This window comes from Azomonas agilis, from assembly GCF_007830255.1.
Taxonomy (GTDB): domain Bacteria; phylum Pseudomonadota; class Gammaproteobacteria; order Pseudomonadales; family Pseudomonadaceae; genus Azomonas; species Azomonas agilis.
Window position 1 is genome coordinate 1 of record NZ_VLKG01000010.1, and the last position, 106,563, is coordinate 106,563.

109 protein-coding genes, 3 tRNA genes, 2 rRNA genes and 2 pseudogenes are annotated in these 106,563 nt (G+C 51.3%); 38 read left to right on the forward strand and 78 right to left on the reverse strand.

Annotated elements, in window-relative coordinates:
* Positions 1 to 59: 59 nt before the first annotated feature.
* From LX59_RS12350 to LX59_RS12360, 3 genes are all read left to right on the forward strand, one after another.
* On the forward strand, positions 60 to 362 hold the full coding sequence (locus LX59_RS12350; RefSeq protein ID WP_144572250.1) for a hypothetical protein: 303 nt from the start codon (positions 60 to 62) through the stop codon (positions 360 to 362).
* 276 nt (positions 363 to 638) lie between these two features.
* On the forward strand, positions 639 to 1,229 hold the full coding sequence (locus LX59_RS12355) for a PepSY-associated TM helix domain-containing protein (RefSeq protein ID WP_144572252.1): 591 nt from the start codon (positions 639 to 641) through the stop codon (positions 1,227 to 1,229).
* A 9-nt stretch (positions 1,230 to 1,238) separates the two neighbouring features.
* Positions 1,239 to 1,775, forward strand: a complete 537-nt coding sequence (locus LX59_RS12360) for a DUF2271 domain-containing protein (RefSeq protein ID WP_144572254.1) — start codon at positions 1,239 to 1,241, stop codon at positions 1,773 to 1,775.
* Positions 1,776 to 1,842: 67 nt separating this feature from the next.
* Here the strand turns inward: LX59_RS12360 and LX59_RS12365 are convergent, their stop codons facing one another.
* The gene (locus LX59_RS12365; RefSeq protein ID WP_144572256.1) at positions 1,843 to 4,170 is read right to left on the reverse strand and encodes a TonB-dependent receptor; all 2,328 of its coding nucleotides are present in this window, start codon (positions 4,168 to 4,170) and stop codon (positions 1,843 to 1,845) included.
* A gap of 153 nt (positions 4,171 to 4,323) precedes the next feature.
* On the opposite strand from LX59_RS12365, the gene LX59_RS12370 reads away from it, so the two are divergent.
* The 3 genes from LX59_RS12370 to tal all read left to right on the forward strand — a co-directional run bounded on the left by LX59_RS12370 (position 4,324) and on the right by tal (position 6,795).
* Positions 4,324 to 5,004 carry a Fe2+-dependent dioxygenase gene (locus tag LX59_RS12370; protein ID WP_144572258.1) on the forward strand — a complete coding sequence of 227 codons (681 nt, stop codon included), beginning with the start codon at positions 4,324 to 4,326 and terminating at the stop codon, positions 5,002 to 5,004.
* A gap of 2 nt (positions 5,005 to 5,006) precedes the next feature.
* Positions 5,007 to 5,765 (forward strand): tetratricopeptide repeat protein, encoded by a 759-nt coding sequence (locus tag LX59_RS12375; RefSeq protein WP_144572260.1) that lies wholly within the window; start codon positions 5,007 to 5,009, stop codon positions 5,763 to 5,765.
* A gap of 109 nt (positions 5,766 to 5,874) precedes the next feature.
* Positions 5,875 to 6,795: a transaldolase gene (gene tal / locus LX59_RS12380; protein WP_144572262.1), complete on the forward strand. Its 921-nt coding sequence runs from the start codon at positions 5,875 to 5,877 to the stop codon at positions 6,793 to 6,795.
* Here the strand turns inward: tal and rssC are convergent.
* The 3 genes from rssC to LX59_RS12395 form a co-directional block, all read right to left on the reverse strand.
* The gene (rssC, locus tag LX59_RS12385; RefSeq protein ID WP_144572264.1) at positions 6,792 to 7,277 is read right to left on the reverse strand and encodes an anti-sigma factor antagonist RssC; all 486 of its coding nucleotides are present in this window, start codon (positions 7,275 to 7,277) and stop codon (positions 6,792 to 6,794) included. The two genes, tal and rssC, sit on opposite strands and share 4 nt — an antisense overlap.
* Positions 7,274 to 8,458, reverse strand: a complete 1,185-nt coding sequence (gene rssB, locus LX59_RS12390) for a two-component system response regulator RssB (RefSeq protein WP_144572266.1) — start codon at positions 8,456 to 8,458, stop codon at positions 7,274 to 7,276. Before rssB ends, rssC begins: the two co-directional genes overlap by 4 nt.
* Positions 8,459 to 8,666: 208 nt before the next feature.
* The gene (locus tag LX59_RS12395) at positions 8,667 to 9,362 is read right to left on the reverse strand and encodes an MlaA family lipoprotein (protein ID WP_144572440.1); all 696 of its coding nucleotides are present in this window, start codon (positions 9,360 to 9,362) and stop codon (positions 8,667 to 8,669) included.
* A gap of 215 nt (positions 9,363 to 9,577) precedes the next feature.
* Here LX59_RS12395 and LX59_RS12400 point away from each other — a divergent pair, with 215 nt between their 5' ends.
* Positions 9,578 to 9,847, forward strand: coding sequence for a DUF4404 family protein (locus tag LX59_RS12400; protein WP_144572268.1), 270 nt, complete (start codon positions 9,578 to 9,580; stop codon positions 9,845 to 9,847).
* Positions 9,848 to 9,865: 18 nt separating this feature from the next.
* Here LX59_RS12400 and queF read toward each other — a convergent pair whose 3' ends face one another.
* From queF to efp, 6 genes are all read right to left on the reverse strand, one after another.
* A complete protein-coding gene (gene queF, locus LX59_RS12405) occupies positions 9,866 to 10,702 on the reverse strand; it encodes an NADPH-dependent 7-cyano-7-deazaguanine reductase QueF (protein ID WP_144572441.1) in 837 nt (278 codons plus the stop codon).
* Positions 10,703 to 10,749: 47 nt separating this feature from the next.
* Positions 10,750 to 11,529 (reverse strand): ABC transporter permease, encoded by a 780-nt coding sequence (locus tag LX59_RS12410; protein ID WP_144572270.1) that lies wholly within the window; start codon positions 11,527 to 11,529, stop codon positions 10,750 to 10,752.
* Positions 11,526 to 12,455 carry an ABC transporter ATP-binding protein gene (locus tag LX59_RS12415; RefSeq protein ID WP_144572272.1) on the reverse strand — a complete coding sequence of 310 codons (930 nt, stop codon included), beginning with the start codon at positions 12,453 to 12,455 and terminating at the stop codon, positions 11,526 to 11,528. The genes LX59_RS12410 and LX59_RS12415 overlap by 4 nt, the downstream gene beginning before the upstream one ends.
* Positions 12,456 to 12,533: 78 nt before the next feature.
* Entirely contained in the window at positions 12,534 to 14,390 is a 1,857-nt protein-coding gene (locus LX59_RS12420) for an Lnb N-terminal periplasmic domain-containing protein (RefSeq protein ID WP_144572274.1), read from the reverse strand.
* A gap of 54 nt (positions 14,391 to 14,444) precedes the next feature.
* Positions 14,445 to 14,930 carry a DUF3015 domain-containing protein gene (locus tag LX59_RS12425; protein ID WP_144572275.1) on the reverse strand — a complete coding sequence of 162 codons (486 nt, stop codon included), beginning with the start codon at positions 14,928 to 14,930 and terminating at the stop codon, positions 14,445 to 14,447.
* A gap of 102 nt (positions 14,931 to 15,032) precedes the next feature.
* Positions 15,033 to 15,599, reverse strand: a complete 567-nt coding sequence (efp, locus tag LX59_RS12430; RefSeq protein ID WP_144572277.1) for an elongation factor P — start codon at positions 15,597 to 15,599, stop codon at positions 15,033 to 15,035.
* Positions 15,600 to 15,874: 275 nt separating this feature from the next.
* Here efp and LX59_RS12435 point away from each other — a divergent pair, with 275 nt between their 5' ends.
* Positions 15,875 to 16,390, forward strand: coding sequence for a hypothetical protein (locus tag LX59_RS12435; protein WP_144572279.1), 516 nt, complete (start codon positions 15,875 to 15,877; stop codon positions 16,388 to 16,390).
* 31 nt (positions 16,391 to 16,421) lie between these two features.
* Here the strand turns inward: LX59_RS12435 and LX59_RS12440 are convergent, their stop codons facing one another.
* The 3 genes from LX59_RS12440 to LX59_RS12450 form a co-directional block, all read right to left on the reverse strand.
* Positions 16,422 to 17,360: an AEC family transporter gene (locus tag LX59_RS12440; RefSeq protein ID WP_144572281.1), complete on the reverse strand. Its 939-nt coding sequence runs from the start codon at positions 17,358 to 17,360 to the stop codon at positions 16,422 to 16,424.
* Positions 17,361 to 17,432: 72 nt separating this feature from the next.
* Complete coding sequence (locus LX59_RS12445; RefSeq protein ID WP_144572283.1) at positions 17,433 to 18,005, reverse strand: response regulator transcription factor; 573 nt, start codon at positions 18,003 to 18,005, stop codon at positions 17,433 to 17,435.
* Between the two features lie 23 nt (positions 18,006 to 18,028).
* Positions 18,029 to 19,282 carry an ATP-binding protein gene (locus LX59_RS12450; protein ID WP_144572285.1) on the reverse strand — a complete coding sequence of 418 codons (1,254 nt, stop codon included), beginning with the start codon at positions 19,280 to 19,282 and terminating at the stop codon, positions 18,029 to 18,031.
* A gap of 141 nt (positions 19,283 to 19,423) precedes the next feature.
* Between LX59_RS12450 and LX59_RS12455 the strand changes: the two genes are divergently transcribed.
* Positions 19,424 to 20,134 (forward strand): SIMPL domain-containing protein, encoded by a 711-nt coding sequence (locus LX59_RS12455; protein WP_144572442.1) that lies wholly within the window; start codon positions 19,424 to 19,426, stop codon positions 20,132 to 20,134.
* Here the strand turns inward: LX59_RS12455 and LX59_RS12460 are convergent.
* The 6 genes from LX59_RS12460 to LX59_RS12485 form a co-directional block, all read right to left on the reverse strand.
* The gene (locus LX59_RS12460; RefSeq protein WP_144572287.1) at positions 20,131 to 21,084 is read right to left on the reverse strand and encodes a 5-oxoprolinase subunit C family protein; all 954 of its coding nucleotides are present in this window, start codon (positions 21,082 to 21,084) and stop codon (positions 20,131 to 20,133) included. The two genes, LX59_RS12455 and LX59_RS12460, sit on opposite strands and share 4 nt — an antisense overlap.
* Positions 21,077 to 21,745 (reverse strand): 5-oxoprolinase subunit PxpB, encoded by a 669-nt coding sequence (gene pxpB / locus LX59_RS12465; protein WP_144572288.1) that lies wholly within the window; start codon positions 21,743 to 21,745, stop codon positions 21,077 to 21,079. Before pxpB ends, LX59_RS12460 begins: the two co-directional genes overlap by 8 nt.
* On the reverse strand, positions 21,742 to 22,518 hold the full coding sequence (locus tag LX59_RS12470; RefSeq protein WP_425457496.1) for a 5-oxoprolinase subunit PxpA: 777 nt from the start codon (positions 22,516 to 22,518) through the stop codon (positions 21,742 to 21,744). Before LX59_RS12470 ends, pxpB begins: the two co-directional genes overlap by 4 nt.
* Positions 22,500 to 22,817, reverse strand: a complete 318-nt coding sequence (locus LX59_RS12475; protein WP_144572290.1) for a c-type cytochrome — start codon at positions 22,815 to 22,817, stop codon at positions 22,500 to 22,502. The genes LX59_RS12470 and LX59_RS12475 overlap by 19 nt, the downstream gene beginning before the upstream one ends.
* A gap of 97 nt (positions 22,818 to 22,914) precedes the next feature.
* Entirely contained in the window at positions 22,915 to 23,355 is a 441-nt protein-coding gene (locus LX59_RS12480; protein WP_144572292.1) for a DUF192 domain-containing protein, read from the reverse strand.
* A gap of 10 nt (positions 23,356 to 23,365) precedes the next feature.
* Positions 23,366 to 24,262, reverse strand: a complete 897-nt coding sequence (locus tag LX59_RS12485; RefSeq protein ID WP_144572294.1) for a pseudouridine synthase — start codon at positions 24,260 to 24,262, stop codon at positions 23,366 to 23,368.
* Positions 24,263 to 24,382: 120 nt separating this feature from the next.
* Between LX59_RS12485 and LX59_RS16085 the strand changes: the two genes are divergently transcribed.
* The 5 genes from LX59_RS16085 to LX59_RS12505 are packed head-to-tail and all read left to right on the forward strand — an operon-like array spanning position 24,383 to position 27,220.
* The gene (locus LX59_RS16085; RefSeq protein WP_281284848.1) at positions 24,383 to 24,514 is read left to right on the forward strand and encodes a hypothetical protein; all 132 of its coding nucleotides are present in this window, start codon (positions 24,383 to 24,385) and stop codon (positions 24,512 to 24,514) included.
* 49 nt (positions 24,515 to 24,563) lie between these two features.
* Positions 24,564 to 24,872 (forward strand): PepSY domain-containing protein, encoded by a 309-nt coding sequence (locus LX59_RS12490; RefSeq protein ID WP_144572296.1) that lies wholly within the window; start codon positions 24,564 to 24,566, stop codon positions 24,870 to 24,872.
* 55 nt (positions 24,873 to 24,927) lie between these two features.
* Positions 24,928 to 25,236, forward strand: coding sequence for a PepSY domain-containing protein (locus LX59_RS12495; protein WP_144572298.1), 309 nt, complete (start codon positions 24,928 to 24,930; stop codon positions 25,234 to 25,236).
* Positions 25,236 to 25,904, forward strand: a complete 669-nt coding sequence (locus LX59_RS12500) for a response regulator transcription factor (protein ID WP_144572300.1) — start codon at positions 25,236 to 25,238, stop codon at positions 25,902 to 25,904. Before LX59_RS12495 ends, LX59_RS12500 begins: the two co-directional genes overlap by 1 nt.
* Positions 25,901 to 27,220, forward strand: coding sequence for an ATP-binding protein (locus tag LX59_RS12505; RefSeq protein WP_144572302.1), 1,320 nt, complete (start codon positions 25,901 to 25,903; stop codon positions 27,218 to 27,220). Before LX59_RS12500 ends, LX59_RS12505 begins: the two co-directional genes overlap by 4 nt.
* 90 nt (positions 27,221 to 27,310) lie before the next feature.
* Here LX59_RS12505 and LX59_RS12510 read toward each other — a convergent pair whose 3' ends face one another.
* A complete protein-coding gene (locus LX59_RS12510; RefSeq protein ID WP_144572304.1) occupies positions 27,311 to 27,760 on the reverse strand; it encodes a tellurite resistance TerB family protein in 450 nt (149 codons plus the stop codon).
* Between the two features lie 281 nt (positions 27,761 to 28,041).
* Between LX59_RS12510 and LX59_RS12515 the strand changes: the two genes are divergently transcribed.
* Together LX59_RS12515 and pyk are read left to right on the forward strand one after the other, a co-directional pair.
* Positions 28,042 to 28,464 (forward strand): tetratricopeptide repeat protein, encoded by a 423-nt coding sequence (locus LX59_RS12515; protein ID WP_144572306.1) that lies wholly within the window; start codon positions 28,042 to 28,044, stop codon positions 28,462 to 28,464.
* Between the two features lie 63 nt (positions 28,465 to 28,527).
* Positions 28,528 to 29,979: a pyruvate kinase gene (gene pyk / locus LX59_RS12520; RefSeq protein WP_144572308.1), complete on the forward strand. Its 1,452-nt coding sequence runs from the start codon at positions 28,528 to 28,530 to the stop codon at positions 29,977 to 29,979.
* Between the two features lie 4 nt (positions 29,980 to 29,983).
* Here pyk and LX59_RS12525 read toward each other — a convergent pair whose 3' ends face one another.
* On the reverse strand, positions 29,984 to 31,504 hold the full coding sequence (locus LX59_RS12525; RefSeq protein ID WP_144572310.1) for an adenosine deaminase family protein: 1,521 nt from the start codon (positions 31,502 to 31,504) through the stop codon (positions 29,984 to 29,986).
* A gap of 1 nt (position 31,505) precedes the next feature.
* Positions 31,506 to 32,258 (reverse strand): TSUP family transporter, encoded by a 753-nt coding sequence (locus LX59_RS12530; protein ID WP_211354857.1) that lies wholly within the window; start codon positions 32,256 to 32,258, stop codon positions 31,506 to 31,508.
* 38 nt (positions 32,259 to 32,296) lie between these two features.
* Between LX59_RS12530 and LX59_RS16170 the strand changes: the two genes are divergently transcribed.
* Positions 32,297 to 32,374, forward strand: a complete 78-nt coding sequence (locus LX59_RS16170) for a hypothetical protein (RefSeq protein ID WP_170234377.1) — start codon at positions 32,297 to 32,299, stop codon at positions 32,372 to 32,374.
* A gap of 37 nt (positions 32,375 to 32,411) precedes the next feature.
* Here the strand turns inward: LX59_RS16170 and LX59_RS12535 are convergent, their stop codons facing one another.
* Complete coding sequence (locus LX59_RS12535) at positions 32,412 to 33,359, reverse strand: endonuclease (protein ID WP_246118754.1); 948 nt, start codon at positions 33,357 to 33,359, stop codon at positions 32,412 to 32,414.
* 219 nt (positions 33,360 to 33,578) lie between these two features.
* Here LX59_RS12535 and LX59_RS12540 point away from each other — a divergent pair, with 219 nt between their 5' ends.
* From LX59_RS12540 to LX59_RS12550, 3 genes are all read left to right on the forward strand, one after another.
* Positions 33,579 to 34,685, forward strand: coding sequence for an alpha-hydroxy acid oxidase (locus LX59_RS12540; protein ID WP_144572312.1), 1,107 nt, complete (start codon positions 33,579 to 33,581; stop codon positions 34,683 to 34,685).
* 207 nt (positions 34,686 to 34,892) lie between these two features.
* Positions 34,893 to 36,416, forward strand: coding sequence for a fumarate hydratase (locus LX59_RS12545; protein WP_144572313.1), 1,524 nt, complete (start codon positions 34,893 to 34,895; stop codon positions 36,414 to 36,416).
* A gap of 301 nt (positions 36,417 to 36,717) precedes the next feature.
* Positions 36,718 to 37,089, forward strand: a complete 372-nt coding sequence (locus LX59_RS12550; RefSeq protein WP_144572315.1) for a hypothetical protein — start codon at positions 36,718 to 36,720, stop codon at positions 37,087 to 37,089.
* Positions 37,090 to 37,129: 40 nt separating this feature from the next.
* Here LX59_RS12550 and LX59_RS12555 read toward each other — a convergent pair whose 3' ends face one another.
* The gene (locus LX59_RS12555; protein ID WP_144572317.1) at positions 37,130 to 38,059 is read right to left on the reverse strand and encodes an electron transfer flavoprotein subunit alpha/FixB family protein; all 930 of its coding nucleotides are present in this window, start codon (positions 38,057 to 38,059) and stop codon (positions 37,130 to 37,132) included.
* A complete protein-coding gene (locus LX59_RS12560) occupies positions 38,060 to 38,809 on the reverse strand; it encodes an electron transfer flavoprotein subunit beta/FixA family protein (RefSeq protein WP_144572319.1) in 750 nt (249 codons plus the stop codon).
* Positions 38,810 to 39,170: 361 nt separating this feature from the next.
* On the opposite strand from LX59_RS12560, the gene LX59_RS12565 reads away from it, so the two are divergent.
* The 3 genes from LX59_RS12565 to cmoB all read left to right on the forward strand — a co-directional run bounded on the left by LX59_RS12565 (position 39,171) and on the right by cmoB (position 42,638).
* Positions 39,171 to 40,823, forward strand: coding sequence for an electron transfer flavoprotein-ubiquinone oxidoreductase (locus LX59_RS12565; RefSeq protein WP_144572321.1), 1,653 nt, complete (start codon positions 39,171 to 39,173; stop codon positions 40,821 to 40,823).
* Positions 40,824 to 40,935: 112 nt separating this feature from the next.
* Positions 40,936 to 41,679 (forward strand): carboxy-S-adenosyl-L-methionine synthase CmoA, encoded by a 744-nt coding sequence (gene cmoA, locus LX59_RS12570; RefSeq protein ID WP_144572322.1) that lies wholly within the window; start codon positions 40,936 to 40,938, stop codon positions 41,677 to 41,679.
* The gene (gene cmoB / locus LX59_RS12575; protein ID WP_144572324.1) at positions 41,676 to 42,638 is read left to right on the forward strand and encodes a tRNA 5-methoxyuridine(34)/uridine 5-oxyacetic acid(34) synthase CmoB; all 963 of its coding nucleotides are present in this window, start codon (positions 41,676 to 41,678) and stop codon (positions 42,636 to 42,638) included. Before cmoA ends, cmoB begins: the two co-directional genes overlap by 4 nt.
* A 58-nt stretch (positions 42,639 to 42,696) precedes the next feature.
* Here cmoB and LX59_RS12580 read toward each other — a convergent pair whose 3' ends face one another.
* The 15 genes from LX59_RS12580 to rpoE form a co-directional block, all read right to left on the reverse strand.
* Positions 42,697 to 44,007 (reverse strand): DNA recombination protein RmuC, encoded by a 1,311-nt coding sequence (locus LX59_RS12580; protein WP_170234376.1) that lies wholly within the window; start codon positions 44,005 to 44,007, stop codon positions 42,697 to 42,699.
* A gap of 121 nt (positions 44,008 to 44,128) precedes the next feature.
* The gene (pdxJ, locus tag LX59_RS12585; RefSeq protein ID WP_144572328.1) at positions 44,129 to 44,869 is read right to left on the reverse strand and encodes a pyridoxine 5'-phosphate synthase; all 741 of its coding nucleotides are present in this window, start codon (positions 44,867 to 44,869) and stop codon (positions 44,129 to 44,131) included.
* Positions 44,835 to 45,557 carry a DNA repair protein RecO gene (gene recO / locus LX59_RS12590; RefSeq protein ID WP_144572330.1) on the reverse strand — a complete coding sequence of 241 codons (723 nt, stop codon included), beginning with the start codon at positions 45,555 to 45,557 and terminating at the stop codon, positions 44,835 to 44,837. Before recO ends, pdxJ begins: the two co-directional genes overlap by 35 nt.
* A 25-nt stretch (positions 45,558 to 45,582) precedes the next feature.
* Positions 45,583 to 46,320 carry an amino acid ABC transporter ATP-binding protein gene (locus LX59_RS12595; protein WP_144572331.1) on the reverse strand — a complete coding sequence of 246 codons (738 nt, stop codon included), beginning with the start codon at positions 46,318 to 46,320 and terminating at the stop codon, positions 45,583 to 45,585.
* Between the two features lie 13 nt (positions 46,321 to 46,333).
* Positions 46,334 to 47,002 (reverse strand): amino acid ABC transporter permease, encoded by a 669-nt coding sequence (locus tag LX59_RS12600; RefSeq protein WP_144572333.1) that lies wholly within the window; start codon positions 47,000 to 47,002, stop codon positions 46,334 to 46,336.
* Position 47,003: 1 nt separating this feature from the next.
* A complete protein-coding gene (locus LX59_RS12605) occupies positions 47,004 to 47,729 on the reverse strand; it encodes an amino acid ABC transporter permease (protein WP_144572335.1) in 726 nt (241 codons plus the stop codon).
* A gap of 75 nt (positions 47,730 to 47,804) precedes the next feature.
* Positions 47,805 to 48,704 (reverse strand): amino acid ABC transporter substrate-binding protein, encoded by a 900-nt coding sequence (locus LX59_RS12610; RefSeq protein ID WP_144572337.1) that lies wholly within the window; start codon positions 48,702 to 48,704, stop codon positions 47,805 to 47,807.
* A 94-nt stretch (positions 48,705 to 48,798) separates the two neighbouring features.
* Complete coding sequence (gene era, locus LX59_RS12615) at positions 48,799 to 49,695, reverse strand: GTPase Era (RefSeq protein ID WP_144572339.1); 897 nt, start codon at positions 49,693 to 49,695, stop codon at positions 48,799 to 48,801.
* Positions 49,688 to 50,377, reverse strand: a complete 690-nt coding sequence (rnc, locus tag LX59_RS12620) for a ribonuclease III (protein WP_144572341.1) — start codon at positions 50,375 to 50,377, stop codon at positions 49,688 to 49,690. The genes era and rnc overlap by 8 nt, the downstream gene beginning before the upstream one ends.
* The gene (locus tag LX59_RS12625; protein ID WP_144572343.1) at positions 50,374 to 50,760 is read right to left on the reverse strand and encodes a DUF4845 domain-containing protein; all 387 of its coding nucleotides are present in this window, start codon (positions 50,758 to 50,760) and stop codon (positions 50,374 to 50,376) included. The genes rnc and LX59_RS12625 overlap by 4 nt, the downstream gene beginning before the upstream one ends.
* A 58-nt stretch (positions 50,761 to 50,818) precedes the next feature.
* A complete protein-coding gene (gene lepB, locus LX59_RS12630; protein ID WP_144572345.1) occupies positions 50,819 to 51,673 on the reverse strand; it encodes a signal peptidase I in 855 nt (284 codons plus the stop codon).
* Positions 51,673 to 53,472: a translation elongation factor 4 gene (gene lepA / locus LX59_RS12635; protein WP_144572347.1), complete on the reverse strand. Its 1,800-nt coding sequence runs from the start codon at positions 53,470 to 53,472 to the stop codon at positions 51,673 to 51,675. The genes lepB and lepA overlap by 1 nt, the downstream gene beginning before the upstream one ends.
* 134 nt (positions 53,473 to 53,606) lie before the next feature.
* Positions 53,607 to 55,031 carry a DegQ family serine endoprotease gene (locus tag LX59_RS12640; RefSeq protein ID WP_144572349.1) on the reverse strand — a complete coding sequence of 475 codons (1,425 nt, stop codon included), beginning with the start codon at positions 55,029 to 55,031 and terminating at the stop codon, positions 53,607 to 53,609.
* A 90-nt stretch (positions 55,032 to 55,121) separates the two neighbouring features.
* Entirely contained in the window at positions 55,122 to 55,670 is a 549-nt protein-coding gene (locus tag LX59_RS12645) for a sigma-E factor negative regulatory protein (protein ID WP_144572351.1), read from the reverse strand.
* A 33-nt stretch (positions 55,671 to 55,703) separates the two neighbouring features.
* Positions 55,704 to 56,285, reverse strand: coding sequence for an RNA polymerase sigma factor RpoE (gene rpoE / locus LX59_RS12650; RefSeq protein WP_144572353.1), 582 nt, complete (start codon positions 56,283 to 56,285; stop codon positions 55,704 to 55,706).
* Between the two features lie 418 nt (positions 56,286 to 56,703).
* Between rpoE and nadB the strand changes: the two genes are divergently transcribed.
* Positions 56,704 to 58,320: an L-aspartate oxidase gene (gene nadB, locus LX59_RS12655; RefSeq protein WP_144572355.1), complete on the forward strand. Its 1,617-nt coding sequence runs from the start codon at positions 56,704 to 56,706 to the stop codon at positions 58,318 to 58,320.
* Here nadB and LX59_RS12660 read toward each other — a convergent pair.
* Positions 58,289 to 58,744 carry a protein YgfX gene (locus tag LX59_RS12660; protein ID WP_144572357.1) on the reverse strand — a complete coding sequence of 152 codons (456 nt, stop codon included), beginning with the start codon at positions 58,742 to 58,744 and terminating at the stop codon, positions 58,289 to 58,291. The genes nadB and LX59_RS12660 overlap by 32 nt on opposite strands.
* On the reverse strand, positions 58,728 to 58,982 hold the full coding sequence (locus LX59_RS12665) for an FAD assembly factor SdhE (protein ID WP_144572359.1): 255 nt from the start codon (positions 58,980 to 58,982) through the stop codon (positions 58,728 to 58,730). Before LX59_RS12665 ends, LX59_RS12660 begins: the two co-directional genes overlap by 17 nt.
* Positions 58,983 to 59,106: 124 nt before the next feature.
* On the opposite strand from LX59_RS12665, the gene ygfZ reads away from it, so the two are divergent.
* Positions 59,107 to 60,054: a CAF17-like 4Fe-4S cluster assembly/insertion protein YgfZ gene (gene ygfZ, locus LX59_RS12670; protein WP_144572361.1), complete on the forward strand. Its 948-nt coding sequence runs from the start codon at positions 59,107 to 59,109 to the stop codon at positions 60,052 to 60,054.
* A 166-nt stretch (positions 60,055 to 60,220) separates the two neighbouring features.
* Here ygfZ and LX59_RS12675 read toward each other — a convergent pair whose 3' ends face one another.
* Positions 60,221 to 61,396 (reverse strand): multidrug effflux MFS transporter, encoded by a 1,176-nt coding sequence (locus LX59_RS12675; protein ID WP_144572363.1) that lies wholly within the window; start codon positions 61,394 to 61,396, stop codon positions 60,221 to 60,223.
* A gap of 188 nt (positions 61,397 to 61,584) precedes the next feature.
* Here LX59_RS12675 and LX59_RS12680 point away from each other — a divergent pair, with 188 nt between their 5' ends.
* Positions 61,585 to 62,208 carry a TetR family transcriptional regulator gene (locus tag LX59_RS12680; RefSeq protein WP_144572365.1) on the forward strand — a complete coding sequence of 208 codons (624 nt, stop codon included), beginning with the start codon at positions 61,585 to 61,587 and terminating at the stop codon, positions 62,206 to 62,208.
* A 69-nt stretch (positions 62,209 to 62,277) separates the two neighbouring features.
* Here LX59_RS12680 and LX59_RS12685 read toward each other — a convergent pair whose 3' ends face one another.
* Both LX59_RS12685 and LX59_RS12690 read right to left on the reverse strand, forming a co-directional pair.
* The gene (locus tag LX59_RS12685) at positions 62,278 to 62,787 is read right to left on the reverse strand and encodes a tellurite resistance TerB family protein (protein ID WP_144572367.1); all 510 of its coding nucleotides are present in this window, start codon (positions 62,785 to 62,787) and stop codon (positions 62,278 to 62,280) included.
* Positions 62,788 to 62,960: 173 nt separating this feature from the next.
* Positions 62,961 to 63,152 (reverse strand): heavy-metal-associated domain-containing protein, encoded by a 192-nt coding sequence (locus LX59_RS12690; protein ID WP_144572369.1) that lies wholly within the window; start codon positions 63,150 to 63,152, stop codon positions 62,961 to 62,963.
* Between the two features lie 136 nt (positions 63,153 to 63,288).
* Between LX59_RS12690 and LX59_RS12695 the strand changes: the two genes are divergently transcribed.
* Positions 63,289 to 65,673: a heavy metal translocating P-type ATPase gene (locus LX59_RS12695; protein ID WP_144572371.1), complete on the forward strand. Its 2,385-nt coding sequence runs from the start codon at positions 63,289 to 63,291 to the stop codon at positions 65,671 to 65,673.
* Positions 65,674 to 65,740: 67 nt separating this feature from the next.
* Here the strand turns inward: LX59_RS12695 and bfr are convergent, their stop codons facing one another.
* Positions 65,741 to 66,205 carry a bacterioferritin gene (bfr, locus tag LX59_RS12700; RefSeq protein ID WP_144572373.1) on the reverse strand — a complete coding sequence of 155 codons (465 nt, stop codon included), beginning with the start codon at positions 66,203 to 66,205 and terminating at the stop codon, positions 65,741 to 65,743.
* A gap of 159 nt (positions 66,206 to 66,364) precedes the next feature.
* Between bfr and LX59_RS12705 the strand changes: the two genes are divergently transcribed.
* Positions 66,365 to 67,153, forward strand: a complete 789-nt coding sequence (locus tag LX59_RS12705; protein WP_144572375.1) for a TatD family hydrolase — start codon at positions 66,365 to 66,367, stop codon at positions 67,151 to 67,153.
* On the opposite strand, the gene ampE is transcribed toward LX59_RS12705, so the two are convergent.
* The 6 genes from ampE to LX59_RS12735 all read right to left on the reverse strand — a co-directional run bounded on the left by ampE (position 67,150) and on the right by LX59_RS12735 (position 72,474).
* Positions 67,150 to 67,986, reverse strand: a complete 837-nt coding sequence (ampE, locus tag LX59_RS12710) for a regulatory signaling modulator protein AmpE (RefSeq protein ID WP_144572377.1) — start codon at positions 67,984 to 67,986, stop codon at positions 67,150 to 67,152. The genes LX59_RS12705 and ampE overlap by 4 nt on opposite strands.
* Positions 67,987 to 67,996: 10 nt before the next feature.
* Positions 67,997 to 68,542 carry a 1,6-anhydro-N-acetylmuramyl-L-alanine amidase AmpD gene (ampD, locus tag LX59_RS12715; RefSeq protein WP_144572379.1) on the reverse strand — a complete coding sequence of 182 codons (546 nt, stop codon included), beginning with the start codon at positions 68,540 to 68,542 and terminating at the stop codon, positions 67,997 to 67,999.
* Positions 68,532 to 69,227 carry a deoxyribonuclease V gene (nfi, locus tag LX59_RS12720; protein ID WP_144572381.1) on the reverse strand — a complete coding sequence of 232 codons (696 nt, stop codon included), beginning with the start codon at positions 69,225 to 69,227 and terminating at the stop codon, positions 68,532 to 68,534. The genes ampD and nfi overlap by 11 nt, the downstream gene beginning before the upstream one ends.
* A 6-nt stretch (positions 69,228 to 69,233) precedes the next feature.
* Positions 69,234 to 70,355: a cell division protein ZapE gene (gene zapE, locus LX59_RS12725; RefSeq protein ID WP_144572383.1), complete on the reverse strand. Its 1,122-nt coding sequence runs from the start codon at positions 70,353 to 70,355 to the stop codon at positions 69,234 to 69,236.
* A gap of 101 nt (positions 70,356 to 70,456) precedes the next feature.
* Positions 70,457 to 71,812: a tryptophan--tRNA ligase gene (locus LX59_RS12730; RefSeq protein ID WP_144572385.1), complete on the reverse strand. Its 1,356-nt coding sequence runs from the start codon at positions 71,810 to 71,812 to the stop codon at positions 70,457 to 70,459.
* Between the two features lie 35 nt (positions 71,813 to 71,847).
* A complete protein-coding gene (locus LX59_RS12735) occupies positions 71,848 to 72,474 on the reverse strand; it encodes an alpha/beta hydrolase (RefSeq protein WP_144572387.1) in 627 nt (208 codons plus the stop codon).
* Positions 72,475 to 72,668: 194 nt separating this feature from the next.
* Here LX59_RS12735 and LX59_RS12740 point away from each other — a divergent pair, with 194 nt between their 5' ends.
* Positions 72,669 to 72,980: a hypothetical protein gene (locus LX59_RS12740; RefSeq protein WP_144572389.1), complete on the forward strand. Its 312-nt coding sequence runs from the start codon at positions 72,669 to 72,671 to the stop codon at positions 72,978 to 72,980.
* A gap of 46 nt (positions 72,981 to 73,026) precedes the next feature.
* Here LX59_RS12740 and nadC read toward each other — a convergent pair whose 3' ends face one another.
* The 10 genes and pseudogenes from nadC to LX59_RS16180 form a co-directional block, all read right to left on the reverse strand.
* Positions 73,027 to 73,872, reverse strand: a complete 846-nt coding sequence (nadC, locus tag LX59_RS12745; RefSeq protein ID WP_144572449.1) for a carboxylating nicotinate-nucleotide diphosphorylase — start codon at positions 73,870 to 73,872, stop codon at positions 73,027 to 73,029.
* A 122-nt stretch (positions 73,873 to 73,994) separates the two neighbouring features.
* Positions 73,995 to 75,065 (reverse strand): RNA-guided endonuclease InsQ/TnpB family protein, encoded by a 1,071-nt coding sequence (locus tag LX59_RS12750; protein WP_144572391.1) that lies wholly within the window; start codon positions 75,063 to 75,065, stop codon positions 73,995 to 73,997.
* A 202-nt stretch (positions 75,066 to 75,267) separates the two neighbouring features.
* A tRNA-Lys gene (locus tag LX59_RS12755) sits at positions 75,268 to 75,343 on the reverse strand.
* 3 nt (positions 75,344 to 75,346) lie between these two features.
* A tRNA-Pro gene (locus tag LX59_RS12760) sits at positions 75,347 to 75,423 on the reverse strand.
* Positions 75,424 to 75,425: 2 nt separating this feature from the next.
* Positions 75,426 to 75,501 (reverse strand) — tRNA-Asn (locus LX59_RS12765).
* A gap of 147 nt (positions 75,502 to 75,648) precedes the next feature.
* Positions 75,649 to 76,041 carry a flagellar export chaperone FliS gene (gene fliS / locus LX59_RS12770; RefSeq protein WP_144572393.1) on the reverse strand — a complete coding sequence of 131 codons (393 nt, stop codon included), beginning with the start codon at positions 76,039 to 76,041 and terminating at the stop codon, positions 75,649 to 75,651.
* 29 nt (positions 76,042 to 76,070) lie between these two features.
* Positions 76,071 to 77,546, reverse strand: a complete 1,476-nt coding sequence (gene fliD, locus LX59_RS12775; RefSeq protein WP_144572395.1) for a flagellar filament capping protein FliD — start codon at positions 77,544 to 77,546, stop codon at positions 76,071 to 76,073.
* A 124-nt stretch (positions 77,547 to 77,670) separates the two neighbouring features.
* Complete coding sequence (locus tag LX59_RS12780; protein WP_144572397.1) at positions 77,671 to 78,093, reverse strand: flagellar protein FlaG; 423 nt, start codon at positions 78,091 to 78,093, stop codon at positions 77,671 to 77,673.
* Positions 78,094 to 78,171: 78 nt separating this feature from the next.
* Positions 78,172 to 78,480: pseudogene (locus LX59_RS16175) on the reverse strand (flagellin); the annotation flags it as partial.
* A gap of 1,056 nt (positions 78,481 to 79,536) precedes the next feature.
* Positions 79,537 to 80,490, reverse strand: a pseudogene (locus LX59_RS16180) (flagellin N-terminal helical domain-containing protein); the annotation flags it as partial.
* Positions 80,491 to 80,769: 279 nt separating this feature from the next.
* Between LX59_RS16180 and acuR the strand changes: the two are divergent.
* From acuR to LX59_RS12830, 9 genes are all read left to right on the forward strand, one after another.
* Positions 80,770 to 81,393 carry an acrylate utilization transcriptional regulator AcuR gene (acuR, locus tag LX59_RS12790; RefSeq protein ID WP_144572400.1) on the forward strand — a complete coding sequence of 208 codons (624 nt, stop codon included), beginning with the start codon at positions 80,770 to 80,772 and terminating at the stop codon, positions 81,391 to 81,393.
* Between the two features lie 44 nt (positions 81,394 to 81,437).
* A complete protein-coding gene (gene acuI / locus LX59_RS12795; protein ID WP_144572402.1) occupies positions 81,438 to 82,421 on the forward strand; it encodes an acrylyl-CoA reductase (NADPH) in 984 nt (327 codons plus the stop codon).
* Between the two features lie 65 nt (positions 82,422 to 82,486).
* The gene (locus LX59_RS12800) at positions 82,487 to 83,713 is read left to right on the forward strand and encodes an MFS transporter (RefSeq protein WP_144572404.1); all 1,227 of its coding nucleotides are present in this window, start codon (positions 82,487 to 82,489) and stop codon (positions 83,711 to 83,713) included.
* A gap of 288 nt (positions 83,714 to 84,001) precedes the next feature.
* Positions 84,002 to 85,756, forward strand: a complete 1,755-nt coding sequence (locus LX59_RS12805; protein WP_144572405.1) for a carbamoyltransferase family protein — start codon at positions 84,002 to 84,004, stop codon at positions 85,754 to 85,756.
* Entirely contained in the window at positions 85,743 to 86,870 is a 1,128-nt protein-coding gene (locus LX59_RS12810) for a glycosyltransferase (RefSeq protein ID WP_144572407.1), read from the forward strand. The genes LX59_RS12805 and LX59_RS12810 overlap by 14 nt, the downstream gene beginning before the upstream one ends.
* The gene (locus tag LX59_RS12815; protein WP_144572409.1) at positions 86,863 to 88,116 is read left to right on the forward strand and encodes a capsule biosynthesis protein; all 1,254 of its coding nucleotides are present in this window, start codon (positions 86,863 to 86,865) and stop codon (positions 88,114 to 88,116) included. The genes LX59_RS12810 and LX59_RS12815 overlap by 8 nt, the downstream gene beginning before the upstream one ends.
* A gap of 49 nt (positions 88,117 to 88,165) precedes the next feature.
* On the forward strand, positions 88,166 to 89,302 hold the full coding sequence (locus tag LX59_RS12820) for a capsular polysaccharide export protein, LipB/KpsS family (RefSeq protein ID WP_144572411.1): 1,137 nt from the start codon (positions 88,166 to 88,168) through the stop codon (positions 89,300 to 89,302).
* Between the two features lie 182 nt (positions 89,303 to 89,484).
* On the forward strand, positions 89,485 to 90,210 hold the full coding sequence (locus tag LX59_RS12825; RefSeq protein ID WP_144572413.1) for a glycosyltransferase family 25 protein: 726 nt from the start codon (positions 89,485 to 89,487) through the stop codon (positions 90,208 to 90,210).
* Positions 90,207 to 91,400 (forward strand): O-antigen ligase family protein, encoded by a 1,194-nt coding sequence (locus LX59_RS12830; protein WP_144572415.1) that lies wholly within the window; start codon positions 90,207 to 90,209, stop codon positions 91,398 to 91,400. The genes LX59_RS12825 and LX59_RS12830 overlap by 4 nt, the downstream gene beginning before the upstream one ends.
* Before the next feature lie 62 nt (positions 91,401 to 91,462).
* Here LX59_RS12830 and LX59_RS12835 read toward each other — a convergent pair whose 3' ends face one another.
* The 16 genes from LX59_RS12835 to LX59_RS12910 all read right to left on the reverse strand — a co-directional run.
* Positions 91,463 to 93,031: a malate:quinone oxidoreductase gene (locus LX59_RS12835; protein ID WP_144572416.1), complete on the reverse strand. Its 1,569-nt coding sequence runs from the start codon at positions 93,029 to 93,031 to the stop codon at positions 91,463 to 91,465.
* A 388-nt stretch (positions 93,032 to 93,419) separates the two neighbouring features.
* Positions 93,420 to 94,136 carry an ABC transporter ATP-binding protein gene (locus LX59_RS12840; RefSeq protein WP_144572418.1) on the reverse strand — a complete coding sequence of 239 codons (717 nt, stop codon included), beginning with the start codon at positions 94,134 to 94,136 and terminating at the stop codon, positions 93,420 to 93,422.
* Complete coding sequence (locus LX59_RS12845; RefSeq protein WP_144572420.1) at positions 94,133 to 95,005, reverse strand: ABC transporter ATP-binding protein; 873 nt, start codon at positions 95,003 to 95,005, stop codon at positions 94,133 to 94,135. The genes LX59_RS12840 and LX59_RS12845 overlap by 4 nt, the downstream gene beginning before the upstream one ends.
* Positions 95,002 to 96,279, reverse strand: coding sequence for a high-affinity branched-chain amino acid ABC transporter permease LivM (gene livM, locus LX59_RS12850; RefSeq protein ID WP_144572451.1), 1,278 nt, complete (start codon positions 96,277 to 96,279; stop codon positions 95,002 to 95,004). The genes LX59_RS12845 and livM overlap by 4 nt, the downstream gene beginning before the upstream one ends.
* An 11-nt stretch (positions 96,280 to 96,290) precedes the next feature.
* Positions 96,291 to 97,205, reverse strand: a complete 915-nt coding sequence (locus LX59_RS12855) for an ABC transporter permease subunit (RefSeq protein ID WP_144572422.1) — start codon at positions 97,203 to 97,205, stop codon at positions 96,291 to 96,293.
* Between the two features lie 93 nt (positions 97,206 to 97,298).
* Positions 97,299 to 98,414: a branched-chain amino acid ABC transporter substrate-binding protein gene (locus LX59_RS12860; protein ID WP_144572424.1), complete on the reverse strand. Its 1,116-nt coding sequence runs from the start codon at positions 98,412 to 98,414 to the stop codon at positions 97,299 to 97,301.
* 237 nt (positions 98,415 to 98,651) lie between these two features.
* A complete protein-coding gene (gene ssb, locus LX59_RS12865; RefSeq protein ID WP_144572426.1) occupies positions 98,652 to 99,164 on the reverse strand; it encodes a single-stranded DNA-binding protein in 513 nt (170 codons plus the stop codon).
* A gap of 105 nt (positions 99,165 to 99,269) precedes the next feature.
* Positions 99,270 to 99,668 (reverse strand): hypothetical protein, encoded by a 399-nt coding sequence (locus tag LX59_RS12870; protein WP_144572428.1) that lies wholly within the window; start codon positions 99,666 to 99,668, stop codon positions 99,270 to 99,272.
* Positions 99,669 to 99,731: 63 nt separating this feature from the next.
* Positions 99,732 to 100,184, reverse strand: coding sequence for a ribosomal protein S18-alanine N-acetyltransferase (rimI, locus tag LX59_RS12875; protein WP_144572429.1), 453 nt, complete (start codon positions 100,182 to 100,184; stop codon positions 99,732 to 99,734).
* Positions 100,181 to 100,975, reverse strand: a complete 795-nt coding sequence (locus LX59_RS12880; RefSeq protein ID WP_144572431.1) for an energy transducer TonB — start codon at positions 100,973 to 100,975, stop codon at positions 100,181 to 100,183. The genes rimI and LX59_RS12880 overlap by 4 nt, the downstream gene beginning before the upstream one ends.
* On the reverse strand, positions 100,972 to 102,516 hold the full coding sequence (locus LX59_RS12885; RefSeq protein ID WP_144572433.1) for a 2-isopropylmalate synthase: 1,545 nt from the start codon (positions 102,514 to 102,516) through the stop codon (positions 100,972 to 100,974). The genes LX59_RS12880 and LX59_RS12885 overlap by 4 nt, the downstream gene beginning before the upstream one ends.
* A 19-nt stretch (positions 102,517 to 102,535) precedes the next feature.
* Entirely contained in the window at positions 102,536 to 104,842 is a 2,307-nt protein-coding gene (locus LX59_RS12890; protein ID WP_144572435.1) for a PqiB family protein, read from the reverse strand.
* Positions 104,835 to 105,449, reverse strand: coding sequence for a paraquat-inducible protein A (locus tag LX59_RS12895; RefSeq protein ID WP_144572437.1), 615 nt, complete (start codon positions 105,447 to 105,449; stop codon positions 104,835 to 104,837). The genes LX59_RS12890 and LX59_RS12895 overlap by 8 nt, the downstream gene beginning before the upstream one ends.
* The gene (locus LX59_RS12900) at positions 105,436 to 106,092 is read right to left on the reverse strand and encodes a paraquat-inducible protein A (RefSeq protein WP_144572439.1); all 657 of its coding nucleotides are present in this window, start codon (positions 106,090 to 106,092) and stop codon (positions 105,436 to 105,438) included. The genes LX59_RS12895 and LX59_RS12900 overlap by 14 nt, the downstream gene beginning before the upstream one ends.
* Positions 106,093 to 106,235: 143 nt before the next feature.
* Positions 106,236 to 106,351: ribosomal RNA gene (gene rrf, locus LX59_RS12905) — 5S ribosomal RNA — on the reverse strand.
* A 111-nt stretch (positions 106,352 to 106,462) separates the two neighbouring features.
* Positions 106,463 to 106,563, reverse strand: a 23S ribosomal RNA gene (locus LX59_RS12910); the annotation flags it as partial.

Sequence of the window (106,563 nt, forward strand, 5' to 3'; positions counted from 1 at the left end):
ATCTGAGCCATGATCAAACTCTTCAGTTTAAATCTTACGAGTTTTGAGAAACTCTAAACTTGGCTCAGCAATCGCAAAAACTCATGAATTCACGAGTTACTTATGATGCTGATAATCTTTTGATTGCCAGTCTTAATCACAAGCACCCACACGAATTGCTTGGTTTAGTTGTTAAAGAGCGTTTGGCTGAGCCTTTCGTCTCAACCGAGGCCGCGCATTCTACAGCAGCCTCACATCCTGTCAAGCTTTTTTCGAATCTTTTTTCTTCGATTCAAACCGCGCTTGGGGCGGGTACCACAACTACGTTAAGTTCAGGTTACGCTAAACTGACTGAAATGACCAGGGTAGCAACTACAATCTAAACTCAAGCAGTTCTACGACTTAGCAGGATCAGACTTAAAAACCAGCTACCGAAACAGCTTAACCGGTAACCCTTTGATTTACTTCGTCTTTTCGCTGCGTTCTGCAGTAGAAGTGGGGCGCATTATAAGGACTTTAGTAAGTAGGTCAAGCATTAATTTTAACTTTTTTGAAAAAAGGGCAATTTTGGGCGAATGCTTAGTATTTTCTACCATCATCGCTAGAATATTCACCTCCCCCTCAATCCATTCATCTTCTTTAATAAGGTGAGCAACACCATGCGACTGTGGCCAAGCTCTGTACGTCAATGGCACTGGATTAGTTCTGCAATAGGACTGGCTGGACTTTTCTTTTTTGCTGTGACGGGATTGACACTTAACCATTCGGGACAACTGGAGTCTCCCGCAGAAGTACGAACCAGTGAACTACAGCTCCCCCCTCTTTTACTCCAGCAGCTACAGGCAGCAGATGAATCAGCATTACCTGATGATGTGCAGTATTGGTTAAGCCAAAATTTGGGCTTAGATCTTTCTATTAGCCCACTGGAGTTATCTGCTGAATACGCTCTGGAAGCTGCTATCTCTCCTAGAACACACACCAGCATTCAGATTGACCGAGAAACAGGCCGAGTGATTTCAGAGACGACTACTCAAGGATGGATTACTTTCTTTAATAACCTACATACAAATCGTCATGACAGCCTTGCTTGGAGCTGGTTTATTGACTTTTTTGCAGTTAGCTGCATCGTTTTTAGCGCATCAGGACTGCTGTTATTAAAGCGCCAAGCCAGTGGGCGACCCTTCACTTGGCCTGTCATGGGTCTTGGTCTGTTATTGCCGCTTATTTTAATACTCTTCTTCTTTCACTAGAGCGCTCTTATGTTCATCAGGTCTAGCATTTCAGCGATGCTCGTATGCACTGCGTTTTTATCCACTCCACTGACAGCCGCCACTATGGATGTGAGTGTGGAGCTCCCTCAGATCGAAACCCATAACTATCGCCGACCCTATGTTGCTATATGGATAGAAACCTTTAACCAAGAACAGGTTGCTCATCTGGCAGTGTGGTACAAAACCAAGGCTCCCAATAATAAAGGACTGAAATGGCTGCCAGATCTCAGTCACTGGTGGAAGCGTGGCGGTAAAGATCAGAAATTTCCCATTGACGGCGTGACCGGTGCAACCCGCGGCCCCGGTGTAGAAACCTTGCATTTTGATACCACTCAAGGCCCGCTTAAGGATTTAAAGCCTGGCAAATACTATCTGTCGCTTGAAGCAGCTCGTGAACATACAAAGCAAACAGTAGCTCGTGAGCGGGTAATGATCTCATTTACTTGGCCTCCCACTAAAGCTGAACTCTTTAATACAAAAGGCACAACGGAGATTGGGGCTGTTTCTCTGAATATAGCGCCCTAATAAGCAGTAAACCCGGTACTCAGACCGGGTTTACTGGATAGGTTATTTGCAAACCCATGTGCGTCTATTAAAACTTAATATTAGTCGCCAATAGTGCTGTCCGCCCCGGAGCTACGTGGGCATAGCCTGCGCGAATTTGATCAAAATAACGTTTGTCGGTAAGGTTTTGAATGTTGAGTTGAAAATCAAGATTTTCATTCACTTGATAAGCGGCCATTGCATCGTACCGCCAGTAACTGGACACCTCTATCGTATTAGTCGCATTACCATAACGTTGGTCCATGTAGTTAGCACCACCGCCAATAATCAAATCAGACTTTACTTTATAGGTAGTCCAAAGGCTTAGACTGTTACGCGGCGTGCTAGGCACATGATTGCCATCGTTAGCACCGTCCACATAATTGGGCGCGGCGGTCGTACCCAAGTTGACAGCACCGCCTTTTTCAATCTCGCTATCCAGATACGTGTAGTTAACAAAGGCATCCCAGTTATCCATAATGGTGCCGTTGATACCCAACTCGACCCCTTTGACTACCACTTTACCGATATTACTGGTCGCGCCTGCTTGGTCAGTAAAGCGCGCATTGTCTTTCTCGGTACGGAAGAAAGCTGCGTTGATGCCTAGACGCTTATCAAAGAACTCCCATTTGGTACCGATTTCCCAGTTATCGTTACGCTCGCGCTCCAAATCCTGGTTGGTTGCAGCCAGACCATCTGCGCCCTCACCGCTGGTCTCCCCCACTGGGTTATAGGAAACAGACTGAGCGTAGTAGATGCTACCGTTAGGTAACGGATTAAACACAATACCCGCTTGATAACTGACGAAGTTGGTGTTGTTTTCAAAGTTGAAGCGTTCAGCTTGACTGTTCACCGTGCGAACACCACGGGATTCGGTATCGAAATCGTCGTGGCGTAGGCCAAAGTTAAACGACCACTGATCGTTAAACTTGATGGTGTCAAACATAAAGGCCGCCAAGGTTTCGGTACGGGTGTCGGTATAGTTCACACCGGGCGTAACGACCCCAGTATAACCCTGATCGTAGGTCGGATTAGTTAAGGAGGTACAACGCCCCGAGCTAAGGAGACTGGATAAAGGCACAGCACTTGTGCCCGCACAGCTACCGTTGACACTGAACGCATAGGGGCGGTTATGTACGTCTTCGTAACTGGCTTCTACCCCGGCAATTAGGTTGTGCTCCCAACCGAAGGTATTGAATTTAATTTTCAGATCCGTTTGGTTGACCCAACCATCAGAGGTGGAGTCACGGCTTCTGGAACCCCGAGACACATAATCTGCGCCGTTAACTCGCGTATAGGCCGGGCTCGTTACCACATAATCAAGAGTGGTACGCACCATACGGAAGGCATTGGTCAGGGTGATATTTTCGTTAAAGTCGTGCTCAAACTTGAGATAGCCTGAGTCAGTGGTGCTGTCGCGATAATCGCTGGAGTAGCCATAGAAACGATCTCGATCACCACCGATGGGACGGGCTTTCTTGCCCGCTCCTGCACTCGCTTCGACGGGAACACCATAATCTGGCATATCATCCGTATCCAGATGATAGTAAGACATCAGCAAGCGCGTCGGAGTATCAAAGCCAATTTGCAGACTCGGAGCCACACCCCAGCGATTTACATCTACTTTGTCACGACCTGCAACATTAGCATCGTGGGACATCACATTCAGACGAAATGCCACTTGATCTGTCAGCACATAGTTGGTGTCTAACGTATAGCGACGGGTCTGATCCGTACCCCATGTATAGCTGAGGTTATTAAAGTTTTCACGCTTAGGGCTTTTGGTTGACATGTTGATAGCACCACCTGTGGAACCTGCACCCACAAAGGCAGAACCTGGCCCTTTACTGACTTCAATCTGTTCAATGTTGAAGATTTCCCGAGTTTGCGAAGCTACATCTCGCAGACCATCAACGAACTGATCACTTTCGGCACTAAAGCCACGGATGATCGGACGGTCACCGGCTGGATTCCCCCCCTCCCCCGAGCCAAAAGTAATACCTGATACAGTACGCAAAGCATCCACTAGGGTTAAAGAGCCTGTATCTTTAATCACCTGTTCGCTAATCACCGTGATCGTTTTAGGTGTTTCCCGTAAAGGCGCGGTATAGCGACGGTTTACAGACTCATCCACTTTATAACTGCCACGCTCCTGTTGCCCTGTAACAGAGACAGCTTCTAGGGCAATAGGCTCATCCCCTGAGCCTGAAGAGACTTGTTTTTCTGTTACTTCCGCTGGCTGCTTTTGAGTCCTTGGTGTGACATTCGCCTCAGATGACTGCCCTACAGCCTGCAAAGGAAGCGCTGATATAGCAACACCTATTGCTGAAGATAACATATGGTAACGGTATTGAAAGCGAGGGGATTGCGTTGACATTATAGCCAAACCTGCAAAAGGTGGATTTAAGCTTGTTTTGTTTAAGAAAAAATCTCATTTACTGTTTTAATTTTGTTACATTACAATTGTAATTGGAAGATATAATGATAAAAATTTTTACTTGTTATTCGTTGTTAATAGGGGGGCTCCCTTATGCTGTTGCACATCCCTCAGATATTTTCAGCCGCCGAGCTTGCGGAAATACGCCAAGCGTTAAACCAAGCCCACTGGATTGACGGTAAGACGACTGCCGGACATTTATCCATTCAGCTTAAAAGCAACCTACAGCTAGCAGAGGGGGATCCGCTGGCTCGCAGCATCAGCGAGGTTATGTTGCAGCGCCTATGGAAAACGCCTCAATTTATGTCTGCTGCGTTACCCAATAAGGTCTATCCCCCCATGTTCAACTGTTATACCGAAGGAGGAACCTTTGGATTTCACGTTGATAATGCCGTGCGGGATATTCCCAAAAGCATTGAGCGAGTTCGGACAGATTTATCCGCAACCCTCTTTTTTAGCGATCCCAACGAATACGAAGGAGGTGAGCTGATCATTCAGGACACTTACGGCGTACAGCCCGTTAAACTTCCGGCAGGTAGCCTCGTACTCTATCCCAGTACCAGTGTGCATCAAGTCACCCCTGTTACTAAGGGCGCTCGGTTCGCTTCATTCTTTTGGATTCAAAGCCTGATTCGCGAGGATGCTCAACGCACCCTGCTGTATGAGCTGGATTTAAGTATTCAAGCTTTAACCCAAGAACTTCCGGGAAACCCCGCTTTAGTGCAGCTTTCTAGCACCTACCATAACTTGCTACGCCGCTGGGTTGAGGTGTAAACATGGCTCAAGGTTTATACCATCAGCGTCCGGTTACGCTAGATCAATTGGAACCCGGCCAACTCCCCCCCCAACAAGCGGCCCGCCTTTTATTAGAAACGGCACGCACTGGTGAGCCTGAAGCTCAAGCACTCCTAGGGCAAATTCTGCTGGATGGATACGGCATTCAAAAAGATACTCGACTCGCCTTCCAATGGTTCTGCATCGCAGCCGCTCAGGGACATCCCATGGCGTGCAATATGGTGGGCCGCTGTTTAGAACACGGATGGGGTTGCACCGTCAATGTCGTTACAGCCGCCTCCTATTATGAACGTGCTAGCCATTTAGGTTTAGATTGGGGGATGTATAACCTAGCCAATTTGCTGGCAACTGGCCAAATTGGTCCTACTGATGAGGCTGCCGCTTTTCATTTATACCAGCAAGCCGCTGAACTGGGACATGCTAAATCCATGAACTTGGTCGGACGCTATTTAGAAGAAGGCCGGGTTGGCCCTGCCGATACTCAAGCCGCCTTCCAGTGGTATTTACGCTCGGCACAAGCAGGCGACTTTCGGGGCCAATTCAGCTTAGCGACGGTTCTGGCCAGCCAAGAACAATGGAGCCAAGCCCGCTATTGGTTGTTACAAGCGCTGCATCGAGGCCATTTAAAATTCCTACGTAAAGCCCGAGATGAGCTGGCTCAAGCCGCACCACCTGCATTGACCGATATTATTCAAGCCTACGCACAGCGTTGCCAAGCCCTAGAATCCATCTCAGCCTAAGAGACTCTAGTCTGCTGAAGACGTGACTTTGCAACACAGCTGAGTTAGCGTGCTGTAATAGTTTTAACCTGACTATTATCAGGTTCAGCCCGTTTCAAGAGCAGGTTCCATGACATCTAAACTGGATCAACTCAAGACCTTTACTACAGTAGTTGCAGACACTGGTGACTTAGATGCCATCAGCCATTTAAAACCGGTAGATGCCACCACCAATCCTTCACTGCTGCTTAAAGCGGCCCTACTTCCTCGCTATACCGAGCAACTCAACCGAGCCAAACACTTAGCTCAGACTGACCTTAATCAGGCCTGCGATCGTTTTGCAGTCGCTGTAGGTCAAGAGGTGCTTAAGCTGGTTCCAGGCGTTATCTCAACGGAAGTTGATGCTCGATTGTCCTTTCACACGCAGGCCACCTTAACGCGTGCTCAAAGGTTGGTGGATTTATATACCGCCACCGGAGTTGATCCCAAGCGAGTCCTGATCAAAATTGCGGCTACTTGGGAAGGCATACGCGCTGCCGAACAGCTTGAGCGACTGGGCATTCGCACTAATTTGACCCTAGTTTTTTCATTTGCTCAGGCTGCTGCCTGTGCTGATGCTGGAGTCTATCTGATTTCACCTTTCGTAGGACGTATTTACGACTGGTATAAAAAGCACGAAAACCGGGATTACCAAGGCAGCGAAGATCCCGGAGTATGCTCTGTGACTCGTATCTACGACTATTACAAAGCACACCAGTATTCCACTGTAGTCATGGGCGCTAGCTTTCGTAACCTCTCCCAAATTGAAGCCTTAGCAGGTTGCGACCGCTTAACTATTAGCCCTGATTTATTACAACAGTTGGCCCAAGCGCAAGGTGAGCTGAAACGACAACTCATACCGGGCCAAGCCTCTGAACCGAACATCAACTTAGATGAGCCTAAGTTTCGATGGGCCATGAATGAAGATCCAATGGCCACCGAAAAACTGGCCGAAGGCATTCGATTGTTTGCGCAGGATCAAGTTAAGCTAGAGCGCCTACTACTCAGTTAAGCCTCACGCTCTAATACGCTTACTAAATCCCGAAATGCCATCCGATTCGGCTCATTAAGGCTCATCAGAATTTGGTGAGCCTCTATCACTTTGGCCCGAATAGCCGCCTCCGAATCCTGTTGCATGGGTAGCTCGTTTAACGGTGATAAGCTACCTAAAGGCTGAGTCACAATATTAAACACCTGCTCAAATCCCATTGAGGTGACTTGGCGTGTCACATCAGGACAGGTGCTCACTAGAGTAGGTAACTGTTTTGTCTTTTGACGATGTAAGATTGACAGCTTCGCCAACAGTCCCAGCGTTGTGCTATCTAAACTACAAGCTTCTGTCAAATCCACAATAACGGATGAAAAGCTAGAAGCCATAAACATACGCTCGATAGCAGCATCCAATGCCGAACAAAAGGTCAGACGAATTTCCCCGGTAAATTTCAGGACAAAAACTCCGTTTTGCTCCGCAAACTGGATTTTTCCGGTACTCATGCAAGGTTCCTGCTTAAGACCAGTATGGCAATGTCATCAGGCATATCTTTGAGCGTTTCAAGGGCAAAATTCTGAATCAACCCTTCCAAACACCCTGAAGCCTGAACAACACGCTCCGGCAAAGCCCGCTCTTTATCCGCTAATGTTTTGTCCGGCAGAACCTCTAAGATACCGTCAGACAGCAGCGTCAAACTAAAAGATTCTGGGAGCTCCAGTTGGAAATCCGAATAAGAAGCTTCAGGAAACAAACCAACGGGTAACCCCTTCCCTTCAAGATAGCGAGCTTTACCTTCACTAAATAGCACAGGCAGAGGAAGATGCCCACCTACACTGTAGTGTAGTAGGTTGCGCTCAAGATCAATCACGCCCCCTAACATGGTGACATGCTTACCCAGATGGCAATTAATCAAACCCTGGTTGATGTAGGACAGCACCTCTGAAGGCTTAAACTCAGGTAACACCCCACGATGACGCGACTCGTACAGCAAGCGAGTAGTCATGAACTTCAGTAGCACCGTTACAAACGCAGAGGAAGCACCGTGTCCTGATACATCCGCCAAATAAAAACCTAAGCGGCGCTCGTCAATACGAAAATAATCGACAAAGTCACCGGAGAGATACAAAGAGGGAATAATACGGTGAGCAAACTGGAACGCATCTACAGCCCAAGGTGTAGGCGGAAGCATGTTCATTTGTACCTGCCGCCCAGCATCCTGATCTTCTTGTAACAACTGCAAACTGGCCTGCAAACTCTGATTGGCCGTCTCAAGCTGCTGTCGATAGCGCTGATTTTCCTGACGCAAACGGTAACGATCCAATGCCCGCTGGATGGAGTGCTCCAACATGGCTAAATCTTCGACAGGCTTGATCAAGTAATCTGCAGCACCAAGACGTAATGCCTCTACGGCATCTTTCATGATTCCTGCACCGGAGATGACAATGACGGGCAAATCAGGATGGCGCTCATGCAATTGGCGGATTAGCTCTAACCCGTCCATATGAGGCATACGCAAATCACAGATCACTAAGTCGGGACAGCAATGGTCAAAGAGCGCTAGCCCTTGAGCGCCTGTACCGGCTTGAAAGACCTTAAAGCCACTGTCTTCAAGGTAGTCCACTAAGCTTGAGCGAACCACCTCATCATCATCAATGATTAGCAGCGTGGCATGAGGATTGGACATGTTGCTACCAGATTAACCCTGAGCGATGACATGCCTCGGCGCAAGCGCCAGAGTGCCCTTTTATGGCGCAGACGGTACTCTCATACCTTAAGCGTTTCAAGTCTGTTCACTGTGCCAAAGGGTAACTCGAAAACACCCAACCCTCCAAATGTGGCTTCGAACATCAGTTGCTCATCCGAAGCCACGCTCTGATATGAGGCGTATTCGATTAAAAATCGTCTACGACTTCGCCATCTTTGATGAGGTATTCCCGATTTTGCAAATAGGCATTACGAATGAATACATAGCGATCGCCTGTAATCAGCTTCTCGGCGGCCAGCAGATTAGCTCGATCATCCACTACATCCAAGGCATACATACCGTTACGCACCCCCATATTATTCATATAGGGATAGGGGCCCATATAGGCATTTGGCACTAGACCAATGCCATCACGCACGGTACTAGGGCCAAAGAACGGCAGCATTACATAAGAACCAGAGCCAACACCCCAAACGCCTAAGGTTTGGCCAAAATCTTCGTTATTACGTTGTAGCCCCATAGGGGTGGCTACATCCATAACGCCCAACACACCAAAGGTGCTGTTAAACAACACACGGCTGGTATCTACACCAGCGTGCTGAACCTTGCCTTGTAATAGGTTGTTGGCAAGGTTTGCTACATCACCGATGTTATTGAAAAAGTTAGTAACCCCTTTTTGTACCAATTCAGGGGTAATCTTTTGGTAACCCTGTGCAACAGGTTTTAATGCATAGGTATCCAGTGTGTCATTAAAGCGGAAAATGGCACGGTTTACATTTTCCCACGGATCTTGCTCAGCAGTAGCCCATGACCAAGTAGGGCTTAGCATGGCCGCTACCGTTACAATAACGGGCCCAATTTTGCGGGTACCCAACCGTTTCATTCCAGAACTAAGCATCAAAGTAGACCCCTGTAAAACAACGCCATTGGGCGGTTGTACCGCCAATTCGAAGATGAGTATATAAACCTATTGGCTGACTCAAGCTTCAAGCAGAGCACAACCATCTCAATTTACGACAAACCGGGAAGGCTAGTTTAAGCTAGCCTCAAACTGAGCATCCATTAAAACTATTATTTTACCTTCCTAAGGAAGTCATCATGTCCACACCCGAACTGCAATCCCACCTCACAGCCCTGCGTGATCAGCTGAGCCAGAGTAACACGCTTACTGAAGCCGAGCGTGCTTCTTTAATCGCACTGGCACAGGACATTACTGATCGACTGGCTAACAATACTCCTCTCAATCAAGACTCAAACTCGCTCACCGACACCCTAAATTTGGCCGTGGAGCGCTTAGAAGTGGAACACCCAACCTTGGTTGTTACACTACGCAATATCGTACAAAGCCTAGCCAATATGGGGATCTAATCTCCACTATAGATAAGCTCACTGCCGCACCGTGCGCAGGTTCAGGATGGAGCATCCTGCATCCGTGGTGCGGTAGGGATTAATGTCCAATCCCCCGCGACGCACATAACGTGCATACACAGTTAAACGCTCAGGCTGAACCAAGCGCTGTATATCCAAAAAAATACGCTCAACACACTGCTCATGGAAATCAGCATGCCGCCTAAAACTCACGATATACGCCAATAAACTGGCGGGCTCTAAGGCTAAGCCTCGGTAATCAATAACCAAGCTGCCCCAGTCAGGCTGCCCTGTAACCGGACAATTAGAACGCAACAAATGGGTATACCAGCAAAAGTCTGCCACTAAAGCCGCTTGGGAGACACGCAGCAACTCCGGTTTTGGGGCATCGTAGTGCTCAATATTGATGTCTATATCATCAATACACTGCCCCGGCAGTGTTGCAATGCCCTCTAAACGGGCCTCATCTAAACTCTTAATACGTACAGTCACGGCCTTACCCGCTACGGCGGATAAATCTTGAATCAACACGCCAGTCAACTGAGCAACGTCAGAAAAAACACTTTGATTCAATGAGTTAAGATATAACTTGAAGGACTTAGACTCAATCATGTAAGGCGAATCGGCTGGAATCTGAAACTCAGCTACCGCCACTACGGGTTTTCCAGTAGGCAGCAGCCAAGACAGTTCGTAGCAATTCCAGACATCAGCACCAATATAGGGCAAACTTTGTGCTGACATCCCTAGCTCAGCCCATTTTAGAGCACGAGAAATAGGAAACAGCAGGCTGGGATCGTAGCGATCCACATACTCTGTCGTTTTGCCAAGCGGTGATTGCTCAGCCGAATGCTGCACACTCAATGAGCCACTCCTTCACGATGAGACACTTAAAAACCACTTTCTTAGTGCCTTATACCACGTCCTTCCTTAAGCAAGAAATAGGCCCATACATAAAGAGCTATACTGACCAAAGTCATAAAACCTATGGCTATACCGATGTGAATGTCCGATATTCCCAGCATTCCGTAGCGAAAAGCGTTGACCATGTGCAGGATAGGATTCACCAGCGACACCCCTTGCCAGAACGAAGGCAACAGGTGAATGGAGTAAAAAACGCCACCTAAATAGGTCAGAGGTGTCAAAATAAAGGTGGGTACGATGGAAATATCGTCAAAATTCCGTGCAAATACAGCATTGATAAAACCACCTAAAGAAAAAATAGCCGCCACCAGCAGTACAACCAACAACATCACACCGGGATGATGCAAGGGCCAGTCGATAAACAGGATAGATAAGCCAGATACCAAAACCGCTACACACAGTCCTCGGCAGATCCCTCCCAGCACAAAGCCGCTGATGATCACATGGGGCGAAACCGGAGACACCAAGAGCTCCTCAATAGACCGGTGGAATTTGGTGCTGAAAAAGCTGGAAACCACATTGCCATAGGCGTTGGTAATCACCGACATCATGATCAGGCCGGGTACGATGTAGGTTAGATAGGGGAAGCCATCCATTTCCCCAATACGGCTACCGATCAATTGGCCAAAAATCAAAAAGTACAGCAGCGTGGTAATGCAGGCTGGCAATAGCGTCTGAGGCCAAATGCGTACAAAGCGCCGCACTTCACGCCGGACGATGGTTTTTAGGGCCACCAGATTGGCATAGAATGCAGTTTTCATGCTTGAACCTCAGTCGGCTGTTGCTCCAATAACGAGACAAATAAGGCCTCCAAACGATTAGTCCGACTGCGCACGCCTAACACCTCAATGCCAAGCCGAGCTAACTGCGCGAATAAATCCGTTAAGCCCTGTTGCGTACCAATTTGTATTTCCAAGCTATGCTCGTCCACCAAATGCGCGGTATAGCCCGATAACACGGGCGCTTGAGTGCAGAGTTTTTTTAAATCCAAAATTAGGGTTTCAGCAGGCAGCTCTTTCAGCAAGGACTTCATGCTGGCATTTCGCACAATATGGCCGTGGTTGATGATGGCCAGATGGCGACACAGATGCTCGGCCTCTTCCAAATAGTGCGTAGTCAGAATGATGGTGGTGCCCTTGCGGTTGAGCTCGGCTAAAAAGTCCCAAGTAGAGCGCCGCAACTCAATATCAACGCCAGCAGTTGGCTCATCTAAAATCAGCAAACGAGGCTGATGCATCAAGGCCCGCGCAATCATCAGTCGGCGCTTCATGCCTCCAGACAGCATACGCGCTGCCGTATCGCGCTTATCCCACAAACCAAGCTGGATAAGGCACTCCTCAGCCCGCTCCTTGGCAATGGAGGCCTTAACCCCGTAGTAACCGGCTTGCGTCACTAGGATATCGAAGCAGTGTTCAAACACACTGAAGTTGAACTCCTGAGGAACCACGCCCAGACAGCGTTTAAGCCCCGCAGGATCGGTGTCTAAATCATGACCAAACACCTCAACCTGCCCTGCGCTTTTGTTCACTAAGGTGGAGAGGATGCCAATCAGGGTGGATTTTCCCGCACCGTTTGGCCCTAACAGGGCAAAAAAATCGCCCTCTTGAATCTGAAGATCAACGCCGGCCAGTGCCTGAAAACCATTGGCATAGACCTTGGTCAGTTGCTTGATGGATACTGCCGCCACGACTACGCCACTCCTATCATCGAACGCTTTAGGGGGCTCATTGTAGCCTTTAACGCTTGAATGTAAGGGGGCTTTCCCTCAGTAAAAATACCAACGCAAGGCTAAACCTGCCTCGGTCACAGGCTCGAACCCTTGAGTAAAGTCACGTCGGAGGGAAAACCGAATGCCTAAGTTCTTGTCCCAGTCCCACTGCTGAGTGGCCTGAAACTGCCGCCGCACAGTTCCGTTGTGAAAGTAATCGCCTGAACCTTCCAGCACAAAACCTCCTAACGTGTTATGCCACAAAAGCCCAGTATTAAACCCCAAGGCCGGTGCCAGAAAAGCGCCAAAATTTCGATTGTGCTCAAGGCGCGCAGTGACTAAGCCAAAGGTTCTCAATTGATCCGTCCAAGCTTGAGTAACTCCGCCACCGCCACTGACATGACTGACCAGCACCTCTTGCTCATGCTGATCCAAAACGCGCTCTAAACCCCCTCGTACTTGCCACGACCAAGGTTTTAACAAATCCGTGCGCGGTGTCATGGAGCGAATCCCAGCCAACTCAAGGTTCTGAAACTGCCAATGGCCGCCTTCATATTGGCGAACCGCTAACTTGGCAATTTCAATCTGGGCACCTAGGGGAAATCCAGTAAGGCGGTCGTTCAGATCATGGTAAGCCATACGCAAACCGTACTCAGCAAACGTACGGGACTCACGCTGACCCAGCGTCCCCGTTACAGAACGTGATTGATGACCGAGCTCTGGGACTTCTGGCTGAGTCACCTCCAGCGGATTCGGTGGATTATCCTGAATGCCCCGCAACAGTGCGTAACTACGTCGCGCTGTTTGGGTATCACGATCCTTGCCCGTTGCTCGATACCGCAACAAACGATAGGCCGCATCCTGTATCAAAGCGCGCCGTGCTGTGGGTTGTCTTTGAAACTCAGTATCCTCTAAGGTGCGCTCCCCTTCTGCCAGTTGCTTGGCCCAAGTACGCTCTTGCTCTGTCAACTCCGCTTCACGCACCAGCAACTCCCGCTCACGCGAAGCACGATAACGAACCTGAGTGACCAAGCCCGCCTCTTGCACCGCCTTAACCGTATCGGTAGGAATAGCAGTTAGGTGAAAGTCCTGCGTTAAACGCAGCCCTGGACGTGCCACCTCTAACAGTTCTAATACTCGGTAAGAACAGTTTTCATCAAAAAAGTAATAGTCAAAGTCAAACCGCTGCAATTCCCAGACGTGCTCCAGCATACGCACAGCTTCATCAGGGGTGATGTCCAGCGAGTACTCCCACAGATCACGGTTTTCCAACCGATTGTATTCGGCGATTTTTTCGTGGTACGGCAAAATGGCAAACTGCCCGGGATAACCACCCATCACGCCTTTCCACGCATACAGCATGCTGTTATCCGCATCATCAATAGCGGCCCCAAAATTTAGGGCATAACTTAACAATGAGGTTCCCCGATCGGCCGCTTCGGGCGGATCGACACGCAATAAGGTATGTCCAAAGATGGATGAGGGGCTATTTAAATAAGCCGCCGGAAAGACTAACACCACATGGTGCGGATTAATTTCGGCAAACCATTGCTGAAACGCAGGGCAATCTACTTTAGGTAAATCGGTTAGCTGAAGTTGTTCCCTGAGCCAGCGCGCACGGGCCGGATACACACACTGGGCATGCTGATCGGCAAGACGCACAGGAGCATATAAAGCCTTTAGAGTCGCTACTAACTCCGCTTGAGGATCTTGTAAGCCTTCTTTACTGAGAAAAAACGACTCATCCACCACATGACTACGCCAACGGCCCCAAGCATCGCGCTCGTACCTATTAAGGAGCAACCAAAATTCGTGTTGGGATAACTGAGAGCGTTTCGCCGAATCTAAGGCAGGAACAGCAGCCTGAACAGCGCCACAGCCGATCAGCGCAAACCACAGAAGGCCTCGAACCATCAACCCACTAAGCAGCCCCCTAAATCCATAAGGGGCGCTTTTAAGCCGCATCAGTTAGCTACGAACGTAACGGTTGAGGCGATCATCACGTTTCATCACATCCAAAGTAGCCGCTAGGACTTGCTCCGCGGTGACATCGGCTGAACTGAAAATTTCAGCAAAGTGTTGATTGGTGATGGATTTAAAATGGGCTCGATCTTCTGGTTCAACCCCTAACACGACGGCGTAGGTCGTCAAGGCTTCCCCTTCGCCCTTCGCCATATCTTCCGACAGCTCATCCATCATGTTACTGACAACCAACATGGGCTTACCGTCGTAAGTCAGAGTACCGTCCGTACGGCAACCGTTAGTACCGGAGGTCATACCAAAGGTGGCATTCCCTGAAGAACCGTTGGTAGTGGAGGCCACCAGATGCGAGGGCAATCCTTTAGAGCCCTTAAATAACATGTTTCCCCAACCGCAACCTGGGCCACCGGGGGCTTCTGCTAAGGCTCCAAAGGATACAGCCATCAGCATGGAACCTAGAAGGATCCTTTTCATCCCTATTCCTCTTAATCTGAGATACGTGAAATCCGTACTCTTTTACCCTCAAACCTACTTTTAGTTCCTTAATGCGGGTCACTAAAAGTAGGTTTTAATGCGTTAAGCCTTCACGCGGGATTTGTACTCGCCGGTGCGGGTATCGATTTCGATGGAGTCACCGATTTCGCAAAACGCGGAGACTTGCAGCTCAGCACCGTTGCTCAGACGGGCTACTTTCATCACTTTACCGGAGGTATCGCCCCGTACTGCAGGCTCAGTGTAGGCAATTTCACGCACGATGGTGGTGGGCAGCTCAACGGAGATAACGCGCTCATTGTAGAACACGGCCTCACATACGTCGGTCATGCCGTCTTCAATGAAGGTCAGAACGCCTTCCAGATCACCCTTTTCGATCTCGTACTGATTGAACTCATTGTCCATGAACACATACAGAGGATCAGCAAAGTAAGAGTAGGTTACTTCCTTACGCTCTAAAATGACGGGTTCTAATTTATCGTCTGCCTTGTAAACGGTTTCAGTGGCTGAACCGTTGAGCAGGTTTTTCAGCTTCATTTTTACAACGGCACTGTTACGGCCGGACTTGTTGAATTCGGCTTTCTGGATGACCCAGGGCTCACCGTTAATGTTGGCCACTTGGCCGGCACGGAACTCTTGTGCGGTTTTCATACGACTATCCGATGGATTAAAGGAAACAAAATCGGGCAGAGACTACACACAATGGATGCAGTCTTCCCTCAAAAACAACCATATAGCTTATCAAGGCTAAAACCGATCAGCCAAGGCAACAAGCTGTCGGACAGCCGGCTGCACAGGGGCGCGATCTTATCACTTAAGGGTGCTACTGCGTACCGCTTAGGATTAAAGGTATCCGTTTATCCTGTAAGCCTAGAGAAATAAACTGCTGTGCCGATAACCAAACAGAGCATTTATGGGGCCTTGGTATGCGTATCGAATCCTTGATCTCTGCATTCAGTACCTACGCACGTGGTAACACTCAGAACACCTCCTCAATGCCTGTAGCCAGCGCGGAACCTACGTCACATCCCTCAGAGGATGTGCGGGTTAATCTATCAGCTCAGGCACACAGCCTCTTTGCCAGCCAAAAAACTAAAACCCAGGGCCAAGACCAAGATATTGAGAACAGTGATTTACCCGATACTCTTAAACAAATTTTGCGGCAAATTCGCGAACTGAAACGGCAGATTGCTGAACAAAAGGCCGAGCTACAGCGCGAGTTAAACAGACCTATTGCGAACGAAGCCGATGCAGATCAGCAGGAAATAAAACTTAGCGGGTTGCAGCACCAAATTTTGGCTCTAACGGGAGCTTTAGTTGAAGCTGTCAGTGCCTTGGGGGAGGCTATGCGTAAAAATAACCTAACCCAAGAGCAGGCGACCCAAGTCATGGTTTTAGCCTCAAAAGAAGTGAAACCCAAAAAATCCCAAGGCCTGTACTAGCACCTCGCTAAACCCAATGAGGTAGCAACCATCACGCCCAGCCGATAGCCTGTAATACCAAGATGCCTATATTCATGGTCAGTGCTGCGGCCAAAGTGGTGAGTACAATAATGGCTGCCGCTAACTCATAGTTGGCCCTAATCGCCTGAGCCATCACAAAGCTGGCGGCTGCGGTTGGACTGGCAAAGTTCAAAAACAGCACCCCTAAATCAGCGCCTCTAAATCCATACAACACAGCACCCAGTGTCGTAATCAGGGGTAAACAAGCTACCTTCATCCAAGTGGCGCTTAAGGCTAAGTCGCGCTCAGCACGCAAGGCATTTAAAGACAGAGATCCCCCAATGCAGATGAGCGCTAATGGAAGTGTCATATGGGCAAAGGATTCTGCAGACACTAACAGCCAGTCGGGTAAACCGATTTGCCAATAGGCAAAAGGCACTCCTGCTAATACACCAATAATCAGAGGATTTTGGGCAATACTCAGCAAGATAGAACGCGGACTGGCTTTAACCTCAGTGCTATAAAACGCCAAAATCATGGCGGATAAGCTGTTGTACAACAAAATGGCAACTGCGGCTAACACCCCTCCCAAGGACATGCCGTAATCCCCATAAAGAGTGCTGGATAACGCCAGTCCAATGATGCCATTGTTACCGCGAAAAGTGCCCTGTACATAGACACCTCGATCTTCCCTAGGGCAGCGATAGATCGCCCAAGCCCAAGCTAAGAAAAAAGCGCCTAAAGTAGCCAAGGCAAAATACAGCACTAACTCCAACTTTAATTGGCTTAAATCGGCTTTAAGTAAGGATAAAAAGAGTAAAACCGGCATCGTGCCCCGAAACACCAAACTGGAGGCTGTAGAAATAAAAGCAGCATCAATCCACCCCAAACGCCGAATTGCAGCCCCTACAAACAGCATGACAAAAACGGGCGCAGTAATGGTCAGCGTCTGGACGATCAGGTTCATCACCTAGCTCCTTTATCCCAACTTAAAGCGGATTAGTTGTTGTAAATGGGCTTATCCTTGTGCACGCTTACATCATTAACGCCGTACAGGGCGTTTTTGTAATTTACGTTGCAGCGTCCTTCGATGCATACCCAAAGCACGGGCTGTAGCCGAAATGTTGCCATTGTGTTCGTTGAGTACGCGCTGGATGTGCTCCCACTGTAAACGGTCTACCGACATGGGGTTTTCCGGTACTAGGGACTCCAGATCGGCGTGGTTGGATAAAATCGCCGCCAACACATCATCCGCATCTGCAGGTTTGCACAGATAGTTGCAGGCTCCGCGCTTAATCGCCTCCACTGCCGTGGCAATGCTGGAATAGCCGGTCAGAATCACCACCCGCATCTCTGGATCAATTTCCAGTAATTTAGGCAGCAATACCAAACCCGAATCCCCATTCATTTTTAAATCCAGCACGGCATAGTCGGGGACTTCTTCCCGAGCAATGGCCAAGCCCTCGTCCGCTGAACAGGCAATCTGTACCCGCAGACCCCGACGGTCCATAGCTCGGGCCATAATGCGGGTAAAAGTGCTGTCGTCATCCACCAACAGCAACAGGGGCTTATCCTCTCCTTCACGCGGTAAGTCTTCGTGTCCTGCTGTAGTCATTTAGTGATCCCCCCTCGCATAGATCAGGCACGCGTCAATTCATACGGCAGACAAAGTTCTGTCAAGGTGCCACCATCTTCATGGTTATACAGTTTGACGGCCCCTCCCGCACGATTGACGCTGGCTTGACTTAAAAATAATCCCAGACCAAAGCCTTTCCCCTTAGTGGTGAAAAAAGGCTTACCGATTTGTTCAGCAATAGCTAACGGAACCCCTGGGCCATGATCCCGAATGGTGACGCGAACCCATTGAGCATCCCATCCCAGACGAATATCCAAATTTTCTGGGCAGGCATCAGTGGCGTTATTGAGCACATTCATCAAAGCCTGCGATAAATCAGCAGGCGGCATCAGGCGCGGTGGACTTCCAATTCCTTCGCATTGATAGCTGTACGTGGCTTCAGGACGCATCAGGTGCCAACGATTGACCACCGCCTCAACCCATTCCCGGGCGGTTTGCTCCTGAATGGCTTGGCGGCGTTCCGCCTCCGCAGCACGAACTAATTGCTGTAGGGTCTCTTTACACAGGCGTACCTGAGATTGCAATAAGGCTAAATCCTCTTGCAAACGAGGATCAGGCCAATCTTGACGCAATTCATTCAGTAATACACTCATGGTAGACAGAGGGGTACTCAGCTCATGGGCCGCGCCTGCCGCCTGTGCAGCAACGGCTAATAACTGTTGATCACGCAAGCTTTCTTCGCGCCGATCCGCCTGGCGTTGCTCTTGGCGGCGCAGTTCTTCGGCCATACGAGCCACAAAAAAGGTAATCAACACCGCGGCTAATGCAAAACTGAGCCACATGCCATAAATCTGCAAGGTGGCTTGGTACACAGGATTGATATCCAGAGGGTCGTACCACATCAAGAGCAGGGTATAACTGCCAAGGGCCAAACCAGACAGCACGAAGGTATACAGCCAAGGCAAAGTAGCTGCAGCAATGGTTAGAGGTACGAGGTAAAAAGACACAAAGGGATTGGTGGGCCCTCCGGTAAAGTACAGCAGCAAACTATGGATGATCAGGTCAAACGCCAGATGGATTGAATATTCCACCTCCGTTACCGGCCAAGGCCCTTGCAAACGAATGGCACTGGCCATGCATAACACGGCAGATACGGCTAAGGTCATGCCAATGGCTAACCAAGGTAGAGTCATCAGTTGACTGGCATAAGCTAATCCAACTGAGCCTGCTTGAGAGGCCAAGACTAAAATGCGGATTAGGACAAGCAGACGAAGATTCAGGCGGCTGGCTGACAGCAATTGAACAGGCGCGTACATGGAGGCTCCGAAAGCGGTTTTCGAGTATAGCAAGCTACAGCCATGCCCACTGATATGTGGCAAATGGACGCACTTTTTGTAGGATATAACGAAAAGAAACCGCGTCAAACTAAAACACACTGACTACAGGGATTGATTATGATGCATTCAAAAGCCTTATTTACAGCCAGTACTTTGGCACTAGTTAGCCTATTTGCAGGCTCTGTCTGGGCTGAGCCGCTTGTGTACAACCAAGTGTCCCTCAATGCAGAAGTTAGCACGGAAGTAGCTCGCGACCGCATGCACGTTACCCTCTACACGGAATCGCAGGACAAAGATCCAGCACAACTCGCCGCTACTACCACGCGCACTCTCAATGCAGCCCTTGAGCAGGCGCGTAAAGTCGATAACATCGCCATTAGCTTAGGCAACCGCAACAGCTATCCCACCTACGATAAGGAAGGCCAGCACATTATCAGTTGGCGGGAGCGGGCGGAAGTTCGGCTGGAAAGTGCGGACTTTTCAGCCCTAGCCAACCTAACTGCCGAGCTGCTGAACACACTAAAGGTCGGCAGCCTGTACTTTAGTGTTTCCGAACCCGCCCGCAAAAAGGTAGAGGATCAACTGCTGAAAGATGCCATCACTGCGTTTAAAACCCGCGCCCAACTAGCTGCCGAAGCCTTGGGAGGCTCCAGCTATAAAATCATTCAGCTCAACTTGAACAGCAATAGCATTCATCAACCGCCCTTTATACGTCCGATGATGATGAAGGCTGAACGCATGGCTGATGCCGCCGCTGCGCCCGAAATTGAGTCCGGCACTCAGTCCATCAACGTAGTTGCTGACGGTAGCATTCAGGTACAACTGCCCTAAGTCTGAGCATCGGGGCGAAAAAAGCGGTAGAAACAGCGTAAATCCTGTTGAACCTGCGCGCGCTCTATGGGCTGGAACTGCACCGACTGTCCTGCGGGGATTTGGGCTAATGCGCCCAAGTCCAAGGGATGTGCCCAACCCAACACGGGATAGCCCCCGATGGTTTGCCGATCCGCCATCAGCACTATGGGTTGACCATCGGGAGGCAGTTGGATACTCCCCGTTACTACGCCCTGTGACCAAGGCACAACGGGTAATGCAGCCAAGGCCTTCCCCTGTAGCCGAATCCCCATACGGTCTGAGCTTGGACTTAACCTCCAGCGTTGTTCCCAAAAAGGGGCATCCGTCCAAGATCCATCCTTTACAGTGGCTGGATTAAGCATGACGCGTACAGGCTTAGGGTTCCGATAATCCGGTTTAAAAGCTAGGGGTCGATGGGCAGCCCTTGGATAATGGGCTCTGTGACAGGGGAGCCAATCCCCCGCCTTAATGATCTGACCTTGCCCACCCAGGCCGCCCAAACGCTCACGCATTTGAGTCGCTACGCTGCCTAATACGGGCTTGACCTGAAAGCCTCCCGCCACGGCCAGATAGCCCCACAGCCCCGCTACAGCAGCTCCTAGCTCTAGTAACTGACCTGAGCGCACCGCAAAGCGGGTGGCATGGGGACAAGTTTGCCCATCCAGTGTAATGGATCGTTCTGCACCACAAACCGCAATCCAAGTGTCCTGTTTAATCTGTAAACGCAAACCGCCCAAAGCCCACTCCAGCAGTGGCGTTCCCCAAGGATTGCCCAGCAAATAATTGGCCCAAGCCGCCGCTCGGAGATCCATCACTCCGCTGGGAGATACCCCCAAATGTTGCCAACCCCAACGCCCGGCATCCTGTAATAGGGTTAAAGGAGTACAGGCCAATACACGCAATCCATTTGGTAGGCTGGCATCAGTCATCAAGCGATCCCAAATCCACCGCAACAAATCGCACGCGATCTCCCAATTGCAAACGCACAGGCGGCTGCGTGTCAGGGTCAAATAAGGGCTCTAAACAACGCCCCAACAAATGCCAGCCCCCCGGAGAGGCCTGCGGATAAATCGCAGTCTGACGTTCAGCAATGGCTAGGCTACCGGCAGGCACACTTAACCTTGGCGTTGAACGGCGCGGCAACACCAAGCGCTGATCCAAAGTACCCAAATAAGCAAAACCTGGAGCAAAGCCCACAGCCCCCACCCAATATAGGGTAGAGGAATGAATTTGGATCACATCGGCCACACTCAGCCCGGATTGCTCGGCTACATAGGCTAAATCCGGGCCGTCGTAATAAACGGCTAACTCATGCTGATAAGGTTTTAAAGATGAGGCGCTGGCTTTATCAGTAAGCCAATCCCTCAGCAAAGGCAAAAGCCGCTGTTCTAAATCTTGATGATCGGTTAGACACAGGTCGTAATGCAGCAATAGGGTCGTCCAACCGGCGACCCAATCCCGTATCAGCGGGCCTAACTGCTTCAGAATACGCTCAGCCAATGTTCGGATACGCCCAGACAGCTCAGGGCTAGGTTGGTCAGCTAAAACCAATAACAGCGCCTCAGCGCCCACAGGTTCGCAGCCTATCACGCGGGCCTGCCATCCAAGGCAAGACGCAAGCGCCTTAGAACCTCTAAAGCTTCTGGATTATCTCCATGCACACAAAGGCTATCGGCTTTGAGGTGCAAACGGTTGCCGTGGCAATCGGGAAAGGATTGGCCACGTGCAATAGCCAGTGCTTGGCTCAAAATACGCTGGCTATCGTGGTGCACAGCACCGGGCAAACGACGGGATAACAAATGTCCATCGGCTTGATAGGCGCGATCGGCAAAGGCCTCAAACAGCAAGGGAACGCCTAGGGCTTCGGCTAACTTACGCTCACGTCGGTTATCAATCTGTGCTAAGACCATCAAAGGCAACCCTGATCGGTAAGCGGCACAGGCTTCTAATACGGCTTTTAACAAAGCATCGTCGCTAACCAAGTCGTTATACAAAGCACCGTGGGGCTTTACATAAGCGACTTCAGTACCGGCGGCTCGGCAAAAGGCATCCAAAGCTCCGATTTGATACAGCACCAAAGCCTGCACCTCTGCCGGAGAACAACTGAGGTGACGACGACCAAAGCCGACTAAGTCAGGGTAAGCCGGATGGGCTCCGATACGCACGCCATGCTCTACCGCTAAGGCCACACTACACTGGATACTTAAGGGATCACCCGCGTGGAAACCACAAGCCAGATTCGCTTGATCAATAAAGGGCATCACTGCTTCGTCTTGGCCCAATGTCCAAACGCCAAAGCTTTCGCCCATATCGCAATTGAGCAGGATCGTACCGGAGCTAGGCATCACTGTTGCAAAATCCATTCAGCCAAAATACGAGCCTCTTCGTCGGTTAAGGCATTGGGTGGCATAGGAATCGGCCCCCAAACTCCCTGACTACCCTGTTTCATGCGGGCAGCCAGCACAGCGGCAGCACCCTCCTGACCTGCGTATTTAGCGGCAATTTCTTTGTACGATGGCCCCACCAAGCGCATATCCACTTTATGGCAGGCAACACAGGCTTTGCTGTTGTATAGAGCCTGTGCATCTTGAGCCTGCGCAGAACCTATTCCGCCCGCGACAGCGCCTAACAGGCTCCCTACAAACAACAGATATTTATTCATGCGTACATGCTCTCAAGGCTTTTTATAGAGACCAGAAGGCACGGCTCTGGTCGTGTCGCTACTATAGCGCCCCCTAGAAGGCAACTATTGCGTTCTGTCAGTTTTTGGACGGCGTTAAAGGCAAGCCCTCAATCAGTGCTCCCGGTTGAATCCCGTGGCGCTGAAACCATCCTTGATTGACCTCTAAGGCAAAACGCGCGGGCAAACGGGAACAATGCGGCGTTAGATCCTGAGGCTCTAAATCCACTAGGTTAAGGATACGCCCTTGATCGTCCATAAAGGCGGCAGACAAAGGTAAGGGGGTATTTTTCATCCATAAACAACGGCGGGATAATTGATCGAACACAAACAACATACCACCGGACTCAGGCAATTCAGTGCGCTCCATCAACCCCCGCCGCTGGGTTTCTGGCGTGTCGGCTACCTCAACCTGTAGAACCTGTGTGCCCAGCCGCAATGCAATCCCATCAGGCTCCTGTGCCCCAACCTGCCCCAATAAACCTAGGCCCAGTAATCCAGCAAGTAGTACTAAACGCATCCCTAAATCCTCAAGGCCATTCGAGGGTTTGTTGACTGCGAAAGCTGCGCGGCTCTCCCGTCATCGGATCTGTGAAACTCAAGGCCCGCGCTAACAGTTTGAGCGGTTTTTGATAGTCATCCTGCGTGCGGTCGGCTTGAGATTGCAGTACTGGATATAAAGGATCGTTGCAAATACCCGCCCCCAAAGCCGCCATATGTACCCGTAGCTGGTGCCGCTTTCCAGTCACTGGAAACAGGGCGTAACGCCAATAAGCCTCTCGACGCTCTAACAGCTCGATCCGAGTTTCAGTATTGGGCGTGGCTTCGGGTTGCTCACGCATCAGAAAAAACAAGTCACCCTCGACCAAACGTGTTTTGCGCTCACAGGGGAACGATTGCTCCGGCAAAGGTGGGCAGATGGCTTCATAGACTTTGTGCATCTGCCGCTCTCGAAACAACGCCTGATAGCGCCCCCGTGTACTGGGATTAGTGGAAAACAGCACCAAACCTGCGGTTAAACGATCAATACGATGTAAAGGAACCAAATGTGGATTACCTAAACGCTGAATCAACCGCGCTAACAGGGTTTCCCGCACATACGACCCGCTGGGTTGCACGGGTAAAAAATGCGGTTTATCCGCCACCACCAAATGCTCATCCACATGGATTAACTGCTCAGATAAGGGAATGGGGGTTTCCTGAGCCACTTCCCGAAAATAATGCACCCGTAACCCGACTTGATAGGCTTGGGTTGAGGCAATGCACTGCCCCTGAGCATCCAACACCCGCCCGCGTCGCATACGATCCAACCAGAGATCACGGGAAATAGCCGGAAAACGAGCACACAGACAATCCAATACCGTCGCCCAAGAGCCCGGCGGTAGATAGAGAAAGCTAGACCCCTCTAAGACAGGCGCTGATGACATCCTGTAGTCCCATTTAGCAAACTAAAAGTGTCCCATTGTAATGGGCCTTACGCGAATTCAGGCTGATTTAAGCATCACCTCTTAGGCTGAACCCAATTGCACTTTAACGAGGAAAGCCTGATGGAAATTCTGATCACTCTGTTAGCCCTAAGCCTTGTGGTCATTCTGGCTACTAACCTCAGTCGCTCGGCTAAGCCTTTGGAGGAAATTCAAGCCGACGAATCTTGGCCTAAACCATTCAGTTTCATTTAATTAAAAAGCAGTAATCTGTAGCCATCTAAAGCAAAAAACGGGGAATATCATGAAAACGCTGATTGCTTTATTCGGAGCAGCTACCCTTTTTTTCACCAGCCACAGCCTCATGGCACGCGACATTAACCTCCATGAAGCCGTCCAATTGCGCGATTCAGGCACTATTAAAAACTTTGAGGAGCTCAATAAAGCCGCATTAGCCCGACATCCAGGTGGCAAAATCACAGATACTGAGCTAGAGCAAGAATACGGTCGCTATATTTATCAAGTCGAAATACGAGATGCTAAAGGCGTAGATTGGGATTTAGAATTTGATGCCACCACCGGCGAGTTGCTGCGCGATTTTCGGGACGACTGAGATCGGGTTGCACTCGCTCCCTACTGAATCGCCTGAATACTATCTGGAATTACCTATGCTGAAGTCCGCCTTAGCCCTCTTGCCTGTATTGTGGATACTCACCACCTCACTCGCAGCAGGGCGGGACTTGGATCAGGACGAAGCGTTAAAGCTCACGCGTGAGGGGCAGATTATGCCGCTAGAGCAGCTACTGCACAGCATCAGCAGAATTTATCCCAACGCACAGTTGCTGGAAGTAGATTTGGAAGAACACCACGGCCACTATGTGTATGAGATTGACTTACTCACGGCTGAAGGACTTGCTCGTGAATTGGAGTTGGATGCCCGTACCGGACGCTTGATAAGCGATAAAGAGGACGATTAATGCGCTTATTGCTGGTGGAAGATCAGGTGGAGCTGGCTGACGAGATTTCAGCCGCCCTCAAACGCAACGGCTACGCCGTAGACTGGCTGACAGATGGACGGGATGCCGACTACCAGGGAACCTCAGAACCCTACGACCTCATCATCTTAGACCTTGGATTACCCGGTAAACCCGGTTTAGAGGTGTTAGCGAACTGGCGCTCCCGAGGCCTCAATGCTCCGGTACTTATCCTAACGGCCCGCAGCTCTTGGGCTGAACGCATCGAAGGCTTGAAAGCGGGAGCCGATGATTATCTTACTAAACCCTTCCACCCCGAAGAGTTGCTATTACGCATTCAGGCACTGCTACGTCGCACTAAAGGCTTGATTAACCAACCCTTACTGGAAGTAGGCGGGCTAGCCTTAGATGAAACCCGGCAAATCTGCCACTGCAAAAACCAAGAAGTCGAACTCACAGCTGGTGAATTTCGCCTGCTGCGCTACTTTATGCTGCATCCGGATCAATTACTCTCTAAGTCTCAACTGGCCGAACACCTGTACGACGGCGAAACCGAACGCGACTCCAACGTAATCGAAGTACACATCAACCGGCTACGCAGTAAATTAGGTCGGGAACTGATCGAAACCCGCCGGGGCCAAGGCTACAGGTTTACAGGCAAGCACCCGTGAAATCCATACAGCATCGCCTTAGCTTTGGATTAATCCTTAGCTTGCTGGTAGTTGGAGTTTGCTTGCTGCAAAGCAGCCTCTGGCTGCTGGAGTCCGAGCTTAGAAGCACCCTTAAAGTCCACCTCGCTGAAGAGGCTGAAGGGCTGCTCAGTGCTATGGTACAGGGCACTCAAGGGTTACAGTTGGATGCTACACGCATTAACCCGCGCTATCGCAGGGCATTCTCAGGTTATTACTTCCACATCCAGCTCCCCAATCAGGTTTGGCGTTCGCGCTCCCTATGGGACAATACACCTGACTGGCCCGAAGCCTTAGGCTTAGGCGCAGAACTAATCAAAGGCCCGCAAAATCAGCACCTTTTGACCTATCGGGGCAGCTACCGGCGCGCGGGGCAAAATATCGTCATTACCGTGGCCCAAGACTACACCCCCATTCTGCAAAGCTTTCAACGCATCCGTTTGATCAGCTTTTTACTGGTAGGTGCAGCCTTGCTGATTTTACTGGTGGTACAGCGCTATGTGATGGCTTCCGCCTTGCGCCCCTTGGAGTTAGCTCGGCGGCAAATCCTGCAATTGCAACGGGGACAGCGCCAAAAACTCGATCCCTCCGTTCCCGATGAACTACAGCCTCTGGTCGAGCAAATCAACCATCTACTTGATCACACAGACATCACCCTCAAACGTTCCCGTAATGCCCTCGGCAATCTGGGGCACGCATTAAAAACGCCTTTAGCCGTGCTCAATACCCTGATTCAGCACGAAGAGCTACGCCAGCATCCGACCCTGAAAGCCAGCCTCAGCGAACAGCTAAAGCAGATTCAGCAACGGGTATCCCTAGAGTTAAATCGAGCTCGACTGGCCACGGACGTATTACCGGGCAGCCACTTTGACTGCCAAAGCGAAATTCCGGCCCTGCTCAAAACCCTGAATATGATCCACGGCACTCAGTTAACCCTGAGTTGGCAAGCGCCCCAAGGATGCCAACTCCCCCGCGATCGAGAGGATATGCTGGAGTTGTTGGGGAACTTACTGGATAACGCCTGCAAATGGGCCAAGACTCAAGTCCATTTGGAGATACAGTCCACTACCCTTGGCTACCGTTTAACCGTGGATGACGATGGCCCCGGTATTGCGCCAGAACAGCGTCAACAAGCCATGCAACGCGGAGCCCGCTTAGATGAGCGCCCAAGCGGACACGGCCTTGGCCTTGATATTGTGGGTGACATTATCAGCGCTTGGAATGGCCAATGGGCGTTGGAACAAAGCCCTCTGGGCGGTTTGCGGGTACGGATTGAGCTGCCTACGGCCTATGCATAAGGCTACGGCCTTCCAACAGCCGTAGCCCAAGCCAGGGTACTTCGGTAGCCTAGCGCCTCAGCGCGGGGCTACCGAATAAAACCCAAGCGATCAGAGATCAAAGTCGGCAGGGTTTAGGCCCAGCTCGGTAGCGATAGTACGACACACTGCTTGCTCTTTGACATCAAACTCACCGTCTGAATTACCAATCGCACAGCACACACGCACCAGCAGGCGGGCTGCGTCTTCTTTACCCCGCAGTTTGCCCACAATGCGTAGAGCTTCAGCACGGCCAATCTCGCTATCAAACTCAAACTTGCCGCTGATATCTTGGAACGACTGAATGACCTCTTTCAGGTCAAATGCCTTCAACTCAGCGGAGTTTTGGATAAAGCCCACCATTTTTTGCTTTTCAGCCGCACTGATGCTGCCATCTGCGGCGGCAACCAAGGCACAACCCGCGACCACAGCATCCATAAACTCACGATTTTTAAACTTGGTGATCTCGGTAGAGAGGCTTTCACGCGCTGCTGCTACGTTGTTTTTCAGCCAGTCAAGCATGTTTTTACTCCTTGGTTTAACAAAATAGGAACTGCTTCCTTAGAGAGGTTTTCTGTAGGTACAGTTTCCTCAGCTGTTCGATCATTCAGTATGGATCACTTAGGATCAGAAGACCTAAACAGATGGACTACCATTCAAACACACCTAAATGAGACAAAACCTGTGTGCTGGTAACAAAATGCACCTCAATGGGCAGAGCAAGCTAATGTGGGGCTCACCCAAGCGCTTTACAAGAACTATTCATGTTTTGCCTTTTCCCAAGGGGTATTCAAGGAGACCCTATGCGTATTTCAATCCTGCTTGGCGTAGCTTTGCTCCCCCTCTTAGGTTGCACCAGTCAAGGAGCACAGCACCGAGCATTGGATGATGCTTATGAAGCCTACAGCGCAGGTGATTGTGGGCAGGTAATGCTATCCCTCTCTCAGGCCAGTCGCTACGGGCGATACAGCGACCCGGTGCGCCCTGAAATAGCCCTATTACGCGGCCTTTGCCTAGAACGGCAAGCCCTATTCCCAGATGCGATCAAAACCTACGAGTTCATGATTCAGAAGTACCCTTCCAGCGAATTTTCCTTCCGTGCCCGCGCTCGTTTAGAAACCTTAGAACAGTTAGGACATTACCAACCTCCGGGAAAAGCCCGTCCTATTGCTGCGCCCAGTGCCGATACTTGGCGCACTCCTGCTTCATCAGCTACACGCCCCTAGCCTCAGCATGACTAAAGTCTATAGGCATACTAGCCTGCTCATCGGTACTACAAGGAGCCTGATATGAGCTTACGCCGCACCAAGATCGTCGCCACCCTCGGCCCAGCCAGCAGTACAGCGGAGGTGCTGGAGAAAATGATCCTCGCCGGGCTGGATGTAGCTCGCCTAAATTTTTCCCACGGTAGCCCCGATGACCATAAAGCCCGCGCCAAACTGGTGCGCGAGCTGGCAGCCAAACACGGCCGCTTTGTTGCCCTGCTGGGTGACTTGCAAGGCCCTAAAATTCGCATTGCCAAGTTTACCCATAAGCGCATTGAGCTACAGGAAGGCGATCATTTTCGCTTTTCTATTACTCATCCGCGCGATGCAGGCACCCAAGAAGTCGTAGGCATCGACTACCCCGATCTGGTCAAAGACTGCAAAGTCGGCGATGAATTGTTGCTGGACGATGGCCGCGTGGTAATGCGGGTTGAACAAACCACTGAGGATGAACTGCACTGTGTCGTGCTCATTGGCGGGCCACTCTCCGATAACAAAGGCATTAACCGGCGCGGTGGCGGTTTGACCGCCCCAGCCCTAACGGAGAAAGACAAAGCTGATATCAAACTGGCGGCGGAAATGGAGTTGGATTATCTGGCCGTCTCCTTCCCGCGTGATGCAGCAGATATGGAACTGGCCCGCCGTCTGCGCGATGAAGCGCGCTCCTCGGCTTGGCTGATTGCCAAAATTGAGCGCGCTGAAGCCGTAGCGGACGACGAGTCGCTGGACGCTCTGATCCGGGCCAGCGACGGAGTAATGGTAGCCCGAGGCGATTTAGGCGTAGAAATCGGCGATGCGGAATTGGTAGGGATTCAGAAAAAAATCATTCTGCATTCACGGCGCTACAACAAGGTGGTGATCACTGCCACCCAAATGATGGAATCCATGATCCACAGCCCCATGCCAACCCGCGCCGAAGTATCGGACGTGGCCAATGCGGTGCTGGATTACACCGATGCGGTCATGCTGTCGGCGGAAAGTGCAGCGGGGGATTATCCGGTCGAGGCGATTAAGGCGATGGCCCGCGTGTGTCTGGGGGCAGAAAAACATCCCACCAGCATCACCTCCAACCACCGTTTAGGTCAGGAGTTTGAGCGCTGCGACGAAAGCATCGCCCTCGCCGCCATGTACACCGCCAATCACTTCCCCGGCATTAAGGCCATCATCAGCCTGACGGAGAGCGGATACACGCCCTTAATCATGTCGCGTATTCGCTCCTCAGTACCAATCTTTGCCTTTACCCCCAGTCGGCAGACTCAAGCACGAGTGGCGTTATTTCGCGGAGTGCAAACCATCCCCTTTACCCCCGAAGCTTATCTGACCAGTCAAATGAGCCAAGCAGCGGTAGATGAGCTGTTAAAGCGCAACATTGTGCAACCCGGTGACTGGGTGCTGCTGACCAAAGGCGATAGCTACCACAGCGTGGGTGGCACTAACACACTGAAAATTTTGCGCGTGGGGGATCATTTGGTTTAACCCCTCAAGGTATCGTAGCCTGCACGCAGCTCTGAGCGGTGCGGGTTACGGCCTGAGCCTCCAAGCGCTGTATCTGCGCCTCAAAATCTGCAAAGCGACGTTCTAAACGGCTTAGCTCGTCGCTCTTCTCCGTCTCATTCAAAAAGGCATAGCGAATGCTGTTGAACACTGTCTCCCGCAACTGGCTGTAGCTCGGTTGGTAGCGACTGATGTACAGCAGATATTCCTCGCTCAGACTGACTCGCGATACGCCCATATCGTCCGAAGAAATCACAAAGGGCACGCCATAACGCGCATACAGCCGCAGCGGATGGGCTGCGTCTTTTACGCCCAAAATAAAGGCATTACTGGTCAGATTAATTTCAACCGCAATGTTTTTAGCCCGCAGTTGCTGCAAGAGTTCGGGGGCGTTGCGCTCTTCGGCAATATCAATACCGTGCCCGATGCGTTGGGCTCCGGCCACCTCCACCGCCTCCCGAATATGGGAGCGCAATGACTCCGGCGGCACCAACCCAAGCACTAACTCTCCCGCGTGCAAAGCCACCGGAACCTTCGGGAAGTGCTGGCGCATAAAACCCAGCATACGCATGTGCAGGCTGTAATCACGCAAGGCAATCACGCCGTTTTCCGGCCCCACCATGTTTACCCCGACAATCAGGGAGCTTTGGTCAGCGGCGGCAAAAGCGGTGTAAATCTGAGCAAAGACGGCTTCTGGAGCGGCATTGCGCGACACATAGGTCTGAAAGCGCAACCGGAACTGGGCATCATCCAAACCTGCGGCGGCGGATTGAAGTTGCTGTACATAGTCAGTAATGGCTTGCTGAGTACTGCGATCAGCCCTTAAAGCCTGCAAGGCTAACGTAAAGCCAGTCTCGGGCAATTCAGTTCCTTGCGTTTCTAGCAGTCCCTGTAGATTGGTTTTAGGACGCGGACTGCTGGTAAGCATGGTTTCCAGATAGCCCTGATTTTCGTCCGCAGCCCGTTGTTTCAACTGCAACAGACCGGCACGGTAATTTTGATCGGATACCGGCCCAAAATAGCCAAAGGTGTCGAAGAACTGCCGATCCGGGGATTTTTGCTGGTGGATGTGGTTGCCATAATCCCGATTTGACCAGGTCATCAGCAGGGCTACACGGAAGGCTTCGTTGCTTTGGATGGCATCCGCATCCAAACACAGCGGACGCTCAGCGGCGCTCAGGCGTTCGGGTTGGGTTTCAATGCGGTACTGATAAGCGCCCTTGGCTGGAATATCGGTTTGGTAAACGCAATAGCCCGCTGTTTTCAGCCAATCTAAATAGGTTTCCGCGTACACAGAACCAGAATAGTGGTGGTGCAAATCCCCACCCTTAGGCAGCATCCGGCTGAATAACGCCAGTTCCGCCTGTGGCAAAGGCTGAGTCGAGATTAAACGCTGGTAATGGCAGGCAGTGACTTCAGCCGCCGTAAATGCCTCCCGCGCCTGTAGTCCAGCACCACCGGTTAATAATAAGGCCGCTAACAGCAACGTCCTTGTATTGAAATGCATCTTAAGCTCCTAACAACTTGATTGAAATCGCTAACGACATCACCACCATCACCCAGCGAATCAGGCGCTGGCCGCCCCGAATGGCCAAACGCGCCCCAAGCGTACCGCCCAGCAATTGCCCCACCGTCAGGGCTAAACCTATGTCCCAATGAATGCTGCCGTAGCCGATAAAAAACAACAATGCGCCCAGATTGCTGGAAAAATTCAGCAACTTGGCGTGGGCTGTGGCCTTAACCAGATTAAAGCCCGCCAGCAGCACAAAGGCCATGGCTAAAAAAGCTCCGGTGCCCGGCCCAAAAAAACCATCGTAAAAACCAATAAGGGAGGGCACCAGCACCGCAAAACTCAGGGGAGATAAACGGCGCTGGCTGTCCACCTGCCCCAACTGCGGGGAGAAAGCAAAGTACAGCGCAAAGGCAATCAGCAGTACCGGAATCAGGCGCGCTAGTACGGCTGAATCAATACGGGTTAACAGCCAGCAGCCCAACACCGAACCACCAAAGGCCAACAGCGCCAAAGGCCATGCACTGCGTAACGATAACTGCCCCACGCGCACAAAATGCACCGTAGCTGCCAAAGCCCCAGACACCGAACCTAGCTTGTTGGTGGCTAAAGCCGCCGTGGGCGGTAATCCACTGGCCAACAGCATGGGCACCATGATCAAGCCTCCCCCACCGGCGATGGCATCCACACAGCCCGCTACACCACCCAATAACACAAAGAGCGCTAACAGCTCTATTCCAATAGACTCCACACGCTAAGCTCCGCAGGGTACAGGCCAATCCTGTTCAAATTTTCCAACACTGTAAATCCGAAGACCGTCTAACCGGCCTGTATCACAACCTACTGCGCCACTGGGCCAATACCTAAGGGTATTGACCCCAATTGAGTGACTAGCCCAAAGCCCCTAACGGCAGTTACCGGCCTTCTTAAACCCAGCGGCTTCTGCTTCGGCAACAGTACGAAACTCCACCCGAGTATCGCCGGTTACGCGCTCATAACTGGGGCAGCCTTCGGGCAGATGGTACACGCGGCTATTGCGGTTCCCTACAATGGGCGCTGTCTGAGCCGCCACGGTGCTGTTGGATTCAGGATTATCCTCATCCTCCTCAATAGGAGGCACTTCGGCTACATCAGAGGCTTTGGCATCCAGTACCCAAGTGCGTTTGCCGGTTACAAAAGGATTGCTGTTTCCCTGCACCTTAGCAATGCGCCGATCGCGTTCGCGTTCCCAATCCGACACCGGAAACTGCCGATCCCAAGCCATAAAGAGTTGCTGCTGCTGACGTGACATATTCAAGCCATAACGATCGTGCATATAAAAATAGATACGCGCCGCTTGCCCTTTCACCGCATCACGCGGCTCCACCACTCGATTTTTGAAATCCACCCGCGTAGGGCAAGATCCATAGGATTTGGGCACCGAAGACGACAACATACCGTAGGAGTAGTTACTACGGTCGGCATTCACCTCTCCAATGGCGGGAGTCAGATTGTGCATATCGCCTTCCATGCGCCGGAAGGTGGCATCGGTGTCCTTACAGTTTTTGCGACCGCCTTTCTGCCAGCATTGCAGTTGGTGACCAAACACCCAAGCTGGAACCACATGCTCCCACTCAGTGCGTTCAGCGCGGGTTTGTTGGCTGCGCACCTGATAGCCACAGGAAGCTAAATCAACCCGCCCACCGGAGCGCCCCACCCATTCCCAGCGGCAGCCACAGTAAAATGTCCCCGGATTAGTTTTGCTGTTTTGGTCGTAGTACACCTGCTCCCGCAGCGCCACCTTAGCCTGCTCGAAGGTCTGAACCTCAGGTTGAGGGCGCAAACCCAAATAGGCTGTTACCGCAGAAACCAAAGCCGCAATGACCGCAGCGGCTAAACGCCTTTGTTTAGTGTGTAGGATCGACAACAGGCTTTTAAGAAGTGTTTCCACCAGAAATCCTTTGTTGCGATAGCCAGATCGCAAAATGGAGAAAAGACAGGCCAAAAACCCAGCATTGGCCACTCAAGGAAGGGCACAATTGTGCCTGTATCACCCGATACAGAAAACGCCTAGACCTGCGTTGAGATCCTTATGACCTCCGTACCCCATCCCCCGTTGCATCAAATTCCCACCGAATTGGCCGCTGTCAGCGACTATGAGGCCCGTGCGCCCTTGCACATGACCGCCAACGCTTGGGCTTACATGGCCGGTGGCGCGGCTGATGAGCTAACCCTGAACGACAATTGCGCTGCCTTCAGCCGTCAGAAACTGCGTAACCGGGTGTTAGGCGATCTACGGGGCGGCAATACCCGTCTATCCCTGTTCGGCCAAGACTTTGAGCACCCTATTTTTGTAGCCCCCGTGGCCTATCAAAAGCTAGTACACCCAGAGGGGGAACTGGCCACAGTATTAGCCGCCTCGGCAGCGCGGGCGGGCATGGTACTCAGCACTCAATCCAGCACTTTACTGGAGCAGGTGGCGCAACAGGCGCAAACGCCCCTGTGGTTTCAGCTCTACATTCAGCCGGATCGAGACTTTACCCAACAGCTCGTGCAGCGGGCGGAAGCTGCGGGGTATCAGGCTTTGGTAGTGACCGTTGATGCACCCGTGAATGGCCTGCGTAATCGCGAACAGCGCGCTGGCTTTAGCCTCCCGACAGGTATTGAAGCAGTGAACCTAAAAGGCATGCGCAGCCTGAATCAACCCACAACTCATATCGGTAGCCCGGCCCTTATGGGTACGCCTTTGTTGGAGTACGCCACCCGCTGGGAAGACATTCGCTGGCTACGCCAACAGACCCAGCTTCCCATTCTACTCAAAGGCATTTTGCATCCTGAAGATGCACGACGTGCACTAGAGGAAGGAGCCGATGGCCTGATTGTCTCCAACCACGGCGGACGCACTCTGGATACTCTACCGGCCACCTTGGATGCACTGCCTGCCGTAGCCACCGCCGTAGGTGGACGCATTCCCCTGCTGATGGATGGCGGCATTCGACGCGGCACCGATGTGTTTAAAGCCTTGGCCCTAGGCGCAGATGCTGTATTGGTGGGCCGACCCTACATCTTTGCCTTAGCCACAGCCGGAGCGTTAGGTGTCGCCCACATGCTGCACCTACTGCGCGCCGAGCTGGAAGTGACTATGGCCTTCACCGGTTGTCGCACTCTGGAGGACATCGGCCCCCATTGCCTTTGGTAAAGCGAGGGACACGACAATCGGTCTCCAATGGTCATATACAGCCGGTAAGACTTTCGTGGCATGCTGCCAGAAGGTGGTTGTATAGCGCCGTACAACGGGTGTTCTCGATTAATACGCGCGCTATACTGCCGCACCTTCCAAGCGTGCGTTGAGTTTCCTTGACGCTATGCGCTGTCGTTACCGGCCCTGACCAAGAGGACGTGTTGCATGACCGTGATTAAGCAAGAAGATCTGATTCAGAGCGTCGCTGATGCCCTGCAATTTATCTCCTACTACCATCCCGTTGACTTCATTCAGGCCATGCACGAGGCCTATCTGAAGGAAGAGTCGCCTTCTGCCCGTGACTCCATCGCCCAAATTCTGATCAACTCGCGCATGTGCGCCACGGGCCACCGTCCGATCTGCCAAGATACCGGCATCGTGACCGTGTTCGTCAAAGTGGGTATGGACGTGCGTTGGGACGGTGCCACCCTCAGCGTAGACGACATGATCAACGAAGGCGTACGTCGCGCCTACAACAACCCCGACAACGTCCTGCGTGCGTCCATTCTGGCCGATCCAGCCGGTGCGCGTAAGAACACCAAGGACAACACCCCGGCGGTCATCCACTACTCCATCGTCCCCGGCGACAAGGTAGAAGTCGACGTAGCAGCCAAGGGCGGCGGCTCTGAGAACAAATCCAAAATGGGCATGCTCAACCCCTCCGACTCCATCGTCGATTGGGTACTGAAAACCGTTCCTGAAATGGGTGCGGGCTGGTGTCCACCCGGCATGCTGGGCATTGGTATCGGCGGCACGGCTGAGAAAGCCGCTCTGTTGGCCAAAGAGTCCCTGATGGAAGAAATCGACATCCACGAACTGAAAGCGCGCGGCCCGAAAAACCGTGTTGAAGAGCTGCGTCTGGAGCTGTTCGAGAAGGTCAACCAACTGGGTATTGGTGCTCAGGGTCTGGGCGGTCTGACCACCGTTCTGGATGTGAAGATCAAGGATTACCCCACCCACGCCGCTTCCCTGCCGGTGTGCCTGATCCCCAACTGCGCTGCCACCCGTCACGCCCACTTCGTGCTCGATGGTTCCGGCCCAGCCGCTCAAGAAGCGCCTCCGCTGTCTGCCTATCCCGACATCGTTTGGGAAGCTGGCCCCAGCGCCCGCCGTGTTGACCTGAACACCGTCACCCCAGCCGATGTACTGACCTGGAAGCCAGGCGAAACCCTGCTGCTGAATGGCAAAATGCTGACTGGCCGTGACGCGGCGCACAAGCGCATGGTCGACATGCTCAACAAGGGCGAAACCCTGCCGGTTGACCTCAAAGGCCGCTTTATTTACTACGTTGGCCCAGTCGATCCCGTACGCGACGAAGTGGTTGGCCCCGCTGGCCCCACCACCGCCACTCGTATGGACAAGTTCACCCGTCAGATTCTGGAAAGCACCGGTCTACTGGGTATGATCGGTAAATCCGAGCGTGGCCCGATTGCTATCGAAGCCATCAAAGACAACAAAGCTGTCTATCTGATGGCGGTGGGTGGTGCTGCCTACCTCGTGGCCCAAGCGATCAAGAAGTCCAAAGTTCTGGCCTTCGAAGAGCTGGGTATGGAAGCCATCTACGAGTTCGACGTGGTCGACATGCCGGTTACTGTTGCGGTAGACAGCACCGGTATCTCCGTCCACAACACCGGCCCGGCTGAGTGGAAAAAGAAAATCGCTGAGTCCTTAGCGGTTGAAGTGAAGTAGCGGTTGAGCTGAATTTAGTGTTATCCGCTCCGCAAGTTTTGCTTGCGGAGCCTCCTGCGTCCTTGCAGCCCCTTTCCGGTTATCCCTCAAGCCAATATCATCTTGATATTCCTCAGCCCCATTCGATCAGGGCTTCCGTCGCTTAGGCTTAGCCAATACCTCCATGAATATGCGTTATCTTCTCTCTCTGTGTATGGGGTTGCTGAGTAGCCCTCTGTCTGCACAAACCTATCTCTATAATGCTCGCTGTGATACCTCCTACTTTAAACAGGAAGTCCCGCGTGCACCTGAGGAGCGACACTTGCAGGCCATTCGATGTGATTTTATTACCCTAACCCTCACTGACGAGGGACAGGTGATCCTGCAAATTGTGGACACGGATAACCAGCTCAGCCCCCTAGGTTTTGGTGGCGGTAAGATGGATTTTGAAGTAGAAGCTGGCCGGGCCGTAGTGCATCTGAAAAAGGCTTATATTCTGGACAGCAGTCTGCCTAAACCAATGCCTATCACAGAGGACGTTGAGGGGAGCTGTACTTTGGATGGCCGCATTAACATCCGCCATCTGTACGGAATTAGCTGTGATGCGCTGCTAAAAACTGGAAAACAGGCGCTGAGATACCGCATCAAAACCGAAATCAAAAGTGTTGGCCAAATCATACCCAGCCTGATGTAACTCAGAGGCTGAGGGCAGGCACAGCCCACCCTCAAACCGCTTAGACCGCCTGAGTCAGCTCTGGAACGGCCTCAAACAAATCCGCCACCAGACCGTAATCCGCTACCTGGAAAATCGGCGCTTCCGGGTCTTTGTTGATGGCCACGATGACCTTGGAATCCTTCATGCCCGCCAAATGCTGGATGGCACCGGAAATCCCCACCGCAATGTACAGATCAGGAGCCACGATTTTGCCAGTTTGACCGACTTGCAAGTCGTTAGCCGCAAAGCCTGCATCCACTGCTGCACGAGAAGCACCTACTGCGCCGCCTAATTTATCGGCTAGGGTGTACAGCAGTTGGAAATTATCGCTGCTTAGCAGGCCACGACCACCGGACACAATCACTTTTGCCGAACCTAGATCAGGGCGGTCGGACTTAGCAATGTCTTCGCTGATAAAGCTCGACTTGCCTGAATCAGCCAAAGCAGCAACCGCCTCCACGCTGGCGGAACCACCTTCAGCCGCTACAGCTTCAAAGGCCGTAGTACGCACGGTAATTACCTTGATCAGCGCGGAAGAGCGCACGGTGGCAATAGCATTACCGGCATAAATGGGACGCTTAAAGGTATCCGCAGACAGCACGGCGATGATGTCGGAGATTTGATCGACATCCAGCAAAGCCGCCACGCAGGGCAGATAGTTTTTGCCGTTGGTGCTGGCGGGAGCCAATACATGGCTGTAGCTGGGCGCGATACCAGCAATCAAAGGAGCCACATTTTCCGGCAGTTGATGGGCATAGGCGGCATCATCCGCCAGCAACACTTGGCTGACACCGGCAATCTTAGCAGCCGTTTCAGCAACCGCCGCACAACCTGAACCCGCCACCAAAAGGTGAATATCACCACCGATGGCACTGGCTGCGCCCACAGTGTTCAGAGTCGCTGGGTTCAGCGCGCTGTTGTTGTGTTCAGCAATAACCAAAATCGCCATTTAGATCACCTTTGCCTCGTTTTTCAGTTTATCCACCAACTCCGCCACGGAAGCCACTTTAATGCCGGGTTTACGCTCTTCAGGAGCTTCCACCTTGACCAATTCTAAAGTGGAGCGGATTTCAACGCCCAAGGATTCGGGAGTGACCACATCCAGTGGTTTTTTCTTAGCCTTCATGATGTTAGGCAGGGATGCGTAACGGGGCTCGTTCAGGCGCAGGTCGGTGGTCAAAATGGCGGGTAATTTGAGCGCCAATTTTTGCAGACCGCCGTCAATCTCACGGGTAATGGTGAAGCTGCCTTCCGCTGCTTCTACCTTGGAGATAAAGGTGCCTTGGGCAAACCCGGTTAAAGCCGCCAGCATTTGGCCGGTTTGGTTGTTATCGCTGTCGATGGCTTGTTTGCCCAGAATCACCAACTGAGGCTGCTCCTGATCCACCACCGCTTTGAGCAGCTTGGCTACCGTCAGCGAACCTACCTCGGCTTCGGTTTCCACCAAAATGGCGCGATCACCACCCAGAGCCAAGGCAGTACGCAATTGCTCCTGCGCGGCATTGGGGCCGATGGATACCACTACCACTTCAGTGACCACGCCTTTTTCTTTCAGGCGCACCGCTTCTTCTACCGCGATTTCGCAAAAGGGGTTCATGGACATTTTCACGTTGGCCAGATCAACACCGGAGTTGTCGGCCTTAACGCGCACCTTGACGTTGTAGTCAACCACTCGCTTGACAGCAACAAGAACCTTCATGGATTCCTCGTCTCCTTGATACAGGGGGAAGTTTACTCCCGCAAAACGGCACGGCTGCTCAGGGTGCATGCCCTTCATCAGCGGCCTTAAATGCGAATGGGGCTATCTTGACGGCAGGATATGGGAGGGTCAACCGAAGACCGCGCTCAAGCCAGCTTATACCGCCATGTCCTAAGGTTATGCTGACCTATTGCTCCATAATAACCCAAGACAAGGATCGGCCATCCTCTGCCTGCTCCAGAAGCTGCGCCAGTATCCCTCGACCGCTATATAATGCCCCGCCAATGGCTTTGATCAGGGAATTGATGGAGCCCAGACTTAAAAAAATCCTGAAATGCCTTGAGCAGGAGAACACGCCCCCATGGAACGTGAATACATGGAATTTGATGTGGTGATTGTTGGAGCTGGCCCCGCAGGGCTAGCTGCGGCGTGCCGCCTGAAACAAAAAGCCGCCGAAGCCGAACAAGAACTCAGTGTGTGTGTGGTGGAAAAGGGTTCCGAAGTAGGTGCCCATATTTTATCCGGTGCTGTATTTGAGCCTCGCGCCTTAAATGAGCTGTTCCCCGACTGGGCCACCCAAGGCGCGCCCTTAAATACTGTCGTCAAAGGCGACGATATTTATCTGCTGAATTCCGCCAAGCGTGCTATTCGCTTGCCCCATGCCCTAGTGCCCAAGACTTTCCACAACGAAGGCAACTTCATTATCTCTCTAGGTAATCTATGCCGCTGGCTGGCTCAACAAGCCGAAGCCTTGGGTGTAGAAATTTACCCCGGCTTTAGCGCCCAAGAACCCCTGATTGATGAGCAAGGCGTAGTACGCGGCATCATCACCGGCGATCTGGGACTCAACCGCGCAGGCGAACCCAAACCCGGTGTGTATACGCCTGGTATGGAATTACGCGCCAAGTACACCCTGTTTGCCGAAGGCTGCCGAGGCCATATTGGTAAACAACTGATCAACCGTTACCAACTGGATGCCCTGTCTGATCCGCAACACTATGGCTTGGGCCTTAAAGAGCTATGGGAGATTGATCCAGCGCTGCACCAGCAGGGCTTAGTGGTTCACACGGCAGGATGGCCGCTCAACAACGATAATCCCGGTGGCGGCTTCCTCTACCATCTGGAAAACAACCAAGTCGTGGTGGGGTTAATCGTAGATTTAGCCTACAAAAATCCCCATCTGTCGCCCTTTGATGAGTTCCAGCGCTACAAACACCATCCGGTGATCAGCCAATACCTGAAAGGCGGTAAGCGTCTGTCCTATGGCGCACGGGCCATTGCCAAAGGCGGCCTGAACAGCCTGCCGCGCATGACTTTCAGCGGTGGCCTGCTCATCGGTTGCGACGCTGGCACCCTCAACTTTGCCAAAATCAAAGGCAGCCACACCGCCATGAAGTCCGGCATGTTGGCCGCCGAAGTGGTGGCTGATGCGCTACTGTCCGGCAATGAAGGTGGCGATGAACTCACCGCCTATACCCAAGCCTTCCAAAACTCCTGGCTATATGAAGAGCTGTACGCCAGCCGCAATTTTGGCCCAGCGATTCACAAGTGGGGCAGCTTACTGGGTGGAGCCTTCAACACCTTTGAGCAAAACTTTATGGGCGGAAAACTGCCCCTTACCCTGCACGACCTACGCCCCGACCACGCCACCCTGCTGGAAGCCCGCCAAGCGAAAATAATCAACTACCCCAAACCGGATGGCGTACTGAGCTTTGACAAACTCAGCTCGGTGTTTCTGTCCAACACCAACCACGAAGAAGATCAACCCTGCCACCTGCACCTGAAAGATCCCGAGGTGCCGATGGAGTTCAACCTGCCCCGCTACGACGAACCGGCGCAACGCTATTGCCCAGCCGGTGTGTATGAGGTGGTCAGCACCGGCGATAAACCGCGCTTGCAAATTAACGCGCAAAACTGCCTGCACTGCAAAACCTGCGATATTAAAGACCCAGCGCAGAACATCACTTGGGTAGCGCCTGAGGGCTCCGGCGGCCCCAACTACCCCAATATGTAACACCTCATAGGCCATGCCTAATGCCGGAAGGTGGTACTCCGCCTTCTGGCTTAGGCACGCAGAACTGTTTTTCGCTACAATTCGCGGCTTTCCGACTTCTCTGAAGACTGCCGTGAGCCATCAGCCCGACCAGCTTTTCGCCCAGCCCCTAGCCCAAGTGCCGGACTTCGTATTTAACGAGGCGGTGGTACGGGTGTTCCCGGACATGATCAAACGCTCGGTGCCCGGTTATCCCACCATCGTGGAAAACATCGGCGTGCTGGGCAATCGCTTTGCCCAACCCGATACCCTGATTTACGACCTTGGCTGCTCTCTCGGTGCGGTGACGCAAGCCCTGCGCCGCCATGTGCGTACCGAGCGTTGCCGGATTCTGGCCGTGGACAACTCGGCGGCCATGGTCAGCCGCTGCCGCGAATACCTGCACGCCCAAGATGCGATGTTTCAGGAACTGCTGCCCGCCGAGGTGCAGGAAGCCGACATCCTGAAGTTAGCATTTCAGCCCACGTCCCTAGTGGCCCTGAACTTCACCCTGCAATTCATCGCCCCCGAACAGCGCCCCGAATTGCTGAGCCGTATTCGCCAAGCCTTGCATCCCCAAGGCGCGCTGATCCTCTCAGAAAAGCTGTGCTTTGAAGACGAAGCCGAGCAGCAACTCTTGACCGAATTGCACCTCGACTTCAAACGCGCCAACGGCTACAGCGAGCTGGAAATCGCCCAGAAACGCAGCGCCATCGAAAACGTGATGAAACCCGACAGCCTCGACACCCACCGCCAACGCCTGCGCCAAGCGGGATTCAGCCGTGTGGTGCTCTGGTTCCAGTGCCTTAACTTTGCCTCCCTGATTGCCTTGCCATGACCTACGACTGGAATCCCCTCGTCCAACAACTGTCTGGAACCCCGCTGGCTCAATGGGCCGCCAGCCTGCCCGAGCAAATGGCCCTGCGCCTAGCCAAAGGCCACGGTGATTTGGAACGCTGGCAAGCCGCTGTGCAGGCCATTCCCGCCGGCCTCACAGCCGAACAGATTGAGCTGCGCGACAGCCTGAATCTGAATGGCCCCTGCACTCCGGAACAACAGGCGGAATTAGAGCGTGCCCTACGCGGCCTGATTCCGTGGCGCAAAGGCCCCTTCCATCTGTTTGATGTACACATCGACACCGAATGGCGCTCGGATTGGAAGTGGGAACGGGTCACCCCGCACATCAACCTCAAGGGCAAACGGGTGTTGGATGTGGGCTGCGGCAACGGCTATTACCTGTGGCGCATGCTCGGTGCCGGCGCGCGCACACTGGTGGGCATCGACCCCAACTGGCTGTTCTTCTGCCAATTCAATGCCCTGAAGCGCTTTATGCCCGAAGCGCCCGTGTGGCACCTGCCCATTGCGCTGGAAGACTTACCGCCCAAGCTCGAAGGCTTCGACACCGTATTCTCCATGGGCGTGCTCTACCATCGCCGCTCACCCATCGACCACCTGTTAGAGCTGAAAGACTGCCTCAAACCCGGTGGCGAGCTGGTGCTGGAAACGCTGGTAGTCGAGGGTGGCCCACAAACGGTTTTAGTCCCCGAAGACCGCTATGCCCAGATGCGTAACGTGTGGTTTTTGCCCTCGGTTCCAGCGCTGGAATGCTGGCTACGGCGCGCGGGCTTTACCCACATCCACTGCGTCGACATCAACCGCACCACGGTAGAAGAACAACGCAGCACCGATTGGATGCGCTTTCAGTCACTGCCGGAGTTTCTTGATCCCAATAATCCACTGAAAACGGTGGAGGGGTTGCCTGCGCCACTGCGTGCTACTCTTGTGGCTAGAAAATAAATCAAGCCTATATAGCTTTCCTTAAGGCTTACCCTTGCAGATCGAAAGTTTAAATGGGTTAAGTTAACGGCTGTGCTGGAGTACTCATTGAGCGAGGTGATTCATCTATTTCATTTGGAGTGCTCATCTCGCTACTGTTGACTTGTAGCGCCTCAAACCGTCTAGCTATTGGAAGCAACCGCCCCTGAAAGGATCCTACTGTTTTGTTATAACTTAAAACAGCACTGTTCAGGTGTTTTCCTGTGCTTTCTAGATTTCCTGTAAAACTTTCTAGCCTGCTGTAGAAATCTCTAGCCTCGTTAACAATTTTCCTAGCATTCTCCGAAAGGAAGTACTGCTGCCATCCAAACGCTATTACCTTTAGAAGGGCTAACAGCGTAATGGGCGTTGTAATCATTACTTTTTTCTCAAAAGACTGCTCTAGCAGATCCTTATCCATTTCAAATGCCGCACTGATACAAGCCTCACTCGGAACAAACATTATTACAAAGTCAGGTGAATGCTCAAATTGAGCCCAATATTTCTTTTGGCTTAATAAATTAATTCTGCTTTTAACGGCCTTTATATGGTCTTTAATTTTTTGTTGTCGTGAGCTTTCATTTTCATCAAAAAAGGCTTCAAGGTAAGCCTCCATAGGCACTTTTGAATCTATGGGAATTACTCCGCCATTAGGTAGCCGAATGATCATGTCAGGGCGACCATCGTCAGTAGCGACCTGTTCCTCAAAATCTATACGCTCAGTCATTCCGGCTAATTCGACAATTCGCCGAAGCTGAACCTCTCCCCAACGCCCGCGCACTGATGAAGATTTTAGCGCTTGAGCTAGCGTTGTAGTTGTATGTCTTAGTTCAGACTGGGCTTGGTTTAGATAGCTTATTTGCTCATGTAATCCCTGATAAGCACCTTCCCTTCTTTGCTCCAACTCTCGAACATACCCATCAACTGCTGTTAGATTTTGACGCAACGGATCTATAAAACCTTGCAACTCTGCTTTCTGAGTTTGCCAGTCGCTCTGGGTCTTACCAAGAAGGCTATTAAATTGCTCGCGCGCATGCTTTAAAAACTCATCAGAGTTAACTTGTAATGATTGGCTAGCCAGTGCTTGAAATGCGTCCTGCATTTCTTTTTTGGTTTTATCAACCCACTGTAGTTGCTCTATATGGAACTCACGTTCTTTTTGTAATTTTGCAACCTCTATTTGTAGCTGATCATGAATCAATGTTGCCTTACTTAAATCGCTTTCTAGCTTACGAACAGATTCATTCTTGATACTTAAAGAAGTACGACTATGAATTGCAACCACCAAAAACACAATAGCCAATACCACTACAATAAAAAACTCACGAGAAAAACCGGAAAACTCTTGCATTAAATTGACACTCCATTTCATGTAGCTTTTAGCCACATAGGCTAAACAGCGATTTATATACCTCTTAGCTTCAAAGAGGTACAATCCAAGTTCGAAAGTTTAAAAATTTCACCACCTATAATCAGCGGACAGATTTATATATCAACTCCTTCATCTCCCGCACCGCCTGCTTTAAGCCCACAAAAACCGCATGGGCAATTACCGCATGGCCAATGTTCAGCTCATGAATGCCGGGAATGGCAGCAACGGCCTGGGTGTTGTGGTAGTGCAAGCCATGACCGGCATTTACAATCAAGCCCAAGGACTGCCCATAAGCCACGCCCTCGCGAATACGGGCCAGCTCCTCCGCTACTTGGGCCGGAGTTTCCGCATCGGCATAGCGGCCTGTGTGCAGTTCAATAGCCGGTGCGCCCAAACGCTGAGCGGCTTCGATTTGTTTGAGATCAGCATCAATGAACAGGGAAACCTCTGAACCTTGCTTGGCCAGCCGCTCTACCGCGTGGCCAATACGCAGCTCCTGCCCGGCGACATCCAAGCCGCCCTCGGTGGTCAGCTCTTGGCGGGTTTCTGGTACAAGGCACACATGCTCTGGCTGAAGCTGCTCAGCAAAAGCCAACATGGCCTCAGTTACGCCCATTTCAAAATTCATCCGCGTTTGCAGCAGCTCCTTGAGCAGCCGCACATCGCGCTCTTGAATATGCCGCCGATCCTCACGCAAATGCAGGGTAATGCCATCCGCACCCGCCTCTTCCGCATCCAGCGCAGCCTTTACCGGATCAGGGTAGCGCGTACCACGGGCCTGACGCAGAGTAGCCACGTGGTCGATATTAATACCCAGCAGCACGGGGTTCAGATGAGACATGGGAAGCATCCTGTTGATAAGAGGTAAAAAGGGTTCGGCTGACTAGGGGGCGCGATCCTAAATGCGGGGCTAAGGCCAAACGCATCAGCCGTTTTGCCGCCGTTAACGCGCCGGGGGCTTCCCAGCGCGCTTGCTGTAGAGCCAATAACTCGGTGCCTTGAAAACTGGACGGGCTGTGTGAGGTATCACGACTGAAACCGGCCAAGGGATCAAACCGATAACCACGGTCAGCCTCAATGGGTTGGCCTGCTTGGTCATAATCCAAGGCAAAACCGTAGCCCATGCTGTTGAGCAAGCACCACTCAAAGTCGCGCAAAATCGGCTCTAGGGCTTTACCAGAAGCCAGCGCCTTTAGGCTGTGCTGATACTGCTCAAACACTTCCGGGCAGGCATCCTCCATGGGCAGGAGGCGCACCAGCAGCTCGTTCAGATAGAAGCCGCTGTACAGCGCCGAGCCCGTCAGCCATAGGGGAATGCCTTGAGCCTCTAAGCGGCTGAGGGTTTTCAGCTCGCCTCGGCCTTTGCATTCAACCTCTAGGGCTACAAAGGGTCGCGCCAAGCTGCCGCTGCGCTGACGCGCGCCGCGCAACACCGCCCGCACCCGCCCGTTGGGGGTCAGCAAATCCAGCAGGGCACTGGTTTCCTTGTAGGCTTGGGCGTGCAACACAAAGGCGGGCAGCGGTGACATGCAAAGGGCTCTGGGGAATCCGGACTCAATGGTGCAGGATTTTATCCAGAAACTCCCGTGTCCGGGGCTGGCGCGCGTCCGGATTGCCAAAAAACTCATCCCGCGAGCAATCTTCCAAAATCCGTCCGCCTACATCCATAAAGATCACCCGATTGCTGACCTTACGCGCAAAGCCCATTTCGTGGGTGACCACCACCATGGTCATGCCTTCTTTGGCCAGACTCACCATCACATCCAGCACTTCACCGACCATTTCTGGATCAAGGGCTGAGGTTGGTTCATCGAACAGCATCACGATGGGGTCCATACTCAGGGCGCGGGCAATAGCCACTCGTTGCTGCTGGCCGCCAGAAAGCTGACCGGGAAACTTGTCTTTATGGGCAATCAGACCCACGCGCTCTAGATATTCCAGCCCGTGCTTTTTCGCCTCATCCAGACTGCGGCCTAAAACTTTCACCTGCGCTAAGGTCAGGTTTTCCGTCACCGATAAGTGCGGAAACAGCTCAAAATGCTGGAACACCATCCCGACACGGCTGCGTAATTTGGGTAGGTTGGTTTTAGGATCGTGCAGTGGAATACTATCCACCCAAATCTCGCCTTGCTGAATCGGCTCTAAGGCGTTGATGGTTTTAATCAGCGTGGATTTACCCGAGCCCGAAGGCCCGCACACCACTACTACTTCCCCTTTGTGGATCTGAGCTGAACAGTCATTCAGCACCTGAACCGCACCGTACCACTTGGATACCTGTTTGAGTTCGATCATCTTAATGTCCTGTTCAACGAATAATGGCGATCTTTTGATGCAGCCGACGCACCAAACGCGACAGGCTGTAACAGATCACAAAGTAGACCACTGCCGCCAATAAATAGGCCTCTACGGGACGACCAAACAGCTTGCCTGCCGTTTCAAAGCCTTTGAGCATGTCGTAGGCACCGATGGCGTACACCAAGGAGGTGTCCTGAAACAGAATGATGGTTTGGGTCAGCATCACCGGCAGCATGTTGCGGAAGGCTTGGGGTAGAACCACTAAACGCATGTTTTGGGCGTAGGTCATGCCCAGCGCCTCACCGGCCATGACCTGCCCACGCGGAATGGACTGAATCCCGGCGCGGATGATCTCGCTAAAGTAAGCCGCCTCGAAAGCAATAAAGGTCACTACAGCGGAAATCTCTGCCCCAATGGGCTGCCCAATAATCAAAGGGACTAACAGAAAAAACCACAGAATCACCATCACTAAGGGAATACTGCGCATGCCATTGACGTACACCAAGGCCGGCCAGACTAAAAAGGGCTTCTCGGATAAGCGCATCAAGGCCAACAAAGTGCCGAGGACAATACCGCCCAAGGTAGCGATCAGGGTTAGCACAAGGCTGAAGTAAAATCCCTTGAGCACAAAATCGCTGATCATGGCCCAGTTATAGAAGGAAAAGTCGAGATCTAGCATCTCAATGCCCTCCCCCTGTAGCTCCCGGTAAGACTAAACCCGGAATTTGCACCCGCCGTTCAATCTGCCCCATCAGCAGGTTAATCGCCAAAGCCGAAACAACATACAAACCCGTGACCGCTAAATACACCTCAACCCCGCGTGCGGTTTCCTCCTGTACTTGTAAGGCAAACAGGGTCAGCTCCGAGACGGATACGGCAAAGGCCACCGAGGAGTTTTTCACAATGCTCATCATCTCGTTGACCAAAGGCGGCAAGATAATGCGCCCAGCTCTGGGCAAAATCACATAGCGATAGCTTTGCCAAGTGGTCATTCCCAAAGCTTGGGCCGCGTAAAACTGTCCTTTGGGTAAAGCTCGAATGCCCGAATAGACTTGCTCTGAGATACGCGCTGAGGTGAAAAAGCCCAACGCCAGCACCACCAGTACAAAACCCGATAGCTCCTTGAGCGGCGGCACTAAAGCTGGAATCACGTGATACCAGAGAAAAATCTGCAACAGCAGCGGGATATTGCGGAACAGCTCCGTCCAACCAGTGCCAAACAGCACCCAGCCCGGATGCTTGGGCAAAGTACGCAGGGTTCCAATCATGAAGCCCATCAACAGCGCCAGCAGCAGCGCTAATAAAGAGACTGATAACGTCCAACCCCAAGCGGACATCAGCCATTCCAGATAGGTTGTGTGCTGCCCACCCGGATCTTGGAAAAAAATCTCCCAATCCCAATTCATGGCTTTAGCCCTCTGTATTGCGGCTCAGTATGCTCAGGCTGTATGAGCTAGAGCATACAGCCTGCACCTATCAGCCTATTCTTGTACGCTATAGGCTTCCATGGGTTTGTCGTTGGGGTCGTCCCAAGCCGCTTGAGTTGCAGCAGATAACGGCAAACCTATGGTTACCCCCGCAGGTGGAATGGGTTGTAAAAACCACTTATCCCAGAGTTTAGCCAAGGTTCCGTTGCTGATCTGTTCTTTAATGCTGTCATCCACCAACTTTTTGAATGCTGGATCATCTTTGCGCAGCATGATGGCGATAGGCTCAACGGACAGCACTTCGTCCAAGATCTTATAAGCCGCTGGCTCTTTGGACTTGGCCACATTGGCCGCCAAAATCGAACCATCCATCACGAAGGCATCGGCGCGGCCACCCTCTAACAGCAAGAAGCTGTCGGCGTGGTCTTTACCGAAAATTTCTTTAAAGTTCACACCCTCAGCTCGCTTGTGCTTGCGCAGGGTTTGTACCGAAGTGGTACCGGTGGTGGTGGCTATGGTTTTACCCGCCAGATCCTCAAGGCCGTTAATGCCCGAATTGGCCTTAACCAAAACCCGAACCTCTTCCACATAGGTGGTTACAGCAAAGGCCACATCCCGCTGACGGGCTTCAGTATTGGTGGTGGAGCCGCACTCTAAATCCACAGTGCCATTTTTCACCAGTGGAATGCGGTTTTGCGAGGTAACTGGCTGATATTTCACCTGTAAGTTCGGCAAATTCAGCTGCTTTTTGATGTCTTCGATGATGTTGGCACATACATCATAGTGGAAGCCGGTGTATTGACCATTCCCCAGCGTGTAAGACAGTCCCGAGGATTCACGCACGCCTTCAGTGACACTTCCCGAGGCTTTGATCTTGGCTAGGGTATCGGCCTGCACCCAAGGCGCAGCCAATCCTATAACAGCCAGAGTCCAAATAGGCAGTTGCTTCTTCATAATCATTCCTTTTATGGGTTGGAAGAAGAAACCACACTCTACCCCAATCCGCAGGCTTTTGAGGTGTTAATGACCTAGTGATACGAATTAGGTGTCACGAATAACCCAAGGAGTGCAAAGCGCGATCATCGTCTGACCAACCGCTCTTCACCTTCACCCACAGATTCAGCATTACCTTGGCATCAAACAGCACTTCCATATCCTGCCGCGCCTCTTGGCCAATGCGTTTCAAGCGGCTGCCTTTGTCACCGATGATGATTTTTTTCTGCCCTTCGCGCTCTACTAGAATCAGGGCGTGAATGTGCAATACATGGCCTTTTTGCTTGAATTCTTCGATTTCCACCGTGATCTGGTAAGGCAATTCGGCCCCCAACTGGCGCATGATTTTCTCACGCACCAACTCAGCTGCTAGAAAACGACTGCTACGGTCAGTGATTTGATCTTCTGGGAAGAAGTGTTCAGCCTCAGGCAAACGCTCACCCACCAGACGCTCCAAGGTGTCTAGATTGCGACCATGCTGGGCGGAGATAGGCACAATTTCAGCCTGAGGCAATTGCTCAGCCAACCATTCTAAGTGAGGCAGAACCTTGGTTTTTTCTTCAAAGCGATCCATTTTGTTCACAGCCACAATCACCGGCCCTTGTACAAAACGCATGCGTTCCAAAACCATCTGATCCTCATCGGTCCAGCGATCACGATCCACCACAAAAATCACCACATCCACATCCTTCAAAGCTGAAGATGCGGTGCGATTCATATAGCGATTGAGGGCTGTTTCATCTTGCTTATGCAGACCGGGCGTATCCACATAAACAGCTTGGGTTGCCCCTTCCGTTTTGATGCCTAGCATATTGTGGCGGGTGGTCTGCGGTTTACGAGAAGTAATCGCCAGTTTTTGACCGAGAATATGATTTAACAGGGTGGATTTGCCCACGTTAGGCCGACCCACAATAGCCACGTAACCGCAACGGCTGATGTCCGCATCACTCATGGCTATTCTCCAAACCTAGGGCTACTAAGGCGGCAGCGGCGGCTACCTGTTCTGCAATTCGGCGACTAGCCCCCTGTCCTTGGGTTTTTTCAGTGAGTAACGCCACTTGGCAACTGACATAAAAAACCCGGCAATGGGGCTCACCTTGAATATCCACTACATCGTAACGCGGCAAGTCACTGCCTCGTGATTGCAGAAACTCTTGCAAGCGGGTTTTAGGATCTTTGTTGGTATCGACCAGCGTTAAGCTTTGCAATTCAGTAGCTAACCACGCCAAGACGCGCTCGCGCACAATGTCCATACCTGCATCCAAATAGATGGCACCGATTAAGGCTTCCAATGCATCAGCTAAAATGGACTCACGGCGAAAGCCTCCGCTCTTTAACTCACCAGAGCCTAAACGCAAATAATCCCCCAGCTCAAAGCCACGGGCTAATATTGCTAAGGTCTGGCCTTTAACTAAACGGGCACGCAGACGTGATAACTGGCCCTCTCGGGCCTGCGGGAAGTGTTGAAACAACGCCTCCCCAGCCACAAAGTTAAGAATGGCATCGCCTAAGAACTCCAAACGCTCATTATTGCGTCCGGCATAGCTGCGATGAGTTAGAGCCACTAAGAGAAGCTCTTGGTTTCGGAAGTGGTAGCCGAGCCTGCGCTCAAGGCGATCTAACGGAATGGTCACGGTATCCTAAACTGATACGTCTTTTTGAAGTGGGCGACCAGACTCAGAGTGCGAACCAAAGGCTCACGTTGCTCGTAGTCCAGTTGAACGTTAAAGGTGTCGTTGTTTAATTCGATCTTCAGGGCCTGATCCATGGATATATCCCTAAGTCCATTTACTTGCATGCCTTTGCGTATGTAGTCCTTTAAATCACTGACGCTTGCTAATCGAGCGCCGCTTTTTTGCGACTCTTCTTCTGCTTGGAGAATAATTTTATCCAGAGACATATAATCCAAGTAGTGTGGCACGATTTTAAAGGCAACACCCGCAATAAAAGCCACAATAGAAAGAATAGCCAACCAACTGGTCAGCGTTAAACCTTTTTGCTTTGCGGGAGCGTCCATGATTCACCCTATTTCCTATTGGATTAAATTCCCAACGGCTTAACAAGCGCTTTCACAATTAATGAATCACGCCTACCCGCGAAAAACTGGGTAAGTGACTCAACTTAGGATCAGGCCAGCTCATCCAAACCGCAAAGGCTTTACCTACAATGTTACGATCCGGCACCATGCCCTGTAACTCTGGGGGAATCTCAGCATCAGCCCAGTAGCGGCTGTCGTTAGAGTTATCCCTATTATCCCCCATCATAAAGTAATGCCCTTCAGGCACTGTCCACTGACGGTCAGGTTCAATGCGATAGCGGCCCATCTCCTTGCGGATCAGATGCTCTACAGCTCCTAGCTGCTCCCGATACAACAGGGTACTGCCGAGGCTTCCAGCTTCTTCGCCTAACAGCGTTTCGGCAACAGGCTGTTCATTAACCAACAAGCGGCGATCACTGGTATAACGGATTACATCTCCGGGCAAACCCACTACGCGCTTAATGTAGTTAATATCGGGATCGCTAGGGTAACGGAACACCATCACATCACCTCGCTGAGGATCAGCGATAGGGATGATCTTAGTGTCAATAACCGGCAAGCGAATACCGTAGGCAAACTTATTCACTAAGATAAAATCACCTACTTCCAACGTAGGCTTCATAGAACCCGAGGGGATCTGAAAAGGCTCGACTAAAAACGAGCGCAAAATCAGCACAATCGCCAAAACCGGAAAAAAGGACTTTCCGTATTCAACCATCAAGGGCTCTTTATTCAAGGCATCTAATACAGCCGGGTCCGTTTGCGCTGTATCTGCCTTATAACGCTCAACCGCTTGCTTGCGCCGGGGCGCGAGGTATAACAGATCAACCAGCGCCAGTACCCCAGTTATGGCAACGGCCAGTACCAGCAACAATGGAAAATTGATCGACATTAGCTATCTACCTTCAGAACCGCTAAGAATGCTTCCTGTGGAATTTCTACGCTGCCTACCTGCTTCATGCGCTTCTTACCTGCTTTTTGCTTTTCCAGCAGCTTGCGTTTACGCGTTGCATCACCACCATAGCACTTAGCCAATACGTTTTTACGCAGGGCTTTTACGGTGGTACGAGCCACAATCTGTCCGCCAATAGCCGCTTGGATAGCCACATCAAACATTTGGCGCGGGATCAGCTCTTTCATTTTTTCAGTCAAAGCCCGCCCTTTGTAGTGGGCACTTTCGCGGTGCACGATCAGCGCCAGAGCATCGACCTTTTCATTGTTAATCAACACATCCAGACGAACCAGATTCGCGCTTTGGAAGCGGTCGAAGCTGTAGTCCAACGAAGCGTAACCACGACTCACCGACTTCAAACGATCAAAGAAGTCCAAAACCACTTCGTTCATCGGTAAATCGTAGCAAACCTGTACCTGTGAACCGAGGAATTGCATATCGCGTTGTACGCCACGCTTTTCAATACACAATCCGATCACGTTCCCCAAATGATCCTGAGGTACCAAAATATTAGCCCGAACGATCGGTTCGCGCATTTCAGCAATGTTGGCTAAATCAGGTAGTTTAGAGGGGTTGTCCACATACAGAGTATCGCCGTTTTTCAGTACCACCTCATAGATCACCGTGGGCGCAGTGGTGATCAGATCCAGATCGTACTCGCGCTCCAAGCGCTCTTGGATGATTTCCATGTGCAGCATGCCCAGAAAACCAATCCGAAAGCCAAAGCCCAAAGCATCGGAGCTTTCAGGCTCATACTGCAAGGCCGCATCGTTCAGGGTTAGCTTTTGCAGCGCGTCTCGGAAATCTTCAAAATCGTCGGAGCTAACAGGGAATAAGCCCGCATAAACCTGAGGTTTAATGCGCTGGAATCCTGGTAGCACTTCCACATTCGGCGTGTTAGACAGAGTCAGAGTATCCCCCACCGGAGCCCCATGAATGTCTTTAATGCCGGCAATAATAAAGCCGACTTCACCGGCTTTTAGGTCAGGCATCTCGGTGTGCTTAGGCGTAAAGACCCCCACGCTGTCTACCTGATGCATTTTACCGGTGGATTTAACCAGAATCTTGTCGCCTTTTTTCACCCGGCCATGTTTTACACGCACCAAGGAAACTACGCCCAAGTAGTTATCAAACCAAGAATCAATGATCAGAGCCTGTAAGGGTGCATCAATTTCACCCTCAGGAGCTGGGATGGTTTTAACCAGATGCTCTAGCACATCCTCAACGCCCATACCGCTTTTAGCGCTACAGGGAACCGCATCGGCTGCGTCAATACCGATGATGCGCTCAATTTCGTCTTTGACTCGATCAGGATCGGCCTGAGGCAAATCCATTTTGTTCAAGACGGGCATGACTTCAAGGCCTTGCTCAATGGCCGTGTAGCAGTTGGCTACCGACTGGGCCTCTACGCCCTGCCCCGCATCCACTACCAATAAAGCCCCCTCACAGGCAGCTAAAGAACGGCTCACCTCATAGGTGAAGTCCACATGGCCGGGGGTGTCAATAAAGTTTAGTTGGTAAGTGGTGCCATTTTTCGCCTTATAGTGCAGGGTTACACTATGGGCTTTGATGGTAATCCCGCGCTCGCGCTCCAAGTCCATGGAGTCTAGTACCTGAGCCTCCATTTCCCGATCAGCTAACCCACCACAGATCTGGATGAATCGGTCAGCCAAGGTTGATTTACCGTGGTCAATATGGGCAATGATGGAAAAATTACGGATATGACTCAGGTCGCTCACAGCTCGAATACTCGGATATGTGCAGAAATCAACTGCTGAAAATAGCCGGGGATTGTACCTGATCGACCAGGTATGTGCTATGCGTGGGGGAGTTTTGCTGAAAGGCCCACGCAGCGGTGGGCCCCTTTATCTTTTTACTCAGTCAATCTAAAGGTAATGAAGCTGGCACGTCCTTGCCGCAAAACGCGCATAGATACGGAACGGTTAGCCGGTAACTCCGCCGCAATCTTGATAAAACTACGAGCGGACTCAATGGGCTGATTACCTAAGTGGGTAATCACATCCCCGGGCCGAAGTCCAATTAAAGCCGCTGGGCCGTTTGTGACTTCAGATACTACGACACCGGTCTGTACATCCAGAGTTTTCTTCTGTTCCGCCGACAACTCACTGACCCGAACCCCAAGGCGTGAGCTATTCAGATCTGAACCACTGCCTTTATTAGCCGCTAACAGCTCTTCATCCGTTTCAGGCAACGCCCCTACGGTGACGGTTAAAGTCTTACGGTCGCCCCCGCGCACCACACCCAACTCCGCTTTAGAGCCCGGTTTCATGGTTCCGATCAGGTGCGGTAGGTCGGCTGACATCACCACTGGCTTACCGTTTACGCTAAGGATGACATCACCGACCTTTAAACCCGCTTTAGCTGCTGGGCCATCTTCCATTACCTGAGCCACCAAAGCACCGGCTGGACGCTCTAGGCCAAAGGACTCTGCTAGGTCTTTATTCACTTCCTGAATCGCAACTCCGAGCCAACCACGACTGACTTTACCACCGGCCTTCAATTGGTTAGCCACATCCATTGCCACATCTATTGGAATGGCGAAGGAAAGCCCCATAAACCCCCCTGTTCGGGTGGTAAAAATCTGGGAGTTAATCCCGACCACTTCACCCTTGAGGTTAAACAGTGGCCCCCCGGAGTTGCCGGGATTAATGGCCACATCCGTTTGAATAAAGGGCACATAATTTTCGCTGGGCAGGCTGCGGCCGGTTGCACTCACGATACCCGCTGTAACGCTGTGATCAAAACCAAAAGGAGAGCCAATAGCTACCACCCACTCACCCACCTTCAGGTCACTGGATTTGCCAATTTTCACCGCCGGTAAGTTTTTGGATTCAATTTTCAGCAGGGCAACGTCTGTGCGTGGATCAGTTCCCACCAATTTAGCGGTCAACTCACTGCGATCAGGCAAACGCACCGTGATCTCATCTGCATCAGCGACCACATGGTTATTGGTTAGAACATAACCGTCTTCGGAAATAATAAATCCAGAGCCTAGAGACTGAGCCTCGCGCTGACGATTTTTACCCGAATCAGAGGGGCTACGGGGAAAACCACGCTCAAAAAACTCGCGAAAAATCGGTGGTAATCCTTCTAAGTCCGGTATGAGCTGATTCGCTGAACGATCAGCTACCTTCTGTCGGGTACTGATGTTTACTACCGCAGGAGAGGCTTTCTCAACCAATGAGGTAAAGTCCGGCAAGTCTGCTTGGGCCTGAGCCGCAACTCCTGATAGCAAAATACCTGCAATCAAAAGAGAACGAGTGTTCCTAAAAAGCATGTGGTCTAAGTCTCCGCGTTCAGGAAAAACCTAAACGTACCCTAGAGGTTTTAGTGTTGCGAAACAATATCAACATACTGGAGCTGAGTATTACTCGCGCCCTCCGGGCCGAGTTACGGAAACCGGAGCGGACTCATTAAAAGAAGCCTGCTGAATATTTTGCTGCACTCTAGGCTCTTGCCAGTCAGATACTTCTCGCTGCTCGCTCACCACCTGCACCCGTGGCGCCAGCTCTTCTGATGAGTTCGCAACTACAGGGCTTTGGGGGACATTCAGACTGGCCATTGCAGGAGCTCCGTCGATATCCTGCTGATTGTAAAAGCGCACTCCAACCAATACGGCCAAGGTCACTGAAGCGGCCACAGCCAAGCGCACTACCGCGCTCCATCTAAAGCCAGTTCGCACCTCAGAAGAAGGCTGTTGTGCGGACTGATCCTCAGCCTCTAAACGAGCTTGAATGCCAGACAATAAATCTAAACAAGGATCAAGCAATTCACGGTGCATCGCCGCTCGTGCCAGTTGGTAGCGTTTCCAAGTTGTGCTGAGCTCAGCATCAGCCAGTACTCGACGCATTTCTAACTCATCTGCTTCGCCGTCCATGACAGCGGACAGCGATTCATGCAAGACTTCAGAATTCATGGCTGTTCCTCTTTCGAATGACACCGTGTTCTTTCAAGACTCCTGCAACAAAGGTTGCAGGGCCTTATCAATGGCTTCCCGTGCCCGAAAGATCCTAGAACGCACCGTCCCAATGGGACACTGCATCACATTCGCTATTTCTTCATAAGACAGACCATCAAACTCCCTCAGTGTTAACGCCTGCCGTAAATCTTCTGGCAACTGTTGGATGGTTTGGCGTACAGCCTCTTCTATCTCATCTCGTAACAGTGATCCCTCGGGAGAATCGACGTTTCTAAGCGCTTGATGTCCCTCACCTAACTCCGCTTCATCGGCACTTAGGTCAATATCTGGAGGACGACGACCCCGAGCGACTAAATAGTTTTTCGCCGTATTCACCGCAATCCGATAGAGCCATGTGTAAAAAGCACTTTCTCCGCGAAAATTTCCCAGTGCCCGATAGGCCTTCAAAAAGGCTTCTTGGGCTACGTCCTGCGCTTCATGTGAGTCGTGAACAAAACGCACAATCAGTCCGAGCACTCGGTGCTGATACTTGAGTACCAACAAATCAAAAGCTCGTTTATCTCCGCGCTGAACGCGCTCAACCAACTGCTGATCCTGCTCTTGGGTTGGCATGAACACTCCTCATAACTTCTTGAGGGGGCACCTTTCGCCAGCAGGTCTGCTTATTTAGGTAGACTCAGGTCGTATGCGAAAGTTCACCCCCCCATGCGCAATTTCGAGAACGGTAAATTACCTGAATGTTACCGATCCTCGAACCTCAGTATTGCCTCTTGTAGAGACGTTACTTGTTTCATCATACCCTGCCAGAGGGTAAGAAAACGGCTATTTAAAGCAACTTTATTCAGACCTCAGTCAGAACGTCTTGTTCTAAGTGGGTCTGACAAGTGCGCGTTTTATTGGATTCGCTGCGTAACACCAAAGAACAATCTCCAAGGTAGCGTTCTTCCTTAGGCACACTTCATTGTAAAATTTAACCTGCCATGTATTGGCCTAATCATACTGAACCCAATCTAAGGGTGTACTCCAAGCAATGAGCCAACACTTCTCCCACGATGTTCTCATTATTGGCAGCGGAGCTGCCGGTATGACACTGGCCCTCAATCTTCCCAATAACTTGCGCATCGCGATGCTCAGTAAAGGGGAAGCTGCCAGTGGCTCTACCTACTGGGCGCAAGGAGGCATTGCAGCAGTATTAGATGCTACTGACAGCGTTGAAGCACACATTGCCGATACTCTGGTTGCTGGTGCCAATCTATGCCGTGAGGAAGCGGTACGCTTTACCGTTGAACAGAGTACCGAGGCCATTCACTGGCTGATTGACCAAGGCGTGCCCTTCACTCGTGACGATCAAGCGGTACCTGAACGCGGGGATTTTAGCTTTCACCTCACTCGTGAAGGCGGCCATAGCCATCGTCGGATCATTCATGCCGCCGATGCAACGGGCGCTGCTGTCTTCGACACCTTGCAGGCTAAAACCCGTGCCTGCCCTAATATCGAGCTGTTAGAGCATCGCGTTGCCATTGACCTGATCACCGAGCGCAAATTAAAACGCAACGGTGAACGCTGTTTAGGGGCTTATGTGCTCAATACGGCCACAGGGGAAGTGGATACCTTTGCCGCCCGCTTCGTGATTTTAGCCACAGGCGGAGCCGCTAAAGTTTATCTGTACACCAGTAACCCAGATGGCGCTTGTGGTGACGGTATTGCTATGGCATGGCGTGCTGGTTGCCGCGTGGGCAATATGGAGTTCAACCAGTTCCACCCCACCTGCCTGTACCATCCGCAGGCTAAAAGCTTTCTGTTGACTGAAGCTCTGCGCGGTGAGGGTGCCATTCTTACCCTACCCAATGGCGAGCGCTTTATGCCGCGCTTTGACGAGCGCGCTGAACTAGCCCCTCGTGACATCGTGGCCCGCGCCATTGACCACGAAATGAAGCGCCTAGGTATCGACTGTGTGTACCTAAATATCAGCCACAAACCGGCGGACTTTATTCGCAGTCACTTCCCCACCCTGTACGAAAATTGCCTCACCTTCGGCATTGATATTACCCGTGACCCTATCCCGGTAGTACCGGCGGCCCATTACACCTGCGGCGGGGTGGTGGTTGACCATCACGGACGTACTGACGTAGCGGGTTTATATGCCATTGGCGAAACCAGCTTTACCGGCTTACATGGAGCCAACCGACTGGCCAGTAACTCGCTGCTGGAATGCTTTGTCTATGCGCGCTCAGCGGCCCTTGATATTCAAAAGCAATTGCGGGAAGTGGGGATGCCTTTTGGTCTGCCCAGTTGGGATGCCAGCCAAGTCCGCGATTCGGACGAAGATGTCATCATCGCCCACAATTGGGACGAGCTGCGACGCTTTATGTGGGACTATGTAGGAATTGTCCGCACCCATAAACGCCTCACGCGGGCCAACCATCGCATTCAATTACTGCTGGCTGAAATTCAGGAGTTTTACAGCAACTACCATGTAAGCCGCGATCTCATCGAACTGCGCAATCTGGCTCAGGTAGCCGAGTTGATTATTAGCTCAGCCATGCAACGGCGGGAAAGTCGCGGGCTGCACTACACCCTAGATGCGCCCCGTCAACTGCCCGTAGCCTTCGATACTATTCTGGTACCACCCAACGGTAACGACTGAAGCGCAAATACACCCGTAAGCGCCGGTGCACTGACTCAGGCAGTGCATCGTGCGGGATGCATACACTGCGTGTCCCATACTGTCCTAAGCGACGGTAGCGAAAAATAATCACCCCCGGCAAAGCCATCGTATCGGGCTGTAATTGCACAGATTGCCAACCCTCCTGAGCACTCCATAAATGCCACCCCTCAGTGCTGTGGCGCAGCGATCGCCACGCACAGGGATGACTTAGGAGTATCTGTCTTGGGAGTACCCAAAAGCTATGTCCCACACAGCTTAGGAACACCAGTGCCTTTAGCCAAAGGGGAGCTCCTGAAAGCCAGACCGCCACAGCGCTCAGCAACTGCACCAGCAAGTACCCGCACAATAGAAGGCGCGAAGGCTTCCAGCGACAGATAAAGGGGGTATTACTTAGGTTGGACACGATCCAAAATCATACGCACCATGCGCCGTAAATCCTCATCCTCTGACTCTTCCCGCTCCATAAACCACGCAAACATATCTTGATCTTCACAGGCTAGCAGCTTGCGATAACGGCGCTGATCCTCAGCATCCAGAGTGGGGTAAACCTCTCGGGAAAAGGGTACTAGCAACACATCCAGCTCAAGCATTCCACGCCGGCTTTGCCAGAACAGACGGTTGAGTTCGGTTTGATCAATCATGCGAATACTCCAAACAAGAGAGGTGAACATTATAGCGGTCTAGCATTTCCCGCACAGAGGAACACGGCTTTTATCCCATGCCTTGCTATGATGCGATTTTAAGTCCCCATCAAGGCATTGAATCATGAATGCGCACGCCTTTTTCTGCCGGTTAGACCACGAAGGTATCGTGGCTGTCCAAGGCTCGGATGCTGAACGCTTTTTACAGGGTCAGCTCACCTGTAACCTCAAATACCTAGCCGCAGATCGCTCTAGCCTTGGCGCACGCTGTACGGCTAAAGGCAGGATGCAATCTAGCTTTCGTATCTTAACCGAGGCTGATCAGTATTTATTGGCGATGGATCGCGCCTTAGTCGAACCTCAACTTGCAGATTTAAAAAAATATGCGCAATTCTCCAAGTCTTCCGTGCAAGAGGCCACGGGGGCTTGGGTTCGCTTTGGGCTCTTTGATGCTGATGCCGTATTGCAGGCTTTAGGTTTAGAACTCCCTCTTGGCACTGATTACGTCGCTCGCCATCAAGGCCTTGTGGCCATTCGTCTTTCCGAAGGTCGGGCCGAGCTTTGGGTAAAAACCGAAGAGGCCGCCCCACTGCAAGCAACCTTAAGCGCCCAACTGCCTGAGGCACCACTCAATACTTGGCTACTGCATCAAGTCCGGGCCGGTATCGGGCAGGTATTTAAAGAGACTTGGGAGCTGTTTTTACCCCAGATGATCAACTTGCAATCCTTGGGCGGGGTGAGCTTCAAAAAAGGCTGCTATACCGGACAGGAGATCGTGGCCCGAACCCAGCACTTGGGCAAAATTAAGCGCCGTATGTATCGTTTAGTCAGCGCTAGCGCTCCTGAATCGCTCCCTGCGCCCGGAACCGCCCTCTATTCTCCTGCTCATGCCGGAGGTGCGGCTGGCGAGGTAGTATTAGCGGCCCAAGCAGACTCTGGCTTAGAGTTGCTGGCGGTACTGCAAGAAGATGTGGCGGCAGATGGGCGCATAGGCCTTGGCCATCAAGAGGGTTTAGCCCTAACCCTTGCTGATCTTCCCTATACCCCCAGCGCTGAAGACGCTCAACGCTAAGCCCTAGGCACGGGTTTTGGAGCCTGTGCCTGATCAACTTACCCCCAAAATCTGTGCATCACTCTGTGGATAACTCGACTTTTCAGATCGCTAGCCCTCGGTCTATGGACGCTCCAGCGATTTGAGCGTTTTTTGTTCAGCCCCATGTAAAAAGGTAACAAAAAAACTAGATACTGGAAGCATTTCGCTCTACCCATAACAACGTACACAGGGCCATAACCCCGCAACCAGCAATCACCAGCGCCAAAGGCAGGGCCGATCCATCGTGCAGTAAACCCACGGCTGCTGCCGCCAAAGCCGCTAATAGGAATTGCACACTACCCAACAAGGCCGAAGCACTCCCCGCCTGAGCCCCTTGATGCTCTAAAGCACAAGCGGTGGCATTAGGCATAATGCAGCCCAAGCTAGCAATACAGCAAAATAAAGGAACCAGCAAAGGCCATAGGCTAGCAGGCTGTACAAGCGCGACTCCGAACAGACTCAATCCGCTGATTAGGTAAAAACCGACCCAAAACTTAAGCCAAAAACTCGGCCCTTTCCAACGCAACAAATGCGCGTTGAGCTGAGCTAAGAAAATAAAACCCGCCGCATTAGCGCCAAACAACCAACCGTAATGCTCCGTAGGAACGCCATACAATTGGATAAAAACGTAGGGAGAACCTGCGATATAGGCAAACATACCAGCCATCGCCAAACCACCGGTCATCACCTGTCCCATAAAGGCTTTGTCTTGCAATAAACGAGCATATTGACGAAAGGCTCCACTCAAAGGAGCAGGAGCTAAGCCCTTAGGATAGGTTTCTGGCAACCAACGCCACACCGCCCAGCCGGTCAAGCCACTAAATAGTGCTAAAGCCAGAAATAAAGCACGCCATCCCAACAAATCCAGTAATAGTCCTCCCACTAAAGGGGCCAAAATAGGCGCTAAGCCCATGACCAATAAAAGCTGAGAAAATACCCGTGCCGTAGTCAATGCGTCACACAAATCGCGCACTACGGTTCGAGAGGCTACAATGCCCACACAACCACCCAAAGCCTGAACAAAGCGGGCTAACACCATCTCATCCAGTGTATTGGCAAAGGCGCAAAATAACGAAGCTACGCAAAAAATAGTCACGCCCATTAATAGAGGAATACGGCGGCCATAACGGTCGATCAAAGGGCCGTAAATGAGCTGCCCCAATGCCATCCCAACAAAATAAGCCGCCAACGAGCGTTGAACCTGCTCCACATCCGTCGCAAAGACTTCGGCCAAGGTAGGAAAACTGGGTAAATACAGATCAATAGCCATCGGCCCGAATGCCGTTAGCGCACCAAGGATTAATAAAATTCTTAAATTCATCTAAGACTCGCTACCTGATGTCAGGCAGTTCGGTTGAGGAAAACCTTTACAACAAAGACCTAAGGTTGTTACATACAAAAGTGATTGTAAATAAGTCTTAGAATGTTGCGCAGCAAAATTTTACTCAGCCCCCTTGAAGAACCTCGCTTGATACCTCTTAGTATCAGGCCCCTACATGAAGCAAGGCCATGCGTCGTACCAAAGAAGAAGCGGAAAAAACCCGCACCGCCATTTTAGCCTCCGCAGAGCGCCTATTTTTAGCCCGAGGGGTGGCCCATACCAGCTTGGATTTAATCGCTAAAGAGGCCGGTGTTACCCGAGGTGCTGTCTACTGGCATTTTGAAAATAAATCCCATCTATTCCACGAAATGCTCAATCAGGTGCGTCTTCCCCCTGAGCAATTGATTGAGCGTTTATCAGTATGTGACCAACAAGATCCCATTAAGGCCTTGCACGAACTTTGTATTGAGGTAGTGACCTCCTTGGGGCAAAACCCGCAACGCTTACGCATCCTCACCATCTTCCTGCACCGCTGCGAGTTCACCGACGAGCTGCGAGAAGCGGAAAAACGCCACTACGCCTTTGTCGAGCTATTCATTCAGTTATCGGAACAATTATTCGCCAGAGCAAGCCACCAACTACAACCGGGCGTTACGCCCCGAATAGCGGCCCGAGCCTTACACGGCTTACTGATCGGCCTGATGACAGACTGGACACACGACCCACAACTGTACAATGCAGAACAAGACCCCGCTGCGCTACTGAATCCAATGTTTTGCGGGCTGGTAAAAAACTGGAACAGGGGAGATTAATCCCTACAACGCAAAAGCCAGAGCTCAAGGCTCTGGCTTTTTGTACTCAATCGCTGTACCTACCCAAACTTAGGACTTATGCAGGCTAACCTGATAACCCGCTTGATTCTTGGGATGCTCAGGGTTGATGAATACGGCGCGATCATTCTTCAACAAAATCACTTCAAAGAAAGGTCTAAAGCGCTCCTCAGAAATTTGGAAGGCTTGCAGGAATTGTCCAAACAGCGCTTGCTCTCCAGGCTCTGGCTGACCATCGGCTAACGAAGAGTCGATCAGATTAACCAAAATGCACATTTTTTGCGCATCGCTCAGCAAGGGCGTTGCTTCGGCCAGAAACTCGTTGATGGATTTGCGCCGTCTATAACGAATCGCATTATCTAATAGCTTTTCGTTCTGAGCCCCGACCCCAATCACGCCATTCCCTTGATCCTGACCGCCCAACACCGACAACAGATGGCCAACCTCTTCGTTATCAATTTCGCCATCAGCAGACATCATGTACAGCAAAGACACTGCAAAAGCCAAGTGAGGTGTCATTTGCTCACCCGCATCGCTTTTGAACATGTCGAACAGACCCATTTTTATCTCCTAATGGTGGTTGGCAAGCATATGGCGAAGGCCAAAATATCTCGTTTACCCCTCCTATCCGCATAGGAGGGGCGATGCCATTCTAGGCAATCCCTTTGAAAACCGAGAGTAGATACTGATTGGATGACACTTTTTGCATCACAAATCCCTAAGGCTGTGCTCAATTATAAAACCTGAAAGCCCTCCTCTTGAATCAGGGCCCGAATCTGCTGCTCGCTCAGTTGGCTGTTGACCTGCACCACGCCCGCCGCACGATCTATTTCTACTTTGGCTTGTGCATCCTGCGCTTGAATAGCTTGAGTCACCGCGCGCTCACAATGACCACAGGTCATACCCTGAACTTTAAATACTTGCATGCTCAATAAACTCCTCTGGTGTATCCGTCATAGGCTCAAGACCCCAAGTCACTTGCACTGAGATTCAGCCTTAATGCTTGACCCCATACCGCCTAGGGCGTTGACTCAAAACTATTGAATGCAAAGAGAACCCTCCATGTCTAGTCCATTGACCTATACCTTGCCTATTTCTGGCATGACCTGCACCAACTGCTCCCAGCGCATTGAACGAGCCCTAAGCAAACTCAAGGGGGTGGAGGCGGCTGAAGTCAATTTTGCCACCGAACAGGCCCGCGTCCAAACAACCCAAGTACTGCTTAAAGACTTAGTGGCTTGCATTGAACAGGCGGGCTATCAAGTGCCCCGACACCGACTTGAACTCAAAATCGGAGGAATAACCTGTGCCAACTGCGTCGGACGCATTGAGCGCTTGATCGGCAAAATGCCACAGGTTTTAGCGGTAACGGTCAATCTAGCCACTGAACGCGCTCACCTAGAAGTGGTTGAAGGCTTTACGCTGGACTCCTTAATCCAGAACCTGCACCAAGAGGGCTATTCTGCGAGTCCCATTCAGGATGATGGTGCATCCGATGAGCATGGCCAACAGCAGCAACTCAAACGCGAGCGCTTACATCTTCTACTGGCGATTTTGCTAGCAACTCCCTTAGTCATTCCTATGTTTGGCTCTATCTGGGGTCAACACTGGATGCTCCCCGCTTGGCTTCAGTGGTTATTAGCTACTCCTGTACAGTTCATTCTCGGAGCCCGATTTTATCGAGCCGCTTATCAAGCAATACGAGCGGGGTCTGGAACTATGGATGTGCTGGTTGCCTTAGGTACTAGCGCCAGTTACGGCCTTAGTCTGTATCAGTGGTGGAGTGCGCCACCCGACACCATGCCCCACTTATACTTTGAGGCCTCAGCGGTCATCATCGCACTGGTACTCTTGGGCAAATACTTAGAGCAACGCGCCAAACGCCAAACCCGAGCTGCCCTTGAGTCATTGGAAAACCTGCGCCCACAACAAGCCACCCGCCTGATTCAAGATCAAGAAGAGTTAGTGCCCATCAGTAGCCTCCGATTGGAGGATCTGGTGGTGGTACGCCCCGGTGAACGCTTTCCCGTTGACGGTTTGGTGATAGAAGGCCACAGCCAAGCAGACGAAGCCCTAATCAGCGGTGAAAGCCTCCCTGTGAGCAAACAACCCGGAGATAAAGTCATTGGCGGAGCCATCAATGGTGAAGGCCGCTTGCTGATCCGCACCACCGCCTTAGGCTCAGAAAGCCTACTGGCTCAGGTGATTCGCTTAGTCGAAGAGGCCCAAGCCGCTAAAGCGCCGATTCAAAAGCTGGTGGATCAAGTCAGCCAGATCTTTGTGCCCACAGTACTGGGTATTGCAGGCTTAACCCTCATACTATGGCTGATGCAGGGGGCGGCCTTGGAAACCGCTTTAATCAACGCTGTTGCCGTACTGGTGATCGCCTGCCCCTGTGCTCTGGGTTTAGCCACTCCAGCCGCCATCATGGTGGGAACCGGTGTAGCGGCACGTCACGGCATCCTGATTAAAAACGCGGAAGCTTTAGAACGCGCCCAAACCATTACTCAGGTGGCCTTTGATAAAACCGGAACCCTAACCTCAGGCCATCCGCAGCTTATCCACTATCAAAGTTTCCACGACGATAACCCAGCCCTGTTACGTCTTGCTGGAGCACTGCAACAGCACAGCGAACATCCATTGGCCAAAGCCGTGCTCACCGTCTGTCACGCTCAAGACCTTAGGCTTCCAACTCCGCATAACAGCCAAACGCTCGCCGGTCGTGGCCTTGTGGCTGAGGTTGAGGGACGCACTCTGGCTTTGGGCAATCGCCGCTTATTAGAGGAACAAGATGTATCGACCACAGAATATGCTGAGCTGGCCGCTCAATGGGAAGCGGAAGGCTATACCCTGTCTTGGCTAATCGAGTGCCAACCTAAGACGCAATTGTTGGGGCTGCTGGCCTTTGGCGACTCACTCAAACCCAACGCCGCTGCTTGCATCGCACAACTAAAAGCACAGGGTATTCGTACCTATTTAATCAGCGGAGACAATTACGGCAGTGCCCAACGGGTCGCCAAGGCCTTGCACATTGATGAAGTGCAGGCGGAAGTACTGCCCGCTGATAAAGCAGCTCATATTAACGCGCTCAAACAACAAGGCCGCGTGGCTATGGTGGGCGACGGCATCAACGATGCACCGGCCCTAGCTGCCGCTGATGTGGGCATTGCGATGGGCAGCGGCACCGATGTAGCCATGCATGCTGCCGACATTACCTTGATGCGCGGAGATCCACTCTTAGTGCCAGCCGCTCTGTCGATCAGCCATCATACGTGGCGCAAGATTCGGCAGAATCTGTTTTGGGCCTTTGTGTACAACCTGATCGGTATTCCGCTGGCGGCCTTTGGCCTACTGAATCCTGCCCTTGCAGGAGGGGCAATGGCACTGTCCAGCGTCAGCGTTATCAGCAATGCGCTGTTGCTGCGGCGCTGGACACCCAAAACCTGAGCCGATCCGCACAGCAGACAGGGCTTATTCAATCTACATGATAGATTGGATAATCCCTGTGTTCCCATCACATCTGGGATTGCAGATAGTTTTGCAGGCCAATGCGTTTAATCAGGCCTAACTGCTGCTCTAACCAATAGGCATGGTCTTCTTCAGTGTCTTTAATTTGGGCTTCTAAGATTTCCCGGGTTTGGAAGTCCCCAAGCTGCTCACATAACGCCACCCCCTTAGACAAGGCTTCGCGTACTTGATACTCAACAGCTAGGTCACGGCTAAGCATTTCTTCGACGTTATGTCCCGGATTAATGGGCTCAGGGCGCATATCCGGTACGCCTTCTAAAAACAGAATGCGCTTTAGTAACGCATCAGCATGCTGAGTTTCTTCCTGCATTTCGTGATCAATGCGCTCGTACAGCTTGTGTAAACCCCAATCGGCATACATGCGTGAATGCAACATATACTGATCACGAGCTGCCAGCTCACCGCGCAGCAACTCCTTTAAGTAATCTATGACCGGTGCTTGACCTTGCATCTCAGCTCCCCTGTTTGATGCGTGATAGAGTGTGCAAAGCATGGTCGCCCGAAGGCTTCTGGTCAAGGGCCAGTACGCCGCATTCTGCCTCTAATTACAGTGAATGAGGGGCGTTCTCAAGGGTATCTGAGTTTATTTTGTTTTTCATCTGGGCTAATTATGTCTCGATTAAGCTTCATTGATACCCATGCCCATCTGGATGATGCAGCCTTTGTTGAAGATTACCTTGATGTGCTAGAGCGTAGTTGCCAACGAGGTGTAAAACGCATCGTGCTGCCCGGTGTTACTGCTCAGGGTTGGGAGCGCCTTTGGCAACTGGCAGAACAGCAAAAGATGCTCTACGCTGCGCCCGGACTACATCCGGTTTATCTGGCTCAGCATCGGCCCGAACATCTAAGCCAGCTCAAGGAGTTCGTCGAGCGCCAACGCGATCACCCAAAACTCTGTGCCTTAGGTGAGATTGGGTTAGATTACTGGATACCCCATGCTGACCGTCCCGCACAGCAGCAACTCTTAGAGGCTCAGCTAAAAATCGCCTCGGAAATACAGCTTCCGGTACTACTGCACGTGCGGCGGGCCCATGCGCCCATGATTGCTACGCTAAAGCGTTATCGACTCCAGCGGGGTGGCATTGTGCATGCGTTCAGTGGCAGTTTAGAAGAAGCCAAGGAATACCAAAAACTAGGCTTTCTATTGGGATTGGGGGGCGCTGGGACTTGGCCACAAGCTCAGCGGATGCAGCGCGTACTGAAACAACTTCCCTTGGAGGCGCTGGTGTTAGAAACCGATGCACCGGATCTAGCACCCGTTAGTCACCCCAACCAGCGCAATAGCCCAGAATACCTGCCTGACATTGCCCAAAATCTGGCCAAACAACGCGGCATCAGCCTAGCTAACTTGGCCGAAGCCGCGTACCAAAATAGCTGCCGGATTTTTGGCTGGCATTAAAAGCCTAAAATGGCCCACAACCCAAGACAGGCATACCAAAACAGCCCTGAGCGCACCAATAAAGCCCATAGATCGTCTAAACGATCGGTGCCTTGTTCACCTTGCACCGTATCCACAGGCGCTACAGAAAATAAGCCCACCCGCAACAACAGCCGATCCGCAGGCACTTCCCAATCCAACAGACGGGGCGCTAATACCCGCTTAAAGGTGGCCAAATTACCCACGATGGCAAAAGTTAGTGCCAATACACGGGCCGACAACCAATCAAACGCATGACGCAATTGAGCCGCTTGCTCACGCAGAGCAGCGCTGCGTCCCTGTTGCTCGATAAAGTCCAATAAGCGGTAAGCCAAAGCTGCCAAAGGCCCCAGCAGAACATACCAAAAAACCACGGCAAAAAAGGATTGATAGCTTTGCCACAGCAAATAGGTCTGTACCCGCTCGAACAACTGGCGCTCGTTACCACCTTCTAAGTTAAGGTCGCGTCGGGCTGCTAAATAAGCGGCTTCCTCATCGCCTCGGTTCCAAGCCTCACAGAAGGCTCCCAACCTAGCGCCCACATCATTACGGCCTAGGCTGTACAGCAAAATTACCAGATGTACCGGCACCAGCAGCCAACCGTAGGCCACAATTTCCAATTGCCACAGCAGCAGCCCTACCACTAACAAGGGCAAGCCCACTAACCACAACAAACTGCCCCAAACACCATTTCGGTACTCGACTCGTTGCTGCAGATTGAGCCACCAGTCATCGCGCTGAACCCAATGGAGTACATCAAAGATTTTCTCCACCAGTAACAGAGCAACCACCAGCAACAGCACCAAAAAAGACATGCACAACTCCTTAGGCTAAAGCGGACGTAAGCCTCGACCAATCAAAAAACGGGCCAGGATCTGTTTTGCGATCAGGCGCTATATCGCTGTGTCCACAAATTCGCTCGTTAGTAAGCTCTGGAAACGCACTTTGTAACTGCCGAACTAAAAAAATCAGGCTAGCGTACTGAGCCTCAGTGAAAGCTTGATGATCTGTGCCCTCCAACTCAATGCCCAGAGAAAAGTCGTTGCAGTTCTCACGCTCCCCAAAGCGGGACACACCGGCATGCCAGGCCCGATCCAAACAGGAGACAAATTGCGTCACTTGCCCCTGCCGATCAATCAGAAAGTGCGCCGATACGCGCAAATCAGCGATGCTTTGAAAAAAGGGATGGGCGTTAGGATCTAAGCGATTTTGAAATAGGGCCTCCACCTGCCCGGTACCAAACTGGCCCGGCGGTAGGCTGATATTATGCAGCACCAATAACGAGATTTCCCCCGCAGGACGGGCATTAAAGTTTGGTGAAGGGCAGAGGGTAATGCCCTCAAACCAACCCGTAGCGCTATTAAATTGCATGCTGAAGCACCGATTGGCAGCCGTTGCGTTGTGAGGCCAAACGATCCGCCAAACGGGTGGGCTCTGGCAAGCGATAGCGCGTCACCTGCCCTTGAACCAATGCTGTAGCCGTATCCACACTCAACTTATGGCCCGGTGAAATAAACAAGGGATTACAACGGCGCTTGGTACGCAACACTGTTCCCAAGCGCTCTCCAGAGGAGTCTAATAAAGGAACCTGATCGCCTGGCTCATCGCCCAAGGGATCATAGATACCTACCAATCGGCTTTTAGCCACACCAATGCAGGGTAAATCCGTTACCACCCCCAAGTGGGCAGCCACCCCCAGACGGCGCGGATGGGCAATCCCTTGACCATCGACCATCAACAGATCGGGAATTTGGGGCAGTGCCGATAGGGCTTGCAACAAAGCAGGCAACTCCCGAAAAGACAACAGCCCCGGAATATAGGGCATGATTGTAGGCATCCGTACTAAGGACTCGGCCAAGGGTTGGTGGGTAGCAGCATCCATGAGCACAGCCGCCGCGCGGGTGATGCGGCCTTGATCTTCAAACCCCACATCCAAGCCCGCAATCAGCCGTAACGGTGGCAGCTCATCCTGAATACGAACCTGCGTGGCCAAACGCTGCTGTAAGGCGCGCGCATGGGCCGTGTTCCCATTCCACTCCTCAAATATCCAATCCATAGCAGGTTAAGGTTTGTGCGGACGAGTCAAAAATTCGTGCGATTGCATCTCTAACAAGCGGCTGAGGGTACGTTGGAATTCAAACTCCAGACGGCCACCGGTGTATAGATCCTTCAGCTCGACTTCCGCTGAAATAATCAGTTTGACGTTACGGTCGTAGAACTCATCCACAAGGTTGATAAACCGACGGGCCATATCGTCTTTGGTGGCGTTCATCTGTTCTACATTGGAGAGCAACACCGCTTCGAAAATCTTACCCAGCTCGATATAGTCATTCTGGCTGCGCGGGCCATCGCAGAGTTCGCGAAACTCAAACCAAGCCACATCGTTAGCTACTTTACGCGCCACAATGGCCCGATTTTCAATGTTCAAAGGCTCATTTTCTAGCGTCTGACATTGCTCACTCAGCAAGCTACGGAAACTCTTGTTCAGGCTTTCCTCTGCCGCTGCGTCTAAAGGCCAGTGGTACAGCTCGGCTTGCTCCAAGGCGCGCAGACGGTAATCAATACCGCTGTCCACGTTGACGATCTCGGTGTATTGCTTGAGCAAAGCAATCGCCGGCAGGAAGCGCGCGCGCTGCAAACCGTCTTTATACAGACCATCGGGGACGATGTTGGAGGTGGCAACCAAGCTCACGCCGTTTTTAAACAGCTCTTCCAGCAAGGTGGCCAAAATCATGGCATCGGTAATATCGGAGACGAAAAACTCGTCAAAGCAAATGACGCGAGCCTCTTTGGCAAAACGCGCACCGATGATGGTCAGCGGGTTCTTTTCACCTTTGAGGGTTTTCAGCTCTTCGTGTACGCGCTTCATAAAGCGGTGGAAGTGGGTACGCATCTTCTGCTCAAAGGGCAGCGCGTCGAAGAAGGTGTCCACAAGGTAGGTTTTACCGCGCCCTACTCCGCCCCAGAAATAGATGCCCTTAACCGGCTCTAGCGGTTTTTTCGCTACTACCCCACCAAACAGCTTGCTAAATAATCCTTTTTGCTGAGCTACCGCTTGGGGAGCGGCTGGGTTAACCAAGTCATCGTATAAGCGCTGAAGATGCCGCACCGCGTTCTCTTGGGCCGCATCGTAAAAAAATTCAGGGCGTTTCAGGTCGGCCTGATAGCGTTCGAGAGGAGTCATAAAGTGTAGTCAGGTTAATGAATCAGGCCCTCACTTTAGCGATGCCCTTGACCTTTATCAATTTCTCTCACGCTTTGGTATAGACTCGACCTGAGTTGCGTTCAGTCTTCTGCCAAGGAATTCAAGCTGTCCCGCAGACGCTGAATGCCCGCCTCCAAAGCTGGAGCATCAGCAAACTGGGGACTTTCCCCCACCAAAGCGCCGTTTAGAGCAACACGATACTGCAAAGCTTCAGGAATAATAGTTAAGTGTGCCCGCTCGACCACCAACCGGTGATTTAGAACACCAGCGGCTTTAGGATCAGCAAAGGTGACGGATAGCAGTAACTCTTCCCCATCAGCGGCTAGCAGGCGAAAGCGGAAGGCTCCATCCGGCTCCCGGAAACTCACAAAGCGCGCTGTTTTACCGGATTTTTTCTTGGTTTTGTTGTCCGCCTTTACTTCGCTACGGAAGTTACGCAGCCCCACAGCCTCACGCAGCTCACCCAAGAAGGGCGTAGCAATACGGCGCGCTTTGGCGGCTCCAGCTTGCAAAATATCTTCTAGGTGTGCGGGCTTTTCGATTAGAGTCGCGTAACGTTCGCGAGCTTCGGCTAACTCCGCATCCAGCAGGCTAAACAGCCTTTGTTTGGCCTCACCCCAAGCCAAGCCTTGCAACAACGCCTCACGAAATTCGATGGTTTGCTCCGGCGTGGCGAAGGCTTGGTACAGGGTAAACAGATGAGCGTTATCCGGATCTTTAGGCTCTCCCGGTAAACGAGAGTCGGTAACAATACGGGCAATGGCTTCTTTCAGCGCTTTTGCTGAGCCAAACAAAGGGATGGTGTTGTCGTAGCTCTTAGACATCTTACGACCGTCCAAGCCCGGCAAGGTGGCTACAGTTTCCTCAATCACTGCTTCAGGCAGGGTAAAGAACTCCTTGCCCTGTCCAAACAAATGGTTAAAACGCTGGCCAATATCACGGGCCATTTCTACGTGCTGAATCTGATCGCGCCCCACCGGAACCTTATGGGCGTTGAACATTAAAATATCTGCCGCCATCAGCACCGGATAGCTATACAGCCCCATGCTAATGCCTGCGTCAGGGTCTTCACCGGCTTCTACATTCTTATCCACCGAGGCTTTATAAGCGTGGGCGCGGTTCAGTAATCCCTTGGCCGCCACGCAAGTCAGCAGCCAAGTCAGCTCTGGAATCTCGGGGATATCCGACTGGCGGTAAAAAGTGACTCGTTCGGCATCCAAACCACAAGCCAGCCAAGTGGCGGCAATTTCCAACCGTGAACGCTGGATACGTTGGGCATCGTCGCATTTAATCAGGGCGTGGTAATCCGCCAAGAAGTAAAAAGAATCCGCATCAGGGGCGCGGCTGGCGACAATGGCCGGGCGAATAGCACCGGCGTAATTGCCCAAATGGGGTGTGCCAGTGGTGGTGATGCCAGTCAGAATACGGGTCGTCATGGAGGGTTCCGTTACAGTACAAGGCAAGGGTTAAATTACAGGCGCTCAGCGACCCGATCTTTGAGTTCAACCAGCTTGCCGTGGAAAAAGTGGCTGCATTCTGCCACTTTCAATAGCTCATGAGGGCGGGCTAACTCAGCGGAAAATTGGTACACCCTATCCGGCACAATTACTTCATCCTGATCCGGCTGAATAATGGTAAGGGCTCCTTGTTGCGCTAAAGGATGGCCTTCTAAACGGGCTACAGCCGGAGCGGCTAAAATCTGCCGCGCTACGGGCTGTCCTTCGGCCTCTAAACGTCCCGCTAAACACGCCGCCACAAATCCACCGTAGGAAAAGCCCATCAGAGTCAGAGGTAAGCTCGGATGTTTGGCCAACAGCCAACGCACTGCCGCATCAGCATCTTCTACCTCCCCCATGTGCATATCGTGAGCCCCGGCACTACTGCCCACGCCTCGATAATTAAAGCGCAGGGTGATGTAACCGGCATCGCGGGCGGTGCGTTGTAAGGTGGACACCACTTTATTCAGCATGGTGCCACCCTTAACCGGATTAGGGTGACAAATCAAAACCATTTGGCTGGCATTGGGGGCCACATAATACAGCCCTTCTAAAGCCCCACAAGGGCCATCCAATACCACAGATTCTTCTTGAGTATGCAAGGCAGGCTCTCCATCTTGGAATAGAGCGGTTGGCTTATTCTCTACAACAAAAGGCGTAGTTACCAACCGAAGGTAAGCCCGGTACTTTACCTGTAACAGAGGAGTGAAACACTAATCAGGCAATCAGTGTATGCCTTCTGTGACCGAGCGTTGGGCATTTTCTCTCATGCAGACATCCCTTGGAGGATTAACCCATGGAACACCTGCTGCTTGCTCTTTTACTGTTAACAGCGGCTATCGCAGCACGCTATCTACTGACACGCCCCTCTACATCTCTTGTAGAAGAGCCCCAAGAATACTTCGATATTTACCAAAGCACCCTGATCAACCTGCTTAAGAAAACCAGCGGTTGTCCTTTGGGGTTTCAGCGTCGTAGCCAGCGCTTCGCCTCTCAGTCTCAAGCTATGGCGACTCCCATTGTGGAAGTACCCAAGGATTACGCCCCTTGGGATGGTCAAGCACGGGACGCTTTAGATGAAGCGCTGATACTCAGTGCTCGCCCCTGATGCCATTACTTGGCCCAGCTCGGTACTCGGTAGACTCTCCAGTGCCTCAAAGTAGGCGCATGGAGAGATCCACAGCCTGCACATGCTTGGTCAAAGCACCGATCGAAATGTAATCTACACCGGTATCGGCTATTTGACGCAAGTTTGCCTCATTGACTCCACCAGAAGCTTCCAACTTCGCCCGCCCTGCGGTAATGGATACGGCGGTTCTCATGTCGTTTAGACTCAGCTCATCCAGCATAATGATATCCACCGCAGCATCCAGCGCTTGATTCAGCTCCTCAAGGTTTTCTACCTCTACCTCAATCGGTTTACCGGGTGCAATTTTACGCGCTGCTGCCACCGCCGCGTGGATGCCGCCACAGGCTGCAATATGGTTTTCTTTAATTAAAAAAGCATCGTAAAGCCCAATACGATGATTATGACAACCGCCACAGGTCACTGCATATTTTTGCGCTAACCGCAAGCCCGGTATGGTTTTGCGGGTATCCAGCAGTTTAACGCCTGTATCTTCCACCAGATTGGCGTAATAACGACAACGGGTAGCTACTCCCGATAGGGTTTGCAGAAAGTTCAGGGCTGTGCGCTCCCCTGTCAATAACGCCCGTGCAGGCCCCTCTAGGTAAAACAGAATTTGATCAGGAGTCACTTGATCACCGTCAGCAACCAACCAGCGTAAGTTTACCCGTGTATCTAACTGCCGAAATACCTCATTAATCCAAGCCACGCCACTGACAACTGCCGATTCACGAGTAATAATCCGCGCCTCCGCCCTGCGCCCTTCAGGGATTAATTGAGCCGTGATATCCCCTGAGCCCACATCCTCTGCGAGGGCATGACGTACACTTTGTTCGATATAAGCAGTAAGATCAGAAAGATGCAGGTTGGGCATGGCGGCTTCCAGACTTCGTGAAGGCGCATATAGTAAAGCATCTGGATTAGCGATGCGTTTCTTTAGATTACGTCCTAGCCAACAAATAGACGAAGGCATGAAAGGTTGACATCCTCCCCGCCCTAAAGGACGGGGATTCCTACAGCTAGACGGCGATGCCCCGCCGCAAGAATGTTCCGTGCCGCGTTTACATCGCGGTCATGGGCTGTACCGCAGTCCACGCAAGTCCATTCTCTTATTCGCAAACCGGCTCTACCTTTCGGACTGCGGGTGGAAATACTTCCACAGCACGAACAGGTCTGGGTGGTATAACGCTCATCTACAACCTCAAAGACAACGCCTGCCCGTTGGCATTTCTGCTCCAGCATTGTCTTGAGCTGACTCCATCCCGCATCCAGCGTGGATTTAGCCATTTTGGTCTTTATGAGTTTTGCGCTGGCTACATCGCCCACAAAAATGGCGGCGCAGCGCTCAACCAAGGCGGTTGAGAATTTGTGTTGCGCATCTTTGCGCTGGTTCTTGATCTTGGTATGGAGCGCGCGAACACGCGCTTTCTTGCCCGCACGCTGAGCGATACCCAGCTTTTGCTCTAAGGTGCGATACGCGCGCCCGACCAGCACTTGCCCGTCAGAGGTTGTAGCGGCTGCTTTAAGGCCAAGGTCGATGCCAACAGCAGTAGTGCCGCTGCATGGTTTAGTTTCAACCCGCACGCAGATATTGAGATACCAGCGCCCCCTTGAGTCTTCACTGAAGCTTCCAGCCCGCAGGGCGTATTGACCTAAACCGTAGCTATCCCACAGGCTAAACTTGAATCCCGCGAACTGGATCTGACCGTTCTTGTATTGCAAGGCGCGAGCCTTGAACGGAATCCAGCCCAGGCTGTATTTGGGGCTACTCCGGTTAGATACCCGCCAATTAAGCCTAGAACGCTTGAACTGCTTACGGGCCTTAGCGTAGTCCTCGCACACTTGTTGCACGGTTGACGAGCCAATCTGTACGCCGTCGCATTTACTTAACCCATTGGTCAGCTTTTGCAGATCAAAACCGGAGAGCCACTGGTGGCGTTCTCGGATGGCACGATGGCTTGTTTCATTGCTGTAGTTCCATACCAAATTGACCTCGCGCGCCATCGCAAGCAGCGTTTTCGCGTGCTTGTCTTTGATTCGGAGTTTGAGGGTCTTGGTGTGGGCCATGGGATGAATTATAGCAGCCCCCACTAGGACGCCTGCGGCGTCCGCGCTCTCGACCTCGGGCTAAACCCCGAGGCTTCCCGCGCATATGGTGAGCTTAAGAGACAAGCTTTGTTGATTTCGGCAGGGAAGCTAAAGAATGAAGCCACAGCCGAAACTGGCCGATAAGCTTTAAAAAGAAAGGATAATTCAGATGTGTAGAAAGTGGTGGGTCGTGTAGGATTCGAACCTACGACCAATTGGTTAAAAGCCAACTGCTCTACCGACTGAGCTAACGACCCAAGTGGTCGGGGTAGAGAGATTCGAACTCCCGACATCCTGCTCCCAAAGCAGGCGCGCTACCGGACTGCGCTATACCCCGACTGGCTCCGCGACCTGGACTCGAACCAGGGACCCAATGATTAACAGTCATTTGCTCTACCGACTGAGCTATCGCGGAACTGATGTTGCCATCTCTAAAGAGCTAATTTCAGGATCAGCGCTTTAGAGGTGCGCTACTATAGGCCTATATTTTATCCCTGTCAAGAACCTATTTAATTTTAACTTGTCTTTGACAAGCTCAGAACTCAAGACAGGTTTTTAGGATTTAGGGTTGTGGTGCACTACTAATACTGTCCCAGCCTGTTTTCACTTCACGCAGTAAATTGGCTACCTCCTCTAACATGCTGGGATCGTTTTTTAGGTTGGCCTCTGTTAGGCGGCGCGTCATGTAGTCGTAGAGACGATCTAAATTTAGAGCTACCTCACCACCGGCTTCAAAATCCAACACCTCACGCAAACCACCGATAATGGCGATACTTTTGCCAATCAGCTCTCCTTTTTCTGCTAATTGGCCATGCTCTAAAGCGCCTTTAGCCTGTAAAACTCGATCAATCCCACCCTGCATTAGCATTTGGATCAAACGATGTGGATCGGCTGTTGCTATCTGGCTTTGTAAGCCTACTTTTTGATAGTGCTTCATAGCCTGAGCATAATTCATAGAAACCCCCTGCCTGCTTTTAAATACGATTAGCCATCACTGTTATACACAAAGCCTGGCATGCTATCGAACAGTGCTGTCAAACTATCACTGGTAGTACTTAATTGGGCCAGTAAAGAATCCATCGCATTATATTGGTTATAAAGACGTGTTTTGACTGATTCCATGCGCGCATCTAAAGCTTCTTTTTGCTTATCAATGCTGTCTAAAGTGCCCTCCAAAGCGCTGGTACGAGACTCTAAAATCCCTCCTGAAGCCGTGTAAGGGCTTAAAACAGACCCCAGACGAGCAGCCAGCCCTGTATCACCGGTAAAATAGGAGGCGACACCTTCAAAGTCAGAACTGATAGCAGCGCTGAGCTTGTCTGAGTCCAAGGCCAAAGTACCGTCTTTTTGGGTAGTAACGCCCATATCTGCTAAAAGCTGTAACGAGCTACTCCCCCCCTGCGGGGTGTTAATAGCTGAGCGGATACTATTTACGAGGGAGCGCACTCCGCCATCACCCACTAAGGAGCCCACAACAGGTTCTGACGTATCATCAACACGAGTTACTTTTGTTTCCGTGTTAATAAAACCAATTAATGTGTTGTAAGCATCCACAAAGCCTTGAACCTTAGACTGAACACCCGACTCATCCCGTGTTACCGTCAGGTTCGTAGAGCCTGTTTCTTTCAAGGTAAAACTAAGACCACTGACCACATCAGAAACGGCATTAGTGTCACGCGTAACAGAAAGACCGTCTACTTTGAATTTAGCGCTCTGTGCAATAGCTAAGGTTTGGGGCCCCTGCTGGTATGCGCTTAAATCCGCTAAGTAATCAACATCGGTTTCACCCCCAGCATAATCGGCGGCATTAGGTGCTGTAACAGGGCCAGAGTAGGCCAAACGACTTAGGGTATTGGTGCTACTGCTGCCTGCGCTGGTCTCGTTGACCGAGAGGGTAATATCTTTGCCCTCACCAGTTTTAGTGCTGGTTAGCACTAAACGCGACCCCTGATTGTCGGTGATGATACTGGCATTGATGCCTGAGTTACTGCTGGTTTTGTTGATGGCATCCCGAATCCCTGCTAGGGAATTATTGGATGAATCAATGTTAATGGTGGCCGCCGTATTGGCTCCAAGACTCAGGGTCAGAGTTCCAGTGCCTAAGGTAACGCTGGAATCCGTCACAGCGGCGGTAGCCACTTTGCTGCCTGAAGCCAGTTGCTCTACGTCCAGTTTATAGCTACCTGCACTAGCACTTTGCGTTGCCGTACCCGTAGCCACGCTATTGGTGGATGAGCTCACTGTGCGGGCTAAAAATGACGAGGTACTGTTTAAAGTTACTAGCGCACTTTGAAAGGCGCTAACCGCTCCTTTAAGCTGCCCTAAAGAAGTCAGTTTTGCGGTAGTTTTAGTTTCTAAGTTAGAAAGCTGGGTTTCTTTAGGGGCACGTTCAGCCGTTAAAATGGCACTGACCATGCTGTCAATGTTCATCCCCGAACCCAATCCTGTGATACCGGCCATGATTTAATCTCCTATCTGTTCGCTTTAAGCTCCGCCCTGAGCCTGTCCTAACTAAAGCCCGCCCTGAACTCGTCGAAGGGTCGCCCCATCCTGCGACAGGCACAGGACGGGTAAGGGCTCATCTTCACGCCTCGCCTTTAAACAGCAACCCTCGCATCTCGTCCAACTGCTCAGCAATGCGCAGAGCCTCTTCTGTAGGCAACTGCCGAATCACCTCTCCTGAGTCCTTATCAATCACTTTAACCACAAAAGTCCCCGTCTCCTCATCTATGCTGAAATCCAGATTAGGTTGAGCGCGTTGGCTTAGGGCTTTTAAATCTGAAACGACAGACTCCACCATCCCTTTGGTATCAACAGCATTAGAGCCTAGCCCTGTATTGGAATCTTGTTGGCTACTGGGGTTGGAATTTGAAACAGCCGTTGTAGCGGGCACCGGACTGGCCGTAAGTTGGGTAGTGGCAATCTGAGTGGGTGGAACAAAATCGCGCCTTTGAGTGCTGCCCGCAGTAGAAAGCACCGAGGCAGACGGGGCATTTAGGCTGTCCATCCATTAATCCTCGTGACAGAACACAAACAAGAAGAGAGGGATGATCCCTCTCTTCTATTTTAGTACCCCTAAGCTACCTTATTGGAGCAGAGAGAGCACGGCCTGTGGCAACTGTTTAGCTTGGGCCAAAATCGCTGTACCGGCCTGTTGCATAATTTGCAGTTTGGACAGGTTCGCGGTTTCTGCGGCAAAGTCGGTATCCGTGATACGACCACGGGCAGCAGTAGCGTTTTCAGCAATGTTTTGCAGGTTGCTGATGGTGTTCTCGAAGCGGTTTTGCACCGCACCGAGGTCAGCGCGCTGAGTATCAATGCCCGCTAGCGCGTTATCAATTACCGACAAAGCACGTTGGGCACCATCAGCGGTGGAAATATCAATTTCCGCGACCGTATTTTGAACGGCTTTGGGATCACCAAACAGTTCCGATCCACCAGCGACCTCAACCTCAAAGGTTTCAGCCGCGGCAGTGGCAGTGGTATGAGCCGCAACAGCCGTTGTTGCGTAAGCATCAGTAGAACTTAGCAACTTCGCATAGCTAATAGTGTTAGTCGCGTCAGCTGCTGTAGTAACACCTGCAGTACTCACCTGCTGGATAATTCCGAAAATAATGCTAGAGCCATCTTTAGAGCGAATGCTGTTGGTACCAATGGTACCAAAATCTAAGAAATCAGAGGCTTTTTGTCCCGACTCAGTTGTGGCATTTTTCAGCGCACTAATAAGGCTTGCGGTATCTGTAATCCGAACACCTGCCTCTAAAGTCAACTCTGTATTGCCTACAGTAACTTTATCCAAGGTCAGATAATCAACCGCTGCAGCTTTAACTACAGCCAGTTTTAAATCGTTTACTGCAACATTGCGTGTGGTGTCGTCAACGGTTGCGGTAGAGGCAGCAATGGATTGGAAGTCAATGGTACCACCTGTTAAATTAACAGAAGCAATTGCTGAAAATTCGGCGGCTTCAGATGAATTTGTATCTCGCTCCCAATGACTTAACGTACCAAATGTTATCGTTTCTCCATTTTTTGACTTAATAGTTCCAGCTGTAGTATCTACAACCAGTAGCTTTTCTGTATCCGCTGCACTAATAGCACTCATAAGGGTGGCAGTATCATTGAAATACTGGCCATTCATATTAATAGTATTGGCACCGACAGTGATATTGTTAAAAGACATCACTACATTTTCATAACCTGTTGTCGCATTTGTGGTTGCAGCAGCAATTACGTCCAGTTCAATCTCATTTAAAGTAATATCTTTCTTCGCATCAGTAATCGCGTAACTTTCTGATGAGTTCAGTTGCAGATAGCCAACGGCTGTTTTAGCGCCATTGGCATCTACCGTAGCCACATCACCGTAGTCACCATCGGCATCCTGTGCTTGCAGTGCTAAGGTTGCGCCGCCAGTAATGGCACCAAAGCTGATGTTTTCGCCTGTGGAGGACTCAATCACGACATTGCCATCTGCACCCAAGCTAGCAGATAGGCCTAGTTTAGAGGAGTTGGAGTTAATTTGATCGGTTAAATCTTTGTTAGTAGCGACCCCTACTAAATTAACCGACTGAGCTGAAGAGCCTGAACCTACCGTCAAGGTAAAGCTGCCCAGTTGGTCGGTAGAGGCTGTTTGAAGGTCGGCTTTGATAACTGTACGCGCTGTCGCAGTCAAGCCAGGAATAACACTATTAAACTTAGCCGCCAACGACTTAGCACTATCATCGGCGGCAATTTTTACTGTTGCCTCTTGACCACTACCTACTACCTTAACTGAGCCGGCGGTAAATCCAGAGCCATTGCCCGATACGATGCTACCTGTCACAGTATCCAAATTGGCGCTAGTCGGAACAGTACCTACCGTGCTGGATACTTTGTCATCACTACCCACTTGATAGGAACCAATGTCTTTAGCAGAGGCACTGTTTAGACGAACATTGATGGTTTCGTAAGCATTAGCACCCACTTGGAAGTTGGAGGTACCAAAGCTGCCATCTAACAGCTTACGACCACCGAAAGTGGTGGTATCGGCAATACGGGTTAGTTCATTTTGCAGAGCACTAATTTCTTTTTGCAGAGCAGTACGATCTGAGTCGCTGTTCGAGCCGTTTGCAGATTGAACCGCTAAGTCACGCATCCGTTGCAGGATGGTGGTGGACTGTTGCAGCGCACCCTCAGCCGTTTGCGACAGGGAGATACCGTCATTGGCGTTACGCACCGCCACACCCAAGCCACTGATTTGGCTGGTCAAACGGTTAGAGGTCAACAGACCTGCGGCATCGTCTTTAGCGCTGTTAATGCGGCTACCGGTAGATAGGCGCTGCATGGATACGCTTAGGGCGTTAGAGGTGTTGTTCAGGTTACGCTGAGTATTCAACGAAGGAATGTTGGTATTGACGGTAAGAGCCATGATTGCCTCCAAGGGCACTGGGTACAGGTTTGCCTGATGGACTAAGCATCGCGCTTGATTTCAGGCCGCCATCAAGTTCGGTTACTTAGGCTATCGGCGGCTTTTTGGGGGGCTTTAGGGGGTTGAGGAAAATTTTTTATCCCGCTCTAAACCTATCAATCTGCAACATAGACAAAACGTACCAAAGGCTATCTGCCGCCAGATTGCGCCTTTTAGTGTTAGAGTAGCCGTAAGCCTGTATTTCTTAGCCTAAAAGCAGTTGTAGCCGATTTTTTGAATATGCCCTTATCCCGCCCACGCGGTCGCCCTCCTAAAATCCCCCGCGAGTACTCCGACACGCGTGAAGCACTGCTGCGCGCCGGTATTGAGGCGTTAACCGAGCGCGGCTTTAATACCACCGGTTTAGATGGCCTACTAAAGCGCGTAGGTGTCCCCAAAGGCTCTTTCTACCACTACTTCGAGAGCAAGGAAGCCTTTGGCCGCGAGTTGATGCAGCGTTATGCCCAATACTTTGCGGCTAAATTGGATCACTGGTTGCTCAATACCGACCTAGCACCTTTAGATCGCTTAGCGGCTTTTGTAGAGTCTGCTAAAGAAGGTCTGCAGCGTTACCAATTTCAACGCGGTTGCTTAGTGGGTAATTTAGGGTTTGAGGTTAATCTGCTCCCTGAAGACTACCGACAACAACTAGAGGCTATTTTGGGCGACTGGCAACAACGTCTGGCCCGATGCTTTGAAGAGGCGCAAGCCCAAGGAGCCTTAACCCAAGAGGCCAACTGCCAACAATTAGCTGAGTTTTTTTGGATCGGTTGGGAAGGTGCTGTGATGCGGGCTCGCCTGTCGCGTTCTGTGATGCCCTTAGAACATTTTTTCCAGTTTTTCATTTCGAGCTTGCCTCGTTAATTTTTTCCTTTATTTTTAGACGATCGGTCTAAAAGGAGCATACGATGTTTAACGCCATTCTGATCCAAAAAGATGCTGAGGGTTATCGAGCCCAACACACTGCCTTAGAAGAAAGCCAACTGCCTGAAGGCGATGTGCGCGTTCAGGTGGACTACAGCACCCTCAACTATAAAGATGCGTTAGCGATTACCGGCAAAGGGCCGGTGGTACGCGAGTTTCCTATAGTTCCGGGCATTGATTTGGCCGGTACCGTAGAAAGCAGCCAGCACCCTGAGTTTAAAGCTGGGGATCGCGTGGTGCTTAACGGCTGGGGTGTGGGCGAAAAATACTGGGGCGGATTGGCGCAAAAAGCTCAATTAAAAGGCGATTGGTTGATCCCACTCCCTGAAGGCTTTAGTACCCACGAGGCAATGGCGCTCGGCACAGCAGGTTATACGGCCATGCTGTGCGTCTTAGCCTTAGAGCAGCAAGGCATCACACCAGATAAAGGCCCCGTTCTAGTCACCGGAGCTAACGGCGGGGTGGGTAGTGTTGCCATCAGCCTACTGCACACAGCTGGCTATCAGGTAGCGGCCTCCACCGGTCGCCCCCAAGAGGCTGACTATCTGCGCTCTCTAGGTGCCAGTGAAATCATCGACCGCGCCACCTTATCCGAACCGGGAAAACCGCTGCAAAAAGAACGCTGGGCCGCGGCCATTGATACGGTAGGCAGCCACACCTTAGCTAATGTGTGTGCCAGTATCGCTTATGGGGGCGTTGTAGCAGCTTGTGGTTTGGCTCAGGGAATGGACTTTCCAGCCACCGTAGCACCCTTTATTTTACGTGGGGTGCGTTTGATCGGTATTGACAGCGTGATGCGCCCTAAAGCTGATCGTATCGAAGCGTGGAAGCGTCTGGCGCAAGATTTAGACCGCAGCCAACTGAGCCAAATAACCCACACCATCGGCTTGACTGAAGCGATCAGCAGCGCACAACAGTTACTCGCCGGGCAGGTTCGGGGTCGTGTTGTGGTGGATGTTAACCGTTAATTTTGCAGCTCCCGTCTTAGTCCTCACCTGAGGGGCTGGAGCGGAGCTTTACCAAGGTGTACCCCATGTCTAAGGCTCCGCGTTCTCCCTTTTTTTGGCTGATGTTGGGTGGTTCAGTAGTGCTCACCCTGTCGTTAGGCATCCGGCATGGGTTTGGCCTGTTTCTAGCGCCCATGAGCACTGACCTAGGCTGGGGGCGTGAAACCTTTGCGTTAGCCATTGCGGTGCAAAACCTGCTGTGGGGACTGGTGCAACCCATTACTGGAGCCTTCGCCGATCGGTTCGGTATTAAACCCGTGGTTATGGTCAGCGGACTCTTATACGCCCTAGGCTTGCTACTGATGGGGATGACGAACTCACCCTTAAGCCTGACCTTAAGCACTGGGATTCTGATCGGGCTGGCGTTGTCGGGTACTTCATTCAGTGTGATTTTAGGAGCCATTGGGCGGGCGGCCCCACCGGAAAAACGCAGCAGCGCTATGGGGATTGCTAGTGCAGCGGGCTCCTTTGGGCAGTTTGTTATGCTACCGGGCACCCTCGGTTTGATTGAGGGACTGGGTTGGTCAGCTGCGTTATTTGCTCTGGCTGCGTTAAGCCTACTGATACTGCCCTTTGCCTCGATAATGAAATCAAGCACACCAGCAGAAGCCTCCCAACATCAGACCCATACGCCCTCACCCACCCTGCGTCAGGTATTGGCTGAGGCGGCGCGCCACTCTGATTTTTGGTTGCTGTGCTTTGGGTTCTTCGTGTGTGGCTTTCAGGTGGTCTTTATCGGTATTCACCTACCCTCTTATCTGATCGACCAACAGCTTCCCCCGCAAACCGGGACTACGGTTTTAGCCTTGGTGGGCCTGTTCAATATCTTCGGTACCTACGGTGCTGGCAGGTTAGGAGAGCGCTATTCCAAACCCCAATTACTGGCTGGGTTATACCTGCTACGGGCTGTGGTCATCGGGGCTTTTATCCTGCTTCCGGTGACACAGGCTTCAGCCTACGGATTTGGTATTGGCATGGGGCTGTTGTGGCTGTCTACCGTGCCACTAACCAATGGTATTGTGGCCTCTGTATTTGGGGTGCGGAACTTGTCTATGTTGGGCGGCATTGTGTTCTTATTCCACCAACTCGGCTCCTTTCTTGGCGGCTGGTTGGGAGGCTATCTGTACGATCAAACCGGCAGTTACGACTTGGTATGGCAGATTTCCTTGCTTCTATGCTTTGTGGCGGCCCTCTTAAACTGGCCGATTGCAGAGCGCCCCTTAGCCCGCCCCCCAGTTGTCTCTCCCCTATGAAGCACCCCATTTTTATTTGGATAGTATTCAGTCTGTTAGGACTAATTGTCCTTGCTGTCGCTTGGTGGGGTTGGCAAAAAACGGGCTTAGGCTGGCAGTGGTTAGGGCAAAGCTGCTTTTAACTGACAGAGTCACATAATCTCCCATTGCCTGCCTTAGCTAAGGCCACCATACTGTGCGGCCTATAGCATCCTTCTCAATAGGCTTCGCCATTGAGAATAGAACCGCTCCCCCAATCCACACAACCGCGTTGACTGGACACTCAACGCTTTTGATGAGGCCTATCCCGTGGCATTGACCGTTCTAGGACTTTCCGGCGCATTAAGCCATGACCCATCTGCAGCTTTGTATATAGATGGCAAACTGGTAGCCGCCGCCGAAGAGGAGCGCTTTGTGCGCGATAAGCATGCTAAAAACCGCATGCCCTATGAGTCGGCCAAATTTTGTATGGCCTTTGCCGGCATCACCCCAAAGGATGTAGATGTCGTCGCTATCCCTATGGCCAGCATCAGCCTGCTCACTCAAGGGCGCTGGCATTATGCTAAGCGCTACTGGTATGCCCCCGATCGCGCCCTTGATGCTTTGCTCATGGGCAACCGCCGTTATCACCGCTACCGCCAGCGCATCCAATGGTGTTTACAACAACTGGGCTTTGACCTGAAAAAGGTGCGCTTAGAACCCGTAGAACACCACTTAGCCCATGCCGCCAGTAGCTATTACTGCTCCGGTTTCCAAGAAAAAACCGCCATTCTGTGCATTGACGGCAAAGGCGAGTACGCCACTACCTTCTTTGGTTACGGTGAACATGGCCGCATCCACAAAATCAAAGAGTTTTACGATCCAGACTCTCTGGGCGGCCTCTACGGAGCCATCACCGAATATCTGGGTTTTGAAATGCTGGATGGCGAATTCAAAGTCATGGGCATGGCACCCTACGGCGATCCCAGCCGTTATGACTTCTCCCGTTTAGCCCGTTTTGAAAACGGTGAGCTGATCATCAATACCGACTATGCCAACGTCATCGGCCTACGCCGCTATAAGGACAAAGGCAAAGGCTACTACTTCTCCCCCAAACTGGTGGAATGGTTAGGGCCTAAGCGCGAAGGCGATGTGGCAGATGATCCCTATGTGCATTACGCCGCCAGCATGCAGGCGCTGTTTGAAAAGCTCGCCTTGGAAATGATGGATTACTATCTGGGCGACATCATCCGCGAAACCGGCCGCATTGCCTTTGCCGGAGGCTGCGCCCTGAACGTCAAACTGAACCAAAAGATCATTGCCCGCCCGGAAGTGCGTGAGCTATTTGTCCAACCGGCTGCCGGCGATGCGGGAACAGCGGTAGGCGCGGCGGCTTATATCTCCTGTTTACACGGTGTACCCGTGGAAAAAATGGAGCACGTTTACCTCGGCCCCCAATACACCAATGAAGAAGTCCTAGCCGCCTGCGCCCAGCATCCCGGCAAACCCATCGTTAAACGCATCGACAATACGCCTGAGCGCATTGCACGCATCATGGTAGCGGGTCATCCGGTGGCTTGGTTTCAGGGACGCATGGAGTTTGGCCCACGTGCTTTGGGCAGTCGCTCCATTATCGGTTGCCCCAGTGTTCCGGGCGTTGCAGACCGCATTAACCAGCAGATCAAGTTCCGCGAGCGCTGGCGGCCCTTCTGCCCTTCTATGCTGGATACGGTTGCCCCTCAGATGCTGAAAGTGGATCATCCCTCTCCCTTTATGACCTTTACGTTTGAGGTCAACGAGGAATGGAAAACCCGCGTGCCCGAAGTAGTACACGAAGACGGTACTTCGCGGGCTCAGGTATTGCAGCAAGCGCACAATCCACGCTGGTATGCTCTAATGCAGGAGCTGGAAAAACTGACTGGCAATGGTGTTACGCTCAACACCTCCTTAAACCGTCGTGGTGAGCCTATGGTGTGCGCTCCCACCGATGCCTTGAATATGTTTTTTGGTTCTGATCTGCGCTATTTGATCATGGAAGATATTCTGGTCATTAAAGAGGGAGCCGATTGGTATGATGCCGTCTGAAGCCCCGCGTATCCTACAGTTCTGTCATGGGTATGAAGGGCCTTTTTTAGATTGTGTACGCCAATACGCGACCCTATTCCGAGGCACGAATTACAAGGTCACTACGGTCTATTTGACCGGACAGGCAACTCCCGAGGCAGAACTGGGCTCAGACTCTGATGAGGTCGTCTTTTTAGGCTACCGCAGCTCCGAAGTGCGCGGCCTAAAGCTAAAAGCGATCTGGGATATCCATCGTTTAGTGGCCGGCCGAAACTTTCAGCTATGTATCGCCCATCGCTTCAAACCCATTTATGTCACTTTGTTGGCGACTCATTTGCCAGTGATTGGGGTACACCACGCCTTTGGCGACTATCAGCGCTGGTCTAGGCGCTTGTTTGCCCATTGGTTTCGGCAGCGCCTATCCCTAATCGGTGTATCCCATGCCGTGCGCGATGATATGCGCCGCTGTTTACCCGACTGGCCCGCAGAACGCATTGAAACACTTTATAACCGGGTCAACCTGCCGGTGCTACAGGCGCGGCTATTTAATCGACAGCAGGCGCGTAAATACCTGAAACTCCCGGAAGAAGCGTGGATCATCGGTAATGTGGGCCGTTTACACCCCGATAAAGATCAAACGACCCTTATAAAAGGCTTTGCGCTGGCGCTGCCTCAATTACCGGCTAATAGCCTATTAGTAATTTTGGGCTGCGGACGTTTAGAGGCTGAGCTTAAAGCCCTCGCAGTCAGCTTGGGCATTGCTGATAAAGTGCGTTTTCTCGGTCAAGTCCAAGAGGCTCGGCGTTATTTCAAAGCCTTTGATACCTTTACGCTGACTTCGGATCACGAACCTTTCGGTATGGTGTTGTTAGAAGCCCTAGCCGCTGGTCTTACGCCCATCTGTACCGACTGCGGGGGCGCGCGCGAAGTAGTTGCCGGTATTGGAGACCTATTTCCCTTGGGCGATACGCAACGTCTATCCGAATTACTGATCCGACAAACCCAATACGCTGTTGACAAACTCAGCTTACAACAACACTTGTTTACTAACTTCACCGATGTCTCGGCCCGTAAGCAGTTTTGGAGTATGCCTTTGGTCACGCGTTTACTCAGAGACCTTCCTCCCCATGAGTGAACTCAATCCTTGGGCGGCCAAAGCCCAAGCCTTGGATCGCTATCGCTGGCGTTTATTGCGCGAGCGCCATCACCTCATCGGGAGTGCCGCCCGCTTTCTGCGCGATGCGGTGTTGGATTTTGGCTTCGGCCTGTTAGCTTGGGGGCGCATGACGCGCAAGATTACCTCAACCCCCTGTGATTTCTTATTGTTACAGGCAGCCCCTAAGGTGATCGCCTTCCAACGCAAAAAAATGCTGATAGAAGGGCTCATCGCACGGGGGTATCGGTTACGCGAAACAGCACTAGCGCCTAGGCCCAATCAATTAAGGCAGCGTCTACTATCTAAGCCGCCTTTTAAGGTGCCACTGCGCTATTTAGGCTATGCCGCCCATGCACAATGGCTGGTCGAGCAACATAATCCATCAATATTGCTCAACGATCGTAACGGCAGCCTTTATGCACCTTTTTTGCGTTTAGCGCTCAATGCCCGACACCATATTCTGGTGCAATTGGCCCACGCCACGACGATGGAGCGCTCCTCCCGTCTGAGTATGAACGACTACGACTATTATTTTTTATTTGGCCAAGGCTCCTTAGATGCCTTAAAAAGTCGCCCTCTGTTGTTCGGTCACTCCACGGCCGTTTTGGCCGGCTCTTATATGATTGATCAGCAGTTCGACATGCCTGCCGCTGATCCTAATCTAAATACGCTGTTAATTCTGGGAGTAGGCCCAGATAAAGAGAAAGAAGCCGGTTATCAACACACCTACGCCTTATTACGAGATTGGGCCGCAGCGCATCCACAGGTACAGGTTCGGATCAAAAGCCATCCGCGCAGTGCAGGGGCTTTTTGGGGCGCGGCAGCGGCTCGATTGAATAATGTAGAGGTGTTACCCAAAGACCGTTCCTTAGCAGAGGCTCTGGCGAACTCTTCACTGGTGGTCAATATTCTGTCCAATGCCGTGATTGAGGCAGCATTGGCTAAACGCCCTATTCTCTACGTTAATGCAGGATCTGATCCTGACTTTTTGAAACAAGAAAGCTTTTTTGGGCTCTGCATTAATAATCCAGAAGCTCTACAGCACCGGATTGAACACATCCAACAGGAGTATTTAGCCGCTGTTCAAAGTTCAATAGCCTTCGCTGAATACCATTTAGCCCACGGCTGCCAAGGCTTAGATAAAGTTTTAGAACACCTTGAACAGCTCTTTCATCACCAAACCTGTACAGGAACGGAACTTCCAGCTAAAGGGATTACTCAATAGAGGTTGCACTTTATTTTAGCAACCGATCAGATCAGCGTGCAGACTCGCTATGGGCTCTTACCTATTCCTTGCCCTAACCTCAGCACAGACTCAGTATTTTCAAAAAATCATTGAGTCCGCCCCCGGGTTACAAGGACAAATAATCACACCGGCGCAACTACCCGCCCCCAACTGGAGTGCGATTAACTCAGTCATGGCGCGTATTGACTGGGAGCCTCTGGTTAAACAGCTATGCCTGAAACGGCGGGCTACAGGACAGTATCAGGGTATCTTTTATCGTCTAAAGGCCCGTTTTAATTTATTCATACTCGCCTTACGTTTGCAGGCACTGTTGCAACAGGTTGCGCCTAAAGCACTAATAGTCTGGAATGGTTCCCAACCCATCTTCCAGTTACTAAAAGCCCTAGCCCCCGAAGACATACCCCGATTTTACTTCGAGCAAGGCGTATTGCCGGGGACTACGACCTTGGATACTCAAGGGGTTCATTACCAAAACTCGGTTCCTCGAGATCCGGCGTTCTATTATCAATACGCTCAGGATCGATCTTTAGAAGAAAGCCCTAACAGCTCTCCTCAAAAACCAAACAAAGCGACTAAACTCCCCGAGCACTATGTGTTTATCCCTTTTCAGGAGGATTTAGACTCCCAAATGCTGGAGTACTCGCCTTGGGTTGCCAATATGCGTGCACTCTTTAGCTTGGGAGAACAGCTCGCCGCAGAGACAGGCTGGGCCGTGGTGTTTAAAGACCCCCCCGCCAATCAAGGACAATACCCAGATTTATACCGTCGCACCCATGCTCAGGTTTTATTCGCCAATGAGTATTCAACCGAGGAGCTGATTCAAGCCAGTTTGTTTATGGTGACGGTTAATGCAGCAACGGCTGTGGAGGGATTACACTTAAACAGGCCCGTAGTTACCCTAGGTCAGGCTTTTTTTAACATTCCAGGCGTAGTGATGCAGGCAAAATCCAAGGAAGACCTGATCCGTTTAGCCAACATCTGGCCCCATTGGACACTCAAAGATGAGTTACGCCGCAGCTTCTTGCATTACCTCCAATACCAATATGCCGTACCTGGCCGCTGGCAAGATGCAGAGCCTAACCACCTGACTGAGGTCATTAACCGCTTAAACCGATCCTCATGGAGCCCAGTGTCCAGCAATACGGGAATTTCTTTACAGTCTTAAAGGAGCTCTTGAGGTCACGGGACAGATTTCTAGCCTATGATTCGACCATGAACTGCTTATAGGGATATAAATGACCCGTTCTTCTGTGTACACCACCCTAATTAAAAAATTATTGCAGACTCCTCAGCATGTTCTGTGCTGATGGATTTGTTATCAGCCGCTGATAGATGATCCTTAATCCCATGAAGCCCATTTTTGAGCACGCTTGTGTTATCAATCTGGATAGCCGCCCTGACCGCTGGGAGCAGATACAGGTAAACCTAAAACAGGCCAACCTTCCTGCTCAACGCTTTGCTGCCATTAACATTCAAGGCCTACAGGACAATCCGCCCCCCCAAGCATTGCGAGACTTTTTACTACAGGCAGACGGTGATGGCCCAAAGGCTGAACATAAACTATGGGCTACCTGGGCCTGTTTAAACAGTCATCTGGCCGTTATCCGGCAGGCACAGAGGGAACACTGGGACTCGGTATTGATTTTAGAGGATGACTGCGTTTTTCAACCCTATACGCCGGGCGTGCTCAAACGCGTCTCTGAACAAATAGCTACTCAGGCTTGGGATTTACTCTATTTAGGAGGCACCCTTAAAAAAGGCGGTCTACACCAAAAAACTTCTAGCAACCTGTATCGCGTGAATCGCGTCCGCTTAGCTCATGCCTATGTGGTACGAGCGACTCTGTATGAGCGCATTTTACAGGAGGCTCCAGAGTCTGGATTACCTATTGATTGGTACTACTCTGAGCGGTTGCTGCCCAGCATCAACGCCTATTTAGTAGACCCGCTGATTACCTACCAACGCTACGCCGACTTAAGCGATATTGAACAGGTTGAACGCAAACCTAAACTCAAATCCCGCAAGTTATTTCGTCATTGGTTAGCCCTCCTTCGCTATGGACGCTCATTTTGAATAATTGGCCTTGGTCTTTTATCCACTCCTCTCATATTCCGGTATTGGAACGCTGGTTGGGGCTAGGGATGCTCTGGCTACTCTTAGGCCTGTTCATCATGCCCACTAATAAAGTTTACCATCAGGGATTGATCTACCTGCTCTGGCTACCCGGAGTGATTAGCCTATTTAAAACTCCAACTTGGTATCAGGCCTTTGATCGCTTGCTGCTGAGTCTATTAGGTTTATCCGTTGCTTGGGCAGCTCTATCTCTGTCTTGGGGGGGACACCCTAGACAGCTAAAAGAAGTGTTTTACGTTTTAATCAGCCTAAATGGATTACTCATGCTGGCCCTGCGTAATCCAAGGCTGTTTTGGCAACTTTTGGCTTACGCGGCCTTTATCGGTGGCCTGATGGGCTGGGTGGCCTTGATATACCACTACCTCATTCAGGGGAATAACTGGAGCATCCGCACCACCGCAACGGGGCAACTGGACCATACCATTTTGGCTTCCCATGTGATGGGGGTGCTGTGCTTAATCTTGGTGTATCTGCGCCGCCGCCTGCCCCAGATGCTGCAAAAAGGCTATTGGATGTTTGCCTGCTCGGGCTATCTGGCTTTTTTACTCATGTCACGCACCAAAGGCACGCTGTTGGCGCTGGTAGCCTGTTTAATTTTGTCCTACCTATGGAAGCCTTCGCGCCGCTCGCTCATCGTGGCAGGCACCACCATTGCCTGTAGCCTGATCGGGATTATGTTTTTTCCTGAGGCTATATTGCGGGGTGGTTTTTCCTCACGCCCAGAACTGCTTCAACTCGCGTGGGAACAACTGCAACAACATTTTTGGTTCGGCCTAGGCTTGGATCAGGAGTACCTGCTGACCATTCCTGAAACCGGATACAGCTTCCGACATGCCCATAACTTTTACGCACACTTAGCGGTGGAGTTGGGTGTTATAGGACTCACACTTTGGCTACTGCTGCTGGCAGGTGTTGCTTGGCGCGGTTGGATGACACGACACACCGCCGCAGGGCGAGCCGTCTGTGCCTTGCTGTGCTTTAGCTGTATTGCCTTACTCACCGATGGTTTAGGCCCTTGGGTCAAACCCCGTGAGGAATGGTTTACCGTATGGCTCCCCATCTTTCTGGGGTTTAGCTTACAGGCGGCAAGAATTAAACCTTTGGAGAAAGATCACTGCCAATGCCGCTAATACTCTCCCCTTAAAAACCAAAGAGCACTCCGGCTGGAGTGCTCTTTTGAGGTGAGACTTACTTAAGCCTCAGGTTTGACGGTGATGCTGTTAATTTTCAGCCACTCGCTGCTGTAACTGCGGATCTTATTAGTCAGCTCCACATTGTCATTCAGCTTCTGGCCATAGGATGGAATGATGGTTTTCAGACGCTCCTGCCATTCTGGGGTTTTCACCTGATCTTTAAAGGCTTTCTCTAACACCGTCAACATGATGGGCGCGGCGGTAGAAGCACCGGGTGATGCACCTAACAGAGCAGCAATGCTACCGTCTTCAGAAGTGACTACCTCAGTACCAAACTGCAATACACCACCTTTGACGGGATCATTTTTGATGATCTGTACCCGCTGACCGGCATGAATCAATGACCAATCGGCATCTTTAGCCTCAGGATAGTACTCACGCAACTGGGCCATACGGTCTTCTGGAGATAACATCAGCTGGCTAATCAGGTACTTACTCAGATCCAGATTATCCCAGCCTGCTTGCATCATAGGTACTAGGTTGCCAGTGTTCAGAGAGGCGGGCATATCCCACAGGGAACCTTGCTTTAAGAATTTGGTTGAGAAGGTAGCAAAGGGGCCAAACAACAAAGCCTGCTTGCCATCCACCAAACGGGTATCCAAGTGGGGAACCGACATAGGGGGTGATCCAACCGAAGCCTTGCCATACACCTTCGCCAAATGCTTGTTCACCACCTCAGGATTGGTGGTCATTAAGAACTCGCCCCCCACCGGAAAGCCTGCATAGCCTTTGGCTTCGGGGATACCAGACTTTTGCAGCAGAGGCAGAGCACCACCACCAGCACCGATGAATACAAAACGTGCATGGATGGTTTTTTCGCCACCCTGAGCCAGGTCAGCCACCCTGACTAACCAGCCGTTATCAGAGGCACGACGGATATCACGGACTTCGTGCTTCAGGTTAATAGTGACATCTTTTTTCTGACTCAAAGAGGCCACCAACTGACGGGTGATTTCACCAAAGTTCACATCAGTACCTATGGGCATATAGGTAGCGGCCACTTTCTGATCGGCGGCGCGACCGTCCATCACCAAGGGAATCCACTGGCGAATCTGATCATGATCTTCCGAATAAGCCATACCCCGAAACAGGGTGCTGTGTTGCAAGGCTTCGTGGCGTTTTTTCAGGTAGGCAACGTTATCCTCTCCCCACACAAAGCTCATGTGTGGTACGGAGTTGATAAAGCTTTGGGGATTTTTAAGCACGTCACGCTGTACTTGGTGCGCCCAGAATTGCTTAGAAATCTCAAAGGATTCGTTAATGACCACCGCTTTGCTGATGTCGATGCTGCCGTCCGGTTTTTCCGGGGTGTAGTTCATCTCACATAAAGCAGAGTGCCCGGTTCCGGCATTGTTCCAACCGTTAGAGCTTTCCAAAGCCACCTGATCGAGGCGCTCGTACAAACCGATACTCCAGTCAGGCTCTAATTCCTTCAGGTAAGTTCCTAGGGTGGCACTCATAATGCCCCCACCAATCAGCAGCACATCAACGCTGCTTTGGGCTGTTTCTTCTTTCCGGGAACATCCCACGGCACTCAGACACAGCATTAATACCAGTAATTTTTTCATACAGTATCCCTGATTAAGAGAAAGGCTCGAAGGCATACAGAGGCTATGAGCTAGCCCTCCAACAACGCAGGCTGCTGATCTCTTTGCCTTCCCTTGCAACCAAGCCCGGCGCTTATAAATTATTCAACGCACCTATCGTAAGGTGGCTGTTATGGGGCTTTGGCCAGATAGCAACCCCATATGAGGGTTACATAAGACAAGAACAGACTATGAACCAGTCTGTGTCTAGGGCAGCTTTACTTAATGGAGCAATATGCAGGCCAAGAATAGTTCTCAACTATGCACAGCGGATTTTCAGGGATATCCGAGTTAATAGCTCAGGCTTCTGGCGAGTTATCGCCATAGCCATCCAAGGGCACAACAGAAGTGGCGGAAAGCCGCCACTCCATTAATGTCCACCTAGATAGGCCATGCGTACTTGAGGATTGGTCAGCAGTTCCTCTCCAGTCCCCATCAAACTGATGCGGCCATTGACCATCACATAACCACGATGGGACAGGCGCAGCGCGTGGCTGGCGTTCTGCTCCACCAAAAACAGAGTCATGCCATCAGCCGCTAACTCGCGCAGTGTGTGGAAAATTTGCTTGACCACCAAAGGAGCCAACCCCAAAGAGGGCTCGTCCAATAACAAAAGGCAGGGACGACTCATCAAGGCACGGGCGATGGCCAGCATTTGCTGTTCTCCCCCCGACAGTGTCATGGCCCTTTGGTTACGGCGCTCCCGTAAACGCGGGAATAACTCAAACATACGTTGGCGATCTTCATCCACGTAGGTATCGCCAATCACCAAGCTGCCCATCAGCAGGTTTTCTTCCACACTCATGTCGGGAAAAATTCGCCGCCCTTCCGGCACCTGAGCAATACCCAAGGTCGCCACCTGATGCGCTTGCAAGCCGGTAATATCCCGCCCCTGATACAGAATTTGCCCCGAAGTGACTTGAGGCTGACTGAAAATAGACATCAGTAGGCTGGATTTCCCCGCACCATTGGCTCCGATCAGACTAACGGTTTCTCCTACTTGCACCTGCAAACTCACCTGATGCAGTGCCTGAATAGCACCGTAAAATAAATCGACCTGACGAAACTCCAACATGGGTACGCTCATAGGAAGTCCTCCTCAGTACCCAAATAAGCCGTGATGACATCCGGATGATTGCGGATTACCTCAGGAGTACCCTCCGCAATCACCTGCCCCTGATCCAGTACGATGATGTGGTCTGAAGTATTCATCACCAATCCCATATCATGCTCGATCAATAGAATACTGAGGGCATGCTGGCGGCGCAGCGTCTGAATCATCTGGCTTAGCGCCTCTGTTTCTGCGGGATTGAGGCCGGCGGCGGGCTCATCCAAACAGAGTAATTCAGGTTGAGTACACATGGCGCGGGCAATCTCCAAGCGCCGCTGTTGACCGTAGGACAGCTCACCCGCCAACCGATTAGCGCTGGCCAATAAGTCCACCTGCTCCAGCCAGTAAAAGGCCCGCTCCAGAGCCTCACGCTCAGAATGTCGGAAGGCGGGAGTATTAAACACTCCGGCCAATAAATTGCGGTTTAGCTGCCGATGCTGGGCGACCAGTAAGTTCTCCACCACCGACATTTCGCGAAACAGGCGGATATTCTGGAAAGTACGCGCTAATCCTGCTTGATTAACCCGATGTACACCGCCAAACAGCTTATAAAACAGACGACTACCGAACTGGCGGGGCCGAATAAAATCTCCCCACTGGAAAGGCTCGCCCAGAATCTGGACGACATCCGTAGTTTGCTGGCGAGTCTGTAATTTGATCTGGCCCTGTGTGGCCCGGTAGAAGCCGGTCAAACAGTTAAATACCGTGGTTTTACCCGCACCATTCGGGCCGATCAAGGCGGTAATGCTGTGACGACTAACCTCAAAGCTCACCTGATGCAGAGCGCGAATGCCACCAAACTGCATCCCTAAACCTTTGACCTGCAAAATGCTGTCCTGAGTCATGCGGCCCCCTGGGCTACGGGTGGCACTACTCCACGACGGCTGACTCGAATTAAACCGCGTGGCCGCCAGATCATCATTAACACCATCAAAACACCGAACAACAGCACTCGATAATCGGCAAAGCTGCGTAATAGCTCAGGGGCCACCGTCAGTACAAAGGCCGCAATCACTACCCCCAGCGTAGAGCCCATACCGCCCAATACCACAATGGCCAAAATCAGGGCCGACTCAAAAAAGGTAAAGGAGGTTGGATTCACAAAGCCTTGATAGGTGGCAAAAAACACTCCGGCTAAGCCGGCGGTCGATGCCCCCAACATAAAGGCGGATAGCTTAACCAAGACGTGGTTTAAGCCCATAGATCGGCAAGCAATTTCATCTTCCCGCAAAGCTTCCCACGCACGACCAATGGGCATACGCACCAAGCGCTGCTTGACGTACAGCACCAGCAATACCACTAGCAACAGCACCAGATAGATGAAGATAAATTTGTAGTTCGGGTCGTAGGTTAGGCCGAAGAACTCATGAAAGGGCGTTCCGCCGTCCTTAGCACGGCGGCCAAACTCCAGACCCAGCAAAGTGGGAGATGGCGCTGACAGACCATTAGGCCCGCCGGTAAAACTCAACCAGTTATTGAGTACCAGCCGGATAATTTCCCCAAAGCCCAAAGTGACAATGGCCAGATAATCGCCATGCATGCGCAACACGGGAAAACCTAAGATGGCCCCCGCCACAGCAGCCAATACAGCGGCCAGCGGCAACATCGTCCAAAAGCCTAGCCCTAAATGCTCATAACCTAGAGCCAATCCGTAAGCGCCTATGGCATAAAAAGCCACATAGCCTAAATCCAACAGTCCGGCTAAACCGACCACAATGTTCAGACCCAAGCCCAATAACACATAAATCAGGCCGAGGATAACTACGGTCAGCAGGTATTTATTGGCGTAAAAAGGCAGAATCAAAGCCGCTAGGATGATCAGGGGTAACACCCAACGCCACAGGGACTTTTGATGCGCAGGAACCACCTGTACGCCTTGATCCCGACCCAGCTCAAAGCGCTGCAACCAAACTTTACCCCGTGCAGTCTGTAGCGCCAGACTCAACAGCAGCCGACCCAAGATCACAATCCCCACCAGCAGAGCGACTCGGCTTGGATGCAACTCAAAGTCATAGCCTTTCAAAACTACGCCGACAACGGGGCCAAACAGAATCAACGCCATCAATCCCGCAAAACCCGCATCCCGTACCGGCCCAGACCAATAAGGCCAATAACGCATCAACAATGCCTTCATACCTTAACCACCTGAGGCCGGCCTAATAACCCCTGCGGACGGAAAATCAGGATGAGCACCAGCAAGGAAAAACTGAACACATCCTTATAGTCGGTGTTCACCATGCTGGAGAACTGAGCCTCAGATAGGCCTAGAATCAAACCACCCAACATAGCACCCGGCAAGGAGCCGATGCCGCCCAACACGGCGGCGGTAAAGGCTTTCACGCCGATGATAAAACCGGCATAAAAATCAAAGGTGCCGTAATTTAGGGTAATCAGCACCCCGGCCAAAGCGGCCATGGTGGCTCCGATGACAAACACCAGTGAGATCACCCGATCGGTATTAATCCCCAGAATTTGGGCCATTTTGCGGTCTTGCTGAGTGGCTCGGCACATACGCCCCAAGCGGGTGTACTGAATAATGTAGGTAAGCACTGCCATACCCACAAAAGCGGCTAGCAAAATAAAGATTTTGGTGTAGCTGATCTGTAAAAAATCATCGCCGATGGAAAAGCGGAAAGCTCCTTCCAGTAGTGTAGGAACGCCTTGCTGGCGTGCGCCCTGACTGAGCTGCACATAGTTCTGCAAAATCAGCGAGATACCGATGGCGCTGATTAAAGGCGCAAGGCGTGTTGAATGACGCAAAGGACGATAGGCGATACGTTCAATCACCCAGCCATAAACTCCAGTCACCGTTAAGGTAAACACCAGAGTAAACAGCATCAGCAACGGGAAGGAGTCCAACCCAAAAAAACCCAGAACTGCCAAGCTGATGGCACATAAATAGGCACTGATCATATACACCTCACCGTGGGCGAAGTTGATCATGCCAATGACACCGTACACCATGGTATAGCCAATGGCGATCAGACCGTAAACGGCCCCAAGGGTTAAGCCGTTGACCAGTTGTTGCAAAAAGATGCCATCCATCAGTTGGCCCCATCATTAAACCCTTTGGCTCCGAGGGTCACCAAAGGGTTGGGTACTTGGGATCAAGTGCGTTTAAGCACTCCGTGTGTCAGCTTAGGGTTGTTGATGATATTTTCCCTGATCATCCCACTGATACATCACGTAATCCGTTACCTTTAGGTCACCCTTGGTATCAAACTCTTTTTTGCCCATCACCGTCTGGACAGGATTGGCTTTCAGCCAAGTGCTGGCCTCTACCCCATCCGTAGACTCCACCGCTTTAAAAGCAGCAGCCATCACTTGCAAGGCTGCGTAGCTGTATAGGGTGTAACCCTCTGGCTCGTAACCCGTGGCCCGCAGGCGTTCGACAACAGCTTTACCCTCAGGAATCACCCGCGGATCAGCTCCAAAAGTCATCAAAACCCCTTTGGCAAACTGTGGGCCACCAGCTGTGGTAACAAAAGCATCCGTAACAATGCCATCCCCCGATATAAAGTTGGCGTTCAAGCCTTGCTCACGCATTTGGCGCACTAAAGGCCCAGCCTCAGGATGCAGACCTCCAAAGTACACCACCTCGGTTTTCAGGTTACGCAGTTTGGTGACTAGGGCATTAAAGTCTTTTTCACCCCGAGTTAAGCCCTCATACAGCACTTCGGTGACACCGCGCTGGTTCAAACGTGCTTTAGCCGCGTCGGCCAAACCCTGACCGTAAGTGTCTTTATCGTGAATAATGGCTACTTTAGTGGCTTTTAAACGATCAATGATGTAATCCGCTGCCACCTGCCCCTGCTGATCATCGCGCCCACACAGGCGGAACATGATCTCTAGTTTGCGCTCAGTCACCAGCGGATTAGTGGAGCCAGGGGTAATGGTCAAAACCCCTGCATCCTCATAAACCTCGGAAGCGGGAATGGTGGAAGAAGAGCAATAGTGCCCAATCACACCGACGACTTCTTCTTGATCCACCAAACGATTGGCTACCGTAACCGCCTGCTTGGGTTCACAGGCATCATCCCCCTTCACCAGTTTGATCTTTTCGCCATTAATGCCTCCAGCAGCATTAATGTCTTCTGCTGCTAAAGAAGCACCCCGCCAGTATTGCTCACCAATGGCCGCGCTGGGGCCGGTATGTGGGCCAGCAACGCCAATCACAATGTCTGCATAGGCGGTTGTAGAAACACCCAATGCGGCTGAAATGGCTAGAGCCAAAATGCCTTTTTTCATCGCCATGAACCAAAACTCCTAGGAAGGATCGAGGGATACACCGTGCCAAAGGCTACTGGGTGCAACCTGTAGTCCGGGCCTGATTGTGCTTTTAGCAGGGGAACCGGAAACAGGGGATAGATGCTATTGCATCTGAACATACTTTAGATTAAGCGGGCGCAGTTTAATGAACAACGAGGCGATAAGACAGCTTGAACATGTGTTGTAAAAAAGCCGCCTTTAGGCGGCTTTTGCGCGTCACTGCTAGAACGGAATATCGTCGTCAAAGCTGTCGTAGTCGGGCATTGCGGAGGGCTGAGCAGGCTGAGTAGGACGGGGCGCGGACGGAGCCTGAGGCTCACGCACCGAAGCCGCCGCACGGGGAGCCGCTTGACGAGGTGCTGACTCTTCAGGATGAGCGCCTGTAGCTCGACCACCCAATAACTGCATAGTACCGCCCATATCCACCACAATTTCGGTGGTATAGCGATCTTGGCCACTTTGATCTTGCCACTTACGGGTTTGTAAGCGCCCTTCGACATAAACCTGTGAGCCTTTTTTCAGATACTCGCCAGCGATTTCAGCCAGCTTGCCGAAAAACACCACGCGATGCCACTCTGTACGCTCTTGTACTTGTCCCGTTTGTTTGTCCTTCCAACTGTCTGAGGTAGCCAGTGTGATATTGGTCACTGCATTACCATTGGGTAAATAGCGGGTTTCTGGATCACCGCCCACATTACCCAGCAGAATGACCTTATTAACGCCTCGACTGGCCATGAACGCATCCTCACATCAAAATTTCAGTTGAACGGGGCGGCATATTACCTTATCCCCACACTCAGGGGCCGACTAAAAAACAGCATCGAATCGCAGTTTTGGGGCTTACTCGTTATAGCCCACGTCACGCCGAGCCGCAGCAATAGTGACGGTAAATCCGGCTAATACATCCACAAAGGACATCAACATCATCAGGAAAAACGTCGAAGTGGCGGCTAAGCTATAAGCAATAAACTCCACTAAGAAGGCCACAAACAGCAACATAGACAGCATATGGTCTAGGATGGAGGCATTGCTGGAGCGGGTGGCTTTAATCATTTCCACACACAGAGCAATGATGCCCAGCGCCAACAATAAATCTGAGACCGTAAATGACCAAGACACACCAGAGAGTAGAGTGGTCTGCAATAACACTTGGTTGAGCTGTTCAGGGCCACCCACTGCAATCAAGTTATAAGCGATAAACACAAATAACAGTAACGGAATACTTTTGATCCATTGCATAGAAAATACCTCAGTCAGTGTAAAAATTAGACTACATCATCTGTGGTGGCGTGCTTGTCGCCCTCAATCTAAAAGAGTGCAGGCCATAATCAGCGCATCCTCACGCCCATCTACGGCGGGGTAATAACCACGCCGCCGACCGACCTCATTAAAGCCGTAGCGCTCGTACAGACGATAGGCTGAATGGTTGCTGGCGCGCACCTCTAAAAAACACTCTGTCGCTTGGCCCAAACGCGCTTGCTCCATTAAATGCTCCAACAAGCGCAGACCTAAACCCCGTCCTTGGCTTTCCGGTTTTACGGTGATATTTAACAGATGAGCTTCTTCTAAGATCAGTTGAATAATGCCGTGTCCCACCTGTTGCTGGCCTTCAAACATCAACCAACATTGATAGCTGTTTAAGGCATCGGCAAATAAGCCCCGCGTCCAAGGGTGGCTAAAAGCGGCGTATTCAATCTTTAATACGGCATCCAAATCGGTTTCCACCATAGGGCGGAAATGGATGGCATCACTCATGATTCAAGCATCCAATACGAGGTATGGTGGTAAATTTGGTTCCATACCAAGGGTTTTAAGTCGGGCCGCTCCATCAACAACTCAAGGCTAGGTAATAACAGCACAAAACCCCAAGGCTCTAAATGCTGCAATTCGGGTTGTTCCGGAGGGCTTTCAATTGAGGTTGCAAAGCGTATGGCGTTGGAGCCGAGTAACCAAAGGCCGCGATAGGGGATTTGTTCGTACTGAAGGCGCAAGACCTCCTGCACATACAAACGAGCAGCCTCAAAATCCTGAGGTATAAAGCCCGTCCGTAGCACAGGCCATAGGATGGGCTCCCCCTGTACTAAGAGCTGGGGCTTGGTTGGTAAACGCGCTGCCCGCAGTAAATCTTTCAACAAACGATAGGCCGGATCACGCTCCTGAAAGGCCTCAGGTACCGCTAAGTCAGCCACAATCAGGCAGTCTCCTGCCCGTAATAGCTGGATTGCAAAGCGCGGTATCTCCAAAGGCTCAGGATCAGGAGACACCCGTTCTGGGTTTTGTGATTGCTCAGAGTCCCCTGAAGCACCGGCTACTACGAGCGGAATGTCATCTAATGCTTCTATTTCTGGCGGATCGGTTTTAGGCAAACATGCCGAGGAAGGCAGCGGCTCAAACACCGGAGTCAATCTAGGTTGCAGCCTTGGCTCCTGAATGGGACGCTCAGCATCAATGCGATCTGGAGCCGCAGCAGGTAAGGGCGCACGCGGCACCCAAACCTCAATCTGCATCGCTTTAAGATAAGCCCGCCGCTGAACTTCTGCTATCACACGCCTGCCGCCTGTGGATTGGCTTTTGCTTGAAATTGCATCAGGTTTAATGCATCGACATAGGCTTTGGCGGAGGCCAGCAGAATATCTGTATCTGCACCGCTACCGTTTACAATACGTCCCGCTTTCTCCAAACGTACTGTGACCTCACCCTGTGCATCTGAGCCTTCCGTAATGGCATTGACCGAGTACAGACGCAGACTGGCCCCCGAATCGACCAAAGCCTCAATAGCCTTAAATACCGCGTCCACAGGCCCAGATCCTTGAGCGGTGAAGGTTTGATCCTGCTCCCCTGTGCGTAACTGCACCTGAGCCGTGGGCAAACTTCCGGTTTTAGTCGTAGCCTCGACCGCCACCAAACGAAAATATTCTGGAGCCTGTCCCGCTTGGGTATCAGAAACTAAAGCCTGTAAGTCTTCATCGAAGATTTCATGCTTTTTATCCGCCAAAGCTTTGAAACGCACAAAGGCGGCGTTTAACTCAACATCACTGGCTAATTGAATCCCCAGCTCCTCAAGGCGCGTGCGGAAGGCATTGCGCCCCGAATGTTTACCTAAAACCATCTTATTGGTATGCCAACCTACGTCTTGGGCGCGCATAATTTCGTAAGTTTCGCGGTGCTTTAACACGCCATCTTGATGAATACCGGACTCATGGGCAAAGGCATTAGCCCCCACAATGGCCTTATTTGGCTGTACCGGAAATCCTGTAATGGTGGAGACTAAACGTGAGGCCGCTAGAATATGCGGGGTATCAATACGGGTTTCTAAATGCAGTAGGTCTTGGCGGGTTTTGAGAGCCATGACCACCTCTTCCAAGGCTGCATTTCCTGCTCGCTCGCCTAACCCATTGATCGTACATTCAATTTGGCGGGCTCCCACAGCAACAGCGGCTAGAGAATTGGCCACAGCTAAGCCCAAGTCGTTATGGCAATGCACAGAAAATACCGCTTGATCTGCATTGGGAATGCGCTCTAACAGCAAACGCATGGTTTCAGCGTACTGATGAGGAATGGCGTAACCTACAGTATCTGGGATATTGATGGTGCGGGCACCGGCATTGATGGCTGCCTCAATAATGCGGCACAAAAAATCCAACTCAGAGCGGCCCGCATCCTCACAGGAGAATTCTACATCCGCGCACTGATTACGGGCGCGTTTTACGGCGCGCACGGCCTGCTCAACCACTTGATCGGGCTGCATACGCAGTTTGTACTGCATGTGAATTGGGCTGGTGGCAATAAAGGTATGAATACGCCCCGCCTGAGCACCGGCTAGAGCCTCAGCAGCACGGTCAATATCTGCATCCAGAGCCCGTGCTAAGCTGCAAATGGCACTGTCCTGAATGCTATCAGCAATCAATTTAACCGCCTCAAAATCACCGGGGCTGGCAATGGCAAAGCCTGCTTCGATGACATCCACGCGCAAACGCTCTAGGGCTTTAGCAATCCTCAGCTTTTCTTCCTTAGTCATAGAAGCACCGGGGCTTTGCTCACCGTCACGCAAAGTTGTATCAAAAATAATCACGCGCTCGTCAGTCATGGCCTTTTCCGCCTTTCCGTTATGGACTGATACTTATTTTAGGAGACCAGCCTAACCACTCATCCTTAGGAGTCTTATAAAGCAAGAAAGTTTGGCCCGGAAGCGCTTGACGACCCATAGCCTCTGCCTCTGGCGTGGCAAAGGCAATTCCGCCTTCCACCAAGGTTTGCAAAGACTCGGTACGGATCTTGGCACCTTCCCATAGGCTAAAATCCGCTGCTATGCCACTACTTTCCCAAAAACGGCTACCTGTACGCACTAATGAAGAAAAACGAGGCTCAATCAAAATACGGATTAAAACCCGATCGGCATTGGGGCCAAGCTCGTAGCCCGTCACCTTGCCTACCTTGACCTCACGGAAGGTCACAGGATTCCCCGCTCGAATAGAGCCCAAACGATTGGCACTCAGGGTAAGTGCAAGCCCTGTGCTTTCTACAATTTCGGTCTGCTCTATGGCGTTAAACTGGAGCTGTCTCGGAGCATCTGGTCGCCCCGGGTAAACCTCAAGATAAGGGCCAGTAAACAAAGTATCCAAATGGGCCGTGCGTAGCAGTCCTAATTCAGGGCGCACCACCCTAAAACGAGTCCCCTGCCGCGCAATATGCTCCTCTGCTTTAGTAATGCGCACCTTGAGCTCAACCCCGCGTAAATCCGCAGTCAACTGCGCTTCATCAACCTGTCCAACATCTAAACCTCGGTAACGGATCGGAGTACCCGGCCCTAAACCCTCTCCACGGTCTAAATGGATGCTGAGCTGAGTGCCCTCCTTAACTGCTGCCGCACGATCCTTATACAAGGTAAAACGCTGGATTTTTTGATTCACAGGAGCGCGTAAATCGGGTGTTTCAAAGGCAATACCTCCGGTCAGTACGGTTTGCAAAGACTCCGTCTTTACATCCACACCCGACAACCCCCCAGATACCGAAATACCACTAGCATTCCAAAAGCGGCTGGAGCTATTCACCAAATCGGCATAAGAAGGTTCGATATGGACACCGATCACTACCGCTTGGCGATCGCGTGAAAACTGATAACTCTGTACTGAACCCACCTTAACCTGACGATGCAAGACAGGGCTACCCATATCTACAGAGCCTAAAGTATCAGCAATCAACACCAAATGCAGACCGGGAGAACTGATGTCTAAAGGCGGAGCCTTTGGTCTGGCTTGAAAGACACGCTGTGCAGGAGCCTCGGTTTTACCCAAGCGCATGGAGATGTAATTACCCTTCACCAAGGCCTCTAGGCCTGTAATCCCTGCTAAAGAAATAGAGGGTTTTACCAACCAAAAGTCCGTCCCTTCTACTAAATAAGGCTCAATTAATGGATCAACCGATAATACAGCCTCAGCATCTTTAAGATTAGGGTTAATATTTAAACCTTTTAAAATACCGATCTGCATTCCCTTATAGATAAGAGGAGTACGGCCTGCTTGTAAGCCTTCATAATCATCAAATACTACTTTAACTTGAACACCTACTTGAGCCGCGTCGTAATCCTCATACAGTCTGAAGTGAGTAGAATTAGTTACCGTATTAAGTGGACTCGGAGGCTCTCCTTGCGAAGGCGTTGAAAAAGCTATTCCCCCAGCCATAATACTGGATAAACTTTCTGAGCGAATTTTTACTCCACTCAAACTTGCATCGACAGATACACCGCTGGCATTCCAAAAACGAGAATCTTTTCTTACTAAATTCATATATTCAGGGCGAATATAAATTTGGATCTCAACTACATTTTTAGCCGCATCTAAGTGAAAGTTTTTTACCGATCCTACTTGAATCTGTCGATAAAATATCGGACTACCTTTATTAATAGAACCCAAGGTATCCGCCTCTAAACTTAGATGCAATCCCGGTTGAGTATCTGGTAAAGGAGGTTCTTCATCCAAAGCTTGGAAATTACGGCTTGGCTCTCCATCGCCCAAATCAATGGCAATATAATTTCCAGATACTAAAGTATCTAATCCCGTAATACCTGCCAGAGTAATACTCGGTTTAACCAACCAAAATCGCGTTTTTTGACGAAGGTGATCTTCAAATTCTTTATTAATTTCTAACGTGGCGGCAACGATTTGTTGATCATCTGAATCGAACTTTAAACGCAGAGCACGTACTACCCCAATAGAGATTCCTTTATAAATAACGGCGGTTTTTCCTGCTTCAATACCTTCGCCACTATTAAAGATAACCTCAACCTCAACACCTTTTTGATTATAGGCTTGCCACCCTAACCACAGACACAAGAGCAGTGCCATCACCGGCAAGATCCACACTACAGAACCTGTGGATACGGGTTTAACTGTTGGCTCTGATAAATCAGTCATGCCGAGATTCCGTGCTATCCCAAATAAAACGGGGGTCAAAAGAATTAGCCGCAAGCATGGTCAACACCACAACACCTGCAAAAGCTACAGCACCAAAGTCTGCCTCAACGCTGGCCAGATTTCCAAAATTCACAACGGTTACTAAAACCGCGATCACGAAAATATCTAACATCGACCAGCGACCAATCCACTCAATAAATCTAAAAATAATGACTCGTTGTCGAGCAGAGAAATTTACTTTATTTTTTATTGAAAATAAAAGCCCAGCAATACCAATAAGCTTAAATGTAGGTACCACTATACTTGCTAAGAACACCACAACCGCTATTCCATAAAGGCCATTATTAGCCAACGAAATAACACCTGACATAATGGTATCTGGTGTTCCTTGCCCTAAGTTTCTGACTGTCATAATAGGCAAGAGATTTGCCGGAAAATAAAGAAAAATTGCGGCCACTAAAAATGCTAAAGTTTTAGTTAAAGCACCTAAGCGACGTACTGAAACCCTAGCCCCACAGCGTTTACAGTGCTGGTAGTGGCAAGAACGAATACGATCCAATTGATGACACTCTGGGCAGACCAGTAAATTAGCATCAATTGCTCGCATCACGTGGCTCCGATAACGCCTGCCAAACTTGCTGTGGAGACATAATAACCTCCAACCAAACTTGAACTAGCAACAATCCAATAAAACAAAAAAGACCCGTTCCTATACCTAACTCTGCCATATCACCTAATTTTATTATTGAAACAAGAACACCCAACAAATAAACTTCGAGCATTCCCCATTCTTTTAAATGATGATAAGCACGATAGCAATAAAGCCCTATTTTCTTGAAATAACCTGAAGAAATACTCAATAAAACTGTCAGTTGACATACTAATTTAAGTAAGGGAACAACCATACTGCATAGAAATACAATAATAGCTAAGCCAGGCATACCACTATGATAAAGACTCCAAACCCCTGTCCACACAGTTTCGGTGGTGACTCGCCCCATAAGGTTTAGATACATAATTGGCAGAAAGTTAGCGGGGATATATAACAACAATGCGGTGATGACTAAAGCTAAACTACGACTTACAACTTTTTCCCGAAAGACATACAGTTCACAACCACAACAAGGACAGAGAATTACTTGATTTAACCGAATCTCTGGTTTTTGCATCAACAAGTCACAGTCTGGGCAAGCGATCAACTGTTCGAGAGGTAGGTCGGTTAATTTAGGAGGTTCAACTAGCTTTAGCATATTAGCCTTAAGCCATCAGTGACTAAATATATGGCCTCCATTCTAACCCTAAAACTTAAGCAATCGTCATCTAAATAGCTTTTCGCCCTCATTTCAGGCGCACAGCAAAAAGCCCCTCATTGAGGGGCTTTTCGGTATTAAGCGCTTGACGATGACCTACTCTCACATGGGGAAACCCCACACTACCATCGGCGATGCTTTGTTTCACTACTGAGTTCGGGATGGGATCAGGTGGTTCCAAAGCTCTATGGTCGTCAAGCAATTCGGTGCGGCTAGGGTAAGCTAGCCCAATTCAGATTCGTGATGGAAGCTTTAAGGTGGTACGTTCACACATTTTCGGCCAATCGTATTTAGATTGCTTGGGTGTTATATGGTCAAGCCTCACGGGCCATTAGTACAGGTTAGCTCAACGCCTCACAACGCTTACACACCCTGCCTATCAACGTCGTAGTCTTCGACGACCCTTTAGGG

Excerpts from the sequence above, each read along its gene's own strand:
- LX59_RS12395 (WP_144572440.1), bottom strand. The coding sequence starts at position 9,362 with ATGAAACGGTTGGGTACCCGCAAAATTGGGCCCGTTATTGTAACGGTA.
- LX59_RS12355 (WP_144572252.1), top strand. The coding sequence starts at position 639 with ATGCGACTGTGGCCAAGCTCTGTACGTCAATGGCACTGGATTAGTTCT.
- LX59_RS12475 (WP_144572290.1), bottom strand. The coding sequence starts at position 22,817 with ATGAATAAATATCTGTTGTTTGTAGGGAGCCTGTTAGGCGCTGTCGCG.
- LX59_RS12500 (WP_144572300.1), top strand. The coding sequence starts at position 25,236 with ATGCGCTTATTGCTGGTGGAAGATCAGGTGGAGCTGGCTGACGAGATT.
- LX59_RS12540 (WP_144572312.1), top strand. The coding sequence starts at position 33,579 with ATGACCTCCGTACCCCATCCCCCGTTGCATCAAATTCCCACCGAATTG.
- LX59_RS12450 (WP_144572285.1), bottom strand. The coding sequence starts at position 19,282 with ATGTACGCGCCTGTTCAATTGCTGTCAGCCAGCCGCCTGAATCTTCGT.
- fliD (WP_144572395.1), bottom strand. The coding sequence starts at position 77,546 with ATGGCCGGTATCACAGGATTGGGTTCGGGGATGAACATTGACAGCATG.
- LX59_RS12690 (WP_144572369.1), bottom strand. The coding sequence starts at position 63,152 with ATGCAAGTATTTAAAGTTCAGGGTATGACCTGTGGTCATTGTGAGCGC.
- LX59_RS12420 (WP_144572274.1), bottom strand. The coding sequence starts at position 14,390 with ATGGTTCGAGGCCTTCTGTGGTTTGCGCTGATCGGCTGTGGCGCTGTT.
- LX59_RS12810 (WP_144572407.1), top strand. The coding sequence starts at position 85,743 with ATGATGCCGTCTGAAGCCCCGCGTATCCTACAGTTCTGTCATGGGTAT.
- LX59_RS12425 (WP_144572275.1), bottom strand. The coding sequence starts at position 14,930 with ATGAAAAGGATCCTTCTAGGTTCCATGCTGATGGCTGTATCCTTTGGA.
- LX59_RS12560 (WP_144572319.1), bottom strand. The coding sequence starts at position 38,809 with ATGAAGGTTCTTGTTGCTGTCAAGCGAGTGGTTGACTACAACGTCAAG.
- LX59_RS12375 (WP_144572260.1), top strand. The coding sequence starts at position 5,007 with ATGGCTCAAGGTTTATACCATCAGCGTCCGGTTACGCTAGATCAATTG.
- LX59_RS12360 (WP_144572254.1), top strand. The coding sequence starts at position 1,239 with ATGTTCATCAGGTCTAGCATTTCAGCGATGCTCGTATGCACTGCGTTT.
- LX59_RS12825 (WP_144572413.1), top strand. The coding sequence starts at position 89,485 with ATGAAGCCCATTTTTGAGCACGCTTGTGTTATCAATCTGGATAGCCGC.
- zapE (WP_144572383.1), bottom strand. The coding sequence starts at position 70,355 with ATGACTCCTCTCGAACGCTATCAGGCCGACCTGAAACGCCCTGAATTT.
- LX59_RS12455 (WP_144572442.1), top strand. The coding sequence starts at position 19,424 with ATGCATTCAAAAGCCTTATTTACAGCCAGTACTTTGGCACTAGTTAGC.
- LX59_RS12510 (WP_144572304.1), bottom strand. The coding sequence starts at position 27,760 with ATGCTTGACTGGCTGAAAAACAACGTAGCAGCAGCGCGTGAAAGCCTC.
- LX59_RS12890 (WP_144572435.1), bottom strand. The coding sequence starts at position 104,842 with ATGACTGATTTATCAGAGCCAACAGTTAAACCCGTATCCACAGGTTCT.
- LX59_RS12705 (WP_144572375.1), top strand. The coding sequence starts at position 66,365 with ATGTCTCGATTAAGCTTCATTGATACCCATGCCCATCTGGATGATGCA.
- rimI (WP_144572429.1), bottom strand. The coding sequence starts at position 100,184 with ATGAGTGATGCCATCCATTTCCGCCCTATGGTGGAAACCGATTTGGAT.
- LX59_RS12740 (WP_144572389.1), top strand. The coding sequence starts at position 72,669 with ATGGAACACCTGCTGCTTGCTCTTTTACTGTTAACAGCGGCTATCGCA.
- ampE (WP_144572377.1), bottom strand. The coding sequence starts at position 67,986 with ATGTCTTTTTTGGTGCTGTTGCTGGTGGTTGCTCTGTTACTGGTGGAG.
- recO (WP_144572330.1), bottom strand. The coding sequence starts at position 45,557 with ATGTCACCGCTGCCCGCCTTTGTGTTGCACGCCCAAGCCTACAAGGAA.
- ssb (WP_144572426.1), bottom strand. The coding sequence starts at position 99,164 with ATGGCCAGTCGAGGCGTTAATAAGGTCATTCTGCTGGGTAATGTGGGC.
- acuI (WP_144572402.1), top strand. The coding sequence starts at position 81,438 with ATGTTTAACGCCATTCTGATCCAAAAAGATGCTGAGGGTTATCGAGCC.
- rssC (WP_144572264.1), bottom strand. The coding sequence starts at position 7,277 with ATGAGTACCGGAAAAATCCAGTTTGCGGAGCAAAACGGAGTTTTTGTC.
- lepB (WP_144572345.1), bottom strand. The coding sequence starts at position 51,673 with ATGTCGATCAATTTTCCATTGTTGCTGGTACTGGCCGTTGCCATAACT.
- LX59_RS12610 (WP_144572337.1), bottom strand. The coding sequence starts at position 48,704 with ATGAAGAAGCAACTGCCTATTTGGACTCTGGCTGTTATAGGATTGGCT.
- pyk (WP_144572308.1), top strand. The coding sequence starts at position 28,528 with ATGAGCTTACGCCGCACCAAGATCGTCGCCACCCTCGGCCCAGCCAGC.
- LX59_RS12675 (WP_144572363.1), bottom strand. The coding sequence starts at position 61,396 with ATGAATTTAAGAATTTTATTAATCCTTGGTGCGCTAACGGCATTCGGG.
- LX59_RS12495 (WP_144572298.1), top strand. The coding sequence starts at position 24,928 with ATGCTGAAGTCCGCCTTAGCCCTCTTGCCTGTATTGTGGATACTCACC.
- cmoB (WP_144572324.1), top strand. The coding sequence starts at position 41,676 with ATGACCTACGACTGGAATCCCCTCGTCCAACAACTGTCTGGAACCCCG.
- LX59_RS12780 (WP_144572397.1), bottom strand. The coding sequence starts at position 78,093 with ATGGACAGCCTAAATGCCCCGTCTGCCTCGGTGCTTTCTACTGCGGGC.
- LX59_RS12730 (WP_144572385.1), bottom strand. The coding sequence starts at position 71,812 with ATGACGACCCGTATTCTGACTGGCATCACCACCACTGGCACACCCCAT.
- LX59_RS12410 (WP_144572270.1), bottom strand. The coding sequence starts at position 11,529 with ATGAAAACTGCATTCTATGCCAATCTGGTGGCCCTAAAAACCATCGTC.
- LX59_RS12680 (WP_144572365.1), top strand. The coding sequence starts at position 61,585 with ATGCGTCGTACCAAAGAAGAAGCGGAAAAAACCCGCACCGCCATTTTA.
- nadB (WP_144572355.1), top strand. The coding sequence starts at position 56,704 with ATGAGCCAACACTTCTCCCACGATGTTCTCATTATTGGCAGCGGAGCT.
- LX59_RS12515 (WP_144572306.1), top strand. The coding sequence starts at position 28,042 with ATGCGTATTTCAATCCTGCTTGGCGTAGCTTTGCTCCCCCTCTTAGGT.
- ygfZ (WP_144572361.1), top strand. The coding sequence starts at position 59,107 with ATGAATGCGCACGCCTTTTTCTGCCGGTTAGACCACGAAGGTATCGTG.
- LX59_RS12370 (WP_144572258.1), top strand. The coding sequence starts at position 4,324 with ATGCTGTTGCACATCCCTCAGATATTTTCAGCCGCCGAGCTTGCGGAA.
- LX59_RS12640 (WP_144572349.1), bottom strand. The coding sequence starts at position 55,031 with ATGCTTTTTAGGAACACTCGTTCTCTTTTGATTGCAGGTATTTTGCTA.
- LX59_RS12820 (WP_144572411.1), top strand. The coding sequence starts at position 88,166 with ATGGGCTCTTACCTATTCCTTGCCCTAACCTCAGCACAGACTCAGTAT.
- LX59_RS12800 (WP_144572404.1), top strand. The coding sequence starts at position 82,487 with ATGTCTAAGGCTCCGCGTTCTCCCTTTTTTTGGCTGATGTTGGGTGGT.
- livM (WP_144572451.1), bottom strand. The coding sequence starts at position 96,279 with ATGCGTTATTGGCCTTATTGGTCTGGGCCGGTACGGGATGCGGGTTTT.
- LX59_RS12525 (WP_144572310.1), bottom strand. The coding sequence starts at position 31,504 with ATGCATTTCAATACAAGGACGTTGCTGTTAGCGGCCTTATTATTAACC.
- LX59_RS12855 (WP_144572422.1), bottom strand. The coding sequence starts at position 97,205 with ATGGATGGCATCTTTTTGCAACAACTGGTCAACGGCTTAACCCTTGGG.
- LX59_RS12565 (WP_144572321.1), top strand. The coding sequence starts at position 39,171 with ATGGAACGTGAATACATGGAATTTGATGTGGTGATTGTTGGAGCTGGC.
- LX59_RS12445 (WP_144572283.1), bottom strand. The coding sequence starts at position 18,005 with ATGACTACAGCAGGACACGAAGACTTACCGCGTGAAGGAGAGGATAAG.
- LX59_RS12485 (WP_144572294.1), bottom strand. The coding sequence starts at position 24,262 with ATGTCATCAGCGCCTGTCTTAGAGGGGTCTAGCTTTCTCTATCTACCG.
- LX59_RS12900 (WP_144572439.1), bottom strand. The coding sequence starts at position 106,092 with ATGCTAAAGCTAGTTGAACCTCCTAAATTAACCGACCTACCTCTCGAA.
- LX59_RS12600 (WP_144572333.1), bottom strand. The coding sequence starts at position 47,002 with ATGCTAGATCTCGACTTTTCCTTCTATAACTGGGCCATGATCAGCGAT.
- LX59_RS12365 (WP_144572256.1), bottom strand. The coding sequence starts at position 4,170 with ATGTCAACGCAATCCCCTCGCTTTCAATACCGTTACCATATGTTATCT.
- LX59_RS12625 (WP_144572343.1), bottom strand. The coding sequence starts at position 50,760 with ATGGACGCTCCCGCAAAGCAAAAAGGTTTAACGCTGACCAGTTGGTTG.
- LX59_RS12695 (WP_144572371.1), top strand. The coding sequence starts at position 63,289 with ATGTCTAGTCCATTGACCTATACCTTGCCTATTTCTGGCATGACCTGC.
- LX59_RS12605 (WP_144572335.1), bottom strand. The coding sequence starts at position 47,729 with ATGAATTGGGATTGGGAGATTTTTTTCCAAGATCCGGGTGGGCAGCAC.
- LX59_RS12860 (WP_144572424.1), bottom strand. The coding sequence starts at position 98,414 with ATGGCGATGAAAAAAGGCATTTTGGCTCTAGCCATTTCAGCCGCATTG.
- LX59_RS12835 (WP_144572416.1), bottom strand. The coding sequence starts at position 93,031 with ATGAAAAAATTACTGGTATTAATGCTGTGTCTGAGTGCCGTGGGATGT.
- LX59_RS12480 (WP_144572292.1), bottom strand. The coding sequence starts at position 23,355 with ATGCGTTTAGTACTACTTGCTGGATTACTGGGCCTAGGTTTATTGGGG.
- era (WP_144572339.1), bottom strand. The coding sequence starts at position 49,695 with ATGAGTGATGCGGACATCAGCCGTTGCGGTTACGTGGCTATTGTGGGT.
- LX59_RS12470 (WP_425457496.1), bottom strand. The coding sequence starts at position 22,518 with ATGGATTTTGCAACAGTGATGCCTAGCTCCGGTACGATCCTGCTCAAT.
- LX59_RS12665 (WP_144572359.1), bottom strand. The coding sequence starts at position 58,982 with ATGATTGATCAAACCGAACTCAACCGTCTGTTCTGGCAAAGCCGGCGT.
- LX59_RS12580 (WP_170234376.1), bottom strand. The coding sequence starts at position 44,007 with ATGCAAGAGTTTTCCGGTTTTTCTCGTGAGTTTTTTATTGTAGTGGTA.
- LX59_RS12435 (WP_144572279.1), top strand. The coding sequence starts at position 15,875 with ATGCGTATCGAATCCTTGATCTCTGCATTCAGTACCTACGCACGTGGT.
- LX59_RS12555 (WP_144572317.1), bottom strand. The coding sequence starts at position 38,059 with ATGGCGATTTTGGTTATTGCTGAACACAACAACAGCGCGCTGAACCCA.
- LX59_RS12895 (WP_144572437.1), bottom strand. The coding sequence starts at position 105,449 with ATGCGAGCAATTGATGCTAATTTACTGGTCTGCCCAGAGTGTCATCAA.
- LX59_RS12460 (WP_144572287.1), bottom strand. The coding sequence starts at position 21,084 with ATGACTGATGCCAGCCTACCAAATGGATTGCGTGTATTGGCCTGTACT.
- LX59_RS12685 (WP_144572367.1), bottom strand. The coding sequence starts at position 62,787 with ATGGGTCTGTTCGACATGTTCAAAAGCGATGCGGGTGAGCAAATGACA.
- LX59_RS16085 (WP_281284848.1), top strand. The coding sequence starts at position 24,383 with ATGGAAATTCTGATCACTCTGTTAGCCCTAAGCCTTGTGGTCATTCTG.
- LX59_RS12400 (WP_144572268.1), top strand. The coding sequence starts at position 9,578 with ATGTCCACACCCGAACTGCAATCCCACCTCACAGCCCTGCGTGATCAG.
- LX59_RS12490 (WP_144572296.1), top strand. The coding sequence starts at position 24,564 with ATGAAAACGCTGATTGCTTTATTCGGAGCAGCTACCCTTTTTTTCACC.
- LX59_RS12870 (WP_144572428.1), bottom strand. The coding sequence starts at position 99,668 with ATGCAATGGATCAAAAGTATTCCGTTACTGTTATTTGTGTTTATCGCT.
- LX59_RS12595 (WP_144572331.1), bottom strand. The coding sequence starts at position 46,320 with ATGATCGAACTCAAACAGGTATCCAAGTGGTACGGTGCGGTTCAGGTG.
- rpoE (WP_144572353.1), bottom strand. The coding sequence starts at position 56,285 with ATGCCAACCCAAGAGCAGGATCAGCAGTTGGTTGAGCGCGTTCAGCGC.
- tal (WP_144572262.1), top strand. The coding sequence starts at position 5,875 with ATGACATCTAAACTGGATCAACTCAAGACCTTTACTACAGTAGTTGCA.
- nfi (WP_144572381.1), bottom strand. The coding sequence starts at position 69,227 with ATGGATTGGATATTTGAGGAGTGGAATGGGAACACGGCCCATGCGCGC.
- LX59_RS12845 (WP_144572420.1), bottom strand. The coding sequence starts at position 95,005 with ATGACTCAGGACAGCATTTTGCAGGTCAAAGGTTTAGGGATGCAGTTT.
- LX59_RS12545 (WP_144572313.1), top strand. The coding sequence starts at position 34,893 with ATGACCGTGATTAAGCAAGAAGATCTGATTCAGAGCGTCGCTGATGCC.
- rssB (WP_144572266.1), bottom strand. The coding sequence starts at position 8,458 with ATGTCCAATCCTCATGCCACGCTGCTAATCATTGATGATGATGAGGTG.
- ampD (WP_144572379.1), bottom strand. The coding sequence starts at position 68,542 with ATGCAATTTAATAGCGCTACGGGTTGGTTTGAGGGCATTACCCTCTGC.
- LX59_RS12645 (WP_144572351.1), bottom strand. The coding sequence starts at position 55,670 with ATGAATTCTGAAGTCTTGCATGAATCGCTGTCCGCTGTCATGGACGGC.
- LX59_RS12815 (WP_144572409.1), top strand. The coding sequence starts at position 86,863 with ATGAGTGAACTCAATCCTTGGGCGGCCAAAGCCCAAGCCTTGGATCGC.
- LX59_RS12840 (WP_144572418.1), bottom strand. The coding sequence starts at position 94,136 with ATGAGCGTACCCATGTTGGAGTTTCGTCAGGTCGATTTATTTTACGGT.
- LX59_RS12750 (WP_144572391.1), bottom strand. The coding sequence starts at position 75,065 with ATGGCCCACACCAAGACCCTCAAACTCCGAATCAAAGACAAGCACGCG.
- LX59_RS12885 (WP_144572433.1), bottom strand. The coding sequence starts at position 102,516 with ATGACTGACGAGCGCGTGATTATTTTTGATACAACTTTGCGTGACGGT.
- pdxJ (WP_144572328.1), bottom strand. The coding sequence starts at position 44,869 with ATGTCTCATCTGAACCCCGTGCTGCTGGGTATTAATATCGACCACGTG.
- acuR (WP_144572400.1), top strand. The coding sequence starts at position 80,770 with ATGCCCTTATCCCGCCCACGCGGTCGCCCTCCTAAAATCCCCCGCGAG.
- efp (WP_144572277.1), bottom strand. The coding sequence starts at position 15,599 with ATGAAAACCGCACAAGAGTTCCGTGCCGGCCAAGTGGCCAACATTAAC.
- fliS (WP_144572393.1), bottom strand. The coding sequence starts at position 76,041 with ATGAATTATGCTCAGGCTATGAAGCACTATCAAAAAGTAGGCTTACAA.
- nadC (WP_144572449.1), bottom strand. The coding sequence starts at position 73,872 with ATGCCCAACCTGCATCTTTCTGATCTTACTGCTTATATCGAACAAAGT.
- bfr (WP_144572373.1), bottom strand. The coding sequence starts at position 66,205 with ATGCAAGGTCAAGCACCGGTCATAGATTACTTAAAGGAGTTGCTGCGC.